The organism is Polaromonas sp. P3_A5 (genome assembly GCF_056403055.1).
In genome coordinates, this window is the sequence record NZ_JBFUGF010000001.1 from 53,307 (window position 1) to 164,746 (window position 111,440).

The 111,440-nt window shown below is 62.8% G+C and carries 107 protein-coding genes and 1 tRNA gene (2 of these 108 cut by a window edge); 63 read left to right on the forward strand and 45 right to left on the reverse strand.

The features are described from left to right. The 9 genes from atpB to AC1DU8_RS00370 form a co-directional block, all read left to right on the forward strand. On the forward strand, positions 1–295 hold the 3' portion of the coding sequence (gene atpB / locus AC1DU8_RS00330; RefSeq protein ID WP_457281586.1) for a F0F1 ATP synthase subunit A. The gene continues 557 nt to the left of window position 1, outside the view; the window shows 295 of its 852 coding nt (coding positions 558–852); its start codon lies off the left edge, out of view; it ends in the stop codon at positions 293–295. 87 nt (positions 296–382) lie between these two features. Continuing rightward, positions 383–631, forward strand: a complete 249-nt coding sequence (gene atpE / locus AC1DU8_RS00335) for a F0F1 ATP synthase subunit C (RefSeq protein ID WP_293400282.1) — start codon at positions 383–385, stop codon at positions 629–631. Positions 632–669: 38 nt separating this feature from the next. Then, the gene (locus AC1DU8_RS00340; protein ID WP_457281585.1) at positions 670–1,140 is read left to right on the forward strand and encodes a F0F1 ATP synthase subunit B; all 471 of its coding nucleotides are present in this window, start codon (positions 670–672) and stop codon (positions 1,138–1,140) included. A 13-nt stretch (positions 1,141–1,153) separates the two neighbouring features. Further along, positions 1,154–1,684: a F0F1 ATP synthase subunit delta gene (locus AC1DU8_RS00345; RefSeq protein ID WP_477667628.1), complete on the forward strand. Its 531-nt coding sequence runs from the start codon at positions 1,154–1,156 to the stop codon at positions 1,682–1,684. 58 nt (positions 1,685–1,742) lie between these two features. Beyond that, positions 1,743–3,296 (forward strand): F0F1 ATP synthase subunit alpha, encoded by a 1,554-nt coding sequence (atpA, locus tag AC1DU8_RS00350; protein WP_457281583.1) that lies wholly within the window; start codon positions 1,743–1,745, stop codon positions 3,294–3,296. A 63-nt stretch (positions 3,297–3,359) separates the two neighbouring features. Further along, positions 3,360–4,226, forward strand: coding sequence for a F0F1 ATP synthase subunit gamma (gene atpG, locus AC1DU8_RS00355; protein WP_457281582.1), 867 nt, complete (start codon positions 3,360–3,362; stop codon positions 4,224–4,226). A 60-nt stretch (positions 4,227–4,286) separates the two neighbouring features. After that, positions 4,287–5,690, forward strand: a complete 1,404-nt coding sequence (gene atpD, locus AC1DU8_RS00360; protein WP_293400292.1) for a F0F1 ATP synthase subunit beta — start codon at positions 4,287–4,289, stop codon at positions 5,688–5,690. 40 nt (positions 5,691–5,730) lie between these two features. Then, positions 5,731–6,150 carry a F0F1 ATP synthase subunit epsilon gene (locus AC1DU8_RS00365; protein WP_457281581.1) on the forward strand — a complete coding sequence of 140 codons (420 nt, stop codon included), beginning with the start codon at positions 5,731–5,733 and terminating at the stop codon, positions 6,148–6,150. A gap of 634 nt (positions 6,151–6,784) precedes the next feature. Next, positions 6,785–6,928, forward strand: coding sequence for a hypothetical protein (locus AC1DU8_RS00370; RefSeq protein WP_457281580.1), 144 nt, complete (start codon positions 6,785–6,787; stop codon positions 6,926–6,928). A gap of 42 nt (positions 6,929–6,970) precedes the next feature. On the opposite strand, the gene AC1DU8_RS00375 is transcribed toward AC1DU8_RS00370, so the two are convergent. The 3 genes from AC1DU8_RS00375 to AC1DU8_RS00385 form a co-directional block, all read right to left on the reverse strand. Beyond that, positions 6,971–7,513 carry a TPM domain-containing protein gene (locus tag AC1DU8_RS00375; RefSeq protein WP_457281579.1) on the reverse strand — a complete coding sequence of 181 codons (543 nt, stop codon included), beginning with the start codon at positions 7,511–7,513 and terminating at the stop codon, positions 6,971–6,973. Between the two features lie 4 nt (positions 7,514–7,517). Further along, positions 7,518–8,408, reverse strand: a complete 891-nt coding sequence (locus AC1DU8_RS00380; protein WP_477667642.1) for a TPM domain-containing protein — start codon at positions 8,406–8,408, stop codon at positions 7,518–7,520. A gap of 63 nt (positions 8,409–8,471) precedes the next feature. Further along, complete coding sequence (locus AC1DU8_RS00385) at positions 8,472–9,071, reverse strand: LemA family protein (protein WP_457281578.1); 600 nt, start codon at positions 9,069–9,071, stop codon at positions 8,472–8,474. A 51-nt stretch (positions 9,072–9,122) separates the two neighbouring features. Between AC1DU8_RS00385 and AC1DU8_RS00390 the strand changes: the two genes are divergently transcribed. Genes AC1DU8_RS00390 through AC1DU8_RS00405 form a run of 4 tightly spaced genes read left to right on the forward strand, consistent with a single transcriptional unit; the run spans position 9,123 to position 12,108 of the window. Next, positions 9,123–9,977, forward strand: coding sequence for a hypothetical protein (locus AC1DU8_RS00390; RefSeq protein WP_477667629.1), 855 nt, complete (start codon positions 9,123–9,125; stop codon positions 9,975–9,977). A gap of 9 nt (positions 9,978–9,986) precedes the next feature. Further along, a complete protein-coding gene (locus AC1DU8_RS00395; RefSeq protein ID WP_457281576.1) occupies positions 9,987–10,433 on the forward strand; it encodes a YybH family protein in 447 nt (148 codons plus the stop codon). 10 nt (positions 10,434–10,443) lie between these two features. Beyond that, positions 10,444–11,484, forward strand: a complete 1,041-nt coding sequence (locus AC1DU8_RS00400) for a YheT family hydrolase (protein ID WP_457281575.1) — start codon at positions 10,444–10,446, stop codon at positions 11,482–11,484. 57 nt (positions 11,485–11,541) lie between these two features. Continuing rightward, entirely contained in the window at positions 11,542–12,108 is a 567-nt protein-coding gene (locus AC1DU8_RS00405; protein WP_477701517.1) for a DUF2946 family protein, read from the forward strand. A 118-nt stretch (positions 12,109–12,226) separates the two neighbouring features. Here the strand turns inward: AC1DU8_RS00405 and AC1DU8_RS00410 are convergent, their stop codons facing one another. Then, positions 12,227–13,099, reverse strand: coding sequence for a c-type cytochrome (locus AC1DU8_RS00410; RefSeq protein WP_477701518.1), 873 nt, complete (start codon positions 13,097–13,099; stop codon positions 12,227–12,229). Between the two features lie 231 nt (positions 13,100–13,330). On the opposite strand from AC1DU8_RS00410, the gene AC1DU8_RS00415 reads away from it, so the two are divergent. Continuing rightward, positions 13,331–13,406: transfer RNA gene (locus tag AC1DU8_RS00415), tRNA-Arg, on the forward strand. A 107-nt stretch (positions 13,407–13,513) separates the two neighbouring features. On the opposite strand, the gene AC1DU8_RS00420 is transcribed toward AC1DU8_RS00415, so the two are convergent. Continuing rightward, on the reverse strand, positions 13,514–14,425 hold the full coding sequence (locus AC1DU8_RS00420) for a LysR family transcriptional regulator (protein WP_457281572.1): 912 nt from the start codon (positions 14,423–14,425) through the stop codon (positions 13,514–13,516). A 98-nt stretch (positions 14,426–14,523) separates the two neighbouring features. Between AC1DU8_RS00420 and AC1DU8_RS00425 the strand changes: the two genes are divergently transcribed. The 7 genes from AC1DU8_RS00425 (at position 14,524) to AC1DU8_RS00455 (ending at position 27,919) form a co-directional block, all read left to right on the forward strand. Beyond that, positions 14,524–14,958, forward strand: coding sequence for an ester cyclase (locus AC1DU8_RS00425; RefSeq protein ID WP_477667632.1), 435 nt, complete (start codon positions 14,524–14,526; stop codon positions 14,956–14,958). A 15-nt stretch (positions 14,959–14,973) separates the two neighbouring features. Beyond that, positions 14,974–15,897 carry an NADP-dependent oxidoreductase gene (locus tag AC1DU8_RS00430; RefSeq protein WP_457281570.1) on the forward strand — a complete coding sequence of 308 codons (924 nt, stop codon included), beginning with the start codon at positions 14,974–14,976 and terminating at the stop codon, positions 15,895–15,897. A gap of 474 nt (positions 15,898–16,371) precedes the next feature. Next, positions 16,372–17,415, forward strand: a complete 1,044-nt coding sequence (locus tag AC1DU8_RS00435; RefSeq protein ID WP_457281569.1) for an alpha/beta fold hydrolase — start codon at positions 16,372–16,374, stop codon at positions 17,413–17,415. Between the two features lie 102 nt (positions 17,416–17,517). Further along, positions 17,518–20,547, forward strand: coding sequence for a ShlB/FhaC/HecB family hemolysin secretion/activation protein (locus AC1DU8_RS00440; RefSeq protein ID WP_477689484.1), 3,030 nt, complete (start codon positions 17,518–17,520; stop codon positions 20,545–20,547). 9 nt (positions 20,548–20,556) lie between these two features. Further along, positions 20,557–24,453, forward strand: coding sequence for a beta strand repeat-containing protein (locus tag AC1DU8_RS00445; protein ID WP_457281567.1), 3,897 nt, complete (start codon positions 20,557–20,559; stop codon positions 24,451–24,453). Further along, entirely contained in the window at positions 24,440–25,993 is a 1,554-nt protein-coding gene (locus tag AC1DU8_RS00450) for an argininosuccinate lyase (RefSeq protein WP_477726337.1), read from the forward strand. The genes AC1DU8_RS00445 and AC1DU8_RS00450 overlap by 14 nt, the downstream gene beginning before the upstream one ends. A 63-nt stretch (positions 25,994–26,056) precedes the next feature. Further along, the gene (locus AC1DU8_RS00455; protein WP_457281565.1) at positions 26,057–27,919 is read left to right on the forward strand and encodes a peptide transporter; all 1,863 of its coding nucleotides are present in this window, start codon (positions 26,057–26,059) and stop codon (positions 27,917–27,919) included. Here the strand turns inward: AC1DU8_RS00455 and AC1DU8_RS00460 are convergent. Then, positions 27,865–29,145: a cation:dicarboxylate symporter family transporter gene (locus AC1DU8_RS00460; RefSeq protein ID WP_477726338.1), complete on the reverse strand. Its 1,281-nt coding sequence runs from the start codon at positions 29,143–29,145 to the stop codon at positions 27,865–27,867. The genes AC1DU8_RS00455 and AC1DU8_RS00460 overlap by 55 nt on opposite strands. Positions 29,146–29,320: 175 nt before the next feature. On the opposite strand from AC1DU8_RS00460, the gene AC1DU8_RS00465 reads away from it, so the two are divergent. Next, positions 29,321–30,244, forward strand: a complete 924-nt coding sequence (locus AC1DU8_RS00465; RefSeq protein ID WP_457281563.1) for a LysR substrate-binding domain-containing protein — start codon at positions 29,321–29,323, stop codon at positions 30,242–30,244. 416 nt (positions 30,245–30,660) lie between these two features. Next, positions 30,661–31,059: a hypothetical protein gene (locus AC1DU8_RS00470; protein ID WP_457306447.1), complete on the forward strand. Its 399-nt coding sequence runs from the start codon at positions 30,661–30,663 to the stop codon at positions 31,057–31,059. A gap of 15 nt (positions 31,060–31,074) precedes the next feature. Here AC1DU8_RS00470 and AC1DU8_RS00475 read toward each other — a convergent pair whose 3' ends face one another. Both AC1DU8_RS00475 and rsmI read right to left on the reverse strand, forming a co-directional pair. Continuing rightward, positions 31,075–32,307: a multidrug effflux MFS transporter gene (locus AC1DU8_RS00475; RefSeq protein ID WP_457281561.1), complete on the reverse strand. Its 1,233-nt coding sequence runs from the start codon at positions 32,305–32,307 to the stop codon at positions 31,075–31,077. Next, entirely contained in the window at positions 32,304–33,152 is an 849-nt protein-coding gene (gene rsmI, locus AC1DU8_RS00480) for a 16S rRNA (cytidine(1402)-2'-O)-methyltransferase (RefSeq protein WP_477727024.1), read from the reverse strand. The genes AC1DU8_RS00475 and rsmI overlap by 4 nt, the downstream gene beginning before the upstream one ends. 50 nt (positions 33,153–33,202) lie before the next feature. On the opposite strand from rsmI, the gene AC1DU8_RS00485 reads away from it, so the two are divergent. From AC1DU8_RS00485 to AC1DU8_RS00495, 3 genes are all read left to right on the forward strand, one after another. Beyond that, positions 33,203–33,658 (forward strand): YraN family protein, encoded by a 456-nt coding sequence (locus AC1DU8_RS00485; RefSeq protein WP_457281560.1) that lies wholly within the window; start codon positions 33,203–33,205, stop codon positions 33,656–33,658. Between the two features lie 99 nt (positions 33,659–33,757). Next, positions 33,758–34,357 carry a phosphoheptose isomerase gene (locus tag AC1DU8_RS00490; protein WP_431098788.1) on the forward strand — a complete coding sequence of 200 codons (600 nt, stop codon included), beginning with the start codon at positions 33,758–33,760 and terminating at the stop codon, positions 34,355–34,357. After that, positions 34,354–35,013 carry a BON domain-containing protein gene (locus AC1DU8_RS00495; RefSeq protein ID WP_477726339.1) on the forward strand — a complete coding sequence of 220 codons (660 nt, stop codon included), beginning with the start codon at positions 34,354–34,356 and terminating at the stop codon, positions 35,011–35,013. The genes AC1DU8_RS00490 and AC1DU8_RS00495 overlap by 4 nt, the downstream gene beginning before the upstream one ends. Positions 35,014–35,092: 79 nt before the next feature. On the opposite strand, the gene AC1DU8_RS00500 is transcribed toward AC1DU8_RS00495, so the two are convergent. The 3 genes from AC1DU8_RS00500 to AC1DU8_RS00510 all read right to left on the reverse strand — a co-directional run bounded on the left by AC1DU8_RS00500 (position 35,093) and on the right by AC1DU8_RS00510 (position 37,057). Continuing rightward, positions 35,093–35,995, reverse strand: a complete 903-nt coding sequence (locus tag AC1DU8_RS00500) for an NAD(P)-dependent oxidoreductase (protein ID WP_457281558.1) — start codon at positions 35,993–35,995, stop codon at positions 35,093–35,095. A gap of 175 nt (positions 35,996–36,170) precedes the next feature. Then, positions 36,171–36,551, reverse strand: coding sequence for a tautomerase family protein (locus tag AC1DU8_RS00505; RefSeq protein WP_457281557.1), 381 nt, complete (start codon positions 36,549–36,551; stop codon positions 36,171–36,173). Between the two features lie 83 nt (positions 36,552–36,634). Beyond that, a complete protein-coding gene (locus AC1DU8_RS00510; RefSeq protein ID WP_457281556.1) occupies positions 36,635–37,057 on the reverse strand; it encodes a 4-oxalocrotonate tautomerase in 423 nt (140 codons plus the stop codon). 116 nt (positions 37,058–37,173) lie between these two features. Between AC1DU8_RS00510 and AC1DU8_RS00515 the strand changes: the two genes are divergently transcribed. Next, positions 37,174–38,121, forward strand: coding sequence for a LysR family transcriptional regulator (locus AC1DU8_RS00515; RefSeq protein WP_477726340.1), 948 nt, complete (start codon positions 37,174–37,176; stop codon positions 38,119–38,121). Here AC1DU8_RS00515 and AC1DU8_RS00520 read toward each other — a convergent pair. Beyond that, positions 38,118–39,254, reverse strand: a complete 1,137-nt coding sequence (locus tag AC1DU8_RS00520) for a PilT/PilU family type 4a pilus ATPase (RefSeq protein WP_457281554.1) — start codon at positions 39,252–39,254, stop codon at positions 38,118–38,120. The two genes, AC1DU8_RS00515 and AC1DU8_RS00520, sit on opposite strands and share 4 nt — an antisense overlap. Positions 39,255–39,442: 188 nt before the next feature. After that, complete coding sequence (locus AC1DU8_RS00525) at positions 39,443–40,486, reverse strand: type IV pilus twitching motility protein PilT (protein WP_457281553.1); 1,044 nt, start codon at positions 40,484–40,486, stop codon at positions 39,443–39,445. A gap of 48 nt (positions 40,487–40,534) precedes the next feature. On the opposite strand from AC1DU8_RS00525, the gene AC1DU8_RS00530 reads away from it, so the two are divergent. Then, positions 40,535–41,254, forward strand: coding sequence for a YggS family pyridoxal phosphate-dependent enzyme (locus tag AC1DU8_RS00530; protein WP_477726341.1), 720 nt, complete (start codon positions 40,535–40,537; stop codon positions 41,252–41,254). Positions 41,255–41,366: 112 nt separating this feature from the next. Here AC1DU8_RS00530 and AC1DU8_RS00535 read toward each other — a convergent pair whose 3' ends face one another. The 3 genes from AC1DU8_RS00535 to AC1DU8_RS00545 all read right to left on the reverse strand — a co-directional run bounded on the left by AC1DU8_RS00535 (position 41,367) and on the right by AC1DU8_RS00545 (position 43,832). Beyond that, entirely contained in the window at positions 41,367–41,933 is a 567-nt protein-coding gene (locus tag AC1DU8_RS00535) for a DUF3617 domain-containing protein (protein ID WP_457281551.1), read from the reverse strand. A gap of 79 nt (positions 41,934–42,012) precedes the next feature. Further along, the gene (locus tag AC1DU8_RS00540) at positions 42,013–43,155 is read right to left on the reverse strand and encodes an ABC transporter substrate-binding protein (RefSeq protein ID WP_457281550.1); all 1,143 of its coding nucleotides are present in this window, start codon (positions 43,153–43,155) and stop codon (positions 42,013–42,015) included. A 197-nt stretch (positions 43,156–43,352) separates the two neighbouring features. Continuing rightward, positions 43,353–43,832 carry an Lrp/AsnC ligand binding domain-containing protein gene (locus tag AC1DU8_RS00545; RefSeq protein WP_457281549.1) on the reverse strand — a complete coding sequence of 160 codons (480 nt, stop codon included), beginning with the start codon at positions 43,830–43,832 and terminating at the stop codon, positions 43,353–43,355. 109 nt (positions 43,833–43,941) lie between these two features. Here AC1DU8_RS00545 and AC1DU8_RS00550 point away from each other — a divergent pair, with 109 nt between their 5' ends. After that, on the forward strand, positions 43,942–46,941 hold the full coding sequence (locus tag AC1DU8_RS00550; protein WP_457281548.1) for an L-glutamate gamma-semialdehyde dehydrogenase: 3,000 nt from the start codon (positions 43,942–43,944) through the stop codon (positions 46,939–46,941). A 639-nt stretch (positions 46,942–47,580) separates the two neighbouring features. Here the strand turns inward: AC1DU8_RS00550 and AC1DU8_RS00555 are convergent. Then, a complete protein-coding gene (locus tag AC1DU8_RS00555; protein WP_457281660.1) occupies positions 47,581–48,483 on the reverse strand; it encodes a LysR family transcriptional regulator in 903 nt (300 codons plus the stop codon). 157 nt (positions 48,484–48,640) lie between these two features. Between AC1DU8_RS00555 and AC1DU8_RS00560 the strand changes: the two genes are divergently transcribed. Beyond that, on the forward strand, positions 48,641–50,083 hold the full coding sequence (locus AC1DU8_RS00560) for an MFS transporter (protein WP_457281547.1): 1,443 nt from the start codon (positions 48,641–48,643) through the stop codon (positions 50,081–50,083). Here the strand turns inward: AC1DU8_RS00560 and AC1DU8_RS00565 are convergent. Together AC1DU8_RS00565 and uvrA are read right to left on the reverse strand one after the other, a co-directional pair. After that, positions 50,073–51,002 (reverse strand): DMT family transporter, encoded by a 930-nt coding sequence (locus AC1DU8_RS00565; RefSeq protein WP_477701525.1) that lies wholly within the window; start codon positions 51,000–51,002, stop codon positions 50,073–50,075. The genes AC1DU8_RS00560 and AC1DU8_RS00565 overlap by 11 nt on opposite strands. A gap of 65 nt (positions 51,003–51,067) precedes the next feature. Then, positions 51,068–54,106, reverse strand: coding sequence for an excinuclease ABC subunit UvrA (gene uvrA, locus AC1DU8_RS00570; protein WP_477707213.1), 3,039 nt, complete (start codon positions 54,104–54,106; stop codon positions 51,068–51,070). A gap of 212 nt (positions 54,107–54,318) precedes the next feature. On the opposite strand from uvrA, the gene AC1DU8_RS00575 reads away from it, so the two are divergent. Further along, a complete protein-coding gene (locus AC1DU8_RS00575) occupies positions 54,319–55,554 on the forward strand; it encodes an MFS transporter (protein ID WP_477666756.1) in 1,236 nt (411 codons plus the stop codon). A gap of 21 nt (positions 55,555–55,575) precedes the next feature. After that, positions 55,576–56,067: a single-stranded DNA-binding protein gene (ssb, locus tag AC1DU8_RS00580; RefSeq protein ID WP_457281543.1), complete on the forward strand. Its 492-nt coding sequence runs from the start codon at positions 55,576–55,578 to the stop codon at positions 56,065–56,067. Between the two features lie 76 nt (positions 56,068–56,143). Here the strand turns inward: ssb and AC1DU8_RS00585 are convergent, their stop codons facing one another. The 3 genes from AC1DU8_RS00585 to AC1DU8_RS00595 form a co-directional block, all read right to left on the reverse strand. Next, a complete protein-coding gene (locus AC1DU8_RS00585; protein ID WP_477666406.1) occupies positions 56,144–56,533 on the reverse strand; it encodes a nuclear transport factor 2 family protein in 390 nt (129 codons plus the stop codon). Positions 56,534–56,537: 4 nt separating this feature from the next. Then, complete coding sequence (locus tag AC1DU8_RS00590) at positions 56,538–57,437, reverse strand: MBL fold metallo-hydrolase (RefSeq protein WP_477666407.1); 900 nt, start codon at positions 57,435–57,437, stop codon at positions 56,538–56,540. Between the two features lie 63 nt (positions 57,438–57,500). Further along, on the reverse strand, positions 57,501–58,139 hold the full coding sequence (locus AC1DU8_RS00595; protein ID WP_477726342.1) for a DsbA family protein: 639 nt from the start codon (positions 58,137–58,139) through the stop codon (positions 57,501–57,503). Between the two features lie 75 nt (positions 58,140–58,214). Here AC1DU8_RS00595 and AC1DU8_RS00600 point away from each other — a divergent pair, with 75 nt between their 5' ends. Beyond that, a complete protein-coding gene (locus AC1DU8_RS00600) occupies positions 58,215–59,174 on the forward strand; it encodes a LysR family transcriptional regulator (protein ID WP_477726343.1) in 960 nt (319 codons plus the stop codon). Positions 59,175–59,283: 109 nt separating this feature from the next. Here AC1DU8_RS00600 and AC1DU8_RS00605 read toward each other — a convergent pair whose 3' ends face one another. From AC1DU8_RS00605 to AC1DU8_RS00655, 11 genes are all read right to left on the reverse strand, one after another. Further along, positions 59,284–59,745: a universal stress protein gene (locus AC1DU8_RS00605; RefSeq protein ID WP_477666410.1), complete on the reverse strand. Its 462-nt coding sequence runs from the start codon at positions 59,743–59,745 to the stop codon at positions 59,284–59,286. Positions 59,746–59,882: 137 nt separating this feature from the next. Beyond that, on the reverse strand, positions 59,883–60,836 hold the full coding sequence (gene arcC, locus AC1DU8_RS00610; RefSeq protein WP_477666411.1) for a carbamate kinase: 954 nt from the start codon (positions 60,834–60,836) through the stop codon (positions 59,883–59,885). Further along, positions 60,833–61,831 (reverse strand): ornithine carbamoyltransferase, encoded by a 999-nt coding sequence (gene argF / locus AC1DU8_RS00615; protein WP_477687010.1) that lies wholly within the window; start codon positions 61,829–61,831, stop codon positions 60,833–60,835. Before argF ends, arcC begins: the two co-directional genes overlap by 4 nt. 35 nt (positions 61,832–61,866) lie before the next feature. Beyond that, positions 61,867–63,075 carry an arginine deiminase gene (locus AC1DU8_RS00620; RefSeq protein WP_477666413.1) on the reverse strand — a complete coding sequence of 403 codons (1,209 nt, stop codon included), beginning with the start codon at positions 63,073–63,075 and terminating at the stop codon, positions 61,867–61,869. Next, positions 63,075–64,556 (reverse strand): arginine-ornithine antiporter, encoded by a 1,482-nt coding sequence (gene arcD / locus AC1DU8_RS00625; RefSeq protein WP_477726344.1) that lies wholly within the window; start codon positions 64,554–64,556, stop codon positions 63,075–63,077. The genes AC1DU8_RS00620 and arcD overlap by 1 nt, the downstream gene beginning before the upstream one ends. Before the next feature lie 27 nt (positions 64,557–64,583). After that, the gene (locus tag AC1DU8_RS00630) at positions 64,584–65,006 is read right to left on the reverse strand and encodes a universal stress protein (RefSeq protein WP_457281533.1); all 423 of its coding nucleotides are present in this window, start codon (positions 65,004–65,006) and stop codon (positions 64,584–64,586) included. A 41-nt stretch (positions 65,007–65,047) separates the two neighbouring features. Beyond that, positions 65,048–65,491: a universal stress protein gene (locus AC1DU8_RS00635; RefSeq protein ID WP_477687014.1), complete on the reverse strand. Its 444-nt coding sequence runs from the start codon at positions 65,489–65,491 to the stop codon at positions 65,048–65,050. A 170-nt stretch (positions 65,492–65,661) separates the two neighbouring features. Beyond that, the gene (locus AC1DU8_RS00640; protein ID WP_457281531.1) at positions 65,662–66,030 is read right to left on the reverse strand and encodes a cytochrome C; all 369 of its coding nucleotides are present in this window, start codon (positions 66,028–66,030) and stop codon (positions 65,662–65,664) included. 48 nt (positions 66,031–66,078) lie between these two features. After that, complete coding sequence (locus AC1DU8_RS00645) at positions 66,079–66,768, reverse strand: VIT1/CCC1 transporter family protein (protein WP_477689503.1); 690 nt, start codon at positions 66,766–66,768, stop codon at positions 66,079–66,081. Positions 66,769–66,800: 32 nt separating this feature from the next. Beyond that, a complete protein-coding gene (locus AC1DU8_RS00650) occupies positions 66,801–67,349 on the reverse strand; it encodes a cytochrome b (protein ID WP_457281659.1) in 549 nt (182 codons plus the stop codon). Positions 67,350–67,384: 35 nt separating this feature from the next. Continuing rightward, positions 67,385–70,243 carry a cation-translocating P-type ATPase gene (locus AC1DU8_RS00655; RefSeq protein WP_477701529.1) on the reverse strand — a complete coding sequence of 953 codons (2,859 nt, stop codon included), beginning with the start codon at positions 70,241–70,243 and terminating at the stop codon, positions 67,385–67,387. A 267-nt stretch (positions 70,244–70,510) separates the two neighbouring features. On the opposite strand from AC1DU8_RS00655, the gene AC1DU8_RS00660 reads away from it, so the two are divergent. The 14 genes from AC1DU8_RS00660 to AC1DU8_RS00725 all read left to right on the forward strand — a co-directional run bounded on the left by AC1DU8_RS00660 (position 70,511) and on the right by AC1DU8_RS00725 (position 82,447). Next, complete coding sequence (locus AC1DU8_RS00660) at positions 70,511–72,796, forward strand: heavy metal translocating P-type ATPase (protein ID WP_477726345.1); 2,286 nt, start codon at positions 70,511–70,513, stop codon at positions 72,794–72,796. Next, the gene (ccoS, locus tag AC1DU8_RS00665) at positions 72,797–72,934 is read left to right on the forward strand and encodes a cbb3-type cytochrome oxidase assembly protein CcoS (protein WP_431095040.1); all 138 of its coding nucleotides are present in this window, start codon (positions 72,797–72,799) and stop codon (positions 72,932–72,934) included. A gap of 65 nt (positions 72,935–72,999) precedes the next feature. Beyond that, the gene (gene ccoN, locus AC1DU8_RS00670; RefSeq protein ID WP_457281527.1) at positions 73,000–74,433 is read left to right on the forward strand and encodes a cytochrome-c oxidase, cbb3-type subunit I; all 1,434 of its coding nucleotides are present in this window, start codon (positions 73,000–73,002) and stop codon (positions 74,431–74,433) included. A gap of 21 nt (positions 74,434–74,454) precedes the next feature. Beyond that, positions 74,455–75,084: a cytochrome-c oxidase, cbb3-type subunit II gene (ccoO, locus tag AC1DU8_RS00675; protein ID WP_457281526.1), complete on the forward strand. Its 630-nt coding sequence runs from the start codon at positions 74,455–74,457 to the stop codon at positions 75,082–75,084. Between the two features lie 11 nt (positions 75,085–75,095). Continuing rightward, positions 75,096–75,233: a cbb3-type cytochrome oxidase subunit 3 gene (locus tag AC1DU8_RS00680; protein WP_457281525.1), complete on the forward strand. Its 138-nt coding sequence runs from the start codon at positions 75,096–75,098 to the stop codon at positions 75,231–75,233. A 67-nt stretch (positions 75,234–75,300) separates the two neighbouring features. Next, entirely contained in the window at positions 75,301–76,218 is a 918-nt protein-coding gene (ccoP, locus tag AC1DU8_RS00685; RefSeq protein WP_457281524.1) for a cytochrome-c oxidase, cbb3-type subunit III, read from the forward strand. A gap of 7 nt (positions 76,219–76,225) precedes the next feature. Continuing rightward, complete coding sequence (gene ccoG / locus AC1DU8_RS00690) at positions 76,226–77,653, forward strand: cytochrome c oxidase accessory protein CcoG (RefSeq protein WP_477666419.1); 1,428 nt, start codon at positions 76,226–76,228, stop codon at positions 77,651–77,653. Between the two features lie 20 nt (positions 77,654–77,673). After that, complete coding sequence (locus AC1DU8_RS00695) at positions 77,674–77,931, forward strand: nitrogen fixation protein FixH (protein WP_477666420.1); 258 nt, start codon at positions 77,674–77,676, stop codon at positions 77,929–77,931. 27 nt (positions 77,932–77,958) lie between these two features. After that, positions 77,959–78,210 carry a hypothetical protein gene (locus AC1DU8_RS00700; RefSeq protein WP_457281521.1) on the forward strand — a complete coding sequence of 84 codons (252 nt, stop codon included), beginning with the start codon at positions 77,959–77,961 and terminating at the stop codon, positions 78,208–78,210. Between the two features lie 28 nt (positions 78,211–78,238). Continuing rightward, entirely contained in the window at positions 78,239–79,513 is a 1,275-nt protein-coding gene (locus AC1DU8_RS00705; protein ID WP_457281520.1) for a PAS domain-containing sensor histidine kinase, read from the forward strand. Beyond that, the gene (locus tag AC1DU8_RS00710; RefSeq protein ID WP_457281519.1) at positions 79,510–80,154 is read left to right on the forward strand and encodes a response regulator; all 645 of its coding nucleotides are present in this window, start codon (positions 79,510–79,512) and stop codon (positions 80,152–80,154) included. The genes AC1DU8_RS00705 and AC1DU8_RS00710 overlap by 4 nt, the downstream gene beginning before the upstream one ends. Positions 80,155–80,263: 109 nt before the next feature. Then, positions 80,264–81,109, forward strand: coding sequence for a universal stress protein (locus AC1DU8_RS00715; RefSeq protein WP_477726346.1), 846 nt, complete (start codon positions 80,264–80,266; stop codon positions 81,107–81,109). Positions 81,110–81,248: 139 nt separating this feature from the next. After that, positions 81,249–81,683: a response regulator gene (locus tag AC1DU8_RS00720; RefSeq protein ID WP_477726347.1), complete on the forward strand. Its 435-nt coding sequence runs from the start codon at positions 81,249–81,251 to the stop codon at positions 81,681–81,683. Beyond that, positions 81,674–82,447 (forward strand): helix-turn-helix domain-containing protein, encoded by a 774-nt coding sequence (locus AC1DU8_RS00725; protein ID WP_477726348.1) that lies wholly within the window; start codon positions 81,674–81,676, stop codon positions 82,445–82,447. Before AC1DU8_RS00720 ends, AC1DU8_RS00725 begins: the two co-directional genes overlap by 10 nt. Here the strand turns inward: AC1DU8_RS00725 and AC1DU8_RS00730 are convergent. Next, positions 82,441–83,526, reverse strand: coding sequence for a fatty acid desaturase (locus AC1DU8_RS00730; protein ID WP_477726349.1), 1,086 nt, complete (start codon positions 83,524–83,526; stop codon positions 82,441–82,443). The two genes, AC1DU8_RS00725 and AC1DU8_RS00730, sit on opposite strands and share 7 nt — an antisense overlap. A 206-nt stretch (positions 83,527–83,732) precedes the next feature. Here AC1DU8_RS00730 and hemN point away from each other — a divergent pair, with 206 nt between their 5' ends. Both hemN and AC1DU8_RS00740 read left to right on the forward strand, forming a co-directional pair. Further along, positions 83,733–85,115: an oxygen-independent coproporphyrinogen III oxidase gene (gene hemN, locus AC1DU8_RS00735; RefSeq protein WP_477666427.1), complete on the forward strand. Its 1,383-nt coding sequence runs from the start codon at positions 83,733–83,735 to the stop codon at positions 85,113–85,115. A gap of 14 nt (positions 85,116–85,129) precedes the next feature. Continuing rightward, entirely contained in the window at positions 85,130–85,810 is a 681-nt protein-coding gene (locus AC1DU8_RS00740) for a sulfite exporter TauE/SafE family protein (protein WP_457281513.1), read from the forward strand. Positions 85,811–85,841: 31 nt separating this feature from the next. Here the strand turns inward: AC1DU8_RS00740 and AC1DU8_RS00745 are convergent, their stop codons facing one another. From AC1DU8_RS00745 to AC1DU8_RS00760, 4 genes are all read right to left on the reverse strand, one after another. Next, positions 85,842–87,203 carry an MBL fold metallo-hydrolase RNA specificity domain-containing protein gene (locus AC1DU8_RS00745; RefSeq protein ID WP_477666428.1) on the reverse strand — a complete coding sequence of 454 codons (1,362 nt, stop codon included), beginning with the start codon at positions 87,201–87,203 and terminating at the stop codon, positions 85,842–85,844. 111 nt (positions 87,204–87,314) lie between these two features. Further along, on the reverse strand, positions 87,315–87,833 hold the full coding sequence (locus tag AC1DU8_RS00750; protein WP_477701533.1) for a DUF2917 domain-containing protein: 519 nt from the start codon (positions 87,831–87,833) through the stop codon (positions 87,315–87,317). 38 nt (positions 87,834–87,871) lie between these two features. Then, complete coding sequence (locus AC1DU8_RS00755) at positions 87,872–89,698, reverse strand: AfsR/SARP family transcriptional regulator (RefSeq protein WP_477726350.1); 1,827 nt, start codon at positions 89,696–89,698, stop codon at positions 87,872–87,874. Positions 89,699–89,707: 9 nt separating this feature from the next. Then, positions 89,708–89,983: a DUF4242 domain-containing protein gene (locus AC1DU8_RS00760; protein WP_457281509.1), complete on the reverse strand. Its 276-nt coding sequence runs from the start codon at positions 89,981–89,983 to the stop codon at positions 89,708–89,710. A 232-nt stretch (positions 89,984–90,215) separates the two neighbouring features. Here AC1DU8_RS00760 and AC1DU8_RS00765 point away from each other — a divergent pair, with 232 nt between their 5' ends. Next, positions 90,216–91,622 carry a MipA/OmpV family protein gene (locus AC1DU8_RS00765; protein ID WP_477666431.1) on the forward strand — a complete coding sequence of 469 codons (1,407 nt, stop codon included), beginning with the start codon at positions 90,216–90,218 and terminating at the stop codon, positions 91,620–91,622. Positions 91,623–91,694: 72 nt separating this feature from the next. On the opposite strand, the gene mnmA is transcribed toward AC1DU8_RS00765, so the two are convergent. Further along, positions 91,695–92,909: a tRNA 2-thiouridine(34) synthase MnmA gene (gene mnmA / locus AC1DU8_RS00770; RefSeq protein WP_477666432.1), complete on the reverse strand. Its 1,215-nt coding sequence runs from the start codon at positions 92,907–92,909 to the stop codon at positions 91,695–91,697. A 110-nt stretch (positions 92,910–93,019) separates the two neighbouring features. Here mnmA and AC1DU8_RS00775 point away from each other — a divergent pair, with 110 nt between their 5' ends. Next, positions 93,020–94,621: an OpgD/OpgG family glucan biosynthesis protein gene (locus AC1DU8_RS00775; RefSeq protein WP_477666433.1), complete on the forward strand. Its 1,602-nt coding sequence runs from the start codon at positions 93,020–93,022 to the stop codon at positions 94,619–94,621. Positions 94,622–94,693: 72 nt separating this feature from the next. Here AC1DU8_RS00775 and AC1DU8_RS00780 read toward each other — a convergent pair whose 3' ends face one another. Next, positions 94,694–95,209: an NUDIX hydrolase gene (locus AC1DU8_RS00780; RefSeq protein WP_457281505.1), complete on the reverse strand. Its 516-nt coding sequence runs from the start codon at positions 95,207–95,209 to the stop codon at positions 94,694–94,696. Between the two features lie 8 nt (positions 95,210–95,217). Further along, on the reverse strand, positions 95,218–96,213 hold the full coding sequence (locus AC1DU8_RS00785) for a LysR family transcriptional regulator (RefSeq protein ID WP_477666434.1): 996 nt from the start codon (positions 96,211–96,213) through the stop codon (positions 95,218–95,220). Positions 96,214–96,352: 139 nt separating this feature from the next. On the opposite strand from AC1DU8_RS00785, the gene AC1DU8_RS00790 reads away from it, so the two are divergent. The 6 genes from AC1DU8_RS00790 (at position 96,353) to AC1DU8_RS00815 (ending at position 103,809) form a co-directional block, all read left to right on the forward strand. Continuing rightward, entirely contained in the window at positions 96,353–97,888 is a 1,536-nt protein-coding gene (locus tag AC1DU8_RS00790; RefSeq protein WP_477726351.1) for a CoA-acylating methylmalonate-semialdehyde dehydrogenase, read from the forward strand. 254 nt (positions 97,889–98,142) lie between these two features. Then, positions 98,143–99,258: a Re/Si-specific NAD(P)(+) transhydrogenase subunit alpha gene (locus tag AC1DU8_RS00795; protein ID WP_457281502.1), complete on the forward strand. Its 1,116-nt coding sequence runs from the start codon at positions 98,143–98,145 to the stop codon at positions 99,256–99,258. A gap of 79 nt (positions 99,259–99,337) precedes the next feature. Next, positions 99,338–99,664, forward strand: coding sequence for an NAD(P) transhydrogenase subunit alpha part 2 (locus tag AC1DU8_RS00800; protein ID WP_011485418.1), 327 nt, complete (start codon positions 99,338–99,340; stop codon positions 99,662–99,664). Further along, complete coding sequence (locus AC1DU8_RS00805) at positions 99,661–101,085, forward strand: NAD(P)(+) transhydrogenase (Re/Si-specific) subunit beta (RefSeq protein ID WP_457281501.1); 1,425 nt, start codon at positions 99,661–99,663, stop codon at positions 101,083–101,085. Before AC1DU8_RS00800 ends, AC1DU8_RS00805 begins: the two co-directional genes overlap by 4 nt. 166 nt (positions 101,086–101,251) lie before the next feature. Then, positions 101,252–102,940, forward strand: coding sequence for a long-chain-fatty-acid--CoA ligase (locus tag AC1DU8_RS00810; RefSeq protein WP_457281500.1), 1,689 nt, complete (start codon positions 101,252–101,254; stop codon positions 102,938–102,940). Between the two features lie 110 nt (positions 102,941–103,050). Further along, the gene (locus tag AC1DU8_RS00815; protein ID WP_457281499.1) at positions 103,051–103,809 is read left to right on the forward strand and encodes a 5'-methylthioadenosine/adenosylhomocysteine nucleosidase; all 759 of its coding nucleotides are present in this window, start codon (positions 103,051–103,053) and stop codon (positions 103,807–103,809) included. 107 nt (positions 103,810–103,916) lie between these two features. On the opposite strand, the gene corA is transcribed toward AC1DU8_RS00815, so the two are convergent. Further along, a complete protein-coding gene (gene corA / locus AC1DU8_RS00820) occupies positions 103,917–104,906 on the reverse strand; it encodes a magnesium/cobalt transporter CorA (RefSeq protein ID WP_457281498.1) in 990 nt (329 codons plus the stop codon). Positions 104,907–105,150: 244 nt separating this feature from the next. Continuing rightward, complete coding sequence (locus AC1DU8_RS00825; protein ID WP_457281497.1) at positions 105,151–106,365, reverse strand: patatin-like phospholipase family protein; 1,215 nt, start codon at positions 106,363–106,365, stop codon at positions 105,151–105,153. A gap of 462 nt (positions 106,366–106,827) precedes the next feature. Here AC1DU8_RS00825 and hpf point away from each other — a divergent pair, with 462 nt between their 5' ends. Further along, positions 106,828–107,157, forward strand: a complete 330-nt coding sequence (gene hpf, locus AC1DU8_RS00830; RefSeq protein ID WP_007872838.1) for a ribosome hibernation-promoting factor, HPF/YfiA family — start codon at positions 106,828–106,830, stop codon at positions 107,155–107,157. Positions 107,158–107,181: 24 nt separating this feature from the next. Here hpf and AC1DU8_RS00835 read toward each other — a convergent pair whose 3' ends face one another. After that, complete coding sequence (locus AC1DU8_RS00835; protein WP_457281665.1) at positions 107,182–107,508, reverse strand: hypothetical protein; 327 nt, start codon at positions 107,506–107,508, stop codon at positions 107,182–107,184. Here AC1DU8_RS00835 and AC1DU8_RS00840 point away from each other — a divergent pair. Together AC1DU8_RS00840 and hprK are read left to right on the forward strand one after the other, a co-directional pair. Beyond that, on the forward strand, positions 107,398–107,871 hold the full coding sequence (locus AC1DU8_RS00840; RefSeq protein ID WP_457281496.1) for a PTS sugar transporter subunit IIA: 474 nt from the start codon (positions 107,398–107,400) through the stop codon (positions 107,869–107,871). The two genes, AC1DU8_RS00835 and AC1DU8_RS00840, sit on opposite strands and share 111 nt — an antisense overlap. 68 nt (positions 107,872–107,939) lie before the next feature. Next, positions 107,940–108,890, forward strand: coding sequence for an HPr(Ser) kinase/phosphatase (gene hprK, locus AC1DU8_RS00845; RefSeq protein ID WP_457281495.1), 951 nt, complete (start codon positions 107,940–107,942; stop codon positions 108,888–108,890). Between the two features lie 231 nt (positions 108,891–109,121). On the opposite strand, the gene fur is transcribed toward hprK, so the two are convergent. After that, complete coding sequence (gene fur, locus AC1DU8_RS00850; RefSeq protein ID WP_457281494.1) at positions 109,122–109,574, reverse strand: ferric iron uptake transcriptional regulator; 453 nt, start codon at positions 109,572–109,574, stop codon at positions 109,122–109,124. Positions 109,575–109,701: 127 nt separating this feature from the next. On the opposite strand from fur, the gene AC1DU8_RS00855 reads away from it, so the two are divergent. The 3 genes in view from AC1DU8_RS00855 to AC1DU8_RS00865 are tightly spaced (at most 40 nt apart) and all read left to right on the forward strand, a layout consistent with a single transcriptional unit that may run on beyond the window. Next, positions 109,702–110,277 (forward strand): outer membrane protein assembly factor BamE, encoded by a 576-nt coding sequence (locus tag AC1DU8_RS00855; RefSeq protein ID WP_457281493.1) that lies wholly within the window; start codon positions 109,702–109,704, stop codon positions 110,275–110,277. After that, a complete protein-coding gene (gene dapB / locus AC1DU8_RS00860; protein ID WP_477689509.1) occupies positions 110,274–111,116 on the forward strand; it encodes a 4-hydroxy-tetrahydrodipicolinate reductase in 843 nt (280 codons plus the stop codon). Before AC1DU8_RS00855 ends, dapB begins: the two co-directional genes overlap by 4 nt. A 40-nt stretch (positions 111,117–111,156) precedes the next feature. Beyond that, positions 111,157–111,440: the beginning of a MotA/TolQ/ExbB proton channel family protein gene (locus AC1DU8_RS00865; RefSeq protein WP_457281491.1), read on the forward strand. The gene runs 367 nt beyond the window's last position; only the first 284 of its 651 coding nucleotides appear in the window; the start codon lies at positions 111,157–111,159; its stop codon lies off the right edge, out of view.

Consider the following 111,440-nt stretch of genomic DNA (forward strand, 5'->3'; position numbering starts at 1 on the left):
ATGGTTTTTGTATCCCGTCAACTTCCTGATGCAGATGATCGAATTTGCCGCCAAGACCGTATCTCACGGCCTCCGGCTTTTCGGCAACATGTACGCGGGCGAACTGCTGTTCATGCTGATCGCGCTGATGGGTGCAGTGGGCTTCGGCTCTGCGACCGGTGTATTCCTCTTCATCGGCCATGTGCTCGCGGGCACGGGCTGGGCAATCTTCCACATCCTGATCGTTGCGCTGCAGGCGTTTATTTTCATGATGTTGACGCTGGTCTATGTGGGGCAGGCCCACGACCATCACTGATTCTCACGAATCAGTTTCCCCTGGTTTTCTGGTTTCCGCTTTCTTTTTTTTATTTTTGTTAGTTAGTTAAATCCATAGGAGCATTAAATGGAACACGTACTCGGTTTTGTCGCTTTGGCCGCTGGCCTGATCATTGGCCTGGGCGCTGTCGGCGCATGTATCGGCATCGGCATCATGGGTAGCAAATACCTCGAAGCCGCTGCACGCCAGCCAGAGCTGATGAACGAACTGCAGACCAAGATGTTCCTGCTGGCCGGTCTGATCGATGCCGCTTTCCTGATCGGCGTGGGTATTGCCATGCTGTTCGCATTTGCCAACCCGTTTGTGTTGAAGTAAATCGCACGCCTTTCTAGACAACCTACAGAGGTGCCGCTGTGAGTATTAACTCCACATTCTTTGCGCAGCTCGTCGTGTTTGCGATTCTGGTGCTGTTCACGATGAAATTCGTGTGGCCACCGATTGCAGCTGCGCTCGACGAACGCGCCCGGAAGATCGCCGACGGCCTTGCCGCTGCCGATAAAGCCAAGTCTGAACTTTCCGTTGCCAACAAGCGCGTGGAAGAAGAACTGGCCAAATCGCGCAACGAATCGGCAGTGCGCCTGGCGGAAGCCGAGCGCCGCGCCCAGGCCCTGATTGAAGAGGCTAAGGCCCGCGCAACCGAAGAAGGCAGCAAGATCATTGCCGCCGCCAAGGTTGAGGCCGAGCAGCAAACCGTCAAGGCCCGCGAGACCCTGCGTGAGCAGGTCGCCGCACTGGCCGTCAAGGGTGCAGAGCAGATTCTGCGCAAGGAAGTCAATGCCGGTGTGCATGCTGACTTGCTGGGTCGCCTGAAGACCGAACTTTAAGCGAGCGTAAAACATGGCCGAACTAGCCACCATTGCCCGTCCCTACGCTGAAGCGTTGTTCAAGGCCTCTGGTTCCGACCTGGGCGGTACTGCCGTCTGGCTCGATGAGCTTGCAGCCATTGCCGCCAACGTGCAGTTGCAGCAATTTGCGGGCAACCCCAGCGTGACGGTAAACCAGACGTTTGACGTAGTTTCCGGGGTGGCCAAAACGAAGCTGCCGGAAGCCGCCAAGAACTTCCTGCGGACCGTGATCGAGAACGGCCGCATCAGCGTCCTGCCGGAAATCGCCGCACAGTTTCGCGCACTGAAAAATGCGCAAAGTGGTTCTTCGGATGCCACCGTTTACAGCGCATTCCCGCTGGAAGGCGCTGCGCTGGCCGATTTGGCAACAACGCTGGAAAAGCGGTTTGGCCGCAAGCTCAACCTTTCGGTCGAGCTTGAGCCGGCGCTGATCGGTGGCGTACGTGTCGTGGTGGGTGACGAGGTGTTGGACACCTCGGTCAAAGCCCGTTTAGAGCAAATGAAAGTGGCGCTGATTTCCTGAGCTTGCGCTCAGGCGCGCCCCGGTTTTTAGCCAACAACATAGAAAGAAGGAAAGAGTCATGCAACTCAATCCCGCAGAAATTTCTGAACTGATCAAGAGCCGCATCGAAGGCCTGACAGCCAGTGCCGATGTGCGCAACCAGGGCACCGTGGTGTCCGTGACCGACGGTATCGTCCGCATCCACGGCCTGTCCGACGTGATGCAAGGCGAAATGCTGGAGTTCCCCGCAACCGCCGACGGCACGCCTACTTATGGCCTGGCGCTGAATCTGGAGCGCGACTCTGTCGGCTCCGTGATTCTGGGCGAGTACGAGCACATCGCCGAAGGCGACACCGTGAAGTGCACGGGCCGTATTCTGGAAGTGCCTGTGGGTCCTGAGCTGCTTGGCCGTGTGGTCAACGCACTGGGCCAGCCGATTGACGGCAAAGGCCCGATCAATGCCAAACTCACCGACGTGATTGAAAAGGTTGCGCCCGGCGTGATCGCCCGTAAATCCGTTGACCAGCCCCTGCAGACCGGCCTGAAGTCCATTGACTCCATGGTGCCCGTCGGCCGCGGCCAGCGCGAACTGATCATCGGTGACCGCCAGACCGGCAAGACCGCTGTGGCCATCGACGCCATCATCAACCAGAAGGGCAAGGGCGTTTCCTGCGTCTACGTCGCCATCGGCCAGAAGGCCTCGTCGATCAAGAACGTGGTGCGCTCGCTCGAGCAAGCCGGCGCGATGGAATACACCATCGTCGTGGCAGCTTCGGCTTCCGAATCCGCCGCCATGCAATATGTGAGCGCCTACTCTGGCTGCACCATGGGCGAATACTTCCGCGACCGCGGCGAAGACGCGCTGATCGTGTATGACGATTTGTCCAAGCAGGCCGTGGCTTACCGCCAGGTCTCGTTGCTGCTGCGCCGTCCACCAGGACGCGAAGCCTATCCCGGCGACGTGTTCTATCTGCACAGCCGCCTGCTCGAGCGCGCAGCACGCGTGAACGAAAAGTACGTTGAAGACTTCACCAAGGGTGCCGTCAAGGGCAAGACTGGTTCGCTGACCGCGCTGCCGATCATCGAAACGCAGGCCGGCGACGTGTCCGCTTTCGTGCCAACCAACGTGATCTCGATCACCGACGGCCAGATCTTCCTGGAAACCAGCCTGTTCAATGCCGGTATTCGTCCCGCCATTAACGCCGGTATCTCGGTGTCCCGCGTCGGCGGCGCTGCCCAGACCAAGCTGATCAAGAACCTGTCCGGCGGTATCCGTACCGACCTGGCCCAGTACCGTGAACTGGCTGCCTTCGCGCAGTTTGCTTCCGATCTGGACGAAGCCACCCGCAAACAGCTGGACCGCGGTGCCCGCGTGACCGAACTGCTCAAGCAAGCCCAGTACTCGCCTTTGTCCATCTCCAACATGGCCGCCACGCTGTTCGCAGTGAACAAGGGCTTCATGGACGACATCGAAGTCAAGAAGGTCCTGGCTTTCGAACACGGCCTGCACGCCTTCCTGAAGGACAAGAACGCGGCCCTGATGGCCAAGCTCGAAGCCAACAAGGCCATGGACAAGGATGCTGAGGCTGAACTGAACGCGGCTGTGGCCGAGTTCAAGAAGTCGTTTGCCTGATCTCGCCTGACGCATCGTCAAGCAAGTAATTAAGCAACCCTCAGGAACCCCTTAGGAATCCATATGGCAGCAGGCAAGGAAATACGCGGCAAGATCAAATCGGTGGAAAACACCAAGAAGATCACCAAGGCCATGGAGATGGTGGCCGCCTCCAAGATGCGCAAGGCGCAGGAGCGGATGCGCGCTGCCCGTCCTTACAGCGACAAGATCCGCAACATCACGGCCAACCTGAGTCAGGCCAACCCCGAATACACCCATGCGTTCATGGAGTCCAACGACGCCAAGGCCACCGGGTTCATCGTGGTGACGACTGACAAGGGCTTGTGCGGCGGCATGAACACCAACGTGCTGCGCGCCGTGACCTCAAAGCTCAAGGAAGTGCAGGCCGCCGGCCATGATGCGAAGGCTGTGGCCATCGGCAACAAGGGCCTTGGTTTTCTGAACCGGGTCGGCGCCAAGGTGGTGTCGCACGCGACGCAGCTCGGCGACAAGCCTCACCTGGAAAAGCTGATCGGCCCCGTCAAGGTGCTGCTCGACGCGTACAGCGAAGGCAAGATCAACTCGGTGTACCTGTGCTACACCAAGTTCATCAATACCATGCGCCAGGAACCGGTGGTCGAGCAGCTGCTGCCTTTGACGGCAGCACACCTGCAGGCCGATAAAGACCAGCACGGCTGGGACTACATCTACGAACCCGATGCGCAGACCGTGATCGACGATTTGCTGATCCGCTATGTGGAAGCGCTGGTGTACCAGGCAGTTGCCGAGAACATGGCGTCCGAGCAGTCTGCCCGCATGGTGGCCATGAAGGCCGCCACCGACAACGCCGGCAGCGTGATCGGCGAACTCAAGCTGGTGTACAACAAAACGCGTCAAGCGGCGATCACGAAAGAACTTTCGGAAATCGTTGCCGGTGCTGCAGCGGTCTGATAGTGGTTTAGGCCGCCACACCCGATTTAAAGATTTAAAGAAACGAAAGAGGATTCAATCATGGCTCAAGCTCAAGGCAAGATTGTTCAGTGTATTGGTGCGGTGGTTGACGTGGAATTCGCGCGCGACCAGATGCCCAAGATCTATGACGCGTTGAAAATGGAAGGCTCCGCGCTGACGCTGGAAGTCCAGCAGCAGCTGGGCGACGGCATCGTGCGTACCATCGCGCTGGGCACGTCCGACGGCCTGCGCCGCGGCAACATGGTGTACAACACCGGCGCCAACATCACGGTTCCCGTGGGCAAAGCCACGCTGGGCCGCATCATGGACGTGCTGGGCGCGCCCATCGACGAGCGCGGCCCGGTCGACCAGACGCTGACCGCCCCCATCCATCGCAAGGCGCCTGCCTACGACGAACTGTCGCCATCGCAGGAACTGCTGGAAACCGGCATCAAGGTGATCGACCTGGTTTGCCCGTTCGCCAAGGGCGGCAAGGTGGGCCTGTTCGGCGGCGCCGGCGTCGGCAAGACCGTGAACATGATGGAACTCATCAACAACATCGCCAAGGCGCACTCGGGTCTGTCCGTGTTTGCCGGTGTGGGTGAACGTACCCGCGAAGGCAATGACTTCTACCACGAGATGGCCGACTCCGGCGTCGTGAACCTCGAGAACCTCGGCGAATCCAAAGTGGCCATGGTCTACGGCCAGATGAACGAGCCCCCAGGAAACCGTCTGCGCGTGGCGTTGACCGGCCTGACAATCGCCGAATCCTTCCGTGACGAAGGCCGCGACGTGCTGTTCTTCGTGGACAACATCTACCGCTACACGCTGGCCGGTACCGAAGTGTCCGCACTGCTGGGCCGTATGCCTTCCGCCGTGGGTTACCAGCCTACGCTGGCCGAAGAAATGGGCCGCCTGCAAGAGCGTATTACCTCCACCAAGGTTGGCTCCATCACTTCCATCCAGGCCGTTTACGTTCCTGCCGATGACTTGACCGACCCGTCGCCTGCCACGACCTTTGCCCACCTGGACTCCACCGTGGTGCTTTCGCGTGACATCGCTTCGCTGGGTATCTACCCTGCGGTTGACCCGCTCGACTCGACCAGCCGTCAGCTGGATCCGAACGTCGTGGGCGAAGACCACTACGCCACGGCCCGCGCCGTGCAGGGCACGCTGCAGCGCTACAAGGAACTGCGCGACATCATTGCAATTCTGGGCATGGACGAACTGGCTCCCGAAGACAAGCTGGCCGTAGCCCGCGCCCGCAAGATCCAGCGTTTCCTGTCGCAGCCTTTCCACGTGGCTGAAGTGTTTACCGGCTCCCCCGGCAAGTACGTCAGCCTGGCTGAAACCATTCGCGGCTTCAAGATGATTGTGGCCGGCGAGTGCGATCACCTGCCCGAGCAAGCGTTCTACATGGTCGGCACGATTGACGAAGCGTTCGAAAAGGCCAAGAAGGTTTAAGGGCTCAGGCCCTGCAACTTTTTTCCATTAAGGAGCGTTTATGTCAACCACCATTCACGTCGACGTGGTCTCCGCGGAAGAGTCCATCTTCTCCGGTGAAGCGCACTTTGTCGCTTTGCCCGGCGAGGCCGGCGAGCTGGGCATTTACCCGCGCCACACCCCGCTGATCACCCGCATCAAGCCGGGCGCCGTGCGCATCGAAAAGGCTGACGGCAGCGAAGAATTCGTGTTCGTGGCCGGCGGCTTGCTTGAAGTGCAACCGAACTGTGTCACCGTGCTGTCCGACACCGCCATTCGCGGCAAGGACCTGGACGAAGCCAAGGCGCTGGAAGCCAAGGCAGCTGCTGAAGAAGCGTTGAAAAACGCAAAAAGCGATATCGATATTGCCATGGCCCAGTCCGAGCTCGCCGTCATGGCCGCCCAGATTGCCGCTTTGCGCAAATACCGCCAGAAAAAGTAATAAGCCTCCATGCTTCAGGAAAAACCGGCCAAAGGGCCGGTTTTTTATGGGCGCTTCGATCTGGAGAAATTCGAATCAATTTGCCCGCTCATGCAGTTGGCGAAGCGCTCACAGTCATTCCTGAAAATGACGAAGATGGTTGTTTTGTGCTCCCTCTGCGTAGCGGGCCAACTGGCTGGCCACCCGAGTCCTTCATTGGAACCTTTGCGAATGTCTACCTTGGGGCGGCCGATATCCGCACGCGTACGCCGGGCGAACGGCTGATCCGCTAGACGCCGACCATCCGTGGGTCGAGGACGGAGGGCGCGGCGTTTGTTTTATCGAGAAGGTAGTGCAATCGGCGCGCAGCGAGCAGAAGCGGACGTCGATGAAGTAGCTTCCCGCAGCCATGAGTGGCTGCGGCGCGACGTTCCCATTGCACCATGCGGAAACCGGGCGTGCTTCCGCTATTTGAGCGAAAAAAGGCCTCCAGCCCATACAGGGTGAGCGCAAGCAGCTATCAAATAGGGAGCGTTTTCCGAAAAAACGCTTGGGCTGAGCCAGCAAGGTAACAACTGGACACGCTAAATGACAGCCATGGCCCGGGCTGCTCCCTTATCGTTGTGACGGGTTCAAGCCAGCAACGAGGTGCGAAATGGACAGTCTTTTAGACAGCCTGATATGGGGAGAAGAAGCGTCGCCGGAGCGTCGGGCCAGACGCGCGCGCAAAGCCTGGCTGACGCGGGTTGTGCTCGCGGCAGTCGCCCTCTTTGTGTTGGTCGTGGTTCTGGCGCCCTGACGCGACGCTATCGGCGACAGGCCTGCGGTACCTGCCAACCGGCTATTGCAGCCAGGGTGCGTCGGGCAGTTCGTTGGGATTGTCGGGTGCGTCGCCCTGCGTGCCATCGATGGCGAAGTGCGCCATCAGCAGCGCCGAGGTTTCTTCCAGTGCCTGCGTCAATCCGTCCTCGTACCGGTTCTCCCTGAATGCCTGGGCCATGCGCACCACCATGGCCTGCCACTGCGCCTGATTCACATGGCGCGCCACGCCGCGGTCCGCCACGATTTCAATGGCGTGCTCGGCCAGCAGCAAATAAATCAGCACGCCGTTGTTGTGTTCGGTGTCCCATACCCGCAGCTTGCCGAACATCGTGAGGGCGCGCTGGCGCGTCAGCCGTGCGATGGTGTTTTCCTTGTTCATCCGCCACAGATAGCTGATGGGCAACGAAGCCTCCACGCATATCCGTATTTCGCCGCTGTGCCGCCGCTCGCTGGCCGCCACCCGGCTGGCCAGCTGGTTGAGCATGTCGGGTGCAATCGCGCGCTGGGCATCGGAGGCGTCCAGCCAGAGGTGCTTGAGGATGGTCTTGAGTTTATTGGGCATGTGCCTACCAGTCGCCTGATGCGCCGCCGCCGCCGAAATCACCGCCACCGCCGCTGCTGAACCCGCCGCCACTGCTGCTGCCTCCGCCCCAGCTCCCTCCGCTGCTGCCGCCGCCAAAGCCGCCGGTGTTCCATCCACCCGAAGAGCGGCCGCCCCGGCCCAGGGCACCCAGGCTGGTCACCAGCGCGAACACCATACCCGCCACAGTCGCCAGGCCGGCCACAATCAGGCTGCTGGTGAACACCCAGGCCAGTACGCCGACGGCACCGCCGGTGGCGATGGAGCCCAGCTTGCGCCCCAAGACGCCGGCGGCCAGGCGCCCGCCAATCGGCACGGCAAAGAACAGGAACACCGCGAGGTCGGTCCACTCGAAGCCGCTGTCAGCCATGCCCGAAGCACTTTTCTGCTCAGGCGCCGGGAGGTTTTCGCCGCTGATCAGCGCCATGATCTGGTCGGCCGCGGCATTCAGCCCACCGGCAAAGTCACCCTGTTTGAAGCGCGGGGTGATGGCGGTGTCTATCACCTGGCGCGCCGCGAGGTCCGGAATGGCGCCTTCCAGCGCCTTGGTGGTCTCGATACGGACCTTGCGATCATTCTTGGCCACAACCAGCAACAGCCCATCGCCTACGCTCTTGCGCCCGATCTTCCAGGTGTCGCCCACACGCTGGGCATAAGCGGCGATGTCCTCGGGTTGGGTGCTGGGCACGATGAGCACCACCACTTGTGCGCCGCGGCTTTGTTCGAACGCAGCGAGTTTGGCTTCCAGTGCCGCGCGCTGCGTAGCGTCCAGCGTACCGGTGCTATCCATGACGTGCGCCGTGAGGGCCGGCACCGGCTGCACGCCTTGCGCCCAGGCCGCAAGGGGCAGCCACACGGCCAGCAACAAGCCCGCCATCCAGCGTAGGTTGCGGCCCGATGTCCAACCCGCTAGTTGCTGCACGGCAAGTTTCGCAAAGACTTATTTCTTGGTGAAGTCCACCACAGGAGGCGCGGAAATCTGCGCCTCGTTGGTCACGGTGAAGTTCGGCTTGACGTTGTAGCTGAAGACCATGGCCGTCAGGTTGCTCGGGAAGCTGCGTGCCAGCACGTTGTATTCCTGGACCGCCTGGATATAACGGTTGCGCGCTACGGTGATGCGGTTCTCGGTGCCTTCCAGCTGCACGCGCAGGTCGCGAAAGCCCTGGTTGGCCTTGAGGTCGGGGTAACGTTCACTGACCACCATCAGGCGGCTCAGCGCACTGCCGAGTTCGCCCTGCGCCGCCTGGAATTTCTTGAAGGCTGCCGGATCGTTCAGGGTTTCCGGTGTCACCTGGATGGAGGTGGCCTTGGCGCGTGCTTCAATCACCTTGGTCAGGGTGTCCTGTTCAAAAGCGGCTTCGCCCTTGACCGTGGCCACAATGTTGGGCACCAGGTCGGCACGGCGCTGGTACTGGTTCAGCACTTCAGACCAAGCCGATTTGGTTTGTTCGTCGAGGCGCTGAAAGTCGTTGTAGCCGCAACCCGTGAGGAGCAGGCCCAGCATGCTGACAAGGAACAGGTTTAAAAAGCGGGATTTCATGGCGATGTCTTTCGAAAATGCAAGCTGCAACACTAACATAGTCGAATGTCGATGAGGCCTCATTCCCCCGTGTCCGTACAGGCATTGCAAGCTCTGCAGGCCAACCTGCGCCCCTTGGCGGCGGCAGCCCCGAAACCGCGTCTGATGATTGCCGGCGCGACCGGCGTGCTGGGCAATGAAGTGTTGCGCCGCCTTGTCGGCAGCGGCCGTTATGCACACACCGAGGTGCTGGCTACTGAAACCATGACCACCGGGATGGCCGGCGTGGGGATTGTGCTGGCAGGTGATGCTTCAGCGATCGACGCGTGGCCCGCGCGGCCTCAGCTTGTTCATACCGGCCTGGTCATGTTTGAGCCGCCACGGCTTTTTTATGGGCGTGAGCGCACACTGTGGACGCCCGTGCCGGGACAACTACCGGTGCTGGCCCGCTGGTTGAAACGCTGTGGCGCACAGACACTGGTTGTGGTGGTGCCCCACGCTTCGGGGCGTTTACCCGATGCCCTCAAGCGCGGACTGGCCGACCTCGATGAGCAAGCCGTGGCTTCGCTGGGTTTTGAACGCGTGTTGTTGGTGCGCTCGGCGCGCAAGACCGAAGGTATTGCGGGCGCCAATTTTTTCGAGAAGACGGCGTCATGGATGCTGTCAACCCTCAAGTTCATGATTCCCGCAGCCGAGCAGCCGGTGCGTCCTGCCAAGCTGGCAGAATTTATCGACGCCGCGCTGCAGGTTTTGCCGCCGGGCACCCATGTGGCCGCTCCTGAACTGCTTTGGCAGGCTAACCAGAGCGGTGGAAACGGCCGGCGCGCCGGGCCGCAAGACAACAGCATGCAAGGTGTCGTACGCTCGTGGCTTGCTGCAAGGCTCAATCCCGAGCAGAATTCACCACCCAACGCCAAGCCGGACTGACGCCTTCCCATGCCCAAACCCAAAGTCCCGCCCGCCAGCAGCGGCAACGCCGATGACATCGAGGCGGCTTTCTATGAGGCGCTGCAAAGCGGCGACATCGAAAAGCTCATGGCCTGCTGGGGCGATGACGACGACATCGTCTGTGTGCACCCGGGTGGCGCCCGGCTGGTGGGCCCGGCGGCCATACGCGCCACTTTCGACGCCATGTTTGCCAATGGCACCATCAATGCCCAGGCCATCAAGGTGCGAAAGGTCGAGACCATGAGCGCCTGCGTGCACAGCGTGCTGGAACGCATCGAAGTGCTGACCGATGAAGGGCCGCGGCATGCTTACGTGATTGCCACCAATGTGTATCACAAGGGTGCGCAAGGCTGGCGCATGGTGGCCCACCATGCCAGTCCCGGCACGCCGCGAGAAATGCAGGAAGTGTCGGAAACACCGACCGTCCTGCACTGAAGGGCCTGCGATGAAATACGCAGCACCCTGGTGGCTGCCGGGCGGCAATTTGCAAACCATCTGGGCTGCGCTGCGGTCACGCCGCTACCTGGGCCCGCCGCCCGTGTTTCGCCGGGAGCGCTGGGATACCCCTGACAACGATTTTGTCGACGTTGACTGGATGCTCGATGGAAATGAGCCTTCGTCGGGGCTTCCGGAGATTTCTCCGGCGGGAAGCGAATCCATCGAGGTGAGACGCAAGGACGCGCGCAAGGAAGTGCCACTCCTGGTGGTATTTCATGGGCTTGAGGGGTCATCTGCCAGCCACTACGCCGAAGCGCTTGCCGATGTGGCCCGCGAGCGCGGCTGGGGCTGCGCCATTCCACACTTCCGGGGGTGTTCCGGTGAATTGAACCTGGCGCCGCGGGCCTATCACTCAGGAGATTTTGCAGAGATCGACTGGATACTGCGGCGTTTTGCGCAGGCCCATCCCGGGCCGGTCGTTGCCGTGGGCATTTCATTGGGCGGCAATGCGTTGATGCGCTGGGCCGGCGAGCTCGGCGCAGAGGCCCGCCAGGTGGTTAGCGGCATTGCGTCCGTCTGTTCGCCGCTGGACCTGACGGCCAGTGGCTGGGCCATTGGCCGAGGGTTCAACCGGCAGGTCTACACCCGCATGTTCCTGAGAACCATGGTGCCGAAGGCGCTGAAAAAACTGGAGCAGCACCCAGGCCTTTTTGACCGCGACCGATTACTGGCCGCGCGCGACTTGTACGCTTTCGACAATGTATTCACTGCGCCTGTCCATGGGTTCAAGGATGCGGATGACTACTGGCTGCGTGCATCTGCCAAGCCGCATTTGCGCAGCATTGCCGTGCCGGCGCTGGCCCTGAACGCGTTGAACGATCCCTTTGTGCCGGCCGGCAGCCTGCCGCAAGCCGCAGAGGCCGGCAGCCATGTCACGCTTTGGCAGCCGGCACAGGGCGGTCATGTTGGATTTCCTTCTCCGCCATTTCCCGGCCATGTGCGTGCCATGCCGGAAGCGGTCACCGGTTTCCTGGCTGCACATCTCTAATGCTTACCCATAACCCTGCCCGCATCGCACCTGCCGTGTGCAGCGCAAAATAGCGGCATGGATGACATCGTCAGGCAGGCCATTGCCAAATGGCCCAATGTTCCCGACTGCTACGGCTGGCTGGGACTGGACGCACGCGGTAACTGGTACATGCGTGATGAGAGGGCCCAGGCTGCCGGGCCTTTTGGCGGCGCGCCTGGCCTGGATGCCGCGCGCCATGCGGCCAGCAAGGGCTCGCTGCTCAAGCATGACAAGCTGATCGATTTCATTCAGCGGAATTATGAAAGCGATGCTGCTGGCCAGTGGTTCTTCCAGAATGGGCCGCAGCGCGTGTATGTGGAGCTCGAAGCGACGCCGCTGATCTGGCGTGTCGCCCCCGCGCCTATGTTTGAGGTCACGGCCCATTCCGGTCAAACGGCGCGGCCGCAGCGCTGCATCGTGGACGGATCCGGCAGGGTCTACCTGGAAACCGACTTGGGGTTTGGCCTCGTTCATACCCAGGACATGACGCATGCGGCTGACGCGATAGAGCAGGGCCTGTGGGTGCCCGAGGAGGTCCTGGCCAGCGATTTGTCGCGCCGGTTCGGCTATGTGCGAAGCCCGCAGTTGCTACAAAAAAAGTAGCTGCTTGCGCCCGTCATGCTTGGGCTCCAACCCATTTTCCTTTGAATTTCTCATCAAGATTCCATTAAAAAAGCCGGTCATTGACCGGCTTTTTTTGGGCTGGATTTCCTTGCTGTGTTTACTTGGACGCATTGACCATGTACTGCACCACGGCCTTGATTTCGCCATCGGGGGCAGCCGAGCCGCCCTTGGGTGGCATGGCACCCTTGCCTTTGACAACGCTGGCCGTCAGAGCCTCGACACCTGCGGAAATCCGGGGAGCCCATGCGGCCTTGTCGCCCAGCTTGGGTGCATTGGCAACGCCGGCCACGTGGCAGGCCGCACAGACCTGGCCATACAGCGCGGGTGCGGCGCCACCGGCAGCAGCCGGCGTTGCACCGGCGGCCGGCGCTGCCGTCTTGTTGGCTGCAGCGAGTGCGGCGACCACATCTGCCGACGGTGCGGCGGCGGCTGCTGCTGCGGGTGCCGTAGCGGCAGCAGCAGCCGGGGCGGCTGGCTCTGCAAACTTGCCGCCTGCGGCAGCCGTCATGTAAACCACTGCACGGCCAATTTCGACGTCTTCAAAATCACCGCCGCCTTGGGCGCCCATGGCACCCTTGCCCTTCAGGGCGGAGTGCCAGAGCGCGTCAAAACCGGTCTTGATACGGGCTGCCCAGGCACCCGTATCGCCAAACTTCGGCGCACCGGCTGCGCCAGTGCCATGGCAAGCGACGCACTGTGCTTTGTAGACTTCTTCGCCCGATTTGAGGGGGCGGTTGGCATCACGGATTTCAACCGCACCGATCTTCTGGATGCGCTGCGCAACCGCCTTGGCGCCTTCGTCCGCACCCGCAGCTGGCTTGTTGGCCGAAGCGACGTAATACACCAGGCCGATGATGGCGAAAACAGGAACGACAAAAGAGAAAAAAACCGCGGCCAGCAGTTGCTGGGGGGTCTTGATGGGGCCAGTATGGGCTTCTTCGTGGGCCGTGGTGTGGTCGTTTGCGCTCATGGCGTCCTCAAAAAACTAAGAATCGGGGGGCTATCGCGTGGTGATATGGCGCTCTTGGGCAGCGCTTGCTCAGCAACCTCACATTATAACTGGGGGCTTGCAGAGGCCGGGGAGCGCCGTGGCCGGCTGGTAGAATCGCAGGCGTTGCGCGGCGTGAATCGCCCGCACAGTGCAAATTGCCCTGATTTCGCGCCCCTCGGCCGCAATCCGGCGCAAACCGTTTCCAGCGTTGCGGCTGTAGCTCAGTGGATAGAGTATTGGCCTCCGAAGCCAAGGGTCGTGGGTTCGATCCCCGCCAGCCGCACCAATCATGGTTTTTCTTGTCTGCCGTTGTCGCGCAGGCACGCCGCAGCGTTTCAAAGCCCAACTTCACTGAAATTCGTCACGGTGAAGCGACTGGCGGGTTTTACTATTCTAGGCAGCCGAAGCAAGTGATGCGATCAATTCCCTGAGCCATTGCTGCACCTGATGTGCATCGTTCCGTCGATGCCAGATGAGGTCGAAGACAACTTCTGGCAGCGCAACAGGCGGCGGAAACAAGACCAGCTTGCGCAGAGCCGGGGAATTGAGGGCCACGCGCTTCATTACCGTCGCCGTGGTATCTGTCTGGGCCACCACCGCGGGCGCGGCAAACATCTGCGGAAGCGTCAGTGCGAGGGTGCGGCGTTTTCCCAGCCTGGCCAGCGCCTCGTCAACCAGGCCGTGGCGATCACCCTCCGGTGACACGAGTACATGAGGCAGCGCAAGAAATGCCTTCAGACCCATGCTTCGCTTCACTGCCGGGTTGTCGCGGCGAACGATGGTCACGAACTCGTCTCTCAGAACAGGCCGTGTCAATATCCGGCTCTCTGCATGGGTCGGCGGGACGCCAACTGCCGCATCAATCGTTCCTGCGTCCAGCATGTCGACCGCACTATCCCGATTGTTAATCGCGTGCACGCTCAGCGATATTCCCGGCGCCGCGCGCGCCAGCTCCCTGACAAGGGCGGGCAGCAGTACGAAAGCCGGATAGTCGGACAGCCCAAGGTTGAATACCAGAGATGCCTGCTCGGGCTCGAAGCCCGGTTCTTGCACGAGAGCTGTCTTGATTTGCCGCAGTGCTTGCGACACGGGCCCCACGATTTCCCTGGCACGCGCTGTCGGCAGAAGTCCTTCTGCGCTGCGCAGGAACAGCGGGTCGCCAAACAACGTTCGCAGACGTGACAGCGCGGCACTCATGGCAGGTTGGCTCACGCCTACCCGCGCGGCTGCGCGGGTCACATTGCACTCGTCCATCAGCGCGTCAAACGCCACGAGCAGATTCAGATCAATGCCATGAAAATCCATGAATCAAATATAACTGTATATGAGTCATTTGTTGGACGGATTTTCATCGGCCGACCAGAATCGACCTTCTTCCACTTCAACCACCGAAAGCCGGACAAATGACCGACACCACACAAATGATGGCTGAGCGCCGCGCCGTCGAAACCTTGTATCGCGCATTCAACGACAAGAACCCTGACCTGCTGGACAGCGCTGTGACTGCCGACTGGGATGACATTCCGCTGGCGCCCGGGCAAGGCCCGGGACCCGAGGGTTTGAAACCGATCATCCGCAGCTTCATCGGAGCCCTGCCGGACGTTCATATTGCCATTCACGACTTGATTCAGGTACCCGGGCGTATCGGTGTACGGGCTGAGATAACGGGTACCCATCTGGGGCCACTCTTCGGCATTGCGGCAACCGGAAAAAAGGTCAGCATCCGCATCCACGAGTTCCACGAATTCCATGAGACGCGTATCCAGCGAACCTGGCACCTGGAAGACTGGTTTGGCGTTTTCCTGCAACTTGGAAGCTTCCCTCCACTCGGCGATTAACGGGGAAAGTATTTGATGAAAGCACTTCGCATCCACGCATTCGGCGGCGCCAGCCGGGCGGATATTGAACACGCCGTCCTGGGCACACCGGGTGACGGTCAGGCCCTGGTTCGCGTCGAGGCGGCGAGCGTGAACCCGCTGGATCTGAAAATCCTTGGCGGGTCCATGCAGCCTGTCTTTCCTGTCACTTTGCCCTATACGTTAGGTACTGACCTCGCCGGTGTGATTGAAGCCGCGGGTCCAAAGGTTGGCCGGTTCAAGCCTGGTGACCGCGTCGTGGGGAGGCTCGCGCCGACGGCGGGGGGTGCCTTCGCACAGTCTGCCCTGCTGTCTGCAAGCGCGTTGTGCCTGGTTCCTGCAGAGATGAGCTACGAGCAGGCCGCAGCGTTGCCGACGGCAGCAGGTACGGCCTGGCTGGCACTGTTTGGGGCTGGAAAGTTAAGGGCGGGGCAGCGCGTGCTGATTCACGCGGCAGCCGGTGGCGTGGGCAGCTTCGCCGTCCAGTTCGCAAGGCAGGCAGGTGCGCACGTCTTAGCCACGGCTTCTGCAAAGAACCACACACTGGTCAAAGAATTGGGTGCGGACGAAGTCATCGATTACCGCCGTGATGACTTTGCAGAGCGTTGGCGAGACCTGGACCTGGTCATCGACACGATTGGTGGGGAGACCCTCGAGCGGTCGTGGCGAGCGACAAGGCCGGGCGGGACGGTGGTGTCGATCGTCGATCACACGATACAGCCGCGTGGAGATATCCACGGCGTCTTCGCATTCTTCAGCGGGGATGCTGCGGCATTGACGCTGATTCTCAAGCGCTTCGACGACAAACGGCTCCAGGTGATCCTCGACACAATCCATCCGCTGGATGACGCCCGCGCGGCGCTTGAGCAGGTGGCCGGCGGTCATGCGCGCGGCAAGGTCATCATCCGCACGTCGCGCTGATCCGCGAGGCAATGGCGCCTTGGGACCTTCCGTCAAAAACGCACGCTCAGCGGCTAACCCCTTAGAGCGCACGGGGTTAGCGCCAGACCGCATTCCAGCAGTGGAGTCGAGATACGTCCACGCCGAATTTGCGTGGAACCGATGCCTACCCGGTATCAATCCAGTGGCCAACGTCCATTACGTGTCGCGCTGATCCTCGCTGCTGGATTCTTGCTCATAAGATACTTTTAAAGTATCGATGTACCAGAATCAAGATATTTTACAGGTAGCGGTTGTCTTCCTAGAATCGCCAACAACACCGTAAGTTGCAAGTTATTACAACTGATCTTTCCGGTGGATCTCCTAAAAAAGGCCGTGAAGGGAAACGCTGGATTTGTGATCCATTTGTAGTGCGTACGCCGGGAGCGCCCGGCATTCGAGCACAACGCGTCAAGCCTTTCGATGTCTGCATTTTTGACAAAGCGAGATACAGGTATGACACGTGCTCGAAACAGGTGGTTACAACTGGTGGTGGCAATGGGCTTGGCTTTCTTTGGCGCGCGTCTTTTCGCTGCAGCTGATAAAGCCGCCGGCGAACCGCCCAGGGAGCAGGTAATTGACCTGGAAGCCGCGGGCACCGCTTATCCCTTTGCGGTCTATTCCAACATTGACTTGCGCCAGCCGGACGCCGGGATCAAGCGTGCGGTCATTTTTGTACATGGCGTGCAGCGCGATGCCGACCGTTATTTTGGCGTGGGCCTGGGCTTGCTGGAAGCCGCGCGGCTGGACGCATCAAGCACGTTGCTGCTGGTGCCCCACTTCCTGACGGCATCAGACACCTCGCCTGACGGCAATATCCCGCTTTGGCGCGGTGGCAACTGGATGCAGTGCCAGCCCTCCCGGGGCAAGGAGGCTATCAATTCCTGCGGCGTGCTGGACGATATCGCCCGCTACCTGAGCGCGGGCAAGCGTTTTCCCGTACTTAAGGAAATCGTTTTCATCGGCCACTCGGCCGGTGGGCAGCTAATGCAGCGCTATGCCGTGCTCAACAACAGCGAGGAGGGGTTGCGCAAGTCGGGCATCCGCGTGCGGTATGTGGTCTCCAGCCCGTCTTCCTATTTGTACCTGGATGACAGCCGTCCGGAGGGTGGGAGCTTCAAGCCTGTGAACAGCATCCTCTGCCCCGGTTACAACAACTTCCGCTACGGCCTGGGCAACATGGTTCCCTATGGGCAGGGCTTGGACGGCGAACAGTTGTTCAAGCGCTATGCGGCGCGCGAGGTCCTCTACCTGGTGGGCGCGCAGGACAACGACCCAGCCTACGAGTCACTCGACAAATCCTGCGGGGCCGCCATGCAGGGCACGGACCGGCTGAATCGGCACAGGAATTACATGCGCTACGAACAGTTTTTAGCCCAGAAATGGCAGACACCCGTGACGCGTGCGGTCATGGTGGTGCCGGACGCGGGCCACGAAGCGGCCGAAATTTTTGAGTCCCGCGATGTTGCTGCAAAAATTTTCCATGCCGCCGGCAACTAGCGAATAGCCGGGACAAACAGAGACAAGCCGAACGAGCACAACAAGAAAAAAGAAGAAGCACAGAGACGCGCGGATACAACACCAAGACAGAAGACGAAAACCATGATGGAACCCTCACGCCTTGCCGCACCACGGCGAAAAATCCTCGCATCGCAGATCTGCGCAATGCTGGCCGCCGCACCTTTTGCCGTCCATGCACAGACGCCGCCCAGCGCCGGTACTCTTTTCGACGCGAACCGGCAACAGCTCTCGCCGACGGAAAATGCCGGCCCGCCGGCGGCAGTGCAGCGTCCTGCGCGCATCGAAAAAGAGGTGGAAGGCAGTGATGAGGGCCAGAGCCCCCCCGCCGGTGGGACGGGCATACAGGTCACGGTTTTTGTACTGAGCGGCAACCGGTCTCTGCCGGCATCCGAGCTGCAAGCCCAACTGCAGGAGTTTGTCGGCCGCGAGCTGGACTTCGCCGGACTGGGCAAAGCCGCCGCCAAAATCACGGCCTACTATCGCACCCGGGGCTACCTGGTAGCGCGCGCCTACCTCCCCGCACAGGAAATACAAGGCGGTGTGGTTGCCCTCGGCATCCGTGAAGGCGTCATCGGCCGGGTGGTGGCCGAGCCCGATGCCAACGTGCGCCTGGACCCGGACCTGATAGGCCGACATCTCGCGGGACTACAGCCGGGCGAGGTGATCCAGGAAAGCGACCTCGAAAACACGCTGCTGCGGCTCTCTGACATCGCCGGTGTGACGGTCAAGGCGGTGTTGCGGCCTTCGGCAGAACCGGGCGCCACCGACATCATCGTCAAGGTCAGCGAGATGGGGGCGATCACCTCGCGCGTGAGCATCGACAACGGTGGCAGCTATTACACCGGTGCCAATCGCCTGTCCGCCAACCTGAGCCTCAACGACGCACTGGGCATGGGCGAAAGCTTCAGCCTGAATACGCAGCAAACTTTTGAAGGCCTGCGCATTGCAGGCGTTGGTTATGTGCAGCCCCTCGGCACGACAGGGCTGTCGGTAGGCGCGAACTTTGCGGGTCTGCAATACAACATTGGCAAAAACCTCAAGGAAGTAGAGGCCAGAGGTGAAGCCCGCGTGAGCACGCTGTTTCTCAACGCGGCGTTGCTGCGCAGCCGGCGCGCCAACATGAATCTGTCGCTGGCGACGGAATACCGGCATTTCCAGGACACGACTGGCGGCACGACCGTCGAAAAGTCTGCCAACCTGATGAGTGCGGGCCTGTCTGGCGACTGGCGTGACGACTGGACAGGCGCGTCGGCGAACAACAGCTGGAACGCGCGTTTGGGTATGGGTTATCTGAAAAAAGAAACGCCCAACGACGCAGCACTGGACCGTTTCACGGCCAATGCGGCAGGCGACTACAAAAAGCTCAACCTGTCGTTCAGCCGCCTGCAGCAGCTTGGCGGCGGCTACTCTCTGCTGGGCTCGGTCACCGCGCAGTACGCCGACAAGAACCTGGACGCGTCAGAGAAAATGAGCCTGGGCGGATCCGGCGGCGTGCGCGCGTACCCTGCCGGCGAAGCCGCGGGCGACCAGGGCATGCTGGCGCGTCTGGAACTGCGCAAGACCCTGGGTGTTGTCGGCAACTCCGTCGTGGAAGGTGCGCTGTTCGCCGATGCGGGGCGCGTGACCATTAACAAGAAGCCGTGGGACAACAGCGAAAACCGCGCGAGCCGCTACGGCTATGGCGTGGGCCTGAACGTCTACAACAAGGACCTGGTGTTCAATGCCAGCATCGCGGTGTCGCCCGGCGTCAATCCAGTCAGCGAACCAAAAAGCGCGCGTCGCCTGTGGCTATCGGTGTCGGGTTCACCCCAGGCCTTCACGGGCCTGGCCTCCAGCAGCGGCAGCCGGGGCGAGGATTTCGAGGAGGCGGAAGACGGCATGCGGCTGTACGGCTCACTGGGCATCATCCCCGAATACGTGAGCCGCTCAGGCGCGACGCCTGCGGCGCCCGCCGACCAGAGCAAGCTGGCCACGCCCAATGGGCGCAACATGTCGGGCTTCTGGCGTGCGCGCGACAATGTGTCGTATGTGGGCGCGCGTGGCGGCATCCCCATTTATGAACAGTGGAAGGCGCTGTGGCAGCTGGAGCTGGGCCTGTCGCTGAGCGCGGGCGCGGCCGGAGACGACGCGACCCCGAACTGGACACACAGGCAAGAGCTGCGTAATACCGGCGTGGCTGTCGCCCATCCAGACGCTGGCACCGCGATGTACGGCAACTGGGACATGCCGCTCAAGGAAAGCACCTCTTCCTTCGACCCCTTCGGGGCGACCACCAGTGCGGCGCACTACAACATCATCGGGTCACCGGGCTTCGCCACCAGCATCACTAAAAACTCCGGCCCGGTGGGCACGGCGGCGGTGGAAAACAACGACGATGCCGCTTTCAACCGCCGCCAGGCCGGCGTGTTCGGCTACTGGACGCCCAAGATGGGCGGCTTCCAGCTCAAGCTGGCTTATTCGAACAACGGCATGAAGGCCGCGCCGGACGTTGATACAGGCTACCTCTACGGCGGCAGCCTGTCGTATGAGAACGGCGGATTCTCTGCTGTGGTTGCGGCTGAGCAGCATGTGAATTATTTCGGCATAGCCAGCCTGGGCCGCAACGCGCGCGGGGTAGGTACCAATACCCACGTCACGCAAGGCACTTCGTCCAATGACTACAGCGTGCGCTACGGCGTGGCCTACGATTTTGGCGATACCAAGGTTTCGCTGATCGCCGACGAACTGAGCTATGCCGAGTCCGGTGTCATCAACACCAGCGTCACTTCAAGCGACCTCGCCAGCTACCGCCGCCGCGCCTACATGGTCGGCGTCTCACACAAGATAGGTGCCTGGCAGTTGCGCGCCAGCCATGCCAAAGCCTTCGCAGGCGACTGCGCCATGATTTCCGGCAATGGCGTGAACTGTTCGACGGAAGGTATGGGTGCGACCTCCCAGGCCATCGGTTTCTCCTATGCCTGGAGCAAGCAGCTCAGGATTTTCGGGCAGTACGTGCTGCTGCGCAACCAACCGCTGGCCAATTACAACTACGCCGTTGCCGGCGTGTTCGGCAGTGCAGGCGCAGGCACCACGATCCGCGCGATCGGTTTCGGTATCAACTACACGTTCTGAGGGGCTCGCATGACATACCACTCTTCCCCGGTTTCCCCACGTAAAAGCCGCCCGACGCTGACACCGCTGAGTGCAGCCATGCTGTCAGCGCTTTGCGCCATTTACCCGGTACGGGGATATGCGCTGGACGCCAGCGCCTTACCTACCAATGGTCAGGTCACAGCTGGCAGCGGCAGCATCAGCCAGAGCGGCAACGTCATGAACGTGGTACAGGGCAGCGACCGGATGGTCGCTACCTGGAACACTTTCAACATCGGTAGCGCGGCCAAAGTCAATTTCGCGCAGCCCTCGGCCTCGTCGGTGGCCCTCAACCGCGTCACATCCAGCGATGCCTCGCAGATCATGGGCCAGCTCAATGCCAACGGGCAGGTCTACCTGATCAATCCCTCGGGCATCCTGTTCGGCCAGGGTTCAGCTGTCAATGTCGGCGGCCTGGTGGCCAGCTCACTGAACATCTCGGACGGCAACTTCATGGCCGGCAACAATCGGTTTGAAGCCGGCAGCGCGGGCGGCGCCGTGATCAATGAGGGCAGCATCGTGGCGGCTGACGGCGGGTACGTGGCGCTGCTGGGTGCGCAGGTGCGCAATGTGGGCAGCATCACTGCCCGTCTGGGCAGCGTGATGCTGGGCGCCGGCAAGAATATCACGTTGGACTTCAACGGTGACGGCCTGATTAATATGCAGGTGAGTGACCCTTCGCTGGGCGCCAGTGTGGTGAACCAGGGGCTGCTCAAGGCCAACGGTGGCCTGGTCGTCATGTCGGCCCGCTCCGGCGACGCGCTGATGTCCAATGTGGTCAACAACGAAGGCGTGATCGAGGCGACCAGCCTGCAGCGCCGAAACGGCACGGTCCTGCTTGACGGCGGGGAGGCAGGCATTGTCGCCTTGAGCGGCCGTGTCGACGTCTCCGGCCGCGATGCCGGTGAAACCGGCGGCAGTTTCAAGGCTTTGGGCCAGTACGTCGGTGTGTTCGACGGCGCCCGAATCGATGCTTCCGGCGATGCCGGTGGCGGCACGGTACTGGTCGGCGGCAACTACCAGGGCAGTGGTACCGAGCGCCAGGCCGTCGGAACCTATATGGGGGAGGGCGCCCGCATTCACGCTGACGCGCTCAACAGCGGCGACGGCGGCAAAGTCATCCTGTGGTCCACCGACAGCACGCAGTTTCACGGCGGCATCACGGTGCTGGGCGGCGGGCAGACCGGCAGCGGCGGCCTGGTCGAGACCTCTGGCCACCACCTGGATGCAACGGGTTCGGTGAATATCAGTGCGGCCTCCGGCAAGGGCGGCACCTGGCTGATCGACCCCTACAACATCAACATCACGAGCGCGGCAAGCTCCGGCGCGACCGGGAGCTCGCCCTTCACCTCGAGCGGTGCAGCCAATTCCACCCTGAATTCGGGCGTACTCAACGCTTCGCTGTCCGAAGGCGCCAACGTGATAGTCCAAACCTCTGCCGCCGGCGGCACCGCGGGCGACATCAATGTGCTGGACAACGTCAAGGGTGTGGGCAATGCCTCGCTGACCCTGCAGGCGCACCGCAACATCATCATCGGCAGCGGCCGCGTCATTTCCAACGGCACCGGCAAAAGCCTCAATGTCTCGCTGGTCTCCAACTACGGCGACACCGGCAACGGCTCGGTGGCATTGACCGGCAGCACCATCACCACCAACGGCGGGGCCATCACCATCAGCGGCGGCAGCAATCCGCTGACCGGCTATGCCGCCACTAACCAGAGCGGCGCCTCGGGCGTGGCACTGAATGGCGCTTCGCTGAGCACCAGCGGCGGCAACATCACGATACGCGGCGCCTCCACCTCGACAAGCGCCACCACCAGTGCGGTGAATATATCCGGCGCCTCCACGCTCAATGCCGGTGGCGGCAACATCTCCATCCTGGCCAATGTCGCCAGCGCCAGTGCGACCGGCGACGCCTTTGTGCTCACCGGCGGCAGCAACGTGCTCACCAGCGGCGCCGGTTCCATCACGGTGGAAAGCATCAACCTGGGCAGCGGCAATGGCACGCGCATCTTCAGCACCAACAACACCCTGGCCGCCAGCGGCTCGGGCAATCTGACGATCAGCGGCAATGCCAGCTCGGGCTTCGGTGTGCTGATCTGCTCGACGGCCAGCACCTCCACGCAAAAACTCAGCGTGGGCAGCGGCAACCTGACCATCCAGGCCAATGCCAACGGCTTTGCCGGTGCCGGCCGCGGCGTTTACCTCGCGGCCTCCGGCAACGGCGCCGTGGTGCTCAATGCCACGGCGGGCGGCGCCATCACGCTGGGCGGCAGCAGCACCGGCAGCTACGGCACGGTGCTCAACTCGACGGGTTCCGGCTCTTCCATCAGCATCTTCTCCGACGGCAACATCACGGTGGCCGGCAACACCTCGGGCGGCACCACGCCGGCGCTGGGCCTGCTGAGCTCGGGCAGCGGCACCAGCGCGGCCACCGCCTCGCAGGTCAACATCAACAGCACGGCCGGCGCGCTCAAGCTGCTGGCCAACAACAGCGTGGTCAACCCCACCACCGGTTCTTTCAAGGCCGTGTCGCTGGACGCCAGCGGCGCCTACGCCAGCATCAACCTGGGCACGCAGTCGGGTGCGCTGACGCTGGACGGCACCAGTTATTCGGGGCGCGGCGTAGACATCGCGCCTTCCGGCGCCAACGCGGCGATCAACATCAGCACCGGCAGCGGCGCCATTGCCGTCAACGGCAACAGCACCAGCAGCTTCGGCGGCTACGGCATCTTCCTGAACTCCACCGGCAATTCGAACGGCGTCAACGTCAGCACCGTGAGCGGCAACATCACGCTGCGCGGCGACTCCATAGGCACCTCGGACGCCATCGCCCTGGGCGGCAGCGCCACCAGCACCAACTCGGTCAACAACATCGCCTCGCAGGGCGGCAACATCACGCTGGTCGGCAACTTCCACTCGCCCAACGTCGGCGAACTCGACCACGGCATCGCCATCCAGAACGTCGCCAACCGCATCCAGACCACGGGCGCGGGCAATGTGACGCTGGTCGGCAACGCCGCCGACCAGGGCAACGGGGTCAGCATCTACGGCGGAGGAAAGGCCCTGGTCAGCGTCGAGAACGGTGCGCTCGCAATCACCGGGAGCAGCGTTTACGGTGACGGGGTAGGCGTGCTGACCGGCAACAACGTCATACGCGCCACTGGCAGCGGTTCGGTGAGCGTGGCCGGCAGTTCCACTTATGGCAGCGGCGTCGCCATTTACCCGTCGACGGCGACCAGTTCCGCCGCCATTTCCACGGTGTCGGGCAAACTCTCGATCACGGGCAACAGCAGCGCGGCGTCTGCGGCGCCGGCAGTTCTCCTGCGCACTGCGGCCTCGGGCGCCGCCAACGGCATCAGCATCACATCGGGCAGCGGCGACATCGACATCCAGGCGACGACCGCCGGCTCCGGCGAGGGCCTCTCTATCGTCGGCAGCAGCGCCAATGCCTTCAATACCGTCAGTACGGGTGGTAACGGAAATCTTCGCGTATCGGGCTCCGGCGGCAGCTATGGTGTGCGCATAGACGGCGGCACCAACAAGCTGCAGGTGGAAAACGGCGTCTTGCTCATTAGCGCCAGTGCGCCGAGTGGGCAGCCCTTCAGCCAGTCTTCGGACGCCACGACGATCACCGCCACCGGATCCGGTGTCGTGCTGCGTAATCTCGGCGGCAAGATGAGCAACAGCCTGACCAGCGCCGATTCGGCCGCCGCGACCGCCGCGCTGCAGTCGGATATGGCCGGTAGCGACTGGATGGCGCCCCTTGTCGGCGATACTGCATCCCCATCCTCCAGCGGCGGAGCGGACAGGCTCACTATTTCCGTGGTGTCGTCCAATGCCAATCTCAATGCATCCGCCGCAGGCAAAGAAGATGCAACGCCTTGAACCTGCGTCCGCCGCGGCGTTCACTGGCTCCATAATGCCGCGCCGCGCCGGGCGGCTGGTTCTGCTGTTGCTGGTATCGCTGTCCGCTGTGGCTGTCGCCGCAGACAAGAAAACCGGGCAAGCCGAGCACGACAACTTCCATTTCCTCGGCGAGATGAACAAGGCCTCAACCGTGATGGTGGTCGAGACAAAAATCGTCCCGCCTGAGCTTGGGAAAAAAATCGCGCGGGCTGTTGAACAAGTGATCAGGGAAGGCAACCAGTCGGGTGCCAAGCGCCCGGGTGACTATTTGCAGTATGAGCCGTTGATCCTGGCGTTGGCCGGCCCCGACGGTTCGCGCATGCATTCAGGCCGTAGCCGCCAGGACATCCTGTCCACCACGCGGCGCCTGATCCAGCGCGAGCGTGCGCTAGTTCTAATGGACGCGATGATCCAATCGAAAGCGCAACTACTGGCTGTGGCCGAGAAGAACCTGGACACCATCGTGCCGGCCTATACCAACGGCGTGCAGGCCCAGCCCACTACTTACGCGCACTACCTGCTGGCCTTCGCCTCGGTCTTCGGGCGCGACAGCGCGCGACTGAAGGAGGCTTATGCGCGCCTCAATATGAGCCCGCTGGGCGCGGGCGCGCTCGGTACCTCGAGTTTTCCGGTCAACCGCCAGCGCTTGGCGGAGCTGCTGGGTTTTGACGGCGTGGTGGAAAACTCCTACGACGCGGCCCAGCTCGGCGCGCTCGACCAGGGCGTGGAATTGGTGGGCCTGTGCAGCAACGCGGCGCTGATGATAGGCCTGCTGGCGCAGGATATGCACACCCAGTACCACCAGACCGCTCCCTGGATCACCATCCAGGAGGGGCGGCTCACCGGCACGAGCAGCATCATGCCGCAAAAGCGCAATCCTTATGCCCTCAACGTGCTGCGGCTGCAGGCCAGCGAGGTGGTGGGCGGCGCCTTCACCTACCAACTGGAGGCGCACAACGTCACGCCCGGCATGCCCGACTACAAGCGCGACCAGGTCGACAAAACCCTGGACCTCACGGCCAATGCCTTCGTGAAGCTGGCTGACCTGATGAACCACCTCGTCATCGATCGCAACCGCGCGCTGCAGGAAGTTGACGCCGATTACTCCACCACCACCGAGCTGGCCGACATCCTGCAGCGCGACGCCGACGTTCCCTTCCGGGTCGGCCACCATTTCGCCTCGGACCTGGTCAACTACGGCCGCGCCAACAAGCTCAAGCCCGCCGAGATTCCCTTCGACGTCGCCAGGCAGTTGTATGCAGAGGCGGTGAAGGCCTTTGATTTCCCACGGGCGGAATTTCCGCTGACGCAGGAGCGCTTCCGTACGTCGCTGACCGCGCAGAACATGCTGGCCTCCAGCAAGGGCCTGGGCGGTCCGCAGCGCACGGAGACCGTCAGGATGCTGGCGGCCGAGAAGAGCCGGTTAGAGCAGGACGCCGCCTGGCTCAAGGCGCAGCAGGACAAGCTCGCGCGTGCCCAGTACAACCTGGACCGCACCTTTTCCGGGCTGGTCCAGTGAGTTTCACGGCGGTAGCGGCGATACTGGCGCTGTCGGCCTGACGGGGCCATCGACAAGGGCACCATGGCTGACGATATTTTTTCGCTGGAGAACTTCGAATACCTGTGCTACTCCCGCCAGCAGGAGCCGGCTGCGCGAGAGCTGGTCAAGCTGCTACTGCTCATAGACAGGAACTACGGCAACCTGGACGGCAACTTCGCGCTCAGCCTGTCGGCCGCCATAGGTGCGCAGGAGCGTGACGCGCACGGCCTGACCCGCCTCACCAGCGCCATCTCGGCCCTGTTTTCCGACCCGACCTTCCATGTCTCGCCCGGCGGCTTCGGCCAGCTCATCAACTTCCAGCGCTGGTTGTCGGCGCTGTTTGCCGCCAGCGCCTTTGTCCATTGCGACCATATCCTGAGGTCGCTCAATTTCCTGGGCTCCGGCGCACCGGAGTTCCACGTGAGCGAACGGGATCTCGTGAAGTTCTGCATCCTGTATTCCCCCGAATCGGAAATCCCGCTGGACGTGGAATTGCTGTGGCGGCAGAACAAAAAGCTGGCCGCCGCGCTGTTCACGGCCCTGCTGTCGCCGCGCTTTCTCGGCTCGCCAGCTGCGCATTCCAAGCGCGAGGCGCTGCTCGCCTGGCTCCCCGCCCACCTCGAGGAAATCGAAAGCCTGGACATCCTGCCGGTAGGCATCCTGCACGACGTGTACATGCACTGCAGCTACGCCGACCTACCCGACCGCCACGAGATCAAGCGCCCCATCAACCGGCTGGTTCGCAAGAAGCTCGAGGCGCTGGGCCTGGGGCGCGTTGCGCCCGCGCTCGCCGCGCAAAGTGCGGACAAGCCCATCATGCTGGTACTGCTCGAGTGGTTCTCCGGTGGGCATTCGATTTACCGCACGCATTCCAGGACTTTGGAGGCCGCTCGCCGGCATTTTCGCCTGGTGGCCATTGCTTACCCCGGCAACATCGACGAACTGGGCCGGGCGGTGTTTGATGAGGTGATTGATTTCGCCGCGCCCAATGACATGATCGCCTGCCTGCGCCAGCTGCACGCGCTGGCCGGCTCCCTCAGGCCCGCCGTGTTTTACATGCCCAGCGTCGGCATGTTTCCCATCACCATGTTCGCGGCCAATCAGCGCCTGGCACCCGTGCAGGTGGCAGCGCTGGGCCATCCCGCCACCACGCATTCCGACCGTATCGATTACATCAGCGTGGAAGACGATTTTGTCGGCGATCCCGCCTGCTTCAGCGAAACCCTGCTGCGTCTGCCGAAAGACGGGCAGCCCTACCGCCCGTCCGCCATCGAAGTCTCGCTGGCACGGCCGCAGCGGCAGGACTCGGCGGTCGTCAACATCGCCGTGGCCGCGACCACCATGAAGATCAATCCGAAATTCCTGGTGACCTGCCAGAAAATACGCGCGGGCTCACGCAAGCAGATACGGTTTCATTTCCTGATTGGACAGGCAACCGGCCTGATCTATCCGCAAGTGCGAAGGGTGATACGCCGCTATCTGCCGGACGCGGAAATCTACGCGCACCAGCCCTACCCGGACTACCTGGCTATCTTCAGCCGCTGCGACATGTTCCTGAGCCCCTTTCCCTTCGGCAACACCAATGGCATTACCGATGCCGTGACGGTCGGTTTGCCCGGCGTGTGCAAGACAGGGCCGGAAGTGTTTGAACACATCGACGAAGGGCTGTTCCGCCGGCTGGGCCTGCCGGACTGGGCCATCGCCGACAGCGTGGAGGGCTACATTGCCGCCGCCGTTCGCATGGCTGACAACTACCCGGAACGGGCTGCACTGTACCGGCAGCTGGAGCGGCCCGAGTGCCTGAATACCTTGTTCGAAGGCCGTGCGGAATGCCTGGGCGAACGCCTGTATCAGATCTGGTCGGCGACGGCGGACGAGGAGGAGGCCTTGCCCGACAGGGCCTGATGCATCGCTTGGCGGTCCAGGGCTTTTTCCCAGGCGCACACGACGACGCAGGCCACGCAGTTGCCGAGCATGTTGGTGAGGGAGCGGCATTTCATCAACCGCTCTATGCTCAGCAACAGGACAATGCCCGCGATCGGTATGAGGTTCTGGCTGGCCAACGTCGCGGTCAGGGCCACAAAGGCCGAACCGGCGACGCTGGCGGCGCTCTTGGATGTCAGCATCGCGATGCCCAGCAGTGACAGCAGTGACCAGAAACCCAGCTCGACATGCGCCACCTGCGCCAGGAAGATCGCCGCCATGGCGATATAGATGTTGCTGCCGTTCAGGTTGAAACTAAAACCGGTCGGCAGCATCAAGCGCGCCACCGGTTTGGCGCAGCCCATTTTTTCCATTTTTCCGACCAGACTCGGCAAGGCGGCTATTGACGAAGTGGTGAAGAAGACCAGCAGCAGCTCTTCTTTGACATAGGCGACCAGGCGGAAGATGTTGCAACCGGCGGCGCGCGCGAGAAGGCCCATCACCACGAAGACAAACAGGATGCTGACGAGATAAATCGCGGCGAGAAAATGCAGCAGTGGCAACACCGAGGACATCCCGTAACGGCCAATCATGAAGGCGACTGCACCGAATGCAGCCAGTGGGGCCAGCTTCAGGACCATGCCGACCATGCCGAGCCATACTTGCTGCACCGCTTCGATGAGCTCCAGCAGCTTGTGCCCGCGTTCACCCGCGCGCGCCAGTGCAATGCCCGACAGCAGCGCCAGCAGCAGGATCTGCAGGTTGTTGTTGCCGGTGAAGGCGCTGGCAAATGTCGGGGGGATGATGTTGAGCAAAAAGTCGGTTGTGCTTTCCGCGGCCTTTGCAGGCGCAGCGCGCTGTGCGACGTCAGCCGCAAAATCTGGCGCGAAACCCTTGCCGGGCGTCAGCAACAAGGCGCCCAACATGCCCGCCAGCAGCGAGATCAAGGTCATGGCCTCGAAGTAGATGATGGCCTTGACACCCACCTTTGTGGCCTGCAGCCGGTTGCGCATGCTGGCGATACCGGACACCACCAGGCAAAAGATCAGCACGCCGATCAGCATGCTGATCAGGCGCAGAAAGCCGTCGCTGAGGGGTTTCATCATCGCGCCGACTGAGGGAAAAAAATTCCCCAGCAGGATGCCGGCGGCAAAGGCGAGAGCCATTTGCGCAATGGGATGGCAAAGCGTTCTTCTGATTTTGATCATCGATCACCCAGTCTACGGGCGGCTTGGCCGCCACGGCGCGGGGGCCGCGCCATACGGTTGTTTTTTGCGGATGGACGGCGAGTATCAAGACGCGAAGGTGTCACGCATCGTCGCGGGCATATACATAAAATCCGAAAATACGATCCCCGATACCTAAAAAAGATGGGCTGACACCATGGAGCTGAGACATCTGCGCTACTTCCTGATGGTTGCCGAGGAGCAGCATTTCACGCGCGCCGCCGAGCGGTTGAATATGCAGCAGCCGCCCTTGAGCCACCAGATCCGGCTGCTGGAAGAGGAGCTGGGCTTCGAATTGTTCCGCCGCCACCCCAAAGGCGCGGCGCTGACGGCCGGTGGCGCGGTGTTTTTGCAGGAAGCCCAGGCCATCCTGCGCGGCGTCGAGCAGGGCGCGGCACGCGCCGCGCGCGCCGCACAGGGCTTTGAAGGCACGCTGGCCATAGGCTTTACCAGCTCTGCCGCGGCTCATCCTTTGATTCCGGGGATCATCCGGGCCTATCGCGGCGCCTATCCCGATGTGCACCTGGACCTCAGGGAAGCCAATGCGGCGGAATTAACCGAGGGCATAGACAGGGGCAAGGTCAATATCGCGATTCTGCGTACGCCCGTCAGCCATCCGCGCGGTGTGAGTTTTTTTTCCTTGCTCGAAGAAGAGATGCTGCTGATTCTGCCGGTGGGCCATGCGCTGGTGGCGGGCGCCGCCAAGGGCAAGATGCCGGTCATTGATCTGAAATCCCTGGCTGATGAGCAGTTCATTCTGGTGCGCAGACACGGCGCACCAGGCATGTATTCGGATCTGATCGAAGCCTGTGAACAGGCGGGCTTCACGCTCAGGATCGCCTCGGAGGTGGAGCGCATGCTGACCAATATCAGCCTGGTCGCGGCGGGCGCGGGCGTTTCCGTGGTTCCCGCATCCATGAAGGATTTTCACCGTGAGAGCGTGGTGTACTGCCGTATCACCAATGCCAGGCCCGCGCTGGTGGCGCCTATCACGCTGGTGAGCCGGGAAGACAGCAACTCGCCGGCCGAAAAGAATTTCCTGGATCTGGCCAAAATATTTGCGCGGCAGCACAAAGCCTGAGTGCGTGCGGGTACATGGACACCAAACATCTCGGCCCCCAGGCGGGCTCAGTACAAAATGAGTCGGCGAGTTTGCTTGGGGCCTAGTCCAATCCGTTGAATCCCGGCTTCGAGCCGTTGCCCTGCACCATGGATACCAGAAACAATGACAGCGGCAGTCCGGGCGTCCTCAGTGGGTGCGGCATGATGCAACAATCCGTGATTCGGCCCGCGTAGTGACGATCAGTTGGGCACAACTTTAAAGCAGAGGCCACGGTGCCACACACGGGGAACATTCTGGCCGGGATGGAGTCCCAAGTCTTGTGATCAATTCAATTTCAGGCAGGAGTAACCGTGAGGGTATTTAAATTAGTTTCCGGTCTTGTTGTCGCGGCGCTGTGTGCCGCCGGCTGCGCGTTGACAGCGATAAAGCCCGGCATGACCCGTGAGAACGTCATCGCGCTTCGCGGAACGCCGTCCCGGGTGGTGCCGCTGGATGCGGGAACCCGGCTGCAGTATTCGGGCCAGCCGCTTGGTCAGTTCGCCACGATGGTAGATCTGGATGCCGCCGGCAGGGTCATCGGCGTCCGCGAGGTTCTGACGCCAGCAGAGTTCTCAAGAGTCCAGCCGGGCAAGTGGACGCGCTCGGATATGGAACGCGAATTTGGCCGGCCGGCAAAGATTGACCGTGTAGCGTCATGGTCCGGCGACATCATGACTTACCGCTGGCGAGACAGCGATCAACCCATGTTTTTCTGGGCTTACCTGGACGGCAACAACGTGGTGCAGCGCATCGGGCAAGGCATGGAATTTCCCATGCGAGTCAATGATCGCTGATGGGCGTATTGCACGCTAGTCGGGTGTTGCGGAGCGGCCGATATCCGGCCACCGGTGATGCAGATACACCCAGGCAACCAACCCGATGCACATCATCCCGAGCGAGACTGCCGCCAATGCCCGGGTGGAGTGCATTGCGAGCGGGGCGATGACACCGGCAACAATGCCGTTGGCGGTTGAGCCCACGAAGGCCTGAAGGGAAGAAGCCATGCCGCGCCGTTCAGGATAAAGGTCCAGCACCAGCAGCGTGACGACCGGCACCATCAGCGCCCAGCCGAATGCAAACACTGCGATCGGAAAGAGGGACCACGAAGCATGCGGGGCGAACAGCATGTTGGCAATCAGGTTAAGCACCGAGGTGACCAGCATGATGACAAAGCCGTGCCGTATTTGCTGCTTGGGGGCAATCTTTCCTGCCAGGCGGCCGCTCAGCCACGCGCCGGACATGATGCCGGAGATTGTCAGGATGAAAAACCAGAAAAATTCGGTAGGCTGCAGTGCCAGGTGTTCCCCCAAAAAAGCGGGCGCTGACAGTACATACAAAAACATGCCGTTGAATGGCACGCCGCTGGCCAGCGCCAGCAATAAAAAGCGGGGACTGGAACCCAACTGCCAGTAGCCCCGCATCAGGTGCCTGACTTCAAACGGCTGGCGTTCCAGCGGTGGAAGTGTCTCGGGCAAGAACCGGAAGTTGGTAGCCCACAGGATCACACCCACTCCCGTCAGAAACCAGAAGATGCTGTGCCAGCCCAGATGCACAAAAAGCCAGCCACCGACAATGGGCGCCAGGGCTGGGGCCACTCCGAAATAGATGGTGACCTGGCTCATGACCTGTTGGGCCTGAGCCGGCGGGTACATGTCGCGTATGACGGCGCGCGACACCACAATGCCCGCACCTGTCGACAAGCCCTGCATGGCCCGGAAAAAAACCAGTTGCCCGATGCTTTGCGACAGCGCGCAACCGGCCGACGCCAGAGTGAATAGCGCGATTCCCCACAACACCACCGGCCTGCGGCCAAAACTGTCGGCCAGCGCGCCGTGAAACAGGTTCATGAAAGCAAAACCGAACAGGTAGGCCGACAGCGTCTGCTGCATTTCTACCGGTGATGCTCCCAGCGACTGCGCCATGCCGGAAAAGGCGGGAATGTAGGTGTCGATGGAAAACGGCCCGAGCATCCCGAGCACAGCCAACAAGGCGGCAAGCGTCCAGCGTGGGGCGCGCCAGAGTTCGTCGGCGTTGGGGTTCATTCTTTTTTCAGCTTGAGTGCGGTGTCATAGAGCTCGTTGCGCCCCACGCCGGTGATTTCTGCCGCGACTTTTACAGCAGTCTTGAGCGGCAACTCCGCCAGCAACAACTGCAACACCCGTGTGCCATCCTCAGGGCTGTCGGCAGCGGCGCAAGGATGCAGTACCAGTGCAAATTCACCGCGCGTACGCTGGGCGCCAGCAGCCAGCCAGCCGGAAAAATCCTGCGCCGGCACGGTCGCAATTTCCTCGAATTGCTTGGTCAGCTCACGGCCAACGGTGACCAGGCGGGCTTGCAGCACCGCCAGTGCTTTCGCAAGCGCCTCGATGCGGTGCGGCGCTTCCAGAATCACGATGGCCCGGGTATCGGTTTGCAGCTGCTGGATGGCCTGGTCGCGTTCACCGGCCTTGCTCGGCAGAAAACCGGCGAATACGAACCCGGTGTCACCGCCCGGGCTGCTCAGCCCGGCCACGCTGAGCACCGCGGTGACGCTGCTGGCACCCGGCAGGGGCATGATGGCCAGGCCAGCGGCACGAACGGCGGCGACCAGGCGGGCGCCGGGATCGCTCACGGCCGGCGTGCCGGCGTCGCTGATATAGGCCACGCGCTCACCCCGCTGCAGGCGTTCGATCACCAGGCCTGCGGCCTCTGCTTCATTGTGTTCGTGCACCGCCAGCAGGGGCTTGTCGATGCCGTACTGCCGTAGCAGGGGCTGCGAATGCCGCTTGTCCTCGCAGGCTATGGCGTCTACCAGTTGCAGTACTTGCAGGGCGCGCAGGCTGATATCGGCCAGGTTCCCGATCGGGGTCGCCACCACATAGAGCGCACTTTCCGGATAATGCTGCATGCCTGCTGCGGCGCGTGCCGCATTCAGTGCCAGGTCGAAGGAAGCGTTCAATGTGGTTTTCCAGAAAACAGGTTGCCGGGACGGCGTCAAAAGCGACGGCCCTTCAGGCCCCAGCCTCGCCCGGGCAGGTTACCACCAAGTCGAGGGGTGATGCTGCGGAAGCTGCCGCGCGCGCCTACCTTGCCAAGGCCGGACTGGTGTTGGTCGATACCAATTATCGGACGCCGGGCCGCGGTGGCGGCGAGATCGACCTGGTCATGCGCGCACCCGACGGTACCTTGGTGTTTGTGGAAGTGCGCCAGCGCACCGGCGTCTCACACGGCGGCGCCGGCGCCAGCATCAGCCCCGCCAAGCAACAGCGAATCATCTTTGCCGCGAGGCACTATCTCATGCGTTTCGGCAGCCCACCGCCTTGTCGATTCGACGTGGTCCTGGTCAACGGGCCGCAGGATGACGGGGCGGCTCCTGACATTGAATGGCTGCCCGGAGCTTTCGACGCGTCCTGAGCGCCGGGAATGGATGGCGGAATTTGTAACCATCCATTGCCAGCCTGCGCAAACCCCTCCGGGGCCGGCGGCGCAGTCCGACCCGCTATCATTGACCCCATGCTTGAACAACGTATCGAACAGCAGTTCATTGACAGCGCCGACCTGAAATACCAGGCGGCACAGGTCCTGTCCAAACCGATTGCGGCCGCAGTGCAGGCCATCCTGGCCAGCGTCACCAGTGGCGGCAAAGTCCTGGCCTGCGGCAATGGTGGCTCGGCAGCGGATGCCCAGCACTTCGCTGCGGAGTTTGTGGGGCGCTATGAGCGCGAGCGGCCCGAGTTGGGTGCGATTGCGCTGACGACCGACAGCTCCATCCTCACCGCCATTGCCAACGACTACGACTTCACGGTCATCTTCTCGAAGCAGGTGCGTGCCCTGGGCGGCGCCGGCGACGTATTGCTGGCCATCAGCACCAGCGGCAATTCGGCCAATGTGCTGGCCGCCATCGAAGCCGCCCATGAGCGCGAGATGACCGTGGTGGCGCTGACGGGGCGCGGGGGCGGCAAGATGACCCATGCCCTGCGCGAAACCGATGTGCATATCTGCGTGCCGCATGAGCGGACCGCGCGTATCCAGGAAGTGCACCTTCTTGTCCTCCATTGCATTTGCGATGGTGTGGACACCCAGTTACTTGGCGATCAGGAGACCTCTGTATGACATATGCCCCGTTGAAACGACTCGCTCTGGCCATTGGTACGTCGGTATTGCTTGGCAGTGCCCTGACAGCCTGCTTTCCTCTGGTGGTAGGCGGCATGGCCGGGGGGGCGCTTGTTGCCACCGACCGCCGCACGTCGGGTGCGCAGCTGGAAGACGAGGGCATTGAATTGCGGGCGGCCAGCCGGATTCGCAGCAACGTGGGCGACCGTGTGCATGTCAACTTGACCAGCTACAACCGCCAGGTGTTGCTGACGGGTGAAGTGCCCAGCGCGCAAGACAAGCAGCTGGTCGAGCAGATCGTTTCGCGTGTGGAGAATGTGACCTCGGTGGTCAATGAACTGGCCGTGATGGGCAACGCCACCCTGACACAGCGCTCGTCCGACACCCTCGTCACCGGCCGTGTCAAGGCGATGCTGGTGGATGCCCGTGACTTGTCGTTGAACGCCTTCAAGGTGGTGACCGAGCGCGGTACGACCTACCTGATGGGACGTGTGACACAGCGCGAAGCGGATCGCGCCACCGAAGTGGTCCGTTCCACCCCGGGCGTGCAAAAAGTCATCCGCATGTTTGAAATCATCAGCGAGGAAGAGCTGGCACGCATGCTGCCGTCAAAACCCGTAGAGCCGCCCGCCGGCGCCAAACCCGCCGGGAGTTGAAGTTAGGGGCTGGCAGTGCTGGCCTCGCCAGCACTATCGTTCTGCTTTTCGTCCGCTTTTGTCGGGTTCGGCCCAGTCTTTATTTCAGGCGCTTGATCAGGCTCGATGTGTCCCAGCGCTGGCCGCCCATGGCCTGCACGTCGGCATAAAACTGGTCGACCAGGGCCGTCACGGGCAGGCGCGCACCATTGCGCTTGGCTTCGTCCAGTACCAGGCCCAGATCCTTGCGCATCCAGTCCACGGCAAACCCGAAGTCAAACTTGTCGGCCACCATGGTTTTGCCGCGGTTGTCGAGCTGCCAGCTTTGCGCTGCGCCTTTGCCAATCACGTCCAGGACCTGGTTCACATCCAGACCGGCCTTCTGGCCAAACGCCACCGCTTCGCTCAGGCCCTGTACCAGGCCGGCAATGCAAATCTGGTTGACCATCTTGGTAAGTTGCCCCGCGCCGCTTGGGCCCATCAGCGTGAAGGCTTTTGAAAAAGCCATGCCCACTGGTTTCGCGGCATCAAATGCTGCGGTGTCTCCGCCGCACATCACTGTAAGCGCGCCATTTTGCGCACCTGCCTGGCCACCCGAGACGGGCGCATCTATGAAGTGCAAGCCGATCTTGGAGGCCGCCGCGGAGAGTTCACGCGCCACATCGGCCGAGGCCGTGGTGTGGTCCACGAAGATGGCGCCCGGTTTCATGCCGGCCAGCGCTCCATCGTTACCCAGTACCACGCTGCGCAGGTCGGCATCGTTGCCCACGCAACAGAAAATGACGTCTGCACCTGCAGCCGCCTCGCGCGGCGTGGCGGCTGCACGGCCCTTGAACTCGCTCGTCCAGGAGGCAGCCTTGGCGGCGCTGCGGTTGTAGACCGTGACGTCATGGCCCGCCAGCGCCAGGTGCCCGGCCATCGGGAAGCCCATGACACCGAGGCCCAGGAAGGCGACAGTACGTGAATCGGAAGTTTCGTAGGTTTTGGGGTGAATTGATGACACAGTTAAATCTCTTGAGGCCCGTCGGGCAAGGGGGTTTGGGTAGCAATGATTATGGCTTGATTGCGCGCTTTGCCCCGTGAACCTCCCTGTTTTCCCATGAAGGAGCAGCTTCACATTCATGACGCATCTCAGCGCGTTGGGGGGGTATGCAAAACAGACTGTCCTGCCCCATTTATTAACTGAATTGCATCATGCCGTTTCCAAAAGACCAGTTCTCACGCGACGTCTCAACCAGATTGATGATGACGTCGGCCGCACTAAAGCTGCAATTCGACGAGATTTGTTTTCCGATTTCCCAGAAGAGCGCCTTCTTCATGTCCGGCGATCGACCGGGGGCACAAAATATTTGAATAAAAACCACGTGGGCGGAGTGCGTGACCCCAAGGAATTCTTCGGAGCAAATGAGTTGGCGCGGTGTATGACGCGTGAGCGTCTGGAAGCGATCCGGCTCCGGCACATTGAACGTGTCTACCAGGGCTTGGTGCACAAGGCTCGACACGGCCGAAAGCTCTTCGTCCGGCGTGGTGTCAGGAAGGTCAATTCGTACGAGAGGCATGAAGTTTCCTTTTGGATTAATCGGTTGGTGCGCTGTGCGGGCGACGGAGGTGAATGTGGGCAGTGGTCAGTTCCCGCGCTTGCCTAGCCTGCGGCAGCTCCAATGGCCATTCCCAGGTCGGCGTTGGTATAGGCTTTGCCGGCAATTCCCCAAGCACCCTCCACCGCATAGGTCACGTTGACAAAGGTGCGCTCTCTCGGGTGTTTTCCCGCCTTGAGTTCGTCAATGATGTCTGTTGCCGCCTTGACGAAGTTGTCTTTCACCGACTGATCGGGGAAGGTGACAGAAGGGACCTTAACCTCTATGACCGCAAGCGACTGGGGTTTGCCGCCGGCATAGCTGTGCTCTTCAGGGTAAATGTCGACATGCCCGATGACTGCGGGAGTCATGAAGGTGTTTCCGCTGAGGCCGTGTACCTGCAGCAAGGCGTCTGCAACTCTGGAGAAAACCTCGCGCTCGCCGGCCGGCGTTAAAAGTCCCTGCGATAGCTGGATGGAGATGGGCATAAAAATCCTTTGAAGAGCGACGGCACAACATGTCCGCGCGAAGTGAACTGTGCCCATGACGGCGCCCGCTGGAAATCCCCCCGAATGCATAATGCTTGTGTCAAATCTGCACAAGCATGAAAAACCTCAGCCTTGACGACTTCTCGCTGTTTGCGCAGCTTGCATCTGCCCAGTCGCTCTCGACAGTAGCGAGGGAACGCAACGTTGCGGCCAGCCATATGTCGCGGGCGCTCGCGCGCATGGAGGCTCAATGCGGCCTGCGGCTGATGCACCGGACCACTCACAGCCTCTCTCTCACTGACGAAGGTGAGGTCTTCCTTGAATACGCCCAGCGCATCCTTGCCGAACACAGGCAATTGCAAAACAGCTTCGCCAGCCGAAGCCGCTCAGTGGTGGGAACGGTCCGTTTGAGCATCAGCCAGATTCTTGCTGAATATGTACTGATTCCCCGGCTGGGCAAGCTGCGGGCCTTGCACCCGGAATTGAAGCTGGACCTGCATCTGGATGATCGCCTTGTCAGCATGGCCGATGAGGCGATGGATATCGTCGTGAGGGCGGGTGTTGCACCTGCGCAGACGGCCATTGCCCGTAATCTTGGAAGCCATGGGCGTGCTTTGTACGCCTCACCTGTGTATCTCAAGAAGCATGGCGTTCCGCGTGCGCCGGCAGATCTTCAATTGCACAGCCTGATATCAAATACCACTTCGATTACCCACAATCAATGGACCTTCGAAGAAAACGCGGTCGTCACCCCGCTCACGGTGCAGGGGCAGTTGCGCGTCAATAGCAGCGCTGCGGTGGTTTCACTTGCCTTGGCGGGAGCCGGCATTGCCCGGATCAACGACGTTATCGGCCGCGAGCTGGTGGCGCAAGGCCGGTTAAAGCCGGTGCTGGCCCGGCACACGGTGAGCGATGTCTATTCTATTGATGCGGTGATTCTGGCCGAACGCCATCGGGCTCCCAAAATCCGGGCCACTATCGATTACCTTCAGGTCTGCTTCGCGGCCTTTAGCCCTTCGAACTCAGCCCTTGGCCGGAACGACGCCGGCAGTTCAGCGGCTTAGACGATAGCGAAGTTTTCCGTGCCTGCAGCCAGGTCGACGGACTTGGCACGCTGCGAGTTGAGCTTGATCTGCAAGCGCAGGTCGTTCACCGAGTCGGCGTTGCGCAAGGCGTCTTCGTAGGTGATGAAGTGGCTCTCGAAGGCGTCGTACAGCGCCTGGTCGAAAGTCTGCATGCCCAGGTTGCGGCTCTTTTTCATGATCTCCTTGATTTCGGAGACTTCGCCCTTGAAGATCAGATCGGAGATCAGCGGCGAGTTGAGCATGACCTCCACCGCCGCAAAACGACCCTTGCCGTCCTGCTTGGGCACCAGCCGCTGTGAAATCATGGCCTTCAGGTTGAGCGAGAGGTCCATCAGCAACTGGGTGCGGCGCTCTTCGGGGAAAAAGTTGATCACGCGGTCCAGCGCCTGGTTGGCGCTGTTGGCATGCAGGGTGGCCAGGCACAGGTGGCCGGTTTCCGCGAACGCGATGGCGTGTTCCATGGTTTCGCGATCGCGGATCTCGCCCATCAGGATCACGTCGGGCGCCTGGCGCAGCGTGTTTTTCAGGGCCGCTTCCCAGCTGTCGGTGTCCAGGCCCACTTCACGTTGCGTGATCACGCAGTTCTTGTGCGCATGGACAAATTCCACCGGGTCTTCAATCGTGATGATGTGGCCGAACGACTGTTCGTTGCGCCAGTCGACCATGGCCGCCAGCGTGGTGGATTTACCCGAACCGGTAGAGCCCACCAAAATGGTCAGGCCGCGCTTGCTCATCACCACTTCCTTGAGCACCTGGGGCACACCCAGCCCGTCGATGGTGGGCAGCACGGCGGGAATCGTCCGCATTACCATGCCGACCTTGCCCTGCTGGATGAAAGCATTGACGCGAAAGCGCCCCACGCCGGGCGGCGAGATGGCGAAATTGCATTCCTTGGTGCGTTCGAATTCGGCGGCCTGCTTGTCGTTCATGATGGAACGGGCAAGGGCGAGCGTGTGGCCGGCGTTCAGCGGCTGCGGCGACACCTTGGTCACCTTGCCGTCGACTTTCATGGCCGGTGGGAAGTCGCCTGTGATGAACAGGTCACTGCCATTACGGCTGACCATGAGTTTCAGCAGATCATTGATGAATTTACTGGCCTGGTCGCGTTCCATTTGCGACTCCTTTCAAACAAACTCTGTCGTTGCCGGAAACTCGGCAGGATCGGTGACGGTGGTTCTCTCTTCAATCAAGCAGGGGCCGCGGAACCGGCTTTGCCGGGCCGCAGGCGCAGCGGCCCCGTACGTAAGGAAAGGGGCAGCGCGCCGTAGGCTCGAAGTGACAAGCGTGGGGGCCATAGCTTCTAGCCGGGGAAGTTTTCCGGGATTTTTGCCTTGCCGCGGGCTTCGGCAGCAGAAATCACATTGCGCTTCACCAGTTCGGTCAGGTTCTGGTCGAGCGTCTGCATGCCCACACTGTTGCCGGTCTGGATGGATGAATACATCTGGGCGACCTTGGCCTCGCGGATCAAATTGCGGATGGCGCTGGTGCCCAGCATGATTTCGTGTGCAGCCACGCGGCCCGCACCGTCTTTGGTTTTGCACAACGTTTGCGAGATCACGGCCTGCAATGACTCGGACAGCATGGAGCGGATCATTTCCTTTTCCTCGGCCGGAAACACGTCGATGATCCGGTCAATGGTTTTCGCGGCGCTGGAAGTATGCAGCGTGCCGAAGACCAGGTGGCCCGTTTCTGCGGCCGACATAGCCAGCCGGATGGTTTCCAGGTCACGCATTTCACCCACCAGGATGGCGTCCGGATCTTCCCGCAGGGCCGACTTCAGCGCGGCGTTAAAGCTCAGGGTGTGTGGGCCAACCTCACGCTGGTTGATCAGGCATTTTTTGGATTCGTGCACGAATTCGATCGGGTCTTCCACCGTCAGGATGTGGCCGTACTCGTTTTCGTTCAGGTAGTTGACCATGGCGGCCAGTGTGGTCGATTTGCCCGAGCCGGTGGGGCCGGTGACCAGCACCATGCCCCGCGGTTTCATGGCCAGGTCGCCAAAAATCTTGGGGGCGTTGAGCTGTTCCAGTGTCAGGATTTTGGATGGAATGGTCCGCAGCACCGCACCGGCGCCGCGATTCTGGTTGAAGGCATTGACGCGAAAGCGCGCCAGTCCGTCGATTTCGAACGAGAAGTCGACCTCCAGGAACTCTTCGTAGGTTTTGCGCTGGGTGTCGTTCATGATGTCATACACCATGGAATGCACCTGCTTGTGGTCCAGCGGATCGATGTTGATGCGCCGCACGTCGCCGTGAACCCGGATCATGGGCGGCAAGCCTGCCGACAAATGCAAGTCAGACGCCTTGTTCTTGACGCTAAAAGCCAGCAACTGCGTGATATCCATCCCGGGACCCTTTGAAAATGGTTTTCAAACTAAGTTTACAGTTCGATTATGACCACGATTGTGCGCAATCTCCAGCTTGTCCGTGACCGGATAACCACGGCCTGCGTAGCTGCCGGGCGCAATCCGGCGAGCGTACGGCTGCTGGCGGTCTCCAAAACCTTCGGTGCGGACGCCGTGATCGACGCCGCGTCGGATGGGCAGCGCGCCTTCGGCGAGAACTACATCACCGAGGGCGTGGAGAAAATTGTCGCCCTCCGCGCCTGGCAAGGCGCTGAGGCTCAGGGCGCTGCGATTGCGCTGGAGTGGCATTGCATCGGCCCGGTTCAGAGCAACAAGACCCGTCTCGTGGCTGAGCATTTTGACTGGGTGCAGTCGGTCGATCGCCTAAAAATCGCCCAGCGGCTGAGCGAGCAGCGGCCGCCCGGTTTGCCGCCGCTCCAGATCTGCCTGCAGGTCAACGTGGATGACGGCGCCAACAAGTCGGGCGTGGCGCCTGAGGATGTCCTGGCGCTGGCGCAGGCGGTTGTGCAGCTGCCGAACCTCACCTTGCGCGGCTTGATGGCAATACCGGAGCCTGCTATCGATTTTGTAGCTGCTTGCGCTGTCCACGCGCGGACAAAAGCCATTTTTGACGAAATCAATGCTTCAGGTGCGTTGCCTGCACCCATGGATACGCTGTCAATGGGCATGACCGCCGACCTGGAGGCGGCGATCCATTCGGGCAGCACCATGGTGCGCGTAGGCACTGCGATCTTCGGCAAGAGATAGGCCCCCACGGTCGCTCACTTCGTGTAGCTCCCTGCCCCCCGAGGGGGCCGCTGCGCCTGAGGCCCGGCAAAGCCGGTTCCTCGGCCCCTGCTGGTGAAGAGATCTCCCTCGGTTATTTCTTCGGTGGAGTGATCGGCTTGATCGTGCCGCAATCAGCCGACAGCCATTTGCCTGCAGCATCCATGGTCATCTTCTCGGGCTTGCCTTTGACGGTGGTCGTGGTGTTCATCTTCATGGTGTAGGCGGTGTCGCCGTTGAAGGTCATCACACCTTCGCCGCTGGAGGGCGGTTGGGTGCACACATAAGAAATCTTGATGGTGTTGCCGCTGCGCGGCGACTGGGTGGTTTTGCAGTCGCCTTGCTGCTGCTGGGGCATTTCGTTGCGCTCGGCCATTTCCTTGGTGATGCACATCTTCATGCTCATGCCACCGCCGGCGCCGGGCCCCATGGACATGCCCTGTTTGCCCATCATGTCCTGCATCTGCTTGCGCTGCTCGGGCGACATGCTGGCCAGCTGCTTTTCCATGTTGGCCATGGCTTTTTCCATCTCGCCGGAGCTTGATTGCATCTTGCTCGTCATTTCCCACAGGCCTGGTTTGGTGGTCTGCGCAGAAACCCCGGCGGACAGGGCCAGCGTGACAACAGCAAGGGCGGCTGGAAAGGGGGTAGAAAGCTTCATGGGTGTTCCTGGTGAATGGCAAACAGGGGATGAGCCCGCATTATTGCCAGCATGGGCCGTTTTGCAAGCTCGGGTGCCGTCAGCGCATGAATTTTCCGCCGCGCCCGATGATGGTGAGGTCGGTGAAGCGGGAGCCCTCGTGATTTTGGGGGCCGTAATTCACGGTGAAGCCACCCATGTTGTAGTCCCGCATGGACTCCAGCGCCGTCACCAGGCTCTCACGGGTCAGGTTCTTGCCGGCGGCCCGGCGCAAGCCCTCGGTAAAAACCTTGGCCACCAGAAAGCCTTCCATGCTGGAGAAGTCAAAGTCCTTGTGGCCACCCTCTGCCATGCGTTGCTGGTATTCACGCACGATGGCCGATGAGGGTGTGTAAGGGAAGGGCATCACCTGCGAAATCGTCACGCCCGCCCCGGTGTCGCCCAACTCTTCAGCGAGCGCCTTCGAGCCGACAAAACTCACGTTGAAAAACTGGCCGCCGTAGGCCTTGGCCCGTGCCTGCCGGATCAGCGCGGCGCAGGACCTATAGGCGCTGATCTGGATCACGGCCTCGGGCGTGACCTTGAGTATTTCTGCCAGCGGTGCGGCAACATCCACGCTGTTGCGCTCAACCGTGACGCTGGCAGCCGGCTTGAGGTTGCGCCGGGTCAGCGCCCGCATCACGCCTTCCAGCCCGGCCTTGCCGTAAGAGTCGTTCTGGTAGAAGACCGCGATTTTGGTGATGCCGACGGTGCTCAGGTGCTGCACGATGCGCTCGGTCTCGTCAAAGTAACTGGCGCGCACGTGGAACAGGTTCCGGTTGAAAGGCTCGCGCAGGCCCTGCGCGCCGGTGAACGGCCCCACCAGCGGGATGCCTGCCGCATTGATGGCCGGCACCGCAGCCAGGGTGGTGGGTGTGCCGACCGAACCGATCAGCGCGAACACCTTGTCTTCTTCGATCAGGGCCTTGACCGCGGCAGCGGCCTTTTCAGGTTCATAACCGTCGTCCCGCGAAACCAGTTTGAGGGTGCGGCCGTTGATGCCGCCGGCGGCGTTGACGGCATTGAAGTGCGCCAATATGCCCAGTTGCATGCGCTTGCCCAGCTCGGCGGCGGGGCCGGTCTGGGCGGCGAATTGCCCGACGCGTATTTCGGTATCCGTCACGCCGATTTCCGCCGACTGCGCCGCTGCGGCGACAAGCACCCCCACCAACACGCCCAAACGCCACCATGGCTTGTTTTTCATCAGGGTCCTCCGTTTTTTTCGTGGTGATGGTTTTTTCACCATCTGCATATGCAACTTCTTGCATATGTGCACTGCAAGGTAGTCCAATGCGCACGGCTTGGCAACGCGGTTAGTCCGGGTGCGGCTGGATTTGAGCGGGAATCCGTGAGAAAAGTGCCGCTAACGCGGCCTTTTCAGGCGGGCAGCAGATGCCCGGCCTAGACCCCCAGCGCCAGCCGGGTGGTATTTTTCACCTCTTCCATCACCGCGTAAGTGCGGGTTTCGCGCACACCCGGCAGCTGCCACAGCACGGTGCCGGCAAAAGAGCGGTAGGCCACCATGTCGGCCATGCGGGTTTTGAGCAGGTAGTCAAAGCCGCCGGCCACCATGTGGCATTCGGAAATTTCAGGGTGAACCTGCACCGCCGCCTTGAAGGCTTCAAACACATTGGGCGTGGTGCGGTCCAGCAGCACTTCGACAAACACCATCATGCCGGCGCCCAGCTTGAGGGGGTTGAGCAGGGCTTCGTAACCCAGGATGTAGCCGTCCCGGCTCAAACGCTGCACGCGGGCCAGCACGGCCGTGGGCGACAGAGCCACGCTCTCGGCGAGCTTGAGGTTGGAAATCCGGCCGTCCTGCTGCAGGACATTCAGGATTTTCAGGTCAATGCGGTCAATTTCGGGTGAGGCTTCAAACATGCGTAGTGAATTATTCGGTGAAATTCGTAAATTTAGCGGGAAATTCAGCAACATTCAACAGAACATCATCGTATTGACTGAATAACCGCCATTTACCGTGAAAACCTCCATGAATCACTTGAAACCTGCATCTCCGCGCCTGCCCTTCCCGTACCGCCCCGAAGCCGACATCGTGGCCGCGCACCTGCAGCGCCTGGCCGGGGCGCTCGACTGGGCGGCGGCGGCGCACTCCGCCCAGCCCTGGGTGCAAGCCGTGCGTGACAACCCGCCGCCGTTCTGGGCCATGGAAAGCCTGCTCAAGGAATACCCGATCTCCAGCGCGGAGGGCTTGGCCCTGATGCGGCTGGCCGAAGCTTTGCTGCGTGTGCCGGACGCCGAAACCGCGATTGCCCTGACGGCTGACCAGCTCGGCCGCGCTGATTTCGACAGCGCTGGCGATGGAGTGATGGCACGGCTGTCGGCCTCGGCCATCGCCATGTCCAAGAAATTCCTGCCGGAAGGCGGCCAACCCCACATCATGAGCAAGCTGGGCGCGCGCACGGTGGTGGCGGCGACCTTGCGTGCCGTGCAACTGCTCGGCCGGCAGTTTGTGCTCGGGCAAACCATTGCCGATGCGATGGCCGAGGCCGATGACAGCCGCAAAAAAATTCCCAACCTGCGTTTCAGCTACGACATGCTGGGCGAGGGTGCGCGTACCGATGCCGACGCGTTGCGCTATCTCGCCAGTTACACGGGCGCTATCAAATCAATAGCTGCTGGCGCTCGTCCGGTGGGCGCTACCGAGCAAAACGACGGTATATCCATCAAGCTCAGCGCGCTGCACCCGCGCTACGAAGATGCCCAGCGCGAACGCGTGATGGCCGAGCTGGTGCCGCGCGTCTGGGGGCTGTGCGAGCTGTCAGCCCGGGCCAATATCAACCTCACCATCGACGCCGAAGAGGTCGACAGGCTGGAGCTGTCGCTGGATGTGTTTGAGGCTTTGGCCGCGCTGGTGGCCCAGCACCACCCTCAGTGGCAGGGCTTTGGCCTGGCCATGCAGGCCTACCAGACCCGCGCTCTGGAGCTGATCGAGCACATCGCTGCCATTGCCCGCAAATACCGGCTGCGCCTGATGTGCCGGCTGGTTAAAGGAGCCTACTGGGATTCGGAAATCAAGCGCGCACAGGAGATGGGCCTGCCGCACTACCCGGTGTTCACGCACAAGCACCACACCGATGTGTCGTACCTCGCCTGCGCGCAGGCCCTGCTGGCCGCGCCGGATGCGATCTACCCGCAGTTTGCCGGCCACAACGCGGCGACTATCGCGGCGATTTTGCAGATGGCATCCCGCAACGCAGTTCCCTTCGAGCTGCAGCGTCTGCACGGCATGGGTGAGGGCGTGTTCCGCGAGGTGCTGAAGAACCCGCTGATCAGCTGCCGCGTGTACGCGCCCGTGGGCGCCCACCGCGACCTGCTGGCTTACCTGGTGCGCCGCCTGCTGGAGAACGGCGCCAACTCGTCCTTTGTGCACCAGCTGGCCGACGAGTCGGTCGGCATGGGCGAGCTGCTGACCTCACCGATGCGGCTGGAGCCCGAATCGTCGCTGTCGCTGCCACCCGCGCTGTACGGCCGGGGCCGACCCAACAGCCTGGGGCTGGACCTCACGGTCGAGAGCATGCGCGCACCGCTGCTGGCCGCGTTGGCCACCACGCCGGTGCCCGTCGTGCCAGAGTTTGATGTCAAATCGGCCACCAGGGCAATAGTGACGGGCGCAAGCAGCTATCAAAAATGGAGCAAAGTGCCCGTTGCCGAGCGTGCCGCCATCCTGCGCCGTGCCGCCGCCGCGATGGAGCAGCAGATGCCGAAGTTCTGCGCATTGCTGGTGAAAGAGGCTTTCAAGACCTGGGGCGATGCGGTGTCTGAAGTGCGCGAGGCGGTGGACTTCCTGCGCTACTACGCCAATGAGGCCGAGCGCATCATGCAGCCAGTCGCGCTGCCTGGCCCCACCGGTGAAACCAACGAGCTGCGCCTGTCGGCACGAGGCGTCTGGGTCTGCATCAGCCCCTGGAATTTCCCCCTGGCCATCTTCACCGGCCAGGTCGCGGCAGCGCTGGCCACCGGCAACGCCGTGATGGCCAAACCCGCCGAGCAAACGCCCGGCGTGGCCTGGGAGGCGGTGAAGTTGCTGCACCAGGCCGGCGTGCCCGAAGGGGCGCTGCAACTGGCGCACGGCGCCGGCGAAACCGTGGGCGCAGCGCTGGTGGCGGCACCGCAGGTGGCCGGCGTGGTGTTCACCGGCTCCACCCAGGTTGCCAAGATCATCAACCGTGCGCTGGCTGCCAAAGACGGCCCCATCGTCCCGCTGATCGCCGAGACCGGCGGCATCAACGCCATGCTGGTGGACAGCACGGCCCTGCCCGAGCAGGTGGCCGACGCGGTGGTGCAGAGCGCGTTCCGCTCTGCCGGCCAGCGTTGCTCGGCGCTGCGCCTGCTGTGCGTGCATGAAGGCATCGCCGACCACGTGATCGAGATGATCAAGGGCGCCGCGCAGGAGCTTGTCGTGGGCGAGACGGCTGACCTGGCAACGGACGTCGGTCCGGTGATTGACCGCGAAGCCTTTGACAACATCCAGAAGCATCTTCAGCGCCTGGGTTCAACGTCAAAAGTGCTTGTAAGCCATAAGAGACGGGCGCAAGCAGCTCCTGATTCGATAGCAAATGTCATTCCCCCCGCAGCCTTTGAGGTGCGCAGCCTGGCCGAAGTGAAAGACGAAATCTTCGGCCCCGTACTGCAGATCGTGCGCTGGGGCAGTGGCGAGCTGGCCACGCCGGAGGCCGTGATCGAGCAGATCAACGCGCTGGGCTACGGTCTCACACTCGGTATCCAGACCCGCATCGACTCGCGCGCACAGGCACTCGCGGCCAGCGCCCACGTCGGCAATATTTATGTGAACCGCAACATGATCGGTGCGGTGGTCGGGGTGCAACCCTTTGGTGGTGAAGGTCTGTCCGGCACGGGTCCCAAAGCGGGTGGACCGCATTACCTGTATCGCTTTTGTGCTGAGCAGGCTGTGACGGTGAATACGACGGCGGCGGGAGGGAATGCGGCGCTCCTGGCTGGAGGGGCTTGACGGCGGGTCGCTGTTTGTTCCGACGGGGGAGGTTCTTTGCTGAGGGTGGTTGGCCGGGGTCGCCCGGCAGGCGACTCACTTTTCTTTGCTTCGCCAAAGAAAAGTAAGCAAAAGAAAGGCGACCCTGGTTCCTGCGTCCCTTCGCTTCGCTGCGGGCAACCTGCGGTGCTCGGTCCAGCCGGGGTCAAAAACAACTCGCTTCGCTCAAACAAGTTTTTGCCCTGATCCGTCTGGACCTCCGCTCCTCGGCGCATACACAAGGGGGTGGGAGAGGAATACCGAACACCTGAAGAAACAAGGACACGCCATGGCGTGTCCTTGTTGGTATTGGAGTTGGTATTTGTCTTCAGTCCCCGCTCCCGATTGCCCCTTCTGTCTGCGCCGAGGAGCGCAGGGTCAGGCGGATCAGGGATCGCGATTGTCTGAGCGAAGTGCAACGTAGCGAGTTCGAGCGAGACCCCGCCTGAACCGAGCACCGCAGGTTGCCCCGGAGCGCAGCGCAGGGGACGCAGACAGCAGGGTCGCCTTTTCTTTGGTGACTTTCTTTTGGCGAAGCAAAAGAAAGTTACTTGCATGCCGGGCAACCCCCGGCCAGCAACACTCAGCAAAGGGCTCGGCCACAACATCACCAACGCTCGATCAGGCGAGGGGCCGCCCCGCACAAACCTCCCGAACACAACCCCGCAGCCACCGATGCCCCGGATCCGCATCCAGCCGCGGATGCCAGAGCAACGACACCGTGATCTCCGGCGTGGAGACCGGCAGCGCAAAACTGTGCATTCCGGCGCGCAGGTTTCCGGTGTGCCGTTCAGGAACCGTGGCGATCAGGTCGGAAGCCCGGGCCAGTGCCAGTGCCGCCGCAAAACCACCGACGATGGTAGCGATTTCCCTTTCGAGCCCGAACGGGTGCAAGGCTTCATCCACCGGCCCCTTGCCCTGGCCCCGCCGCGAGACGTCGATATGCCTGCCGGCGGCGTAGCGGGCGGGCGTGACCTCGCCCTCGCCCAGCGGGTGTCCCATTCGTACGACGCCGATGAACCGGTCCCGGAACAAGGCCTGCACGCGCAGCTCCGGTGCCGCCGTCTTTCCCACAACGCCTGTTTCCAGGTCGACGGTCCCGTCGCGAAGCGGCGTGCTGTCCTTGTCGAGCTTCTGTACGAAGCACAGCCGCACGCCGGGTGCTTCATCCGCAACGCGTGCAATAAGCTCCGGCCCGAAGTTCTCCACAAAACCTTCGCGAGTGCGCAGCGTGAACGTGCGGACCAGCTGTTTGAGCTTGAGTTTTTTGGCGGGGCGCAGCACCGCTTCTGCGTCTTGCACAAGCTGGCTGACGCGCTCACGGAGTTCGACGGCCCGCGGCGTGGGAACAAGACCGCGCCCAGCCCTGACCAGCAGCGGGTCGCCGGTCGTTTCGCGCAATCGGGCCAGCGCCCGGCTCATCGCTGACGGGCTCAGCCGCAGGCGCCGGGCTGCGCCCGCCACGCTGCCTTCCGCGAGCAGCACATCCAGGGTGACAAGAAGGTTGAAATCGGGCGCAGCCATGCATCGACCATAGCGCAATTTGGCCATGACATGGCGTTAAACGCACTCATAAAGTGCAAATGGTGCGTCTTCCGCCATGCCAGGTAAAAAACTACGCTCCCGGAGAGCTCCATTTCGGGGAGCCACAACCCCTTTACCGCTTGCCCACTGGACTACCTTGACCACTCCCCTTGCACCCACCCGCCCATCAACAAACGCCAACGCGGAACCGGCGCCGTCTGTCCGATGGGTACTGGCCAGTCTTTCGCTGTCCATGCTGCTGTCCTCGCTCGGCACCAGCATCGCCAACGTGGGTTTGCCGGCGCTGGCTCAGGCGTTCAACGCCTCTTTTCAGGAAGTGCAATGGGTGGTCCTGGCTTACCTGCTGTCCATCACCGCCCTGATCGTCAGTGCCGGACGGCTGGGGGACCTGATGGGCCGAAGGCGCTTGCTGCTGGCCGGCATCTTCCTGTTCTCGCTGGCCTCGGTCCTGTGCGGTGTCGCGCCCACGCTCTGGCTGCTGGTTGCCGCCCGGGCGGTGCAAGGCCTGGGGGCGGCAGTGATGATGGCGCTCACCATGGCGTTTGTCGGCGAGGCGGTTCCGAAGGCCAGAACCGGCAGTGCCATGGGGTTGCTCGGCACCATGTCCGCGGTCGGCACCGCGCTGGGTCCATCGCTGGGCGGTGTCCTGATTGCTGTATCGGGCTGGCAGGCCCTATTCTTCATCAACGTACCGTTGGGCATCCTGACTTTTTTCCTGGCGCGTCGCTACTTGCCTGCTGACCGCAAGGAAGGGAAGAAGGAGCGCCCCCATTTTGATCACCTGGGCACACTGCTGCTGGCCCTGACGCTCGCAGCCTACGCCTTGGCCATGACAACGGGGCGCGGTCATTTCGGTCCGCTCAACATGGCGCTGCTGCTGGCGGCTGTTATCGGCGTCGGCTTTTTCGTGCTCGTCGAGTCGGAAGCGAAATCCCCTCTGGTCCGGCTCACGACGTTCCGCGCTCCAGGCTTGAGTGCAAGCCTCGGCATGAACGCGCTCGTTGCGACCGTGATGATGGCGACGCTTGTCATTGGCCCGTTTTACCTGTCCCGTGCCCTCGGCCTCAACGCCGCGCTGGTCGGCATCGTCATGTCGATAGGCCCCGTCATTTCCGCATTGAGCGGCGTTCCGGCTGGCCGCATGGTGGACCGCCTGGGGGCGCCGTTCATGGCCATCATCGGACTCATCGCCGTGGCTACCGGCGCAGCGGCGCTGGCCGCGCTTCCGGCGATGTTCGGTGTCGCGGGCTACGTGGCCGCCATCTTCATCCTGACCCCGGGATATCAGCTGTTCCAGGCCGCCAACAACACAGCGGTCATGACGGACATTCCTGCGGACCAGCGGGGTGTCATTTCCGGCATGCTCAACCTGTCGCGCAATCTGGGCCTCATGACCGGTGCCTCCGCGATGGGGACCGTGTTCGCGTTTGCCTCGGCGGCGGACATCACCACCGCGGGTGCCGGGGCTGTTGCCACCGGAATGCAGGTCACGTTCGCGGTTGCAACGGTGCTGGTTGTCATCGCAATCGCCATCGCTGTCGGGGGCCGCTCGCGCGTAAAACCCAGGCTCAGCCGGTAACTTTCTCTTCCTTCGTCACCAGCCAGATTCCATAACAAACCAGCAACAAGGCCAGGCCGTTTTTCCACTCCAGGAAGCGCTCATCCAGAAACACCGCCGACAGCAGTGTCCCAAAAATCGGTATCATGAAATTGAACACGGTGATCATGCTGACCCGGTTGTACTTCAGCAAAATCGTCCACAGCGAAAACGCGGCCGACGACAGCACCACCAGATACACCATCAGGAAAGTGGACTTGAGCGTGAAGCCCGACAGCGTTCCGCCGGTGGCAACACCGATCAGCAGCAGGGCCAGGCCGCCTATGGCCAGTTGCCAGCCCGTCAGCACCACCGAATCCACGCGCTGCGACACCTTCTTGCCGTAAATGCTGGCGGCCGACAGCACAAAGGCGGCGATCACCACAAAGCCTTCACCGAGCAGCGTGAAATCGAAGGCCAGCAGGCCTTCGCTGAAGTTCACCACCATCACGCCGGCGAAGCCCACCACACAACCCAGCACCTTGTTGAAGCTGAGACGGTCATTCTTGTAGATGTAATGCGCCAGCAGCACGCTGAAGAAGGTGCCCGTTGCATTCATGATCGAGCTCTTCACGCCGGTGGCGTACGCCAGGCCGATGTAGAAGAACACATATTGCAGGCTGGTCTGCGTGAGTCCCACCACCGTCACCTGGCCGAAGGTGCGGCGGCCCAGCTGAAACACCGGCTTTTTGCTGAGGGCCGCGAACACCAGCAGCACCAGGCCGGCAAAAATAAAGCGCCAGCCCGCAAACACCAGCTTGGAGGGAATGTCGTTGGCCGCAATATGAAACAGCGCATAGCCGTTCTTGATGGCCGGGTAGGCGCTGCCCCAGAGCAGGCAGCACAGTGAGGCCAGGAGAAAAACCACTTTGCGCCGGGTGAAAAAGGTGGAGCTGTTCAAACCGGGATCCCGTGAAAAGAAGGCCGCGTCCGGGCGCGGCAGGCACCCGGACGTGGCAGGGAAACTCAGAGCAGGCGCGCCAGGTACCGTCCGGTATGGCTGGCCGCATTGGCAGCGATGTCCTCCGGTGTGCCGACACCCACCACCGTGCCGCCGCCGGCACCACCCTCCGGTCCCATGTCGATCAGCCAGTCGGCCGTCTTGATGACGTCCAGGTTGTGTTCGATCACCACAATCGTGTTGCCCGCATCGCGCAGCTGGTGCAGCACCTTGAGCAGCAGGTCGATGTCGGCAAAGTGCAGGCCGGTCGTCGGTTCATCGAGGATGTACAGCGTGCGGCCGGTGTCGCGTTTGCTCAATTCCAGCGCGAGCTTCACGCGCTGCGCCTCGCCGCCTGAGAGCGTGGTCGCGGCCTGGCCCAGCTTGATGTAGGAAAGGCCCACGTCGAGCAGGGTGTGCAGTTTGCGCGCAATGGTGGGCACGGCCTTGAAGAACTCGGCGGCCACCTCGACGGTCAGGTCCAGGATCTGTGCGATGTTCTTGCCCTTGTACTGCACTTCCAGTGTTTCGCGGTTGTAGCGCATGCCTTTGCAGACATCGCAGGGCACATACACGTCGGGCAGGAAGTGCATTTCGACCTTCACCACGCCGTCACCCTGGCAAGCTTCGCAGCGGCCGCCGGCCACGTTGAAGCTGAACCTTCCGGCGCCGTAGCCGCGTTCGCGCGCCGTGTTCATCTCGGCCATCAGCTCGCGGATCGGCGTGAAAAGGCCGGTGTAGGTGGCCGGGTTGCTGCGCGGCGTGCGGCCAATGGGCGACTGGTCAACGTTGATGACCTTGTCGAAATGCTCGATGCCTTCAATGGCTTCGTGCGGCGCAGGCTCTTCATGGGCTCGGTACAGCGTGCGCGCCACGGCGGCATACAGCGTGTCGTTGACCAGCGTCGATTTGCCCGACCCCGATACGCCGGTCACGCAGGTGAGCAGGCCCACCGGGAATTCGACGCTCACGCCTTTGAGGTTGTGGCCGGTGGCGTTGATGACGCGCAAGGCCTGCATGTCGCCCAGCGTGGCCTGGTGCACGGCCTCGCGCGCTGCGCGGCGTTCGGCGGCCGGACTTTGCGGAAAGCGCGAGGCTTTCTTTTTCTCTGCAGCTTCTACAGCTTTGACCGTCGGCAGCCAGGGTGTGCGGCGTTTGGGCACCGCGATCTTCAGCGTTTGCGCCAGGTACTGGCCCGTGAGCGAGTCGGGGTTATTCTTGACTTCGTCAAATGTGCCTTGCGCCATCACGCGCCCGCCGTGGATGCCGGCGCCCGGTCCCATGTCGATCACATGGTCGGCCGCGCGGATCATGTCTTCGTCGTGCTCGACCACCAGCACGCTGTTGCCGATGTCGCGCAAATGCTTGAGCGTGCCGATCAGGCGGTCGTTGTCGCGCTGGTGCAGGCCGATGCTGGGTTCGTCGAGCACATACATCACGCCGGTCAGGCCCGAACCGATCTGCGAGGCCAGGCGTATGCGCTGGGACTCGCCACCCGACAGTGTCTCGGCGCTGCGGTCCAGGCTGAGGTAATTGAGCCCCACGTCGTTGAGGAACTTCAGGCGCAGGCCGATCTCGCGCACTACCTTGGCCGCAATTTCGGCCTTGGCACCCTGCATCTTCAGCGCGTTGAAATACTCGAAACTCTCGCGCAACGTTGAGTGGCTGATTTCATAGATCGCCTTGCGCCCAGGCTTGCTGCCATCGGGCACCGATGCGTCAACGCCGTCTTCAGGCGCGCTCACCAGGTACACGTGGCGCGCCTCGGTACGCAGGCGCGTGCCTTCGCAGTCAGGGCAGGGCTGCACGCTGCGATAGCGGGACAGTTCTTCGCGCACGGCGGCGGAATCGGTTTCGCGGTAACGACGCTCGAAGTTGGTGATGACGCCTTCGAAGGGATGCTTCTTGGCGATCTTCTTGCCGGCAAAGTTGCCCGAATCCATCACATAGCTGAACTTGATTTCTTCCTCGCCCGAGCCATACAGGACAACCTGCCGCACGGTGTCGGGCAGGTTCTCAAAGGCAGCGTCGATGTCGAATTTGTAGTGCTTTGCCAGGCTTTCCAGCATCGAGAAGTAGTAGCCATTGCGCCGGTCCCAGCCCTTGACGGCGCCGCTGGCCAGGCTCAGCGACGGGAAGGCCACCACGCGTGCCGGGTCGAAAAATTCCATATGACCCAGGCCGTCACAGGTGGGGCAGGCGCCGACGGGCGAGTTGAAAGAGAAGAGCCGCGGCTCCATTTCGCTCAGTGAATAGTCGCAGACAGGGCAGGAAAACTTCGCGCTGAAGAGGTGCTCTTTGCCGGTGTCCATTTCCATGGCAATCGCTTTGCCGTCGGCCAGGCGCAGTGCGGCCTCAAAGCTTTCGGCCAGGCGTTGCTGCAGGTCTGCGCGCACCTTGATGCGGTCAATCACCACATCGATGTTGTGTTTTTCGGTTTTCTTGAGCTTGGGCAGGTCGTCAAGCTCATAGGCCGTGCCGTCGACGCGAAAGCGCACATAGCCTTGCGACTGCATCTCGGCAAATACGTCCACAAATTCGCCCTTGCGGTCGCGCGCCACCGGCGCCAGGATCATCAGCTTGGTGTCTTCGGGCAGCGCCAGCACCGTGTCGACCATTTCGCTGACGCTTTGGGCCTGCAGCGGCAGGTCATGGTTAGGGCAATAGGGCGTGCCGGCCCGCGCAAACAGCAGGCGCAGGTAATCGTGAATTTCAGTCACCGTACCCACGGTGGAGCGCGGGTTGTGCGAGGTGGCTTTCTGCTCGATGGAGATCGCGGGCGACAGGCCTTCGATCATGTCTACGTCGGGCTTGTCCATGAGCTGCAGGAACTGCCGCGCATAGGTGGAGAGGCTCTCAACGTAGCGGCGCTGGCCTTCGGCGTACAGCGTGTCAAAGGCGAGAGACGACTTGCCCGAACCGCTCAAGCCGGTAATCACCACCAGCTGGTTGCGCGGAATGTCGAGATCGATATTTTTAAGGTTGTGCGTGCGCGCGCCGCGGATGCTGATCCGCTGGGCCGCGAGCACTTTGGCAAGGTATTTGCTGTCGTCAGGAGAGTTCAAGATGTGGCAGCCGCAAAACTCTCCATCATAGACCGAAGCACCGTTTCAAGCACAATAGCCGGTTGGGCAAGCCACGGGCTGCCGTGGGCTTGCCGCTCCCAGTCGGTCAATCCCGGGTTATTGCCCCGTTTTGGAGCTTTTCTAGCTATTTTTTGGCCGCTTTTGCCCTTTTAATCCCCTTGACTGCGCCTACAGCCCCCATGTCGTTTCCCATGACCGCTACCGAGCGGCGCGCCAGCGTTTCGCTGGCTTCGATCTTTGCGCTTCGCATGCTCGGCCTCTTTTTGGTGCTGCCGGTGTTTGCGCTGGAGGCGGCCAAATACCCGGGGGGCGATGACCCGGCCCGGATTGGCCTGGCCATGGGTATTTACGGCCTGACGCAGGGCATCCTGCAAATTCCTTTTGGGATCGCTTCGGACTGGTGGGGGCGCAAGCGTGTCATCGTTTCCGGCCTGGTCATTTTTGCGCTGGGCAGCCTGATCGCCGCCTGGGCGCCCGACCTGAACTGGCTGATCGCCGGCCGGTCGTTGCAGGGGGCGGGTGCCATTTCGGCTGCCGTTACGGCGCTGCTGGCCGATTCCACCCGCGACGAAGTGCGTACCAAGGCCATGGCGCTGGTGGGCGGCAGCATTGCCCTGATGTTTGCGCTTTCGCTGTTGGCCGCGCCTCTGCTCGCCGGCGCTATCGGCCTGCACGGGCTGTTTGCCCTGACTGGCGCACTGGCACTGGGCGGCATTGCCGTGGTCGTCTGGTGGGTGCCACCCGAACCGGTGGAGCACGTCAATCGGCCGCGCGGCAGCGTGGTGGAGGTGCTAAAGGACACCGCGCTGCTGCGGCTGAATTTCGGCGTGTTCGTGCTGCATGCCGTGCAGCTGGCCATGTGGGTGGCGATTCCGGCTTTGCTGGTGAATGCCGGGCTCGACAAGGCCGCGCATTGGCAGGTCTACCTGCCGGCGGTGCTGGCCTCTTTTGGGGTGATGGGGGCTACGCTGTTTCCGCTGGAAAAACGGGGCTACCTGCGCGCCGTGTTCCTGGGGGCTGTCGGCCTGGTCCTGCTGGTTCAGCTGGGCTTGCTCTGGGTGGCGTCGTCTACCTCGGCGCCGGCCAGCCTGGGCATTCTGGCCGTGCTGCTGTTCCTGTTTTTTTGCGGCTTCAACGTCCTGGAAGCCACCCAGCCCAGCCTGGCCTCCCGGGTGGCGCCAGCCCATGCCCGCGGCGCGGCGCTGGGGGTGTACAACACCTTGCAGTCGCTCGGTTTTTTTGCCGGCGGCGCGGTGGGCGGCTGGATCACCAAGGTGCACGGTGCCCAGGGGCTTTTTCTGTTGTGCGGCGGCCTGATGCTGGCCTGGCTGCTGGTGGCCTGGCCCATGCGGGCGCCCGGCCGGCACGGGGCCGCGGCTGTTACAGACGGCCATGGCACCGCATCGGGCCAGCCAGTTAAACTCTAAGTTAGATCAGGAGAACACCCCATGGCATCCGTCAATAAAGTTATCGTCGTCGGCAATCTGGGCCGGGACCCCGAAATGCGCAGCTTCCCCAGCGGTGACCAGGTCGCCAACGTCACCATTGCCACCACTGACAAGTGGAAGGACAAGCAGACGGGTGAAATGAAGGAGGCCACCGAATGGCACCGCGTGGTGTTCAACGGCCGTCTTGCTGAAATCGTCGGCCAGTACCTGCGCAAAGGCTCGCAGGTCTATGTCGAAGGCAGCCTGCGCACGCGCAAGTGGACCGACAAGGACGGCCAGGAAAAGTACACCACCGAAATCCGTGCCGACCAGATGCAGATGCTCGGCAGCCGTCAGGGCATGGGCGGCCCCGGCGGTGATGACGGTGGCGGTTATGAAGCGCCGCGCCAGTCCGCACCTGCTGCACGCCCGCCGGCCGCCGCACCGCGGCCAGCTCCGGCAGCCAAGGCCGCCAGCGGCTTTGACGACATGGACGACGATATCCCGTTCTAAATACAAACAGTCTTTGTCGATGGAGGCCCACTGTTCGAGAGGAGAGTGGGCTTTTTGTTTGCAGGTGCCCGGATGATCAGCTCATCGCCTGACGGACAAGCAGCGTGTCTGTGAATTGCTCAAAGGCCACGACCTTCCCGCCCCGCAGGTGCCAGACATGGGCCACACGGGCCTGCATGTCCTTTCCCGTGGCGCGGTAAGTGCCGTGGTAGCTTCCCACCCCGAGGATGTGGTCACCACCGTCGACGAGGCTTTGCAGTTCGAAGCGATAACCGATCCAGTCCCTGCCCAGCACGGCAAAGACGTTGTCGACAACCGCTTGCGGCCCGACCCAGGTGCCCGCGCAAGGAAAGCCCGCCATCTCGGTCCAGCGTACCTGGGGCGAGACATGGGCCATCATCTCGCCGATGTTTCCCTGGGCCGAGGCCGCGTAGTGGGCACGGACGATGTCGATGTTCGACATCATGGCTTCAACCCCACTTCATCTCGCCCTTGGCGACTTTGGCACCGATTTGCAGCGCCACGCCCATGCCGGCGTTCGGGTAGCGCCGGGTCATGGCCGCGATGAGGGCGCCGCTGTCGGCTGACTTGGCCAGCACTTCCTCGAAAGCCACGAGGTAGTCGCGGGTGTATTGGATCGCGCTTGCGTCCACCGCCGCCGTGACCGCCATGTGGCCGGGGACCACCACGGCGGGTTTGCGCGCAGCCATGGCATCAAGCGTCTTCACCCAAGCCGCACGGGCCTCGGCGCCCTGCGTGTCGGCGGTCCACACGTGAACACCGGAGAACAGCAGCACGCCGCCGAAGATGGCGTTCAGCGAAGGCACCCAGATGTAGCGGCGGTTGGCCAAGCCATCCGCATCGACGATTTCAATGGCATGGCCTTCCAGGGTGAGGCTGCGGCCGTCGAAGGCCTGGGGCATCACGATGTCCGCCAGCGCCTGTGGGCCGTTTTCCTTGAGTTGGGGGCCCCAGGTTGCCAGTTTCTTTTCCACGTTGCCCTTGATGGCCGCGATCGTGGCCGGTGCCGCGATCACCTTGGCGTCGGGAAACGCCGCCTTGATAGGCGCCAGGCTGAAGTAGTAGTCGGGATCGCTCTGGCTGATGTAGATGGTCGTGAGCTTTTTGCCGGTGGCCTTGATGGCCTCGGCCAATGCCTTGCCGTCTGGAAGCGTAAAGCCCCCGTCGATGAGGACAGCCTCGCGTTCGCCGGAGATCAGTACCGGGGCACGGAAGAATCCGTGTTCGCCGGCGGGAAAGTGTTTCCAGGTCAGGTTGGTATTTGCAGCCATAGCGCTTTTCACTCCTAAGATGGCCGTCGCGACAGCCGCGCCGGCTACAGTTTTGATTGCTTCTCTTCGTGTTGTCATGGTTTTTCTTTCTTCTTGAACAGTTAACTGAAATGGGTTGCGGGGGTGGAGGCGGTGCCGGGCTCAAGCAGCCTCGAGCTCGCCTGCCAGCGCGCGCGGGTTGGAATAAAAATCGGCGTTATTCAAGACCCAGCGCTGCGCGCCGGATTCGGCTACCAGCGTAGGCACGCCGTGTGCGCCGAACTCCCGCATCAAGGCCTGTGCGCGATCCATGCGGGCTCGGTTGGCCGAGAGAAGATCTTCATCAGGCTTGTCCACCATTGCGGCAGCCTGCTCAAGCCCCAGCCCTTGCAGAAGGCCGGCCAGCGTTTCCAGTGAGGTCGTGTCCTTGCCATCCACGTAGCGCGCATTCTGGATCGCCTTGAGGGCTTCCAGTTCCCGATCCGGCGCCGTCAATGACACGGCCGTCAGCGCCACCGTGGCGGGGCCGCTGTCAAACAGCCGCTGGCGGTCACCGAGAACCCGCTCGCGATACAGCTCGGTGAAGCGCTGCCCCGTCAGGCGCTCAATGCGCTGGTCGTTGGACCAGGCATAGGCGGCGAATTCAGCATTCATGGGCCTGGCGCCCTGGCCGGAGAACAGCCCGGTCGGCAGCAATTCGATGCTGACAGCTGGAACTTCGCTCAAGGCCGAGAGCGCCGGCATGGCGCCGTAGCACCAGCCGCACAGCGGGTCGAACAGGTAATGGAGGGTCTTGGTCATGGGTTCTTTGCTCACTGGCTGTGATCGTAGGTACTATCCATTGACTGTTAAAGACATCTCTGATAAACACAATGTATGTTTAAAGCAAACAATCAAGATGAAGGTGGCCTCGGCGCGCTGGGAAACCTGAGGCGCCTGGCCTACTTCGCGGCTGTGGTGGAAACCGGCTCCTTCACCGCGGCTGCGGATCGCCTGGGGATCACCAAGGCGGTGGTCAGCCAGCAGGTTGCGCGGCTGGAGCGCGAATTCCGCACGTCGCTCCTTGTGCGCACCACACGCAAGGTGCAGCCCACCGAACTGGGGCAAGCCTTCTACCTGCGTTGCGCGCTGATCCTGCGCGAGGCCGGGGATGCCTTCGACGACCTGGCCGAAACCTCAGCGGAGCCGTCCGGCATGCTGCGGCTGACCGCCCCCTTCGACTATGGTGTCGGCGTGGTGGTGCCGGCTATCGCCGCCTTTACCCGGCGCTACCCCGCGTGCAAGGTCGATGCCGTCCTCACCGACCAGACGCTGGACCTCATGTCGGGCAACATCGAACTGGCGATACGTGTCGGTTGGCTTGCTGAAACCAGCCTGCAGGCGCGAAAAATCGGTTCTTTCCGGCAACTGCTCGTGGCGTCGCCGGCCATGACGCTGCAAGTGGCGCGGCTTACCGCCCCGCAAGACATCGCCGGCCTGCCTTTCATCGCCAACACCGCTCTTCGCGACCACCTGACATGGAATTTCTCGCTCAACGAGGGTGAGCGCCAGACCGTTAGCGTGCAGGCCTCGATTTTTCTCGACGCCACGCTTGCCGTGCGCGAAGCCGTGTTCCAGGGCGCGGGGCTTTCGGTGCTGCCGGACTATGCGGTAGCGGGTGATCTTGCGGCCGGCCGTCTCATCCAGGTCCTGCCGCAGTGGCATCTGCCTTCCGGCGGTATCCATGCCGTGTTTCCGGCCGCGCGCTTTCGTCCCGCGAAGGTCCGTGCCTTTGTCGAATTGCTGGCAGACAGAGAACAACAACGGCAGGCCGTCAGCGCGTCAAATGGAAGCTGACGCCCAGCCTGGCGCTTGGTCGACATGGTGACGATATTCCGCTCCGAGGATTGCTATTATTTTGATAGCTACTCGCGCACACTTGTTGTGCCCTGCAGCTATGTTTCGTTTAAGCCTGCGCTGAAGGCGCGTCGCGGACGACCAGGACGGGCACCGGCGCCAGCCTCAGGATCTGCTCGGCGCCACTGCCCAGCAGCACCCGTCCCAGGCCGCGCCGGCCGTGGGAGCCGACCACGATGAGATCGGCATTCCAGAGCCTGGCCGCCTCGGCCACCGACTCTCCCAGGCGTTTGCCCGGTTCATCGCAAAGCAACTGGCTTGCAGTGACTCCGGCCGACCCGGCGATGGCCGTCGCATCCGTCAGGACTTTGGCGCCGCTTTCGCGCATCATGCCGACCAGATCGGCCGACCAGGTGCCATAGGGGTCGACTCCACCCAGGTAAGCCGCCTCATTGAAGGCGTGCAGCAGCCGTACGCTGGCGCTGGTTTCCCGCGCCATCGCCAGGCCGGCGACAAGGGCCTTGTTGGAGGTGTCGCTGCCGTCCACGGGAATCAGGATTCGCTTGAACATGGTGAATGCCTCATGTGAGTTGAAACGTTATCCATGGTGGCGATTTTGGGGAGCAGCATGTTGATGCGGATCAAATGTGGACAGATTCGCGACGGACGGAAGGGCTTCCGGGCGCAGGTCAATCGATTTGCTGCGTTTCACGCATTGGCCGTAATAACCGGGTCTTGGCCCGTGGTGTCCCCGTGGGGGCTGACCTCTGTACCGGCACGGCCCGCCAGCATCTCCTCGATCTGGGCCAGCGAGCCTATCAAAGCCTTCTTGCCGGTCTTGAGCACAAAGCCGGTGGCAGCCTGTACCTTAGGGCCCATGGAGCCTGCGGGGAAGCTATGGCCCAGCAATTCCTGTGGCCTGATCTTGCCGATGGCGTGCTGTGCGGGCGTTCCCCAGCCCAGGTAGACGGCATCCACGTCGGTGGCGATCACCAGGCAGTCGGCCTCCAGTTCCCGCGCGAGCAGGGCGCCCGTCAGGTCCTTATCGATCACGGCATCGATGCCTTGAAGAGAATGCCCGCCGGCGGTGCGCACCACCGGGATGCCGCCACCCCCCGCGGCGATCACCACTGCCTCATGCTGCAGCAGCCAGCTGATCGGGTCCATGCCCAGCACACGCGTAGGGAGAGGCGAAGCCACGACGCGCCTGAAGCCTGCACCGTCCGGCGCGACATGCCAGTGCATGGCTTGCGCAAGCCGTTCGGCTTCCTCCTTCGTGTAAACAGGTCCTATAGGTTTGGTGGGCTTCCCGAAAGCCGGATCGGCGGGGTCGACTTCCACACGCGTAAGCAGGGTGACCACGGGGCGGCCGGGTGGAAGGTGGTTGGCAAGTTCCTGCTCCAGCAGGTAACCGATCATGCCTTCGGTTTGCGCACCCAATACGTCAAGCGGATAGGGCGCCACTGCCGCGTAGGCCGAGTTCTGCAGCGCCAGCAGGCCTATCTGGGGCCCGTTGCCGTGAGTCACCACCAACTCATGACGAAGCGCGACGCGGGCCAGTTGGGCCGCCACGCTCCGGATGTTTTCCAGCAGGTTCTGCGCGCTGAGCGACTGGCCCCGGCGCAGCAAGGCATTGCCGCCCAGCGCAATCACCAGCTTCATGCGAGCGTGGCCACAAGCACGGCCTTGATGGTGTGCATGCGGTTTTCCGCCTGCGTGAACACGATGGATGCATCGGACTCGAAGACCTCGTCGGTCACCTCTATTTCGCTGAGGCCGTAGCGTTCGTGGATCTGGCGCCCTACCTCGGTGTCCAGGTTGTGGAAAGCCGGCAGGCAATGCATGAAGCGGGTTCGCGGCTTGCCGGTAGCCTTCATCAAGGCGCTGTTGACCTGGAAGGGCAGCAACTGCTCAATCCTGAGCTTCCAGGTGTCGTCGGGCTCACCCATGGACACCCAGACGTCGGTGTAGAGAAAGTCAGCGTCCTTGACAGCCTCGGCCGGATCGTTGCTGAGGGTGATGCGCGCGCCTGTTGTCCTGGCCAGCTCGCGCATTTCGCTCACCAGCCCGGGCGGTGGCATCAGCGCGGCGGGTGCGGCGATGCGCACGTCCATGCCCATCTGCGTGCCGCCCACCAGCAGCGAGCAGCCCATGTTGAAGCGGGCGTCGCCCAGGTAGCAAAAAGACAGTTCATGCAGCGGCTTTTCGCCGAACTCCTGCATGGTCAGCAGGTCGGCCAGCACCTGGGTCGGGTGCGACTCATCTGTGAGCCCGTTCCAGACCGGGACGTGCGAGAAGCGCGCGATTTCTTCCACCACCGTCTGGTGAAAGCCGCGGTACTCGATGCCGTCGTACAGCCGCCCCAGCACCCGCGCCGTGTCCTTGAGAGACTCCTTGTGCCCCAGCTGTGAGCTGACCGGGTCGATGTAGGTCACGTGGCCGCCCTGGTCGTGCACCGCGACTTCGAAGGCGCAACGCGTTCGGGTGGAAGCTTTCTCGAAAATCAGCGCGATGTTTTTGCCCTTGAGGCGCGCGAGCTCATTGCCCGCGTATTTCGAGCGCTTGAGCTCGGCGGCCAGGTCCAGCAGGAAGCGGATGTCCCGCGGGGAAAAATCCTTGAGGTCCAGAAGACTGCGGTTGTGAAGGTTGAAGCTCATGGGTAGCCGTCTTTCGTGGATGCCTCAATGGCGGGTCAGGCAGCGTCACGCTCAATCGGACAGGACATGCAGTGGCTGCCGCCGCGGCCCCGGCCCAGCTCCCCGCTGGGGATTGTGATGACCTCGACACCGGCCTTGCGCAGAAGGGTGTTGGTGTGGGTGTTGCGGTTGTAGGCCATGACAACGCCGGGCGACAGTGCCAGCACGTTGTTGCCGTCGTCCCACTGTTCGCGCTCGGCTTCATAGGCATTGCCGCCGGTGGCGACAACGCGCAGCTTTGCAATACCCAGCGCCTGGGCGAGCACGTCAAGAAAGGGGCCGGTTTCTGCCCTGACATCCAGCGCGCCGGCTTCGTTGCCGGGTCTGAGGCTGAACACGCGTATGGCCTGCACGATCTCGGGAAACACCGTCACCAGGTCGCGGTCGCAAAAAGTCAGCACCGTGTCCAGGTGCATGGCCCCGCGCGACTTGGGCAGCTGGGCGGCCAGCACCCGGGTCGCGGCGCCGCGGGCAAACAGGCTGCGCGCCAGCTGGCTCACGGCCTGCGGCGAGGTCCGCTCGCCCATGCCGATCAGCACCAGGCCCTGGCCCAGAGGCATGATATCGCCGCCTTCGAGCGAGGCCTGCGCGTGCGGCTGGCCCGGATCACCCCACCACTCGGCGACCTTGCCGGCAAACGCAGGGTGAAAACGGTAGACGGCCGCCATGAGCAGGGTTTCCTGCCGGCGTGCGGGCCAGTACATGGCGCCCAGCACCACACCGTCGCCTATCCAGCAACTGCTGTCGCGCGTGAAGAGGGTATTGGGAAGGGCGGGCAATAACAGGTCGGAGGCGCTCGCGCACGCGGCCGTAAGACCCGGCAACTTGAAGGGCAGGTCCACCGGCGTCAGCCCGCCAATCAGGAACTCGGCCAGGCGGGCCGGCGGCAGTTCTTGCAGCCAGGGTCGCAGCACGGCGGCGGCTTCCAGGTCGATGCCGGTCAGCTTGCGGTCCAGCAGCCAGTCGCGCACCGCTGGGTCGCTGACTGTGACTGCGAGAAGGTCGTGCAATTCCAGCACTTCCACGCCTTGCTCCGTCATGGCGCTGGTGAACGCGTAATGGTCGTTTTTTGCCTGCGCGACCCACATCACATCGTCGAACAGCATGCTTTGGCAGTTCGCGGGCGTCAGGCGCATATGCGCCAGGCCCGGCCTGCAGACCAGTACCTTGCGCAGCCGGCCCGTCTCTGAATGAACGCCGGCCATCACAGGCTCAACTGACCGGTGGCGAGCATCCAGCCGGCCACCGCTGCGAGCGCGAGCACGGCTGCGAGCATGGCTTTCTCGCCAGCGGTAAAGGGCTGTTTGTTGCCCTGCCGTTTGGCGATGAAATACAGGGCCGCGCCGGGGGCGTAGAGCAGAGCGCTCAGCAGGAGGTATTTGGCGCCGGCGGCATACAGCAGCCACAGGCAGTACACCGACGCGAGCGCGGCCACCGGCAGGTCCAGCGACCCGCCGGCGGTGCCTTCCCTCGTTGGGCCCTCACCGCGCAGCAGCACCTTCAGGCCGTAAAGCGCGCTGAACAGGTAGGGCAGCAAAATCATCGCGGTCGACAGCGAGATCAGGGCCAGGTAGGAAGCCTTGGAGACCAGCGTGACGATGAGGAAGATCTGAACCATGGCGCTGCTCAGCCACAGGGCATTGGCCGGCACGCCCTTGCTGCTTTGGCGGCCCAGCCATTCGGGCATCACGCCGCTGTTGGCCGGTGTGAAAAGCGACTCCGCAGCGAGCAATGTCCAGGCCAGGAAGCCACCGCCGACGGAAACGATGAGGCCGACATAAATCAGCACAGCGCCCCAGGTGCCCACGGCTTTCTCAAGCACGCTGGCCATGGAGGGATTCTTCAATCCGGCAAGTTCGGGCTGCGTGAAGATGCCCAGGGACAGCAACGAGACGGCCATCAACAGTGCCAGGCAGATCAGAAAACCAATCACCGTGGCCTTGCCGACGTCCTTGCGCTGCCGCGCGCGCGCCGAATAGACACTGGCGCCTTCGATGCCGATGAACACCCACACCGTCACCAGCATGGTGCTCTTGACCTGGTCAAGTACGGAGCCGAGTTTGGCGCTGCCCCAGAAGTCCAGGCTGAAGGTGGGCGCCTGGAAAGCGGCGGCGGCCAGCACAATGAACAGCAGCAACGGAATGACTTTGGCGACTGTGACAATCGCATTGACCCAGGCAGCGGTGTTGATGCCGCGCAGCACCAGCGCGTGCACGATCCACAGGACTATCGACGCTCCGGCCACGGCCGCGGGCGTGTTGCCTTCGCCGAAAGCTGGAAAGAAATAACCGAGCGCACCGAAGGCGGCCACCAGGTAGCCGACGTTGCCGATCCAGGCGCTGATCCAGTACCCCCAGGCGGAGTTAAAGCCGATGTACTCGCCTGACAGCGCGCGGGCATAGGCATAGACGCCGTTGTCCAGTTCGGGCTTGCGCAGGGCCAGCATCTGGTAGACGCGCGCCAGCACCAGCATGCCCACGCCCGTGACCAGCCAGCCGATCAGGATGGCACCCGCGCCGGCGCCCGCCGCCATGTTTTGCGGCAGGCCGAAAATGCCGCTGCCGATGATGGAGCCCGTCACCAGCGCGACCAGCAGCCCCAGGCCCAAACCGCCCTGCGCCTGGCGTGTGGTGGGAATAGCCCGCGGCGGCGACACGGGGGAGCGGGTATTTGACAGTGTGTTCATGGCAGGCCTTCCGTAAAAGATGATCGGCTACTTGACCAGCAGCACCGGCACGTCAACGTCCGCCACTACCCGCTGGGCAACGCTGCCGAGCAGGGCGCGGCCCAGCAAACCATGGCCATGGGTGCCCATGACCAGCATGTGTACCTTTTCACGTTTCACCGCCTGCGCGATTTGTGTGGCCGGTGTGCCGGCGACCCAGGAGGCCCGGAAAGTGATGTCATGGCGTTTGAGAAAGCGTTCTATAGGCTCCAGCACTTTCTGGGCTTCGTCGCGGTGGTAGGCATGTACCGTGGCGGCGCCCACCATGGACTTGACGCGTGGAGGAACAGCGATCTGTACATTGAGCACGATCAACTCCGCGTCGGGCCCCATCAGGGTTTCGTGCGTGACCAGAAAGGCGAGGGCTTTTTTTGTGAACTTGCTGCCGTCAACGGCCAGAAGGACTTTCATGGTTGTCTCCGGAAAATGGAAAAAAATGAGACGGCGCGCGCTCAGCGCAGGACAAGGACGGGGATGCTGCTGTGCGTGAGCACCTGCTGGGTCTCGCTTCCGAGCAGGATGCGAGAGAGGCCCTTGCGGCCGTGCGAGGCCATGACGATGAGGTCGCACTTGTTCTTTTTGGCTGCGGCCAGGATGGCGGTGGCTACGAGGTCGGACTTGGCGATCACGGATTTGGCCTGGACGCCCGCAGCCTCGGCGGCCTTTTGCGCCGCGTCGGCAATGGCCTGACCCTTGCCGGTCCATTCCTTTTCAATGCGCCCGACTTCCTGCGGCGAAATTGTGGCGCCGCCCTCAAAGTAGCTCATGGGATAGCGCGGCACGACGTTGAGCGCCACGAGTCCGGCATCCAAAGACACGGCAAGGGCGATGGCGTCCTTGACCGCTTTTCTGGAAAGCGTCGAACCGTCGGTGGCAACAAGAATGCGCTTGTACATGGTGGGTTCTCCTGTGTTGATTCGTTTGCAGTCTAGGAGCGCCGCGGCGGCCCGGTCTTGATTCATGTCAAGGGCGCGGCAGATGACGTCGGCCCTCCACTGTGGCGCTTCCGGTGAGATCTTTCGATGTGCGCAAAACCGCATCGGCCGGGAAGCTATCCGAAGCAGCTTCAGGGCGCGGCGGAAATCCTCTGCGGCGGCCCGGGCAAGACGAGTCCGACGGGAGCGGTGCGCGGATACCGGTAAATCGTGTCATTCAGGTAGCCTGCCACTTCCACGATATCCGCCTCGTCCCATTGCAGCCCGGTGTTGCCTTGCCAGAGGCGAACCTGCACTTTCAGGCTCTCCCAGTCATGGGCGCGCCGGTTGTTGCGCCAGTGCATCTCCGAGGTGTGGCAAGCAATGCAGTGCGTCGTGTACAACAACTCCCCGCGGGTTTGTACGGGCATCGTCTGGCCATGCGCCGACAGGCCGGCGAACCCGATGGCGGCCAGCACAAGATACCGGCCGGGAAATGCTTTGGTGGAGGGTGATGGCATGGGGTGACTGTGCGCGCAGTATCGGGTGCCGTCTGTTCGCCAGCAGACTTAGACCACGGCCCCAAACAGCGCGCCCACACCCGCGGTAATGCCCATGGCCAGCGCACCCCAGAAAGTCACGCGCCATGCGCCGGGCAGGATCCCCGCGCCGCCCGCGTGGGCGGCCATCGCGCCCAGAAAGGCCAAAAATGCCAGGGAGGTTCCCGACACCCACCAGATCAGTGTGGCGCCGGGCGCCATCGCGGTAACGACCAACGGCAAAAGGGCGCCACATGCAAAGCTGGCCGCCGACGCGAGCGCGGCCTGTATGGGCCGGGCGGCCATGCTGTCGTGAATTCCCAACTCGTCGCGCGCGTGTGAACCCAGGGCGTCATGAGCCATGAGCTGCTCCGCAACCTGCCGCGCAAGCGCATCGTCCAGCCCGCGCGCGATGTAGATGGCGGTCAGTTCGCGGTGTTCGGCCACGGGGTCTTTTTCAAGTTCGGCCCGCTCCCGGGCCAGGTCGGCCTTCTCGGTATCGGACTGCGAGTGCACCGACACGTATTCGCCCGCGGCCATCGACATCGCGCCGGCCACCAGGGCTGCCACGCCCGTCATCAGCACATTGCCGTGTGTGGCGCTGGCGGCGGCCACTCCCACTATCAGGCTGGCGGTCGATACGATGCCGTCATTGGCACCCAGAACGGCAGCGCGAAGCCATCCGATGCGTGAAGTCCTGTGCCATTCAATATGTCTCATGCACTCATCCTTCGTTTAGGGGGTAGTTTGAATCAGCGGCGGCCGGGAAGCATGCGAGCCAGCGTGTTGTCACGCAGCCGGTAGTGGTGATACAAGGCCGCCAATGCATGCAAGCCCACCAGGAAATACCCCGCTGTCGCTCCCGCTTCGTGGACTTCCTTGATCCAGCCCGCCGCATCTTTGCTCTCGGCCATCAGCGCGGGCAGTTGCAGCCCAAAAAAAGGAATGGGCTGACCACGGGCGCTGAGTATCAGCCATCCCGCCAGGGGCATCCCTATCATGAGCAGATAAAGCCCCGCCTGCACCAGCCAGGCCAGGCGGCTTTGCCACAGCGGCGGTGCCGGGGCTACGGGTGGGGCGCGATGCCGGAGATTGACCGCCAGGCGAAGCCAGGCCAGCACAAAGACGGACAGGCCCAGCATGTAGTGCCAGGCCCTCAGCCCGTTGCGCATGTCGCTGCCCTTGGGAAAGGCGTCACTGAGCTCCATGCAGAGGTAGACCGCCGCCAGCAAGACAAGCATGAACCAGTGCAAGCCGATGGAGAGCGCACCGTAGCGGTTTTCCGGGTGGGGTTTTGACATCATGGTGTTTCTCCGGCGTCGTCAGGGTGAAGTCTTCACTGCGGGCCGCCGGCCGCGGCGGTTCGCGTTTGCGCATGTCTGCGCCATGCCCGGCTGGCCAGTTTGCGCAATTCGGCGTGCCACAGGACCGTGCTGGCCATGGCGGCGCACAGCAGCCATTGTTCAAACGTAAGGGGCACCGTGCCGAAAGCGTAGTTCAGAAACTCCAGGTTGACCACCGCGATCTGCAGGCCCAACGACAAGCCCAGCGCGGCCCATAGCCATGGGTTGGAGAAAAGGCCGCGAAACGCGGAGGCGGATTCCGAGCGCGCGTTGAAGGCATTGAACAGGTGCGCCAGCACCAGCACGGTGAAGCCGGCGGTGCGGGCGACGGCCAGGTCCTGGTTGCCCTCGATCAGCCCGCCAGGCAACAACATGTCCATGGTCAGGAGCGTCACCACCGCGATGACGGCGCCGGTCTGCAATATCCCCGACCACATGCGGCCATCGATCACGCGCTCATCGCGGGTGCGGGGCTTTCGCGCCATGACGTCGCCGACCGCGGGGTCTATGCCCATGGCCAGCGCCGGCCAGGAGTCGGTGATGAGGTTGAGCCAGAGGATCTGTGTGGCCAGCAGGGGCAGTACCACCGCAACGCCGGGGGCTTGAAGCCCGATGACGCCGGCACCCACCACACCCAGGAACACCGTCAACACCTCCCCCATGTTGGAGGACAGCAGGTAGCGCAGGAATTTCCGGATGTTGTCAAAAATGCCGCGCCCTTCGCGCACCGCCTCCACGATGGTGGCGAAGTTGTCGTCGGCCAGGATCATCCGGGCGGCCTGCCGTGTCACTTCGGTGCCGGTCAGGCCCATCGCGATGCCGATGTCCGCGGACTTCAATGCGGGGGCATCGTTCACGCCGTCGCCTGTCATGGCCACCACCTGGCCGTCGGCCTGCAGCGCATCCACGATGCGCTGCTTGTGCGCCGGCGCGACACGCGCATACACCGACGTCTGGCGAACCGCGGCGGCAAATTCCGCATCCTCCAGACTGTCCATCTCAATGCCGGTCAGCGCGGGCGATTGCGCGCCGCGGATTCCGAGGTCCGCGGCAATGCGCAGCGCCGTGCGCGGGTGGTCGCCCGTGATCATGATGACGCGGATGCCGGCACGCTGGGCCTGGCGTATCGCCACGGCCGCTTCCTCGCGCGGCGGATCCATCAGGCCGGCCGTGCCGACGTAGACCAAGTCTTCTTCCAGTGATGTGGATGCCGGGTCTTCACCGGCGTGCAGTGGACGGAAGGCAACGGCCAGTGTGCGCAAGGCCGCGTCCGAGAGGGTGTCGACGTTGCGGAGCAGGGCGGCCTTGCGGGCGGCATCCATCATCACGGTTGCCGCGCCCACCTTCACATGGGTGCAGCGCTCGATCAGCACGTCCGGCGCGCCTTTGCTGATGAGCATGGCGGCGCCACCTTGGTCATGGTCACGCTCAATCACCGACATCATTTTCCGGTCCGACGTGAACGGAATCTCCCTGATGCGGTCATAGCGGCCGGCGCGTGCCTGGAGTGAAGGGTCGAGCTTGCGCGCGGCGACCAGGAAAGCCGCCTCCGTGGCATCGCCCTGAATCCGCCAGATGCCGGCGGAGTCCTGCCGCAGGCCGGCATTGCCCGCCAGGCTGCCGCCCAGCAGCGCAAACGCCACCTCTTCCCGCAGCGGCCCGGCGGCGAGTTCGCCGCCGGCCTGCTCGACGCGGCCCTCAGGTACATAGCCCACGCCCGTCACCTCCACCATGCCGGATGCCGTTGCAATGCGCGTCAGGGTCATTTCCGCGCGCGTCAGTGTGCCTGTCTTGTCCGTGCAAATGACGGAGGCGCAGCCCAGTGTTTCCACGGACGACAGGTTTTTGATGATCGCCTTGTGCCTGGCCATGCGCTGCACCCCCATGGCCAGCACCACCGACAGGATGGCGGGCAGGCCTTCCGGAACCGCCGCCACCGCCAGCGCCACGCCGAGAAGCAGCACAGCGATGACGTCGCCGGCCGTGCGCAGTTCTGACAGCATCAGGATGGTGGCCACCACCACGGTGGCAATAATGAGCACCGCGATGCCGAGCATCCGGCCCAGCCGGCTTACTTCCCGCGTCAAAGGGGTAGGCGCTTGCGACGTCGCCTCGAGCATGGCGGCAATGGCGCCCATTTCGGTGTTCATGCCGGTAGCCGTGACTACCGCGCGGCCCGTGCCCTGGGTGATGGCCGTGCCCCTGAAGACCATGTTCACGCGGTCGCCCAGCGCGGCCGGGGCCCGCAACGAAGCGGTGCTTTTCAGCACGGCGAAGCTTTCCCCGGTCAGCGAGGCCTCGTGGACACGCAGGGCGGTGGCGGCCGCCAGCCGCGCGTCGGCGCCCACCACGTCCCCCTCATTCAGGACCAGCAGGTCGCCCCGCACCAGCGACGCCAGCGCCACTTTTTGCACGCGGCCGTCCCTCATCAGCGAAGAACTCGCCTGCGTGAGTTTGGCCAGGGCCACCACCGCGCCGCGCGCCTTGGCCTGCTGAACGTAGCCCAGCGCGGCATTGAGCAGGACGACGACGGCAATCACCAGCGCGTCAATCGGCCAGCCTTGCCGCCCGTCCATGGCCCATGCGAGCAGCGAAATGGCAATGGCCGCTAGCAGTAAATAGATCAGGGGGTCCTGGAACTGCGAGAGAATGCGCCGCCACGCACTCACGGGCGGCGCGGCGTTGAGGGTATTGGGCCCTTGCGCGCCAAGCCGCCGTGACGCCTCGCCGGAAGAAAGGCCGCGCAGCAGGTCCGCGCCCGTGCTCGCGGCGACGTCCTCGATCTCGCGCACCGACGGGTCGCAGGGTGTTTCGGGCTGCGGGCTTTCTTCAGCGGCGCGGGGAATTTTCATCGTTGTCTTTTTTTATCCGGTTTTGCCCAGGCGGCGGCAAACGGCAAGCCAGCCTGGAGGCTGCACTCGGCAGGTGCCAGTCTGGCGGCTGCGGAAGGTCCGCCGCTTGTCCTGGATCAAGGCGATGCCACTTCGGCAAACCCTGCATTGCTGTTATCGCAAACATCCGCCTATCGGACTGTTCGATAACGTACAGAGAGGCGCCGCACCCGCCCAGGCTTGATCCATATCAAGGGCGCGGCATGCCGTGCCGGCTACCCTTGCGTCATGCAAACCGCCATCGCCCCGGCTTCCGCCGGTCTCTTGCCGCCCGCCGCCGCATGGGCCGTGCTCGACGAGTCGGCCGAATGGGAGGGCTTTAGCCGGCCGGTCGCGGGGCGCGAGGGCTGGTGGGAGTCGTACCTGGCGCTGGAGGGCATGCACTGCGCGGCCTGTGCGCTCACGGTCGAGGAGGTTTTGCGCAAGCTGCCCGGCGTGGATACGGTCCAGGTCAACGGCGTGACTGCCACGGCGCGGCTTCAGTGGCATCCGCAGACCACGCAGCCTTCTTATTGGATTGCGGCATTGCACCAGGCCGGTTACGGCGCCTTGCCGGCAGGCGACCTGCTGCTGGCCGGCCGCAGGGTGCAGGCTCAGCGGGTGATGTTGTGGCGCTGGCTGGTGGCGGGTTTTTGCATGATGCAGGTCATGATGTACGCGGCACCGGCCTATCTGGCGCCGGCGGGCGAGATCACGCCCGACATCCAGGCGCTGCTGGGCTGGGCCTCCTGGGTGCTGACCCTGCCGGTGCTGCTGTTTTCCTGCTGGCCGTTTTTTGCGGCGGCGCTGCGCGATGTGCGCAACCTGCGCATCGGCATGGACGTGCCGGTGGCGCTGGGCGTGCTGATCGCCTTCGGTGCCAGCACGGCCGCGACCTTTGACCCGGCGGGCCCCTGGGGTGACCATGCCTCGTACGACTCGGTGCCCATGTTCGTTTTTTTTCTGCTGTCGGGCCGACTGCTGGAGCAGCGCCTGCGCGACCGCACCGCCGGTGCGCTGGAGGCGCTGATGCGGCGCCTTCCGGACAGCGTGGAGCGGCGGGAAGCCGATGGCAGTTTCCGCGCGGTGGCCGTGCGCCGCCTTGTCGCCGGCGACTTGATTCGGGTGCTGCCTGGTCAGGCTTTCCCCGCTGATGGGGCCGTTGAGGGCGGTGAGAGCCGGGTCGACCAGTCGCTGCTCACCGGCGAATCCAAACCCCTGCTGCGGCGGGTGGGCGATGGTGTCATTGCCGGCAGCCACAACCTCACGGGTGTGCTGCAGGTGCGCGTGCTGCGCGTCGGGCCGGAAACCCGGTACGCCGAAATCGTGGCCCTGATGGAGCAGGCCTCAGTCGAAAAGCCAGGCCTGGTGCAACTGGTGGACCGCGTCGCCAGTCCCTTCCTGGTGGCCGTGCTGCTGGCGAGCGCCGCCGCAGCCGTGTGGTGGTGGCCTTTTGGTCAGGCGCATGCGCTGGCGGTCGCGGTCGCGGTGCTCATCGTGACCTGCCCTTGCGCCTTGTCGCTGGCCACGCCGGCGGCCATGCTGGCCGGCGCGGGCGCACTGGCCCGGCGCGGCGTGCTGGTGCGCAAATTGCAGGCGCTGGAAAGCTGCGCTGCCATCGACACCGTGATCTTCGACAAGACCGGCACGTTGACAGAAGACCGCATGCAAGTCGTGATGGCCCATACGCCTGCCGGTGTGAACCGCGACGAGGCGTGTGACTGGGCGGGGGCGCTGGCCAGGCACTCGCTGCATCCGGTCTCGCGCGCCATCGCCGCCAGCTTTCCCGCAGCGGACTGGGTGGCCAGCGAAGTGGAGGAGGTTACCGGACGGGGCCTGCGCGGCAAGGTGGCCCGGTTGGACGGCAGTGAGCCGCATTACCTCAACCTGGGGGCGGCCTTTTTTTGCGGCGTGCCTGTGCCGGGCCGCGATGTGCCGGTGTTGCAGGCCCATCTGTCCGATGGCGAGCACTACCTCGCGGGTTTCGAGCTTGACGAAGCGATGCGGCCAGACGCGGCCCAGGCCGTGGACGCGTTGCTCAAGCTCGGTGTCCGCGTGCAGCTGCTTTCGGGCGATACGGGCCAGGCTGTCGCCCACCTGGCGCGCCGGGCAGGCATTGAGTGGTGCTTTGGCGAATGTACGCCTGAGGTCAAACTGGAACATGTGCGCCGCCTTCAGCGCGAGGGCCATCGCGTCATGATGGTGGGTGACGGCATGAACGACGGGCCGGTACTGGCCGTGGCTGATGCGTCCATGGCCATGGGTCAGGCCGTGCCGGTGGCTCAGGCAAGGTCGGATTTCATCATGACCGGCAACCGGCTGCTCACGGTGCCAGCCCTTGTCGCGCAGGCGCGGCGCACCCGGGCGGTCGTGCGCCAGAACCTGTTGTGGGCAGCGGTTTACAACGCGACCTGCGTACCGCTGGCGGTTTTTGGCTATATGCCCACATGGCTGGCCGGCTTCGGCATGGCGGCCAGCTCGCTGCTGGTGGTGGCCAACTCGGCCAGGCTGGCGCGCACCCCGCCGGAGAACTAGATGGATATCCTGTTCCTCTTGATCCCACTCTCAGTCGTGCTGGCCTTGCTGATCATCGGCGCACTGGGCTGGGCGGTATGGCGAGGTCAGTTCGAGGCGCTTGAGCAGGAAGCCGAGCGCATTCTGCACACTGATTGACCTGCATCAAATGGCGCGACCCGTGCCGCATCGACACTTTGAAGCATCAAGACAAAAGGTGCTTCATGAACGAAGAAACGACACGAGGGATCGCCTATCACGACAAGGTGGTTCGCCAGTTTTCACTGGCAGCTGTGCTCTGGGGTGTGGTCGGCATGGCTGTGGGCCTTTTCATCGCCGCGCAGCTGGCATGGCCTGAACTGAACTTCGGCATTCCCTGGCTGAGCTACGGCCGGCTCAGGCCGCTGCACACCAATGCGGTCATCTTCGCCTTCGGCGGCTGCGCATTGATCGGCAGCAGCTACTACGTGGTCCAGCGCACCAGCAGCGTGCCGCTGTTTGCACCGCGGCTGGCAGCCTTTACCTTCTGGGGCTGGCAACTGGTCATCCTGGGCGCCGCGATCAGCCTGCCGCTGGGTTACACCACCGGCAAGGAGTACGCCGAACTCGAATGGCCCATCGACATCCTGATCACCCTGGTCTGGGTGTCCTATGCCATCGTCTTTTTCGGCACGCTGGGAATCCGCAAGGTCCGGCACATCTACGTGGCCAACTGGTTCTACGGCGCCTTCATTCTTGCGGTGGCGGTGCTGCATGTGGTCAACAGCGCGGAGATTCCGGCCGGCTGGATGAAATCCTATTCCGCTTATGCGGGTGTGCAGGACGCGATGGTGCAGTGGTGGTACGGCCACAACGCCGTGGGTTTCTTCCTCACCGCGGGCTTCCTGGGCATGATGTATTACTTCATCCCCAAGCAGGCGGAGCGGCCGGTCTACAGCTACCGCCTGTCCATCGTCCACTTCTGGGCGCTGATCTTCACCTATATGTGGGCGGGTCCGCACCACCTGCACTACACGGCCTTGCCCGACTGGACGCAGTCAGTGGGTATGGTGTTTTCGCTGATCCTGCTGGCGCCCAGTTGGGGCGGGATGATCAACGGCGTGATGACCCTGTCGGGCGCCTGGCACAAGCTGCGCGAAGACCCCATCCTGCGCTTTTTGATCGTGTCGTTGTCGTTCTATGGCATGAGCACCTTCGAGGGCCCGCTGATGTCCATCAAGACCGTCAATGCGCTGTCGCACTACACGGATTGGACCGTGGGCCACGTGCATTCGGGTGCCCTGGGCTGGGTGGGCCTGATTTCCATGGGCACGCTGTATTACATGATTCCCCGCCTGTTCGGGCAAAAGCAGATGTATTCGGTGCGCGCCATCGAGGTGCATTTCTGGACGGCCACCGTGGGCATCGTGCTCTACATCGCCGCCATGTGGATCGCCGGCGTGATGCAGGGTCTGATGTGGCGCGCCATCAACGCCGACGGAACCCTGACCTACACCTTCGTCGAATCGGTGAAGGCCACCTATCCCTTCTACGTGGTGCGTTTCTTTGGCGGGCTTTTGTACCTTGGCGGCATGGTACTGATGGCCTGGAACGTCTGCATGACGGTGGCCAAGGGCCGCCCCGTCCGGGTGCCGGTGCCGGCGCTGGCTCACGCATAACAAGAGAAGAAAGCACATCCCATGAAAGACGAAACCCCCTCTGCGGCCGGCTTCTCGCACGAGAAGATCGAAACCAACAACTTCCTGATGATCATCCTGATCCTGCTGGTGATCGCCGTGGGCGGCCTGGTGGAAATCGTGCCGCTGTTCTTCCAGAAGTCGACCACCGCACCGCTTGAAGGCGTGAAGCCTTATGGTGCGTTGCAGCTGGCCGGCCGCGACATCTACCTGCGCGAGGGTTGCTACAACTGCCACTCGCAGATGATCCGACCGTTTCGCGCGGAGACGTTGCGCTACGGGCACTACTCGGTGGCCGGCGAATTTGTCTACGACCATCCCTTCCAGTGGGGCAGCAAGCGCACGGGTCCCGACCTGCACCGCGTAGGTGGCAAATACACCGACGAATGGCACCGTATCCACCTGAACAATCCGCGCGACCTGGTCCCTGAATCCAACATGCCGGCCTATAGCTGGCTGGAGAAGAAGCCCGTCGACCCCGCCGACATGGCGCCCCGCATGACAGCACTGCGCAGGGTGGGGGTGCCTTACACCGACGCCGAAATCGCCGAGGCCGCTGGTGTGGTGAAGGGCAAGACGGAAATGGATGCCCTGGTGGCCTATCTGCAAGTTATGGGCAAGGCCCTGAAGTAAAGGAGAGCGACATGGACGTCAACACGCTGCGCATCATCGCTACCCTGCTGTGTTTTGCCACCTTCGTCGGTCTGCTGGTGTGGGCCTATTCCAGCCGTAACCGCACGCGGTTTGAAGAGGACGCAAAGATCCCCTTCCTGCAGGACTAGGGGGTAGCGCCATGCAAGACCTCTTCACCGGTTTTTTATTCACTGCACAACACATCGGGTGTGAGCCATGAGCGATTTCACAGACAACTTCTGGTCCTGGTATGTGGCCGCGCTGACCTTGATCGGCATCCTCGGTGCCCTGGTCCTGCTGTGGGCGACGGCCCGCAAAAAAATACCCCAGAACAGCGACAACACGACGGGCCACGTCTGGGATGAAGACCTGCGCGAGTCCAACAACCCGATGCCGCGCTGGTGGATGTGGCTGTTCGTGATCAGCGTGATCTATTCCTTGCTCTACCTGGTCGCTTACCCGGGCCTTGGTGCTTACCCGGGCGAAATGGGCTGGAGCACGCGTGGCGAATACAACACCGCGATGGACAACGCAGACAAGGAGCTTGCACCGCTGTACGCCGGCTTCACCGCCAAAAGCGCGGACGAGCTCGCCGGCGACGCCAATGCCATGGCGGTGGGCGAGCGCCTCTTCATGAACAACTGCGCCCAGTGCCACGGCTCGGACGCGCGCGGCAGCAAGGGCTTTCCCAACCTCGCCGACACCGACTGGCTGCACGGCGGCTCAACCGAAAAAATCAGGGAGACCCTGACCGTGGGCCGCAAGGGCCAGATGCCGCCCATGGCAGCCGCTGTCGGTACAGCGGATGATGTCAAGAACGTGGCGAATTACGTCCTTAGCCTGTCCGGTGGTCCCCACGATTCACTGCGCGCGCAGCTCGGCAAATCCAAATTCACCGCCTGCGCGGCCTGCCACGGCATGGACGGCAAGGGCAATACCGCGATAGGCGCGCCCAACCTGGCCGACGACATCTGGCTGCACGGCTGGGGAGAGCAGGCCATCGTCGACATTGTGAACAAAGGCAAAACCAACGAAATGCCTGCGCAGGCCGGCAAGCTCACGGAAGCGCAGATCCATGTGTTGACAGCTTACATCTGGGGGCTCTCCAACAAAGCCGCTGCGGCAAAACTTTGAGGCGACAGTGACCCAGCTGCCTTTGCGAAAAATCATTCCCATCGTGCCAGCGGCAGAGCCGGCAGGGGAGTCGCTGTACGAGGCGCAAAAGAAAATCTACCCGCGTTCCGTGAGCGGGCTGTTTGCGCGCTGGCGCTGGGCATTCGTCATCTTGACGCAGCTGTTTTTCTACGGCTTGCCGTGGCTGCAGTGGGGGCAGCGCCAGGCGGTGCTGTTCGACCTGGAGGCGCGGCGCTTTTATCTCTTCGGTTATGTGCTGTACCCGCAGGACTTCATCTACCTGACCGGCCTGCTGGTCGCCAGCGCTTTGTCGCTGTTCCTGTTCACGGCGGTTGCGGGCCGGCTTTGGTGCGGCTTTGCCTGCCCGCAGACGGTGTACACCGAAATCTTCCTCTGGATAGAGCGCAAGGTGGAGGGCGACCGCACGGCCAGGTTGCGGCTGGACGGCGCCCCGTTCTCGCTGGAAAAACTGGTCAAGAAGTGGTTCAAGCACATCCTCTGGATAGGTGTGGCGATGTGGACCGGCTTTACCTTTGTCGCTTATTTCGTGCCGGCCCGCGAGCTGATCCTGCAGTTCTTGCAGACCAAAATGGGCGGCTGGGAAATCTTCTGGGTCTTGTTCTACGGTTTCGCCACTTACGGCAATGCCGGCTTCCTGCGTGAGCAGGTGTGCAAATACATGTGCCCCTATGCGCGCTTCCAGAGCGCGATGTTTGACAAAGACACGTTGATTGTGAGTTACGACCCCGCGCGGGGTGAACCGCGCGGCGCCAGGTCGCGCCATGCCGACGCCGCGGCATTGTCCCTGGGCGCCTGTGTCGATTGCACCCTGTGCGTGCAGGTTTGCCCGACAGGCATAGACATCCGCGAGGGCCTGCAGTATGAGTGCATAGGCTGCGCGGCATGCGTGGATGTGTGTGATGGTGTGATGGACAAAATGGGTTATACGCGGGGTCTGATCCGCTTCACCACCCAGAACGCGCTCGCCGGAAAATGGGGTGCTTCACGCATGCTGCGGCAGGTGCTGCGCCCGCGCGTGCTGGTCTATACGGCGCTGCTCGGCGTACTGTGCCTGACACTTCTCTGGAGCCTGGTGGCGCGCATGCCATTGAAGGTCGACGTCGTGCGGGACCGTGCCGCGCTTTCGCGCATCGTGGCGGGCGGGCGGCTGGAAAATGTTTACCGGCTGCAGATCATGAACGCCACCGAGCAGCCGCAGCGCTACACGATTGCGGCCGCCGGACTGGAGAGCCTGACGGTCGCCTCTGAGGCTGAAGTCAGCGTGGGCCCCACCGAATCCCGCTGGGTCGCGGTGCGGCTGCAGATTCCCTACGGCTCGGCGTCGGCCGGCTCGCACGCCATCGTGTTCCGTGTCGGCGATGAAAGCGGGCGTGCCCACGTCGAAGAAAAATCCGTGTTCCTTGTTCCGCGATGAATCGCGATGAAAGGCCCCTCATGAATTCCATTCCCACCCAAGCCACTCCATGGTGGAAGCACGGCCATGTCTGGCTGGTGATTTCCGGGCCCGCCGCAGTGGTCGTGGCAGGCGTGGTGACAGCCTTCCTGGCCGTCAAGTATCCGGATGCCGTGATAGGCGGACAGGAGCCGGCGCGGGCCTCGCGCACCAATGCGCTGCATCAACCCAGGGCACTGGCGCCGGCCCTGGAGGGGCGCAATCACGCGGCCACACCCGACAAAACGGCTCGTCCCTGATCGCCTGCAACGCAAAGAGGAGACCCCATGATTTCAGCCAACAAGATACTGGGCATCGCCTGGCCGGCCTTTCTGTCGGCCTGCCTGCTGGAACTGCTGCTCTTCGGACTGTTCGACCCTGAGGAAATGCTGCGTTACGGGCAACCCGCGGGGCTGTCCCGGCTGGCACTGCAGACCGCCGCCTTTTTTGTGTTCTGGCTTGCCTGCGCGGCCTCCAGCGCCTTGACGGTGCTGCTGATGGGGCCTGTGCCGGCTTCCGCAGAAAGGGCCGGGCGGTAAGATCGGGTTCCACTCCCGAAGCTGCCCCATGTCCCTGTTCCCCCACGTCGGTGACGCGGTGCCCAAGCGCCGGCGCTCCATGGCCATCGCACTGGCCGTGATGGCAACCCTGACGCTGCTGGCCGCCGTCCATCTGGCGTCCAGCCCACAATCGCTGCCGGGCCTGCCGCTGGTTGCAGCGCTGGCCGCCGCCACATGCGGCATTGCCTGGCTGCTGGCCGGGCGTGACGCGGCGCGAGACCGTATCGGCAAGCAAGCGCTGGAGGGCGCGGACGCGAGGCTGGCCGGTCTGCTGGATTCGGCCATGGACGCCATCATCACTGTGGACAGCAAGCAGAACGTGCTCTTGTACAACAAGGCGGCCGAGAAGATATTCGGCTGGCCCACGCGCGAGATGCTGGGCCAGCCGCTCACACGGTTGATTCCACAGCGGCACCAGGGGGCACACGGCGAGCAGGTTCGGCGTTTCGGTCAGACCGGCACAACCTCCAGGCGCATGGGAGATGGCACGGTGCTGTATGGGCGGAGGTCCAGCGGCGAGGAGTTTCCGCTGGAAGCTTCCATCTCGCAGCTCGATACCGCGCATGGCAAGCTTTACACCGTGATCCTGCGCGACGTGACTGAGCGGGTCCGCGCGAGCGAGGAACTGAGCGCCTTCGCCTCGGCGGCCCACGCCATCCGTGAAAGCGAAAAAACACGGATCGCGCGCGAGCTGCACGACGAACTCGCGCAGTCATTGACGGCGATCAAGATGGACGCCACCTGGATTCGGGAAGCCTTGCCCCCGGATGCAGGTGCCGTGCGGGCCAAACTGGACGACATGCTCGGCTTGCTGGACACCACGGTGGCCGCCACGCGCCGCATCGCGTCAGATTTGCGGCCGTTGCTGCTGGACGACCTGGGCCTGGTGCCGGCCATCCAGTGGCTCACCCATAATTTCACCCAGCGTCACGGCGTGGTGTGCAAGCTGTCGCTGGACGAGGAGGTTGAGCTGGCCGAACCGTATGCCACGGCGGTGTTCCGCATTGTGCAAGAGTCGCTCGTGAACGTGGCAAAGCACGCGAGTGCGTCGCAAGTCGATGTACGCATAGCGAGGACTGATGCGGCCGTGATCCTCGACGTGAGCGATGACGGTGCCGGGTTCGCGCCGGACGCCCCGCGCAAGCCCAATTCGCTGGGTCTGATGGGCCTGCGCGAACGGGCCCGCCTGCTGCAGGGGACGGTGGACATAGACACCGCGCCGGGCCAGGGAACCCGCATACGGGTCAGCATTCCGGTGCCCGAAACAGGAGACATCACGTGATCAAAATTGTGATTGCCGACGACCATTCCATCGTGCGGGAGGGGCTCAAGCGCATCGTGTCCTCCATCGATGACATGGAGGTCGCCGGCGAGGCCGGCAACGGGACAGAAGTCATGCAGCGCGTGCGCGAGCTGGCCTTCGACGTGCTGGTGCTGGACCTCTCCATGCCGGGGCGCAGCGGCATGGAGCTCATCAAGCTGATTCGCGGCGAAAAGCCGCAGCTGCGCATCCTGGTCCTGAGCATGCACCAGGAGCTGCAGTACGCCGTGCGCGCCATCAAGAACGGCGCCAGCGGCTACCTGACCAAAGAGAGCGCGCCGGACCAGCTGGAGCAGGCCATACGCAAGGTGGCTTCAGGCGGCGCCTTCATCAGCGCCGAAGTGGCCGAGCAACTCGCGCTGGGTGCGATGCCCGGCAGCCAGGCAGTGCCGCATGAAAGCCTTTCGAATCGCGAGTTTGAAGTGCTGCAATTGCTGGTGGCCGGCGTTTCCCTGACGGACATCGGGACGAAGCTGAACCTGTCGGTCAAGACCGTCAGTACCCACAAGACCAACCTCATGCAGAAAATGGGCTTGCAAAACCAGAGCGAGTTGATCCGTTATGCGCTCAAGCATGGACTGACCGAGCCACTGGACCCCTGAGGCCCACCGGTCTGCTGCGGAAAGCGGCCTTGTGTTGACAACGATCAATACAGCCTCGGGCGCCTCTCCCTACAGTCAGGGTATCCAAACTCTGCACCGGAGGTGTTCCATGAGCAATGAACTCAAACAACTGCTGGTCCATGCCGACGCCTCGCCGCAATTCGCGCAACGCCTTGAATTTTCCTGCCGGCTTGCCGCGCAGTACGGCGCCGGCATCACGGCGCTTTATGCCTCGCCTTCGGCCTCCGAGGCGCTTCCCGTTGCCTCCGGCATGGGGACCGGCCTGGCCGTGAGGCGGGAGAACGTACAGGACACCGAACTGGCGCGGGCGCGCTCGGTGTTCGAACAGATCCGGCCTGCGGGGCTGCCCGCCGCATGGGCTGAAGTCCATGAATTTCCGCTGCTATCGGCCTTTGCCGGGCAGGCGCTCTATGCCGACCTGCTGGTGCTGGGCCAGCACGGCCCGGGCGAGGGTTGGTCCACGCTGATGCCGGCGGATTTTCCGGAGGCTGTGATTGCCCTGAGCGGGCGGCCGGCACTGGTGCTGCCCTACACGTCGGCAAAACCGGGTTTGCCGGGCAATGTGGTGATCGCCTGGAAGCCCACCCGCGGAGCCGCACGCGCGGTGACCGCGGCCCTCCCCATCCTGCGCAACGCAAACTCGGTGCATATCCTGAGCTGGGGCGTTGATGCCGTGGCGGCTACGGGCGCAGGTCCGAATATCGTCTCTTACCTGAAGGTCCACGGTGTCCAGGCCAGCTGGCACCGGGAAAATGTGGAAGGCGCGGAACCCGGGAACCTGGGCGACCTGCTGCTGTCGCGCGCATTCGATCTGCAGGCGGACTTGCTGGTGATGGGCTGCTATGGCCGCGCCCGCGCCTATGAATGGGTATTGGGCGGCGCATCCCGGACCGTGCTTAAAAGCATGACGCTACCCGTGTTGATGGCGCATTAAGCGGGCGCGCTGGTCGGTACAGGCTCGGAAATTTCCGAGTCTGGATCGGAGCGCCGGTGCCGGCGAACCAGCCTTATCCGAGCCGGCCTTTCAGCAAAAGACGATGTCCCTGCCGCGCCGCCTGCGCGACAGTAAGGGCATGCAACACACCGCTTCACCCACCCGGGTCTTTCTGGCCGACGACTCCGCGCTGAGCCGCCGCAGCGTTGCCGAAATGCTTACCGCCCGGGGCGTGGTGGTCGCGGGCCAGGCCGATACGCCGGAGTCTGCGGTCTCGGGCATCCTGGCGACGCAGCCCGATGTGGTGGTGCTTGACGTGCAATTCGAGAAGGGCACGGGCATGCAGGTGCTGCAGTCCATCCTCAAAACCACGCAAGACATTCCTTTCATCATCCTCAGCAACCATGCCGAGGCCGCCTACCGTGCGCGCTACCTGGCTGCGGGCGCTGCCTGTTTTCTCGATAAACACGCCGAGTTTTACCAACTCGGGGACACCGTGGCAATGCTTGCGCAGCCGCGGCGTGTGGATCAGTCCGTTTCTTCCTCCCAATCCAAGGAGTCATCATGCCCTTAGCCTGTTCATCCGCCAGCGGCACTTCATCCGTCAGCGGCATTTCATCCGCCGCTATCCTGCCACTGAAGACTCACTGCTCGAACTGCAACCTGCGCGACCTCTGCCTGCCCTGCGGCATGAAGCCCGCCGATGTGGATGGACTGGACGATCTCCACTTCAGCCGGACGAAGGTCAAGGCGGGGCAGACGCTCTACCACGAGGGCCAGGCTTTCCGCAACATTTATGCGGTGCGTATCGGCACCTTCAAATCCAGCCTGACGCTGGCAGATGGCCGTGAGCAGGTCAGCGGCTTCCAGATGGCCGGTGAACTGATGGGCCTGGACGGTATTGCCAACGGCGCGTATGCCAGCAACTCCACTGCACTCGAAGACACTGAAGTCTGCACCATTCCCTACGACCAGATCAGCGGCCTGGCTGCGACCAGTGCCGACATGCAGCAGGCCGTCAGCCGGCTGATGAGCCGGGAAATCGTCAAGGAGCACAGCCTGATGATGCTGTTGGGCAGCATGAACGCCGAAGAGCGGCTGGCTGCCTTCCTGCTCAACCTGTCACAGCGGCTCAAGTTGCGTGGCTACTCAGCCAGCGAATTCCACTTGCGCATGTCGCGCGCCGAAATCGGCAGCTACCTGGGCATGAAGCTGGAGACCGTGAGCCGCACCTTTTCCGCCTTCCTGCAGCAGGGCATCCTGGAAGTCGACAAACGCCACATCCGCATCCTCGACCACGCGGCCCTCAAACACGTCTTCGATACCCGGGTTCACTGAACGACCATCGACTGGGTGGCCGGGGTACCGGAAAAATCCGTCCATTGCCGCCGCTCGAAGTCATAAAGCTTGCAGCGGCGCGCTGTATCGAAGTACCAGTGCCAGGAAAAAGGCTGTACGACGATGTGGCCAGGCAGCTTGGCCTCCAGCATGGCCTGCGCCTGTTTCAGGCGGTACAGCGGCACGCCCATGTCTACGTGATGGGCCGTGTGCTCCATGATGTGGTGCAGCGCCGCGCCGAAAAACGAGTTGAAGGTCAGGTGCACGGTGGTGGAGACAAAGGGGTTGGCGTCCGACCAGCTTTTTTTGTTGTCATACCAGGCGATCTGGGTGTGCGTGTGGTGCACGTAGACCACAAAACCTATCAGGCCGTTCCACACTAACAGCGGCAGGAAAAAGCCAACGGCCAAAAGCCAGAGCGCCGACTGACCGGTAGACCCTGCCGCGATCACAAGGCCTGCGATCCAGGCTGCGGCAGCGGCAGTGACCAGCAAGCTGTCCGCGACAAAAATGCCGCGCCGCGTAGGCATCACGGCTTTGGACGGGAAGTAAAGCCGCTTCCACCAGATTTCCACGAGGTAGTAGAGCCAGGGCGCCCAGCCGCTGCGGTAGGCGCGCTCCAGCCACTGTTTCCAGACGGGCATGCTTTCATAGGCCTCAAGGGTCGCGGGCTGCCATACGAAATCAAAGCCGCTGAGGTTGGTGTAGCCGTGGTGCACGATGTTGTGCCCGACATCCCACAGGCTGTAGGGCGTGAGCGAGGGCAAAAAAAGCAGGCGGCCCAGCCAGCGGTTGAGTTTGCGGTGTGGGGTGAAGCTCTGGTGGCACGCGTCGTGGCCGAGGATAAACAGCCTCGCGATCATGAAGCCGGCCAAGAGGGCCATGAGCACCTGGAGGGCAGGGTGGCCCGCGAGCACTGCCCCGGCCATGCATGCAGCGAACAGGGCAAAGTCCATCAGGGCCAGCGCCAACGCGAGGCCGGTGTTTTTGGTCGAGACAGGAAGAAGCCAGGAACGCAGGACTTTTCGGTGCGGAAGGACGGTGGCTTGGTTTTCTTGGATTGCTTGTGAGAGGGACATGAGATGAAGGGTTGGCAGCCGGGGCCGTTGACCCAAGGCAATGGGGAAGCCGCCAGCTTACGGCGCGCCCTTCGCGGCGATTTGACGCAGGTCAAGGACGGGGCAAACGCGTCCGGCGGCCGCACCTTGCGCCCTCGTTGATCCACATCAACGCAGCCGGGGCGGAGAGGCGGCACAGTGGAGGCCTCACATTCCTGAACCATCCCATGCCCGCTGTTCTACCCCAGGCCCTTCGCCAGTTCGACATCTCCGGCCCGCGCTACACGTCCTTTCCGACGGCGGACCGTTTTGTCGAGGCCTTTACCGCCGTCGATCACGGCCGCGCGCTGGACGACAGGCGCGCGCGGGCCGAGACCTCGGCGGCACCGCTATCGCTGTATGTGCACATCCCCTTTTGCGAATCGCTGTGCTACTACTGCGCCTGCAACAAGATCATCACCAAGCAGCACAGCCGTGCCACCGCCTACCTGGGCTATCTTGAGCGCGAAGTGGCCCTGTACACGGCGCGCCTGGGGCAGGGACAGCCTGTCAGCCAGCTGCACCTGGGTGGGGGCACGCCGACTTTTTTGTCCGACGCGGAACTCGCACAGCTCATGGACATGCTCAGACGCAACTTCGACATCGCGGCCGGTGCGGAAATGGCCATCGAGGTAGACCCACGCACCGTGGACAACACGCGCCTGGCCGCGCTGGCGGCCCTGGGCTTTAACCGCCTGAGTTTCGGCGTGCAGGATTTCGATGCCGACGTGCAAAAAGCCGTGCACCGCGTCCAGCCCGCCGAACAGGTGTTCGCGCTGGTTGCGCAGGCGCGCGTGCTCGGGTTTGAATCCATCAATGTGGACCTGATCTACGGCCTGCCGCGGCAGACGCAGACGTCTTTCGCGCGCACCATACGCCAGGTCGAGGAACTCAGGCCGGACCGCATTGCCCTCTATGCCTATGCCCATTTGCCGGAGCGCTTCAAGCCGCAGCGGCACATCCCGCCGGCGCTGCTGCCCGCGGCCGAGGACAAGGCCGCCATGCTGGCCGAAGCGATGCAGCGTTTGCAGGGCGCGGGTTACCGCTACATCGGCATGGACCACTTCGCGCTTGAGAACGATGCGCTGGCCGTGGCCAGCCGCGAGGGCCGGCTGCACCGCAACTTCCAGGGCTACAGCACCCAGCCCGACCGCGACCTGGTGGGCCTGGGCGTATCGGCCATTGGCGCGGTCGGCGCCACCTACAGCCAGAATGCCAAAACCCTGGAGGAATACTGCGACTTGCTTGACCAGGGGCGCTTCCCGGTCACGCGCGGCCTGGCACTGAGCCGGGACGACCTGGCGCGCCGCGCGGTGATCATGGCCATCATGTGCCAGGGCCAGGTGTGGTTCGAATCGATAGAGCTCGCCTGGATGCTGGATTTCAAGACCTACTTTGCGGCGGAACTGGAGCGCTTGCGCGAACTGGAGGATGCCGGGCTTGTGCTGCTTTCCAGCACCGGCATCGAGGTGACGGCCGAAGGCCGGTTCGTGTTGCGCGCGGTCGCCATGGTGTTTGACCGCTACCTGCAGTCCGACCTCAACCGCAGTCGTTTCTCGCGCATTATTTGATCGCAGCGCTGCCCATGTCTTACGCCCTCGCCACGACGGCCCTGCTGATGGGCCTTGCCGGAGGACCTCATTGCGCTGTGATGTGCGGCGCGGCCTGTGGCGGCCTGCGGCGCGTGGGCCCGCAGCGGCAGGCGCATTCACCGCTGGTCTTTCAGGCCGGGCGGCTTGTCGGCTATTCAAGTGCGGGCGCGGCGGCAGCGATGGCAGTGCAAAGTTTTGCGTGGATGACAGAACAGGCCGCCGTGGTCAAGCCGCTCTGGGTGCTGTTCCATCTGGCCGTGCTGGGTTGGGGAATGATGCTGATGGTGAAGGCCAGCCAGCCGGCCTGGGCCGACCGCGCAGGCCGCTCCGCGTGGTCCAGGGTGGGTGCCGTGGCCGCATCACGGGGCGGGATGTTCTCGGTGGGCGCGTTATGGGCCTTTATGCCCTGCAGCCTGCTTTATTCGGCGCTGCTGGTGGCGTCCCTGAGTGGCGGGCCGTTGCAAGGCGCGCTGGCCATGGCGGCTTTTGCCGTGGGCAGTGGCGTCTCCCTGCTGCTGGCGCCGCAACTACTGGCCGGGCTGCGGCGCGCCGGCAACGGCCTGGGCGGTCAACTGGGTGTGCGTCTGGCCGGGGGGGTGCTGATGCTGGCCGCGGTGTTCGGCTTGTGGAGCGACATGACGCATCGCATCGCGCAGTGGTGCGGCCTGGCCTGAGGCTGTCCTTGCCGCTGGCTTGTGAATTGCATCAGGTGAGAGAGACCGACTCCAGGTAACAGGGCAGGTGGCATGGCCAGTGCAGTTCGCGTTCGATGCGCTGGCGCATGGCATCGGCTGCGGCCGGCTCGCCGTGGGTGATGAAAGTCTGCTTCGGTACCGACTTGAAGCCGCGCAGCCAACCCATGATTTCGGCGGCATCCGAATGGGCCGACAGGTCGTCCAGCATCGCCACTTCGGCGCGCACCGGCACGTCCTGGCCGTGGATACGCACGGTAGGCGCGCCGCCGGAGATGAGTGCGCCGCGCGTGCCGCCGGGCTGGAAGCCGGCAAACACGATGGTGTTGCGCTTGTCGGGCGCGAAGGCTTTGAGATGGTGGACCACACGTCCGCCGGTAGCCATGCCGCTGGCGGCAATGATGACCATGGGGCCGTGCCTGGCATTGAGCAGGCGCGACTCCTCCGGCGACTCGACGATGTGGGCGGTATGCGCCATGGCCTCGCACTCCGCGGGTGTTAGCCGCAGCTCGGCCTTGTGTTTCAGGTACACCTGCGTGGCATTGGCCGCCATGGGACTGTTGAGGTAGATCGGCAGGTTGCGTTGTATGACACCTTGCGCCTTGAGCACCTGAACGCAGTGCAGCAGGCTTTGCGCGCGCCCCACCGCAAAAGCCGGGATCACCACCACCCCGCCGCGCGCGGCTGTGCGGTTGATTACCTGGCCCAGCGCCGATAGGGGGTCAGAGTCCTTGTGCAGGCGGTCGCCGTAGGTGGACTCCACCACCAGATAATCGGCGCCGTCCATCCGTGTAGGCGGCTTGAGCACCAGGTCGTTGGGGCGGCCTATGTCCCCGGAAAACAGGATGGAGCGCGAGCCGTTGTCCAGTTGCACGAACGACGAGCCCACCATGTGGCCGGAAGGAGTCAGGCTGGCGTTCAGGCTCGGTGCCGGGTGCCAGTTTTTTCCGCTGGGTACCGGGTGCAGCAGCTTGATGCAGCGTAGCGCATCCTCGCGTGTGTACAGCGGCAGCGCCGGTGCGTGCTTCGAAAAGCCGTGGCGATTGGCGTATTCGGCTTCTTCTTCCTGCAGGTGGCCAGCGTCGGGCAGCAGGATGCGGCACAGGTCGGCCGTGGCCGGGGTGCAGAACACCTTGCCCTTGAAGCCCTGGCGCGCCAGCAGTGGCAGGTAGCCGCTATGGTCAATGTGGGCGTGCGTCAGGATCACGGCGTCAATGGAGGCCGGGGCCACAGGTAGCGCGGACCAGTTGCGCAGGCGCAATTGCTTGTAGCCCTGGAACAGCCCGCAGTCGACCAGCACCGTGGACTCCCCGTACCGGATCAGGTATTTGGAACCTGTCACGGTATCTGTGGCACCGAGGAATTGAATCTTCATGCCAGCAGCTTAGATAAAAATGGTGTGCGGGTGTTTGATGTAGCGCAATAGCCTGCACGCTGCAATGCATCGGGAAACCCGGGTCGATGCCGGCTGATGCGAACTCATTTGCTATGGATTTAATAGCTGCTTGCGCTCATCCAGTAATGATTTGAGGCTGTTTTTCTTCCAGAAGGGACGGCCTGACTCCTGCGCCCCGCTGCCTTCGAGTGTGACGAATACAGCACGGCGGTCGCAGGTCTCGCCCTGGCCGCGCGCGCGTCTTGCGCTCGCCGCGGCGCTGAGCGCCAGCGCCGCGAAGCCGCGGGCGGCCACAAAGGCCAGGAAGGCCGTGCCGCCAAGAGGCCGGGCGAGCAAGGCGCTGATGAGGCCCGGGCGGCAGGGCTCCCAGTGCAGCGTCACGCCCTGCGCGGTTCCTGCGGGCTCAATCACCGCGTTCTCATCGGCGCCTAGGCGCACGCGCTGGCCGGCCTCAATGAAATGATCGCCGGAATCATTGTGGCGCGTCAGCCAGAGCCGGCCCCGCAGCACTGTCAATTCACCGCCGCGCCGGGGCAGGCGCAGCGCTTGTCCCGGCGCCAGGCGCCGGGTTCCACCGTGAAATACGGCGCCGTTGGATGTCGCATTCATCATCGACCTCTTGAGGTGTTGCCGCGCCGTCGCCGGGTTCAGAGCCCGGCAAGGGCGTGCAGCGCGGGGTTGTCGATCTGGCCGGCAAGCAGCTTCGCCGCCGCCGCGCTCGCGCCGTCGCCGAGCGCCGCGCGGTGCAGGCAGGCGTGCACCGTCAGTTCGCGCATGCCGCTACGCGCAGCGAGGTCCTGCATTTCGTTGATCCAGGCCGAGGCCTGGGGCATGGCTTGTGCCACAGCGACATCACACAGCGCGTCGAGGGCATATGCCTTGGCCCACAGGTAGGCGTCAGGAAGGCGTACGCAGCGCGTCAGTGCGTCAGCAAGTATTTCAACGGCGCGCTGCGGTTCCCCGCGCGCCATCGCCACACGCCCCAGGCCCCGGCCGGCAATGCCTTCCCAGCACGGGTCACCGAGCTGGCAACCGAGGGCGAAGGCATGCTCGAATCGGCTCGCGGCGGCATCCACGTCGCCGCGCAGCAGGTCGATTTCGGCCCGCAGCGATTGCGGCCACGGCACAAAGGCGGTCCAGCCTTGCCGGGCCAGTGCCACCGAGCGGTCCAGGGCGTCGGCGGCCGCCTCGGGTTCGCCGTGCAGCAGTAGCGCGCGGCCCAGCATGGACAGCGCGTAGGCAAGTTGCCGGCTGTCGCCGACGGCCGCAGCCAGCGCCTCAGCTTCGCGCAGCTGGCTGATGGCGGCCGTGTAATGCGCAGTGTCGCTGAGCGCAGCGCCGTACACGGTGGCGATGCGCGCCTGCTCCGCGTGGTCGCCGGCTGCCAGCGGCGTCGCGCGTTGCAGCCAGGCGAGCGTGCGTTCATAGCGGCCGCGCAGGAATTCGACGTAGCCGAGTTCGCGGCACGCGGCGGCGGCGAGTGCCGGCGAAGCCTCGTGGCCGACCTCCAGTGCTTCGTGAAGCGCAGTGGCGCCTTCTTCGTCGCGTCCGCGGGCGGCATGCACCAGCGCACCGCCCAGGGCCACGCGGGCGCGCGCACGCAGTGCCGCGTCGCCGGTGGCATCGGCTTCCACGATCGCGCGGCGCAGGCATTGCAGGCCGGCATCGAGCGCGCCGGCGCTGATCGCCGCCTCCCCGGCTTCCAGCTGGGCCAGCGCCGCGGCGCGCCCGGTGGCGGGCCGCGCGGTGGGCGCTGCGGTGAGCGTGCGCAGGGCCGCGTCCAGCGTGGCGCCGGGTTGCACGCCGAGTACGCGCTGGAACAATTCGCGGCAGGCTGCGGCCTGGCGCGCCGCACCCACGCCGTCGCCCGCGGCCGCGAGGCTGCGCACCAGCAAAGCCTGGTAGTTCTCGTCAAGCGGGTTGTGCCGTACCAGCCGGCCGGCCAGTGTGGCTGCTTCTGTCATGGCGCCCGCGGCCATGCGAGCCAGTGCGGCTTCGCGCAGCACGGCTTCGGCGGCGGCCTGCAGATGGCGCCGCTCCGTGGCGAGCCAGACCTCGAAGGCCGGGCTGCCTGAAAAATTCATGCCTTCCAGCAACTCGTGATCCAGGCCGGGCACGCACAGGGCTTGCGCCCAGCTGCCCGACAGCACGGCGCTGAGGTCGACGTAGGTGGCAGGCTCCAGCAAAAGTGCCAGCAGATCGCCGCGCAACTCTGCGGTGCCGAGCAGGCGCCGCAGCTCACTGAGGTTCCAGCGCAGGGCGGCCAGCGGGTCTTCTGCGTCTTCGAACAGCAAGCCCGCCAGATGTTTGCGGCTGACCGGTGCATCACTGCGGACCAGGTAGGCAAGCAGGCCCCAGACCTTGTGCCCGCGCGGCGCCGGCACAGGGCTGCCGCCTCGCTCTATGCGCGGCGGACCAAGCAGGTAGATGGCAAGCCCCGGAGACGGCGGATTGTCGGGGGCTTGCGGATTCACCGGCAGACCTCAGGCTTCAGCGGTGGTGGGGTCGATGACCGTGGTGATCTGCGCGACGGAGTTCGCCGGGAAACCGCCGCGGCGCGCATGTTCCCTCACGAGCTCCTCATTGGCCGCGCGGTAGATGCAGTACATCTTGCCGCCTGTCACATAGCTTTGCACCCACTGCACATCAGGCCCCAGTTCCTGCAGCACACCGCAGGATTTCTGGGAGATGGATTGCAGCTCGGCGGGCTTCAGGGCCCCGAGTCCGGGGATGACACGTTCGATCACGAATTTGGGCATAACAGGCTCCGTTAAGTTGGTGGAGACCCGAAGATAGGCAGTGTACGTGTGAGCCAGCGTGTGAGGAAATCGCCGGGAAAGGATGTCGGCCTAGTCCATATGTGCCTGTTTGCTTACAAGTTGGGCGGCTCAGGCGGTGCCATTCGTGGATAGCATCGGAGTGTCCGCCGCGCTCTTGGCTTCTGTCCGGCTGCGGCGGCCCGTTCAGGTAGCTTCACACAAAAAACCAATGATGAACCACTCGTCCTCGCCACGCAGCCTCTTTCTGGCGTCTACCCTTTTTTTGGGCGGCCTGTGCGCCATGTCGCCGGCCCTGGCGGGCGGCAACACCGAACCACTGACCGACATCCTTTCTTCGCCCGGCAGCGCGGGCCTGGGCCTGGTGACGCGCATTGAACGTTCGCCCTACAAGGATGCAGGCACACGTTACGACCTGCTGCCGCTTTACCTGTATGAGGGCGAGCGGCTTTTCCTGCATGCCAACCGGGGCGGCATCAAGCTGCTCAACGGCACCGAGCGGCGGCTGGACCTTTTTGTGGAGCAGCGCCTGGAGGGCTTCCCGACCGAGCGCCTGCCCGCCAGCCTGGCCGGCATGTCGCCGCGCGACTCGGGCCTGGACCTGGGCCTGGCCTACCGCTGGCGCCAGCCCTGGGGAACGCTGCAGGCCGAGCTGGTGCATGACATCAGCAACACCTACAAGGGCAATGAGTTCCGCCTGGGCTACACCTACGACTGGCGCTCGGGCCCCTGGATGCTGCGGCCCAGCCTGACCGTGGGGGTGCGCGACGCCAGGCTCAACAACTATTACTATGGCGTGCAGGCCAGTGAGGCAACGGCCGGGCGGCCTGCTTATGCGCCGGGCTCGGGCGTGCAGACCTCGATTGGCCTCTACGGCTCTTATGACCTCACCGAGCGCTGGCGCCTGCTGGCCGGTGTGTCGGCCACCTTGCTGGACAACAAGACAAAGAACAGCCCCATTGTGCAAAAGAGCGTGCTGCCTGCCGTGTATATCGGCGCGGCCTATGACTTTGGCGGCCACAAGCGTGAGTGGGCAGAAGACGGCTCGCCCACCTACTTCAAGCTGCTGTACGGCAAGTCAACCGAAGATGGCTGCCATCTGGCCAAGATCATCACGGCGCAGTGCCTGTCGACGGCGAAGGTCAATTCGACCAGCATTACCGGCATCCAGGTCGGCAAGCCCTTCCTGAACAACGTGAACGGCTGGCCGCTCGACTTCATCGGCTATGTGGGCCTCACGCACCACAACGAGCGGGGCCTGCAGGCCAATGGCGTGCAACTGGACCTGTTCATGAAGGCCGTCTACTCGGGCTTCCCATGGAGCGACCGGGTCAAGACGCGGCTCGGTCTGGGCGTGGGCGTGTCCATGGCACAGCGGGCTCCCTACATTGAGTCCTCCAGCCTGGCGGCCAACGGCAAGTCGGCTTCCCGCATGCTCAATTACCTGGATCCGACCATCGACGTGAGCCTGGGCGACCTGATCGGCTACCGGCCGCTCAAGGACACCTTTATAGGCTTTGGTGTGTCGCACCGCTCCGGCATTTTTGGCTCGTCGCGCCTGCTGGGCAATGTCAACGGCGGCTCCAACTACATCTACACCTACGTTGAAACCGCGCTTTGAGTCGTATTTGCTATTGATTTAATAGCTGCTTGCGCAAGTCCATAAAGGCTTGCGGCCTGATTTGAATGAAAATCAGGCGTAGGCTGCCCGGACCGGCACAGCCGGCTGGTTCTGCACATTGCTGGCAGCAATCACGCCGCCACCCAGGCAGACATCGCCCTGGTAGAGCACAGCCGACTGGCCCGGCGTCACCGCCCACTGGGCATCGGCAAACACCAGTTCGCAGGCCGCGCCGGTAGCGCTGCGCAGTTTGCAGGGTGCGTCGGCCTGCCGGTAGCGTGTCTTGGCCGCCATGACACCGGGCGTCGGTGCATGTCCCGCCACCCAGCTGCAGTCCTGTGCCTGGAGCACCGTGGATTGCAGCCAGTGGTGATCATGGCCCTGAACCACCCATAGCGTGTTCGTTTCAAGGTCCTTGCGTGCCACAAACCAGGGTTCGTGCTCGCCCACGCCGCGCAACCCGCGTGCCTGCACGGCCTTGAGCTCGGCTCCCTTGGCCTTCACGCCGCCTATGCCCAGGCCCTGACGCTGTCCCAATGTATAGAAGGACAGGCCCACATGCTCGCCGAGCACGCGGCCCTTGTCGTTCTTGATGGGGCCTGGCTCTTTGGCGATGTAGCGATTCAAGAATTCGCGGAAAGGCCTCTCGCCGATAAAACAGATGCCAGTGGAGTCTTTTTTCTTCGCGTTGGGCAGGCCGATCTCGTCGGCAATGCGCCGGACTTCGGTCTTGCGCAACTCACCCACCGGGAACAGCGTTTTGGAGAGCTGTGCCTGGTTGAGCCGGTGCAAAAAATAGCTTTGGTCTTTGGCTGGATCAAGGCCCTTGAGCAGTTCGTGCAGGCCGGTGGCTTCGTTGTGGCGAACCCTGGCGTAATGCCCGGTCGCGATTTTTTCGGCGCCCAGGCGCATGGCATGGTCCAGAAATGCCTTGAACTTGATTTCGGCGTTGCACAGGATGTCGGGGTTGGGCGTGCGGCCGGCCTGGTATTCGCGCAGGAACTCGGCGAAGACGCGGTCCTTGTAGTCGGCTGCGAAGTTGACGTGCTCGATCTCGATGCCGATCACGTCGGCCACGGCGGCGGCGTCGACAAAATCAATGTTGGACGAGCAGAACTCGCTGTCGTCGTCATCTTCCCAGTTCTTCATGAAGATGCCGATAACCTCGTGGCCCTGCTGTTTGAGCAGGTGCGCCGTCACCGCGGAGTCCACGCCTCCGCTCAGGCCGACGACGATCCGTTTCCGCTTGCCGTCGTGGCTGTATGTGTTGATTTGCGGGTTGCCCATGGCTCTATTGTAAAAAGATGAAAGCGTTTGCGCCTGTCTGGGCTTTTCGGCCCTGTTGGCCGTGCGGCCGGCGGCACAATGGAATGCCCTTTCTTGCAGGAGCTGCCACTTTGCAACGACGTCAATTTCTTTCCCGCACCGGGCAGGCCGTCACGGCCGCCGGCATCGCCACCGGGCTGCCATGGCTTTCGTCACTGGCCCAGGCCGCGGGCCTCAAACCCGTGGGCAAGGCCCAAGCCTTCGACTACGCGATGCTCAAGGGCCAGGCGCGCGACCTGGCCGCCAAACCTTACCGGCCCCGGTCGACGACGTTGCCGTCCGGCATTTCGGACTTGAACTGGGACCAGCACCAGGCCATACGCTTTCGGGACGACCATGCCTTGTGGGGCGATGACAAGCTGCGCTTCGTGGCGAAGTTTTTCCACCTCGGCCTGTACTTCAAGACGCCGGTGCGCATGCACGAAGTGAGCAATGGCCAGGCGCAGGAGCTGGCCTATGACCCGGCCATGTTTGATTATGGGAAAAGCGGCGTGCGGGGCGACAAGCTTCCCGCCGATCTCGGTTTTGCCGGCTTCCGGCTGAATTTCCACACCGATCCGGTGCGTGACGTGGCGGCCTTCCTTGGCGCAAGCTACTTTCGCGCGGTGGGCGGCGAATGGCAGTACGGCCAGTCGGCGCGGGGCCTGGCCATCGACACGGCGCAAACTTTCCCGGAAGAGTTTCCGGATTTCATCGGTTACTGGCTCGAAAAGCCGGACCCGAAAGCGGCCTCGCTGACCGTCTACGCCCTGCTGGACTCGCCGAGCGTCAGCGGCGCCTACCGCTTTGTGATCACGCCGGGCGACACGCAGGTCATGGACCTGGACGTGGCGCTGTATCCGCGCAAAACCATTGACCGCATGGGCATCGCGCCGTGCACCAGCATGTTCCAGACCGGCGAAAACGACAAACGCATGGGCTGGGACTGGCGCGGCGAAATCCACGACACCGACGGCCTGGCCATGCACAGCGGCACGGGCGAATGGCTGTGGCGTCCACTGACCAATCCGGCGCAATTGCAGTTCAACGCCTTTCAGGACGACAACCCGCGCGGTTTTGGCCTGATGCAGCGCGATCGCAACTTTGACCACTACCAGGACGACGGCGTGTTCTATGAAAAACGCCCGAGCCTGTGGGTTGAGCCCAAGGCGGGCTGGGGTGCGGGCGCGATACAGCTGGTGGAAATTCCGACCGCGGACGAAACCTTTGACAACATCGTGGCCTTCTGGAACCCCAGGGACAAGCCGCAGGCAGGGCAGGAGTTGCTGTTTTCCTACCGGCTGCACTGGGGGGGCGAACCGCCCGCCGCGCAAGGGCCGCTGGCGCGCTGTGTGGCCACACGTACCGGCCTCGGCGGCGTGGTCGGGCAAAAGCGCACCGCCTACACGCGGCGTTTTGCCGTCGATTTTGCGGGCGGCGACTTTGCCTTGCTGAACCGCGGGGCCCAGGTCAAAGCCGTGATCACCGCTTCGCGCGGCACGATTGAATTGACGTCGGCCCGGCCGCTGGACGCCATCAAGGGGTGGCGTGCCATGTTCGACCTGCGCCCCGATGGCGACAGCACGGCACCCATCAACCTGCGCATGCATTTGCAGGTCGACGGCCAGTCATTGACGGAGACCTGGTTGTACCAGTGGACGCCGCCGCCGGTGGCGCAACGAATTCTTTATTGAGGATTGCGCTGGCTGTCAGCGGGAAAGCGTTCCCGTTGGCGCCGCCAAATCGTGCATGGCTCGCGGCGCTTCCTACTTCTGGCTCAGCGGTGCATGCACGCTGGCATCCGTGGTCACCAGATCAAGCGGGAAGCGCCTGCCTGCCAGGTAATCTTCCATGCAGGTCAACAAGAGGGGGCTTCGGTGCATGTGAGCGCTCGCTCTTATTTCGTCGGCCGTCAGCCAGACCGTGCGCACAATGCCTTCATCCAGCGCTTGGCCTGCCACGTGCTCGCCCAGTTCGCCGCAGAACGCAAAGCGCAGGTAGGTGATGTCTTCGGATTCTTCCTGCCCGATGAGGGCCCGCTCAAAGCGGGAGAGATAGACCCCCACAATGGCAGTGGGCGTGAAATGGAAGGCGGTTTCTTCCAGTGTTTCGCGCACACAACCCTCAAAGGGACTTTCACCGGGATCCAGGTGGCCGGCGGGGTTGTTGAGCTTCAGGCCGTCCCGCGTTTCCTCTTCGACCAGCAGGAACCTGGAGACACCGTCGATCTTTTTTTCAATCACCGCAGCGACCGTGACGCTGGGTTTCCATCGTTTAATCATGCGCCGGATTATCCGTGGCCTTGATGACCGGGGTCCTGACCGGCCGGCCAGGTGTGTTTGCTAGCCGAAAATCCGGCAGCGAAACTCTCGCGCAAATGTGCCACAAGGCATTGCACCGCCTTGGGCACTTGCTGCGACCAGGGCCTGAGGGCGTAAATGCGCTCGCCGAAAAATCCCTGCACCTGCCACTCAGGCAGCACCTGCACGAGCGGCGATGGCGCCGCGCTGCCACCCGCGGGTGCACTGAAATCCGGCAGCAGGCCGATGCCCAGGCCCGCCACCAGCGCTTCGCGCAGCACTTCGCTGTTGTTGGCCTTCAGTGTGCCCGTGATGTTCACGCCAACCTGCTCGCGGGATTTGCGCTTGCCGCTGCGCACGAAGGTCCAGCTGGCGGTGTTGTGGTTGCCCAGGTAAAGCAGGCAATCGTGCGCGGCCAGGTCTGACGGCTGCGCAGGCACGCCGCGGCGCGCCAGGTAGTCGGGGCTGGCCAGCAGGATGGAGCGCGTTTCGCACAACACCCAGGCCACATGGGTGTCGGGCGGCGCATTCGTGTGTCGTATCGCCAGGTCGAAGCCTTCATTGGCAAGGTTGACAAAGCGGTCGGTGAGTTCCAGTTCGATATGGATCTCGGGATAGCGCTTGAGGAAGGCCGCAACGCAGGGCGCCAGGTGCTGACGCCCCAGAGCGACCGGCGCTGTCACACGGATCAGCCCGCGCGGGGTTTCGACCAGGTCCTTGACGGCGGAATAGCTTTCGCTGATGCGGTTAAACGCCGGCTGCATGTCGTTCACCAATTGCTGGCCGGCCTCCGTCAGGCCTACGGAGCGCGTGGTGCGCCGCACCAGCGTCACGCCGGCGGCGCGCTCCAGCTCACTGATGCGCATGCTGGCCGAGGCCTTGGACATCCCGAGGCGGCGCGCCGCTTCGGTAAAGCTGCGTGTAGCCGCCAGGATGGTCAGCAGGTGAAGATCGGCGACAAGGGGCGATAGCTGGTCGGAAGACATGGAGGTCGAGAGGCCTATTGTTCAAAAATATGAACAATGTAATCACAAAACGGGGCATTATCAATTCGGCTGCGCAGCCCTAGACTGCGGTGAACCCCCAACGGCCAGTCCGGTGCCGCCACCTTTCAAGGATTGCAAAATGTCTTTATCCCCTGCTGCCTCCGCTTCACAAGCCACTATCGGCCACTACTTGAATGGCCGTGTGGCCGCGCCGTCTTCCGGGCGTAGCCAGGAAGTCTTCAACCCTGCAACGGGCGCGGTGTCGGGTCATGTCGCGCTTGCCAGCGGAACGGAGGTCGATGCGGCCGTGGCGTCAGCCCAGGCCGCCTTTCCCGCCTGGGCCGACACGCCGCCACTGCGCCGCGCGCGCGTGCTGTTCAAGTTCCTGGAACTGCTCAACCTGAACAAGGACAAGCTGGCCCACATGATCACCGCCGAGCACGGCAAGGTGTTCACCGACGCCCAAGGCGAGGTCTCGCGCGGCATCGACATTGTTGAATTCGCCTGCGGCATTCCGCAGCTGCTCAAGGGCGACTTCACCGACCAGGTTTCCACCGGCATCGACAACTGGACGCTGCGCCAGCCGCTGGGTGTGGTGGCCGGCATCACGCCCTTCAATTTTCCGGTGATGGTGCCGATGTGGATGTTCCCGGTGGCGATTGCCGCCGGCAACTGCTTTGTGCTCAAGCCCAGTCCCATCGACCCCAGCCCCAGCCTTTTCATGGCCGACCTGCTCAAGCAAGCCGGCTTGCCCGACGGCGTCTTCAACGTGGTGCAGGGCGATAAAGAGGCGGTCGACGCCCTGCTGGTGCACCCGGACGTGAAGGCCGTGTCCTTTGTTGGCTCCACACCGATCGCGAACTACATCTACGAAACCGGCGCACGCCACGGCAAGCGCGTGCAGGCACTGGGCGGCGCGAAGAACCACATGGTGGTCATGCCCGACGCCGACCTGGAGCAGGCGGTGGACGCATTGATCGGCGCGGGCTACGGCTCGGCCGGCGAACGCTGCATGGCGATCTCTGTGGCTGTGCTGGTGGGCAATGTGGCCGAAAAACTCATTCCCATGCTGGAAGCGCGCGCCAAAACACTGGTGATCAAAAACGGTGTGGAGCTTGACGCTGAAATGGGCCCCATCGTCACATCGGCCGCGCACCAGCGCATTACCGGCTACATCGAGACGGGCGTGAAAGAAGGCGCCAAGCTGCTGGTGGACGGCCGCACCTTCACGGGCGCCAAGGCCGGCCCGGGCTGCGGCAAGGGCTTCTGGATGGGTGGCACGCTGTTTGACCATGTCACGCCCGACATGCGCATCTATAAAGAAGAGATTTTTGGCCCGGTGCTGGGCTGCGTGCGCGTGAAGGACTTCGCCGAAGCGGTGAACCTGATCAATGCCCATGAATTCGGCAACGGCGTGAGCTGCTTCACCCGGGACGGCCACGTGGCCCGCGAATTCAGCCGCCGCATCCAGGTCGGCATGGTCGGCATCAACGTGCCGATCCCGGTGCCCATGGCCTGGCATGGCTTTGGCGGCTGGAAAAAAAGCCTCTTCGGCGACATGCACGCCTATGGCGAAGAGGGCGTACGTTTCTATACCAAACAAAAGTCCATCATGCAGCGCTGGCCAGAGAGCATCGGCAAGGGCGCCGAATTCGTGATGCCGACAGCCAAATAGAAATAGCACGCCAGCCATCAAGGCAAACCGGCCCCAACCGCCATGTATTGGCAGGCGGGGCTTTTTTTATTGCGTGGCTTGACTCGGGTCAAAAACTGTAGACTGCCCTGACAAAAAATTGCAGAAATCTCATGTAAGCTTCATGACAGGTACAAAAGCGGATACGCAGACAAAGACACCGAGACAGATCGCGCGCAAGCTCGCCTGCGGGCTGACGTCAATCAAACCAACACCAACGTACTGAGGAGAGACCCATGCTCATTGGGGTACCCGCCGAAATCACGGCCGGAGAAACACGCGTCGCCATCACGCCCGAAACGGCCAAAAAGCTCAAGGCACAAGGGCACACCGTCCGTGTGCAGTCCGGCGCCGGGGTGGCCGCCAGCGTTCCCGATGAGGCCTACACGGCGGTCGGCGCGGAGATCACCGACGCGGCGGGCGCTTACGGCGCTGATATCGTGCTCAAGGTCCGCTGCCCGCTGGACAGCGAAATGCCGCTGGCCAAAGCCGGCGGTGTGCTGGTCGGCATGCTCAATCCTTTTGATGCCACTGGGCTGCAGCGCCTGGCTGCGGCCAAGCTGACGTCCTTCGCGCTGGAGGCCGCGCCGCGCACCAGCCGCGCGCAAAGCATGGACGTGCTCTCGTCGCAAGCCAACATCGCCGGCTACAAGGCCGTGATGATGGCCGCTGCCGAATACCAGCGCTTCTTTCCCATGCTGATGACGGCGGCCGGCACGGTCAAGGCCGCCCGCGTGGTGATTCTGGGTGTCGGCGTAGCCGGCCTTCAGGCCATTGCCACCGCCAAGCGCCTGGGCGCGGTGATCGAAGCCAGCGACGTGCGCCCGAGTGTCAAAGAGCAGGTCGAATCGTTGGGCGGTAAATTCATCGATGTGCCCTACGAGACTGACGAAGAGCGCGAAGCCGCAGTCGGTGTGGGCGGCTATGCCAAGCCCATGCCGCCGAGCTGGCTCGAGCGGCAAAAAGCCGAAGTCGCCAAGCGCGTGGCGCAGGCCGACGTGGTCATCACCACAGCCTTGATCCCGGGCCGCCCTGCGCCCGTGCTGGTCACCGAAGACATGGTCAAGGCCATGAAACCCGGCAGCGTGATCGTCGACCTGGCTGCACCACAAGGCGGCAACTGCCCGCTGACCGAGCCCGGCAAAACGGTCGTCAAGCACGGCGTGACGCTGATCGGCCAGACCAATGTGCCGGCCCTCGTCGCCGCCGACGCCAGCGCACTCTACGCACGCAACCTGCTCGACTTCCTCAAGCTCATCATCACCAAGGAAGGCACGCTCAATGTCGACCTGGAAGATGACATCGTCGCCGCCTGCCTGATGACGCAGGGCGGCGAGGTCAAGAAGAAGTAACCCATTCGGGACCCATCGGATCAATTGGATTTAATCGGCCAGCCGGGTTCAAGCCGGCGCGGCCCTCACGGAGAAGACCATGGATGCAGTGTCACCCACCATCATCAACCTGATTATTTTTGTACTGGCCATCTACGTGGGTTACCACGTGGTGTGGACTGTCACGCCGGCCCTGCACACGCCGCTGATGGCGGTGACCAATGCGATTTCGGCCATCGTGATCGTGGGCGCCATGCTCGCGGCCGCGCTGACCGAAACGCCGCTGGGCAAAACCATGGGCGTGCTGGCCGTGGCGCTGGCGGCCGTCAACATCTTCGGCGGCTTTCTGGTGACGCGCCGGATGCTGGAGATGTTCCGCAAGAAAGAAAAGAAAGTAGCCGCGCCCGCTGAAGGAGCCGCCAAATGAGCATGAATCTCGTCACGCTGCTGTACCTGGTGGCCTCCGTCTGCTTTATTCAGGCGCTCAAGGGCCTGTCACACCCCACCAGCTCGATCCGCGGCAATCTGTTCGGCATGGTCGGCATGGCCATTGCCATGCTGACGACAGCTGCGCTCATCGTTGAAATTTCAGGCGGCAAAGCCCTGGGCATGGGTTACGTTCTGTTGGGTCTGGTGGTCGGCGGGGGCTATGGTGCCTGGCGCGCCAAGACGGTCGAAATGACCAAGATGCCCGAGCTGGTGGCCTTCTTCCACAGCATGATCGGTTTGGCTGCGGTCTTTATCGCCGTGGCCGCCGTGGCCGAGCCCTACGCTTTCGGCATCGCGCCCAAAGGCAGCCCCATCCCCACCGGCAACCGGCTGGAGCTGTTCCTCGGTGCGGCCATTGGCGCCATCACCTTCAGCGGCTCGGTGATCGCCTTCGGCAAGTTGTCGGGCACCTACAAGTTCCGCCTGTTCCAGGGCGCACCGGTGCAGTTTGCCGGCCAGCACAAGCTGAACCTGCTGCTGGGCCTCATTACCATCGGCCTGGGGCTGGTATTCATGTTCACGGGCAGCTGGCCAGCGTTTTTCGCGATGCTGGCGCTGAGCTTCGTTATGGGCGTGCTGATCATCATCCCTATCGGCGGCGCCGACATGCCGGTCGTGGTGTCCATGCTCAATAGCTACTCGGGCTGGGCGGCGGCCGGTATCGGTTTTTCGCTCAACAACTCCATGCTGATCATTGCCGGCTCGCTGGTCGGCTCGTCGGGCGCCATCCTTTCGTACATCATGTGCAAGGCGATGAACCGCTCCTTCTTCAACGTGATTTTGGGCGGCTTCGGCGGTGAGGCCGGCACGGCCGCCACCGGCGCCAAAGAGCAGCGCCCCGTCAAGTCGGGCTCTGCCGACGACGCTGCCTTCATCCTGGGCAATGCAGAGACCGTGATCATCGTGCCGGGCTACGGCCTGGCCGTGGCGCGCGCTCAGCACTCGGTCAAAGAGCTGGCGCAAAAGCTCATCGACAGGGGCGTCAACGTCAAGTACGCGATTCACCCCGTGGCGGGCCGCATGCCCGGCCACATGAACGTCTTGCTGGCCGAGGCCGAAGTGCCTTATGACCAGGTACATGAAATGGAAGACATCAACGCCGAGTTCGGCCAGGCCGACGTCGCCATCATCCTGGGCGCCAACGACGTGGTGAACCCTGCAGCGCACGTCAAGGGCAGCGCCATCTACGGCATGCCCATCCTGGAGGCCTACAAGGCCAAGACGGTCATTGTCAACAAGCGCTCCATGGCGGCTGGCTACGCGGGCCTGGACAACGAACTCTTCTACATGGACAAGACCATGATGGTGTTCGGAGACGCCAAAAAGGTGATCGAAGATATGGGCAAGGCCATCGAGTGATCGCGGGCTGCCGGGTTTTCCCGCGGCGGCGAGCCGCGGGCGCACCCCGATTTAGAGAGGCTTCCCTCCTTATTTCCCGGGCTTCCTAGGGAAAACGCAATAGCCACGAAGAGGGCACGCCATGAGAATCCATGGCAGTAAGCAATACGTAATGGAGAAGACAAACATGAATGCAGCGACCCTTGACCGCCCATGGCTCAAAGCCTATCCGCCGGGCGTTCCTACCGATATCGACGCGTCCCAGTACCCGTCGCTGGTCGCATTGATGGAGGAAAGCTTCAAGAAACACGGCAGCCGCGTCGCCTACAGCTTCATGGGCAAGGACGTGACCTTCGGCCAGACCGACAGCCTGTCGCTCGCCTTCGGTGCCTACCTGCAAAGCCTGGGCCTGGCCAAAGGCGACCGCATTGCCATCATGATGCCCAACGTGCCGCAGTATCCGGTAGCCGTGGCGGCCATCCTGCGCGCCGGCTATGTGGTGGTCAATGTGAACCCGCTGTACACGCCGCGCGAACTGGAGCATCAGCTCAAGGACTCCGGTTCGAAGGCGATTGTCATCATCGAAAACTTCGCCAACACGCTCGAGCAGTGCATTGCCGCCACGCCCGTCAAGCACGTGGTGTTGTGCGCCATGGGCGACCAGCTGGGCATGCTCAAGGGCGCACTCGTCAACTATGTGGTGCGCAACGTCAAGAAGATGGTGCCGGCCTTCAACCTGCCCGGCGCCGTGCGTTTTAACGACGCTGTGGCGCGGGGCACGCGCCTGACGCTCAAGCGGCCCGACATCAAACCCGACGACGTGGCCGTACTGCAATACACCGGCGGCACCACCGGTGTTTCCAAAGGCGCCGTGCTGCTGCACCGCAACGTGATCGCCAATGTGCTGCAGTCCGAAGCCTGGAACAGCCCGGCCATGGCGGCCCTGCCGGCCGGCGAGCAGCTCACGTATGTCTGCGCGCTACCGCTGTACCACATCTTCGCATTCACCGTGAACATGATGCTGGGCATGCGTACCGGAAGCAAAAACATCCTGATCCCCAATCCGCGTGACCTGACGGCTGTGCTTAAAGAGCTCTCCAGGCACAAGATCAACAGCTTCCCAGCGGTCAACACGCTCTTCAACGGCCTGGCCAACCACCCGGACTTCAACACGGTTGACTGGTCGCACCTGAAGATTTCGCTGGGCGGCGGCATGGCGGTCACGGGTGCGGTCGCCAAACTGTGGCTTGAAAAAACCGGCTGCCCGGTCTGCGAAGGTTACGGCCTGTCCGAGACATCACCCTCGGCTAGCTGCAATCCGACCAACAGCAAAGCCTTCACCGGCACCATCGGCGTGCCGATTCCCGGTACTTATTTCAAACTCCTTGATGACGACGGCAACGAAGTGCCACCCGGCCAGCCCGGTGAAATCGCTATCAAGGGGCCGCAGGTCATGGCCGGCTACTGGCAACGCCCCGATGAAACCGCCAAGGTCATGACGCCCGACGGCTACTTCAAGTCCGGCGACATTGGAGTCCTTGATGAAAACGGCTTCTTCAAGATTGTCGACCGCAAGAAAGACATGATTCTGGTGAGCGGCTTCAACGTCTACCCGAACGAGATTGAAGACGTGGTCTCCAAGCTCGACGGTGTGATGGAATGCGCCTGTGTGGGCGTTGCCGACGAAAAATCCGGCGAAGCTGTGAAGCTGGTCATTGTCAAAAAGAACCCCGACCTGACAGAAGCGCAAGTGCGCGAATATTGCAAAACCAACCTGACCGGCTATAAACAGCCCAAGGTGGTGGAGTTCCGCACCGACCTGCCCAAGACGCCGGTCGGCAAGATACTGCGCCGCGAACTGCGCGACAAGAAATAAACGGCAAGTTTCAGAGCTCGCCGCGCTTGCGCGGCAGGTTTTCTAGAGGGCGGCGCAAGCTGCCCTTTTTTCTGCGTCCCCGGTGTTGAAAGCGCGGGCAAAATCAGGCCATGACTTCCGCTGACACCTTCCCCCGCGCACCCACCGCCATCCTCAGCGCCCTTGCTGAAGAGCAGTCCGGCCTGATTGACCTGCTGGAAAACGCGCGGCAGGTGAAGCGCGCTGGCCGTGAGTTCTGGCTTGGTGCCCTGCACGGCCACCCGGTCGTGCTGGTGCTCGCGCGTATCGGCAAAGTGGCGGCTACCACCACGGCGGTGGCGCTGATCGAGCACTTCAAGGCCGGCCGCATTGTTTTCACCGGTGTAGCCGGTGGGCTGGGCGAAAGCGTGAATGTGGGCGATGTGGTGGTGGCCGACAGTTTTGTGCAGCATGACATGGACGCCTCACCGCTGTTTCCCCGCTATGAGGTGCCGCTGTACGGCAAGACGGTTTTTGAAAGCAACGCGGCTTTGACGTCGTTATTGCACGCGGCGGCGCTGGCTGCCGGTACGGTGCCGGCGTATCCGTCTGCGCGCGTCCACCGCGGGCTGATGATCAGCGGCGACCGTTTTGTCTGCAGCGCGCAGGAAGCTGCCGGTATCCGTGCGGCGCTGATTGCAGCAGGCCACACGCCGCTGGCGGTCGAGATGGAGGGTGCGGCCGTGGCACAGGTCTGCCATGACTACGGCGTGGCGTTTGCGTCGGTGAGAACGATTTCCGACCGCGCCGACGACACCGCGCACGTGGACTTTCCGGCATTTGTGGCGGAAGTGGCCAGCGTCTACGCGCGCGCCATTGTTGAAAAGTTGCTGCCGACGATTTCTGCCTGAGCGATTGCTATCTATTTAATAGCTGCTCGCGCTCGTATTTATTGGGTTACAGGCCGATTTGATGCAAAATTCAGCGCCCAAAACGATCCAGAACGCGGCAGACGACCTTATTGCAGCCAACCACGCTTCCTGAAGTACCACATGGGCACCACCGCGCTGGCAATCATCAGTCCCAGTGCATATGGGTAGCCATATGCCCATTCCAGTTCGGGGAAGTAGCCCTTGAAGTTCATGCCGTACACGCTGGCGATCAGCGTGGGCGGCAGCAGGGCGACGCTGGCCACCGAGAAGATCTTGATGATCTTGTTCTGGTTGATGTTGATGAAGCCGACCGTGGCATCCATCAGGAAGTTGATCTTGTCGAAGAGGAAAGCGGTGTGTGAATCGAGCGAGTCGATGTCGCGCAAAATCTGCCGCGCTTCCTCGAACTGCTCGGCGTTGAGCATCTTGCTGCGCATCATGAAACTGACAGCGCGGCGCGTGTCCATCATGTTGCGGCGAATGCGGCCGTTCAGGTCTTCGTGGCGGGCAATGGCGCCCAGCACTTCGCCGGCCAGGGCGTCGGTCACGTCGCCCGACAACACCTGCGCGCTAACTTTTTCGAGCTCGACATAAACGCCTTCCAGCGTGTCGGCGGAATACTCGGCGTCGGCGTCAAACAGCTTGAGCAGCACCTCCTTGGCATCCTCGATCAGCCCCGGGGCGCGGCGCGCGCGCATCCGCAGCAGGCGAAACACCGGCACGTCTTCGTCGTGGATGGAAAACAGCACACCCTTGCTCTTGAGGTCGTCGTTGACCAGGTTCAGGATGAAAGCCACCCGCACGGTGCGCGGTTCTTCGTCGTCGGCAATCAGGAAGTCGGAGCGGATGTGCAGCTCGCCGTTGTCTTCCTCGTAGAAGCGCGCGGACTCTTCAATGTCCTCGTCCATCGCGTCTTCCGGAATGGACAACCCGTAGTACTGCTTGATCCAGCGTTTTTCTTCGAGGGTGGGAGACTCCAGATCCACCCAGATGGGCTGGAATTTGGAGAGTTCTTCCAGGGATTCGATTTCTTCCTGGAAAAGCCGGCCGTTGGCCAGCGTGAAAATATTGAGCATGACTGACTGCCTATCGGTTCAGGGGCCGGCACAAGGCGAACGCTCAGGCCTTGCGCGAAAGCGCGGTAAAAGGGCGGTGGGATATGGCATCGCTTTCAACCCCCCTTTTCAACGTGAGCCTTTGCAAGCCTGGCGTCAGTCTGCGGTGTTGAAAGCTAGCAACTAGGACTGCTTTCCAAGGATTTCTCCGTAATGAATAAGCGGCGATTATGGCATTTCACACCTGGTTTATCCACCGCTTGCGCTACATAAAAAACTCGATGAGCTCGCTCTTTCGCGCGTAAGCGTCCTGTTCGCCCAGCGCCATCAGCGCCTTGACAAACCCCGGTTCGAAAAGCAGGTAGCTGGCCAGTGCGGCGCCTCCCGGACTGCCTTTGGCGCCCAGCGCACCCAGGCCAGCCAGCGCGTTGTAGGTTCCCCGCGGTAATTCGCCGGCGTGGGCTTGTGCCAGTGCGTCGAGCGACTGTGACGGTGCAATCGCCAACACGTCGACGGGCCGGTAGGGCATGACAGCCGCGATTTCGCGCGGCATCTGCCGCACGGTTTTGCTCACGCGCTGAGCCTGCTCCACGTCGGCCTGCAGCGTGTCCTGAAACACACTGGCCATGGCATGGCCGGCAATGGCGCCCAGCGTGGGCCGGCCGCTCACGTTCGGCCCGTTGCTGCCGACGAAACCGGCGCGCTCGGGTTGCCCCACGCCGATCACCAGCACCTTGCTGGCCCCAAGGTGCAAGGCGGGTGAGAGCGGGGAGCTCTGGCGCATGGAACCATCGCCAAAGAACTCGCGGTGGCCGTCCACCCAGAGCGGTGTGGAGGGGAACAGGAAGGGAATGGCGCTGGAAGCCATCAGATGTTCGATGGTGACGGGCTGGAACTCTGCGCGCCGCCCTGGCCGGCTCCAGAGATCGGCGTGGCGGCCGGCAGCCATCTGGCAGAACGTCCAGTGCACGCCGCTGCTGTAGCTGGAGGCCGTGATGGCCAGCGCGTGAAGGGTTTTATCCTGCAGCGCCTGCTCGATATGGCCCAGCGAAATGGCATGGTGCAAGGTGTCGACCAGCGGCGTGTTGTCCAGCAGGGATTGTTGCGCCCGCACCTGCTGCGACAAAAACAGCGCCGCCGCAATGCGGCTTGAGCGGATCCACGCGGGAACCTTGAGCTGGTAAACCTGCGATGAGCGCAATGTGGTCCAGAAATTGGCCAATCGGCCGAACGCCTGCAAGCCTTCACCCGCATGGCTTGCCAGGAAGGCCGCGTTCAACGCACCGGCTGACGTGCCCACCAGGATTTTGAACGGGAATTTCGGGTCAGCCGCACCGCCCTGCACGCTGAGCATGGTTGACAGGGCGTGAAGCACTCCCGCCTGGTAGGCCGTGCGTGCGCCGCCGCCCATGAGGACAAGGGCATTTTGCGCCTCGTCAGGGCGGGTTAACGCAGAAGAAATGATGGTCTCAAGCGACATGGCCGGGCCGGGTATGCGGCGGACGTGGTGAAAGCAGGCGGGGCATGAGCTTGATCGGCTGGTGTTATGGTTTTTTCGCCATGGGGCGCTGTTTCAGTCTTTGCCATTGCCTCATTGATGGGGCCGGGCCGGCTGCGGGCAATTGTGTCAGCATGATGCCGCCGCGAAAGACTTCCTGCAAGTCCGCTGGCTTGACCGCTACACGGTTTGACTTGGTAAAAATCCAGAAGAATCAAAGGCCTTCAGGCGCTGTCAGGGCGGCACGCCAGCACGCAGCGCATGCAGTGAAATGGGGTCAAGGAGTTTTTCATAAGGTTTCATTATTTATTGCGGCGCAAGGTTGCAATTGCGGGGCATCGGGCGCATAGTGAATCCAAGAGAGTGTCCCCGTCCGCTGCCTCGCCTTCATGGGCCCGGCAGTGTTTTCAACCCAGCTCCAACCTTGGAAAAAGGAGTCTCTTTATGAACTTGACGATCAGCGGCCACCATCTTGAAGTTACCCCCGCGCTACGCGGTTATGTGACAAGCAAGCTGGATCGGATTACCCGGCATTTCGACCAGGTAGTAGACGTAAAAGTCCTGTTGACAGTGGACAACATGAAAGAAAAGGAAAGACGCCAGCGGGCCGAATGCAATGTGCATGTCAAGGGCCGCGACCTGTTTGCCGAGAGCTCCCACGCTGATCTTTACGCCGCAGTTGATGAATTGACAGACAAGCTGGACCGTCAGGTTGGGCGTTACAAAACCAGAACCCAGGATCACCACCACGTTGCTGCCAAGCGCCAGGCCTGAAGGTCTTTTCGGGCTGTCCCTTTTTCAGGGTGTGCGGCTTCTCCCGAAGGGCCGCATGTCACCGATGGCGTGCAGGCGGAAAACCTGCATCGCACGTTTTCTGTCGCGGCGAATCTGCAGGGCATCTGCAGGCGCGCCAAACCAGACGCCGAAGCCGCTTGTGGCGCCAAGCGGCTTTTTAATGCCTTTTTTGCGGTCAACCCGCTGCAAAGTGCATAATTCGGCGACTAAAAGATTGTTATGAACCGTCTTTCGCAAATTTTGCCCCCCTCCCAGGTTCTGGTCAGCGTTGAAGCAACCAGCAAGAAACGCGCTTTCGAGGAAGCCGGTCTGCTGTTTGAAAACCAACATGGCCTGAACCGCGCATTGATCACGGACAGCCTGTTCGCCCGCGAACGCCTGGGCTCCACCGGGCTCGGCCACGGCGTGGCGATTCCGCACGGCCGGATCAAGGGCCTCAAGGCCCCCATGGCGGCCGTTTTCCTGCTACAGGCGCCTATTGGCTTCGATGCGCCGGACGAACAGGCCGTGGCCCTGCTGATTTTTCTGCTGGTTCCCGAGGCAGCCACTCAAAAACACCTCGAAATTCTTTCGGAAATTGCCGAATTGCTCAGCGACAGCTCCCTGCGCGAGCAACTCAAGACCAGCACCGATGCCGCTGCGCTGCACAACCTGATCGCTTCCTGGCACTCCGTCCACGAAGTCAGTTCTTAGATGTGGTGTTGCACGGTTGCACGCTGTCCGGCCCGGCAGGGTCTTGAACAGGAAAAGTACAAGGCCGCATGAAGCCCACCGTTGTCAGCGCTGACGTTTTATTTGAAGACCACCGCGCCGCCCTGAAATGGGAATGGGTCGCCGGCCTCGGGGCCTCCGAGCGGCGTTTCGACGAAGTCGCCGTGCGGGCTGCACGCTCCGGCGCCGATCTGGTCGGATACCTCAACTACATTCATCCCTACCGCGTGCAGATCCTGGGCGAACGCGAGGTTGCTTACCTCACGAATGCCAGCCCAGAGGACTGCGCCCGGCGCATTTCCCGCATCATCACGCTGGAACCACCGGTGCTGATCGTTGCCGACGGCCAGACCGCGCCGGACACGCTGCTGTCCATGTGCGAACGCGCCCAGTTGCCGATGTTCGCCACACCCGAATCGGCGGCTTTCGTGATTGACGTGCTCAGGGCCTACCTGTCCAAGCATTTTGCCGACCGCACTTCCATGCATGGCGTGTTCATGGACATCCTGGGCCTGGGCGTCATGATCACCGGTGAATCCGGCCTGGGCAAAAGCGAACTGGGGCTGGAACTGATTTCGCGCGGACACGGCCTGGTGGCCGACGATGCGGTAGACCTGTACCGGATCAACCAGACCACGATTGAAGGACGCTGCCCGGAACTGCTGCAGAACCTGCTGGAAGTACGCGGCATCGGCCTGCTCGACATCAAGGCCATTTTTGGGGAGACGGCGGTGCGCCGCAAGATGCGCCTGAAAATGATCGTGCACCTGGTGCGCCGCGAGACGCTGGAGCGCGATTACGAACGCATTCCGTATGAGCCGCTGACGCAGGACGTGCTGGGCATCCCGGTGCGCAAGGTCATCATCCAGGTGGAAGCCGGCCGTAATATCGCCGTGCTGGTCGAGGCCGCCGTGCGCAATGCGATCCTGCAGCTGCGCGGCATCAATACCTACCAGGATTTCGTGGAGCGGCACCGCCGCGCCATGGAACAGGATGACTAGGGCCCCCACGGTCGCTCACTGCGTGTAGCTCCCTGCCCCCCGAGGGGGCCGCTGCGCCTGCGGCCCGGCAAAGCCGGTTCCGCGGCCCCTGCTGGAACAGAATCCTCGCGACCTCGGACCGCTCGCTACGGTTTCTTCACACCTTCTACGCGGTGGATTTCTAGATTGCTATCAAATTAGTAGCTGCTTGCGCAAGTGAGCAAAGGGTTTCAGGCCCTTTTTTCTCAAAACTCAGGCGTGATGATGCCGTACCGGCGCGCCGTTGCGGTTGGGGCACTTGTCCTTGGTGCAGTTGGCGTAGATCGACAGCGAATGGTCGGCGATGGTGAAGCCTTTGGCTTTGGCGACGGCATTCTGGCGTTTTTCGATCTCGGCGTCGTAAAACTCCTCGACCTTGCCGCAATCGAGGCAGACCAGGTGGTCATGGTGCTGGCCTTCGTTGATCTCGTAGACCGCTTTGCCCGATTCGAAATTGCTGCGGTTCAGCAGTCCGGCCTGCTCGAACTGGGTCAGTACCCGGTAGACCGTGGCCAGGCCGATGTCCGACCGGTCTTCCAGCAGCACCCGGAACACATCTTCGGCTGTCATGTGGCGCTGTTTGCCCGCCTGGAAGATCTCCAGGATTTTCAGGCGTGGCAGGGTTGCCTTGAGGCCGGTGTTTTTCAGTTCGTCGATGTTGCTCATGGGAAAACTCTCTGGGTGAAACCGCTGTGTAAAGCGGTGGTGCGACCCTTCTGGGCAGGTGCCGGCCGGGGGTCCCCAGCCGCTACAATGAACGATCATATCGCTACACCCCCTCACTATGTCAGCCATGCCTGCAAATCATCGTTACAGCGCCAAAACCGCTTTCCTGCTCCTGGCCTGCACGGTGCTGGCGTCCTGCAGCAGCCTGAGCAACATGAGCAGCAGTTCGATCAACCCGGTCAACTGGGTCACGCCCTATAAGGTGGACGTCATTCAGGGCAATTTTGTCTCCAGGGAGCAGGTTGAGCTGCTTCGCCCCGGCATGACGCGTGAACAGGTCAAGGCCATCATGGGAACGCCCCTGATGGCCAGCCTGTTTCATGGCGACCGCTGGGACTACGTCTTTACGCTGAAGCGCCAGGGCGTGGAGCCCCAGTCGTACAAATACACCGTGTTTTTCAAGGGTGACCAGCTGGAGCGCTTTGAAGGCGACGCCATGCCGAGCGAAACTGAATTCATTGCCAAACTGGGCAACCGACGCAAACTGGGCGATGTGCCCGTGCTGGAAGCCACCGAAGAGCAGCTCACCAAGGCTTCCACAAAGGTCAAAGCCAATCCGGCGGCAGCCACTTCGGCGCCCACCAGTACGCCGGCGGGCTCTCCGTCTGCCTCCTATCCGCCGCTCGAAAGCCCGAAACAGTGAGCGGGGCCGGCTCAATCCAGGCGACCCAGGCCAGACGGCACCGGGTCGCGGTGGCGGGCGCCAGCGGCCGCATGGGCCAGATGCTGATTGAGGCCGTCGGCGCCAGTGCCGACTGCCAGCTGACCGGTGCGCTTGATGTGGCTTCCAGTCCCGCCATCGGCAGCGATGCCGCCGCCTTTTCGGGACGCATGAGCGGCGTCCTGATCAATGCCGATCTTCGGCAGGGCCTGAAAGATTCCGGCGTGCTGATTGATTTCACGCGTCCCGAAGGCACGCTGGCCCATCTGGCGGCTTGCCGCGAGCTGGGTGTCAAGCTGGTGATCGGCACCACCGGTTTTTCCGATGCGCAGAAAACCGAAATAGCCTCGGCGGCCAAAGACATCGCCATCGTCATGGCTCCGAACATGAGCGTAGGCGTCAACGTCACGCTCAAGCTGCTCGAGATGGCTGCTCAGGCCCTGTCTACCGGCTATGACATCGAAATCGTCGAGGCGCACCACCGCCACAAGGTGGATGCCCCATCCGGCACCGCACTCAAGATGGGTGAAGTGATTGCCGGTGCGCTGGGTCGCGACCTCAAGGATTGCGCCGTCTATGCCCGCGAAGGCGTGACGGGCGAGCGCGACCCGTCGACCATCGGTTTTGCGGCCGTGCGTGGCGGCGACGTGGTGGGTGACCACACCGTGATGTTTTTGGGCACCGGCGAGCGTATCGAAATTTCCCACAAGTCATCCAGCAGGGCCAACTATGCCCAGGGCAGCTTGCGTGCCGCGCGCTTCCTCGATTCGCACGCCACCGGCCTTTTTGACATGTTTGACGTACTGGGCCTGAAAAAATGAATGCGGTGCCGGCCACGGCAGTTTCGGAGGTTTTAACCTGATGGACTTCTTCAGCCTGATGACCCAGGGCGGCATCGTCAGCCAGCTGGTGGCGGCCTTGTTGCTGGCCATGTCGGTCGCGAGTTGGGTCGTGATCCTGTGGAAGGCCTGGCTGCTTCAGCGTGCCGCCAAAGACGTGGCACGCAGTACCGCTGCTTTCTGGCAGTCGACCTCTGTAGAACAAGCCCGGGAGAAAGTTGCCGCCTTCGACCGCGAGGCGCTGGTGTTGCCTCTCATTGTTGCCACGGACATCCAGGCCGGCGGTACGCTGGCGTCGGCGGGCGA

What these genes read in the sequence shown, in the direction of transcription:
- AC1DU8_RS00855 (WP_457281493.1), top strand. Translation starts at nt 109,702, where the DNA reads ATGCCTGCAAATCATCGTTACAGCGCCAAAACCGCTTTCCTGCTCCTG.
- AC1DU8_RS00725 (WP_477726348.1), top strand. Translation starts at nt 81,674, where the DNA reads ATGCCCTTAGCCTGTTCATCCGCCAGCGGCACTTCATCCGTCAGCGGC.
- AC1DU8_RS00510 (WP_457281556.1), bottom strand. Translation starts at nt 37,057, where the DNA reads ATGCCCATCTCCATCCAGCTATCGCAGGGACTTTTAACGCCGGCCGGC.
- AC1DU8_RS00595 (WP_477726342.1), bottom strand. Translation starts at nt 58,139, where the DNA reads ATGACCAAGACCCTCCATTACCTGTTCGACCCGCTGTGCGGCTGGTGC.
- AC1DU8_RS00410 (WP_477701518.1), bottom strand. Translation starts at nt 13,099, where the DNA reads ATGAGCGCAAACGACCACACCACGGCCCACGAAGAAGCCCATACTGGC.
- AC1DU8_RS00835 (WP_457281665.1), bottom strand. Translation starts at nt 107,508, where the DNA reads ATGTTGGTTTTCAAACAGCAGACCGGCTTCCTCGAAAGCGCGTTTCTT.
- AC1DU8_RS00405 (WP_477701517.1), top strand. Translation starts at nt 11,542, where the DNA reads ATGGATGACATCGTCAGGCAGGCCATTGCCAAATGGCCCAATGTTCCC.
- mnmA (WP_477666432.1), bottom strand. Translation starts at nt 92,909, where the DNA reads ATGGGCAACCCGCAAATCAACACATACAGCCACGACGGCAAGCGGAAA.
- AC1DU8_RS00450 (WP_477726337.1), top strand. Translation starts at nt 24,440, where the DNA reads ATGCAACGCCTTGAACCTGCGTCCGCCGCGGCGTTCACTGGCTCCATA.
- AC1DU8_RS00795 (WP_457281502.1), top strand. Translation starts at nt 98,143, where the DNA reads ATGCTCATTGGGGTACCCGCCGAAATCACGGCCGGAGAAACACGCGTC.
- ccoP (WP_457281524.1), top strand. Translation starts at nt 75,301, where the DNA reads ATGAGCGATTTCACAGACAACTTCTGGTCCTGGTATGTGGCCGCGCTG.
- AC1DU8_RS00630 (WP_457281533.1), bottom strand. Translation starts at nt 65,006, where the DNA reads ATGAAAGTCCTTCTGGCCGTTGACGGCAGCAAGTTCACAAAAAAAGCC.
- hpf (WP_007872838.1), top strand. Translation starts at nt 106,828, where the DNA reads ATGAACTTGACGATCAGCGGCCACCATCTTGAAGTTACCCCCGCGCTA.
- AC1DU8_RS00740 (WP_457281513.1), top strand. Translation starts at nt 85,130, where the DNA reads ATGTCTTACGCCCTCGCCACGACGGCCCTGCTGATGGGCCTTGCCGGA.
- AC1DU8_RS00720 (WP_477726347.1), top strand. Translation starts at nt 81,249, where the DNA reads ATGCAACACACCGCTTCACCCACCCGGGTCTTTCTGGCCGACGACTCC.
- AC1DU8_RS00435 (WP_457281569.1), top strand. Translation starts at nt 16,372, where the DNA reads ATGACACGTGCTCGAAACAGGTGGTTACAACTGGTGGTGGCAATGGGC.
- hprK (WP_457281495.1), top strand. Translation starts at nt 107,940, where the DNA reads ATGAAGCCCACCGTTGTCAGCGCTGACGTTTTATTTGAAGACCACCGC.
- AC1DU8_RS00550 (WP_457281548.1), top strand. Translation starts at nt 43,942, where the DNA reads ATGAATCACTTGAAACCTGCATCTCCGCGCCTGCCCTTCCCGTACCGC.
- AC1DU8_RS00695 (WP_477666420.1), top strand. Translation starts at nt 77,674, where the DNA reads ATGAATTCCATTCCCACCCAAGCCACTCCATGGTGGAAGCACGGCCAT.
- AC1DU8_RS00660 (WP_477726345.1), top strand. Translation starts at nt 70,511, where the DNA reads ATGCAAACCGCCATCGCCCCGGCTTCCGCCGGTCTCTTGCCGCCCGCC.
- AC1DU8_RS00425 (WP_477667632.1), top strand. Translation starts at nt 14,524, where the DNA reads ATGACCGACACCACACAAATGATGGCTGAGCGCCGCGCCGTCGAAACC.
- ccoS (WP_431095040.1), top strand. Translation starts at nt 72,797, where the DNA reads ATGGATATCCTGTTCCTCTTGATCCCACTCTCAGTCGTGCTGGCCTTG.
- AC1DU8_RS00745 (WP_477666428.1), bottom strand. Translation starts at nt 87,203, where the DNA reads ATGAAGATTCAATTCCTCGGTGCCACAGATACCGTGACAGGTTCCAAA.
- AC1DU8_RS00455 (WP_457281565.1), top strand. Translation starts at nt 26,057, where the DNA reads ATGGCTGACGATATTTTTTCGCTGGAGAACTTCGAATACCTGTGCTAC.
- AC1DU8_RS00540 (WP_457281550.1), bottom strand. Translation starts at nt 43,155, where the DNA reads ATGAAAAACAAGCCATGGTGGCGTTTGGGCGTGTTGGTGGGGGTGCTT.
- AC1DU8_RS00790 (WP_477726351.1), top strand. Translation starts at nt 96,353, where the DNA reads ATGTCTTTATCCCCTGCTGCCTCCGCTTCACAAGCCACTATCGGCCAC.
- AC1DU8_RS00590 (WP_477666407.1), bottom strand. Translation starts at nt 57,437, where the DNA reads ATGACAACACGAAGAGAAGCAATCAAAACTGTAGCCGGCGCGGCTGTC.
- AC1DU8_RS00485 (WP_457281560.1), top strand. Translation starts at nt 33,203, where the DNA reads ATGTGGTTTTCCAGAAAACAGGTTGCCGGGACGGCGTCAAAAGCGACG.
- atpD (WP_293400292.1), top strand. Translation starts at nt 4,287, where the DNA reads ATGGCTCAAGCTCAAGGCAAGATTGTTCAGTGTATTGGTGCGGTGGTT.
- AC1DU8_RS00375 (WP_457281579.1), bottom strand. Translation starts at nt 7,513, where the DNA reads ATGCCCAATAAACTCAAGACCATCCTCAAGCACCTCTGGCTGGACGCC.
- AC1DU8_RS00760 (WP_457281509.1), bottom strand. Translation starts at nt 89,983, where the DNA reads ATGCCCAAATTCGTGATCGAACGTGTCATCCCCGGACTCGGGGCCCTG.
- AC1DU8_RS00585 (WP_477666406.1), bottom strand. Translation starts at nt 56,533, where the DNA reads ATGATGTCGAACATCGACATCGTCCGTGCCCACTACGCGGCCTCGGCC.
- AC1DU8_RS00395 (WP_457281576.1), top strand. Translation starts at nt 9,987, where the DNA reads ATGCCCAAACCCAAAGTCCCGCCCGCCAGCAGCGGCAACGCCGATGAC.
- AC1DU8_RS00575 (WP_477666756.1), top strand. Translation starts at nt 54,319, where the DNA reads ATGACCGCTACCGAGCGGCGCGCCAGCGTTTCGCTGGCTTCGATCTTT.
- AC1DU8_RS00655 (WP_477701529.1), bottom strand. Translation starts at nt 70,243, where the DNA reads ATGAAAATTCCCCGCGCCGCTGAAGAAAGCCCGCAGCCCGAAACACCC.
- AC1DU8_RS00535 (WP_457281551.1), bottom strand. Translation starts at nt 41,933, where the DNA reads ATGAAGCTTTCTACCCCCTTTCCAGCCGCCCTTGCTGTTGTCACGCTG.
- ccoO (WP_457281526.1), top strand. Translation starts at nt 74,455, where the DNA reads ATGAAAGACGAAACCCCCTCTGCGGCCGGCTTCTCGCACGAGAAGATC.
- hemN (WP_477666427.1), top strand. Translation starts at nt 83,733, where the DNA reads ATGCCCGCTGTTCTACCCCAGGCCCTTCGCCAGTTCGACATCTCCGGC.
- AC1DU8_RS00520 (WP_457281554.1), bottom strand. Translation starts at nt 39,254, where the DNA reads ATGGAACGCGACCAGGCCAGTAAATTCATCAATGATCTGCTGAAACTC.
- AC1DU8_RS00495 (WP_477726339.1), top strand. Translation starts at nt 34,354, where the DNA reads ATGACATATGCCCCGTTGAAACGACTCGCTCTGGCCATTGGTACGTCG.
- argF (WP_477687010.1), bottom strand. Translation starts at nt 61,831, where the DNA reads ATGAGCTTCAACCTTCACAACCGCAGTCTTCTGGACCTCAAGGATTTT.
- AC1DU8_RS00555 (WP_457281660.1), bottom strand. Translation starts at nt 48,483, where the DNA reads ATGGCTGCGCCCGATTTCAACCTTCTTGTCACCCTGGATGTGCTGCTC.
- AC1DU8_RS00460 (WP_477726338.1), bottom strand. Translation starts at nt 29,145, where the DNA reads ATGATCAAAATCAGAAGAACGCTTTGCCATCCCATTGCGCAAATGGCT.
- AC1DU8_RS00600 (WP_477726343.1), top strand. Translation starts at nt 58,215, where the DNA reads ATGTTTAAAGCAAACAATCAAGATGAAGGTGGCCTCGGCGCGCTGGGA.
- AC1DU8_RS00505 (WP_457281557.1), bottom strand. Translation starts at nt 36,551, where the DNA reads ATGCCTCTCGTACGAATTGACCTTCCTGACACCACGCCGGACGAAGAG.
- AC1DU8_RS00730 (WP_477726349.1), bottom strand. Translation starts at nt 83,526, where the DNA reads ATGTCCCTCTCACAAGCAATCCAAGAAAACCAAGCCACCGTCCTTCCG.
- AC1DU8_RS00470 (WP_457306447.1), top strand. Translation starts at nt 30,661, where the DNA reads ATGACCCGTGAGAACGTCATCGCGCTTCGCGGAACGCCGTCCCGGGTG.
- AC1DU8_RS00605 (WP_477666410.1), bottom strand. Translation starts at nt 59,745, where the DNA reads ATGTTCAAGCGAATCCTGATTCCCGTGGACGGCAGCGACACCTCCAAC.
- fur (WP_457281494.1), bottom strand. Translation starts at nt 109,574, where the DNA reads ATGAGCAACATCGACGAACTGAAAAACACCGGCCTCAAGGCAACCCTG.
- atpE (WP_293400282.1), top strand. Translation starts at nt 383, where the DNA reads ATGGAACACGTACTCGGTTTTGTCGCTTTGGCCGCTGGCCTGATCATT.
- ssb (WP_457281543.1), top strand. Translation starts at nt 55,576, where the DNA reads ATGGCATCCGTCAATAAAGTTATCGTCGTCGGCAATCTGGGCCGGGAC.
- AC1DU8_RS00785 (WP_477666434.1), bottom strand. Translation starts at nt 96,213, where the DNA reads ATGTCTTCCGACCAGCTATCGCCCCTTGTCGCCGATCTTCACCTGCTG.
- AC1DU8_RS00465 (WP_457281563.1), top strand. Translation starts at nt 29,321, where the DNA reads ATGGAGCTGAGACATCTGCGCTACTTCCTGATGGTTGCCGAGGAGCAG.
- AC1DU8_RS00765 (WP_477666431.1), top strand. Translation starts at nt 90,216, where the DNA reads ATGAACCACTCGTCCTCGCCACGCAGCCTCTTTCTGGCGTCTACCCTT.
- arcC (WP_477666411.1), bottom strand. Translation starts at nt 60,836, where the DNA reads ATGAAGCTGGTGATTGCGCTGGGCGGCAATGCCTTGCTGCGCCGGGGC.
- AC1DU8_RS00780 (WP_457281505.1), bottom strand. Translation starts at nt 95,209, where the DNA reads ATGATTAAACGATGGAAACCCAGCGTCACGGTCGCTGCGGTGATTGAA.
- AC1DU8_RS00825 (WP_457281497.1), bottom strand. Translation starts at nt 106,365, where the DNA reads ATGTCGCTTGAGACCATCATTTCTTCTGCGTTAACCCGCCCTGACGAG.
- AC1DU8_RS00620 (WP_477666413.1), bottom strand. Translation starts at nt 63,075, where the DNA reads ATGGCCGGCGTTCATTCAGAGACGGGCCGGCTGCGCAAGGTACTGGTC.
- arcD (WP_477726344.1), bottom strand. Translation starts at nt 64,556, where the DNA reads ATGAACACACTGTCAAATACCCGCTCCCCCGTGTCGCCGCCGCGGGCT.
- AC1DU8_RS00490 (WP_431098788.1), top strand. Translation starts at nt 33,758, where the DNA reads ATGCTTGAACAACGTATCGAACAGCAGTTCATTGACAGCGCCGACCTG.
- AC1DU8_RS00370 (WP_457281580.1), top strand. Translation starts at nt 6,785, where the DNA reads ATGGACAGTCTTTTAGACAGCCTGATATGGGGAGAAGAAGCGTCGCCG.
- AC1DU8_RS00650 (WP_457281659.1), bottom strand. Translation starts at nt 67,349, where the DNA reads ATGTCAAAACCCCACCCGGAAAACCGCTACGGTGCGCTCTCCATCGGC.
- AC1DU8_RS00750 (WP_477701533.1), bottom strand. Translation starts at nt 87,833, where the DNA reads ATGAATGCGACATCCAACGGCGCCGTATTTCACGGTGGAACCCGGCGC.
- AC1DU8_RS00635 (WP_477687014.1), bottom strand. Translation starts at nt 65,491, where the DNA reads ATGTACAAGCGCATTCTTGTTGCCACCGACGGTTCGACGCTTTCCAGA.
- AC1DU8_RS00680 (WP_457281525.1), top strand. Translation starts at nt 75,096, where the DNA reads ATGGACGTCAACACGCTGCGCATCATCGCTACCCTGCTGTGTTTTGCC.
- AC1DU8_RS00525 (WP_457281553.1), bottom strand. Translation starts at nt 40,486, where the DNA reads ATGGATATCACGCAGTTGCTGGCTTTTAGCGTCAAGAACAAGGCGTCT.
- AC1DU8_RS00345 (WP_477667628.1), top strand. Translation starts at nt 1,154, where the DNA reads ATGGCCGAACTAGCCACCATTGCCCGTCCCTACGCTGAAGCGTTGTTC.
- AC1DU8_RS00840 (WP_457281496.1), top strand. Translation starts at nt 107,398, where the DNA reads ATGAACCGTCTTTCGCAAATTTTGCCCCCCTCCCAGGTTCTGGTCAGC.
- AC1DU8_RS00805 (WP_457281501.1), top strand. Translation starts at nt 99,661, where the DNA reads ATGAGCATGAATCTCGTCACGCTGCTGTACCTGGTGGCCTCCGTCTGC.
- atpG (WP_457281582.1), top strand. Translation starts at nt 3,360, where the DNA reads ATGGCAGCAGGCAAGGAAATACGCGGCAAGATCAAATCGGTGGAAAAC.
- AC1DU8_RS00365 (WP_457281581.1), top strand. Translation starts at nt 5,731, where the DNA reads ATGTCAACCACCATTCACGTCGACGTGGTCTCCGCGGAAGAGTCCATC.
- AC1DU8_RS00530 (WP_477726341.1), top strand. Translation starts at nt 40,535, where the DNA reads ATGACCACGATTGTGCGCAATCTCCAGCTTGTCCGTGACCGGATAACC.
- AC1DU8_RS00545 (WP_457281549.1), bottom strand. Translation starts at nt 43,832, where the DNA reads ATGTTTGAAGCCTCACCCGAAATTGACCGCATTGACCTGAAAATCCTG.
- AC1DU8_RS00380 (WP_477667642.1), bottom strand. Translation starts at nt 8,408, where the DNA reads ATGGCGGGCTTGTTGCTGGCCGTGTGGCTGCCCCTTGCGGCCTGGGCG.
- AC1DU8_RS00800 (WP_011485418.1), top strand. Translation starts at nt 99,338, where the DNA reads ATGGATGCAGTGTCACCCACCATCATCAACCTGATTATTTTTGTACTG.
- atpA (WP_457281583.1), top strand. Translation starts at nt 1,743, where the DNA reads ATGCAACTCAATCCCGCAGAAATTTCTGAACTGATCAAGAGCCGCATC.
- AC1DU8_RS00475 (WP_457281561.1), bottom strand. Translation starts at nt 32,307, where the DNA reads ATGAACCCCAACGCCGACGAACTCTGGCGCGCCCCACGCTGGACGCTT.
- AC1DU8_RS00390 (WP_477667629.1), top strand. Translation starts at nt 9,123, where the DNA reads ATGAGGCCTCATTCCCCCGTGTCCGTACAGGCATTGCAAGCTCTGCAG.
- AC1DU8_RS00515 (WP_477726340.1), top strand. Translation starts at nt 37,174, where the DNA reads ATGAAAAACCTCAGCCTTGACGACTTCTCGCTGTTTGCGCAGCTTGCA.
- AC1DU8_RS00640 (WP_457281531.1), bottom strand. Translation starts at nt 66,030, where the DNA reads ATGCCATCACCCTCCACCAAAGCATTTCCCGGCCGGTATCTTGTGCTG.
- rsmI (WP_477727024.1), bottom strand. Translation starts at nt 33,152, where the DNA reads ATGCAGCATTATCCGGAAAGTGCGCTCTATGTGGTGGCGACCCCGATC.
- AC1DU8_RS00705 (WP_457281520.1), top strand. Translation starts at nt 78,239, where the DNA reads ATGTCCCTGTTCCCCCACGTCGGTGACGCGGTGCCCAAGCGCCGGCGC.
- ccoN (WP_457281527.1), top strand. Translation starts at nt 73,000, where the DNA reads ATGAACGAAGAAACGACACGAGGGATCGCCTATCACGACAAGGTGGTT.
- AC1DU8_RS00645 (WP_477689503.1), bottom strand. Translation starts at nt 66,768, where the DNA reads ATGAGACATATTGAATGGCACAGGACTTCACGCATCGGATGGCTTCGC.
- AC1DU8_RS00700 (WP_457281521.1), top strand. Translation starts at nt 77,959, where the DNA reads ATGATTTCAGCCAACAAGATACTGGGCATCGCCTGGCCGGCCTTTCTG.
- AC1DU8_RS00420 (WP_457281572.1), bottom strand. Translation starts at nt 14,425, where the DNA reads ATGGATTTTCATGGCATTGATCTGAATCTGCTCGTGGCGTTTGACGCG.
- AC1DU8_RS00445 (WP_457281567.1), top strand. Translation starts at nt 20,557, where the DNA reads ATGACATACCACTCTTCCCCGGTTTCCCCACGTAAAAGCCGCCCGACG.
- AC1DU8_RS00400 (WP_457281575.1), top strand. Translation starts at nt 10,444, where the DNA reads ATGAAATACGCAGCACCCTGGTGGCTGCCGGGCGGCAATTTGCAAACC.
- AC1DU8_RS00715 (WP_477726346.1), top strand. Translation starts at nt 80,264, where the DNA reads ATGAGCAATGAACTCAAACAACTGCTGGTCCATGCCGACGCCTCGCCG.
- corA (WP_457281498.1), bottom strand. Translation starts at nt 104,906, where the DNA reads ATGCTCAATATTTTCACGCTGGCCAACGGCCGGCTTTTCCAGGAAGAA.
- AC1DU8_RS00815 (WP_457281499.1), top strand. Translation starts at nt 103,051, where the DNA reads ATGACTTCCGCTGACACCTTCCCCCGCGCACCCACCGCCATCCTCAGC.
- AC1DU8_RS00440 (WP_477689484.1), top strand. Translation starts at nt 17,518, where the DNA reads ATGATGGAACCCTCACGCCTTGCCGCACCACGGCGAAAAATCCTCGCA.
- AC1DU8_RS00385 (WP_457281578.1), bottom strand. Translation starts at nt 9,071, where the DNA reads ATGAAATCCCGCTTTTTAAACCTGTTCCTTGTCAGCATGCTGGGCCTG.
- AC1DU8_RS00810 (WP_457281500.1), top strand. Translation starts at nt 101,252, where the DNA reads ATGAATGCAGCGACCCTTGACCGCCCATGGCTCAAAGCCTATCCGCCG.
- AC1DU8_RS00430 (WP_457281570.1), top strand. Translation starts at nt 14,974, where the DNA reads ATGAAAGCACTTCGCATCCACGCATTCGGCGGCGCCAGCCGGGCGGAT.